The organism is Methylobacterium nodulans ORS 2060 (assembly GCF_000022085.1).
GTDB classification, from domain to species: domain Bacteria; phylum Pseudomonadota; class Alphaproteobacteria; order Rhizobiales; family Beijerinckiaceae; genus Methylobacterium; species Methylobacterium nodulans.
Genome location: NC_011894.1, coordinates 6399037 through 6514379, shown reverse-complemented (window position 1 = coordinate 6514379; position 115343 = coordinate 6399037). Strand labels below are relative to the sequence as shown.

Sequence of the window (115343 nt, the reverse complement as noted above, 5' to 3'; positions counted from 1 at the left end):
CGACACCAGACGGAACACCCCTTCCCGGGCTTTGGGCGGGTCTGGACGGCTGCTAAGCTTTGCGGGCTCAACCCCCCCTGGCGGCCAAGGCTGATCGGCCGCTGACGAAGCCCTGACGGGCTCCAGCGGCAGCCTGGGGCCGCAGGACAGCTTCGTTCCAGCATGCAGCTGTAGGTGCTCGCCCATGGCCACCATCGCAGACCTCCGCACGGCCAAGCGCCTGACTGACGAGCAGGTCGACGCCGCCGTGATGGGCTACCTTGCCCACCCCTCGTCTGGGCCCCGCCAGATCGCCGACGGCCTGACCCTCGACATCGACGCGGCCGTAGCCGCCTGCCGCCAAGCCGCGGAGGCCATGCGGCGCAAGGACGTCACCGTTGCCCGGCGACGGGTGGCCGTCCGGACCGCGATCCTGCTGGCGAGGGTGGGATAGCGGTGCCATAGGCCATGCCTTCGACCAGGAGACCTGCGCATGGCGCTCGGCGAGGCTTTCACTACGTTCGCCTCGGCCATTGCCCACGCCGCCGGCCGGCCAAGTGCTTTTCTTCTCTGCCTGGTGGTGATCCTGGCTTGGGCGGTGAGCGGGCCGCTGTTCCACTACTCGGACACCTGGCAGCTCATCATCAACACCGGCACCACCATCGTGACGTTCCTGATGGTGTTCCTGATCCAGAACACGCAGAACCGAGACGGGGCCGCCATCCAGGCCAAACTTGACGAGCTGATCCGGACCAGCGCCGCCCAGAACCGCTACATCGGCATCGAGCACCTCACCGTGGAGGAGTTGGAGGAGCTGCGCCAACGCTGCGAGGCCCAGGCCGCCAAACACGACGAGGCCCGCCGGGCGGCCGATCTCGCCGAGAAGGCCGCAGACCGGAAGGCGCGTGACGCTGCCGAGCGCGCGTCGGGTCTGCCGCACTACCCCAAATAGGTATCGTCTGTCGTAGCTTATGCATGCTTCTCTCAAGAGGGTGCCCGCGTTCAAGGTGCGCCTCCTCACGGGGTGGGGTGTCCCGGCCTGAGCGGAGTTACATCATGGCATCATGGCGCCGCTCCAGACGTTCATCAGCCCACAGACCGTCGCGAGGTTCAGTCAGCCGACCCGTTCAGCCTGCCCGCGTCTCACGAAGGCCTCGCTCGCATAAGGGCGGCGTATGGAACCGACTACCCTCGGTTGGTTGAGAGGACGGTGCGGATCGTGGCCAGCTCCGGGATGGAGGCAGCACGCTGGGCGGGCATGCCTAACAGCCCGTGAACGCCGCTGCGTTAGCGACAGGCCTCGTGGGATCCCCTCACCCGCGCGCGAGGGAAGCCACGCGCATCATGCAAGATCCGCCAGCATCGGATCGACCCGCGCGAAATGGTCATCCCAGGTCGGCGGAGCGACGCCGACCAGGCGCTCCGCCAGGGTCCGGCGTAGCGGCGAGTGGGTTGCCATTAACTCCTCCACGACCCGCATCCAGCCCAATCCGTCGAGCGGGTGGATGAACGCGGCGAAGGCCTCCGCGACCTCCCGGTGCACCGGGATGTCTGAGGCCACGACCGGAAGGCCCGCGGCGGCCGCCTCGACCATGGGCAGGCCGTAGCCCTCCGCGAAGGAGGGCATCAGCAGGGCGGTGGCGCCCCGCATCAGCCGCACGAGACCCGCCGTCGAGAGCCCCGCGACCTCAACCACATGCCGGCGCACCGCCGGGCAGCGGTCGAGGAGGTCAATTACGTTCCGGCTCTTCCAGCCCCGGCGCCCGGCGATGACGAGGCGCGGCGTGCGCGGCCCGTGCCGGGCATCGAGCTCCCGCCAGAGGGTGAGAAGCCCGTAATGGTTCTTGACGGGCTGGATCGTCCCGCAGGCGATGAAGGTCGGGCGGTCCGGCGTGAGCGCCGGCCCCGTGCGGTCGGAGAACGCCGGCTCGATGCCGAGCGGGCCGATCGTGACGGGCGGGACGTGGAGGCGCCGCGCCGCGAGGTAAGCGGAGAACCGCGACCCGACATCGGCCGAGTTCACCACCACGGCGGCGGCGTGGCGCGAGACGGTCCGCATCCGCACCGCGTGGCGCACCGCTTCCCCGTCACCCCCGTATTCGGGATACTCGATCGGGATGATGTCGTGGACAAAGAAGACCGGCCGCACGTCGCAGCGCTCGTAGAGCCAGTCGAACCGGCGGGGCCGGTCGAGGCGCAGGTGCGAGGTGTGGAGATAGAGGGCGCCGCGCGGCAGCCCGCCGATCCCGGGGGCTCGGGCGACCCGCCACCGAATCGCCGCCTGGATCCGCCGGCGCCGGGGCGGAGGCGGCGCCAACGGAGCCGGAGCGACGCTGGTGCCGAGGCGCAACGCGAGGGCGCGGTAGACCGGGTCGGCCTCCGCAGTGCTGCCCTCGACCCAGCCCGAGGCGACCGCCTCCACGATCGCCGACGCTTCGCCCCGATCGAGGAGCTTGGGTCCGAAGGGCGTCGTGATCAGCCCGAACCGCGGCGCCTCCTGCCCGAGGTAGTGCCGCGCATAGGCGAGATCGACCCGGTCGATGCCGGTCGGGCTCGCATGGGCCAGACGAAGGACGAGGCGGGTGATGTCGAGGACGACGGGGCGATCTGTCATGCAGGACTGGTCGAGGAGGAAGCCGGGCCGGCCCATAGACGGCCTTGCCTGCGGAGGCCAGCGTCTGGGCGATGCCGCACATGGGCACCGCCCCAGCTTAAGCCGTGATGATTGATCCCCCTCGTCAGCGAACCGCCGCGTGTGGGGGCGAGGCGACGGCGCTCGGGCCCGGCGGTACTCGCGTCTGCGATGGACCCGCGGTAATCGTCCTGCTGACCACGTCGGGCTCGCGACGAATTTTCCCAGCAGAATAAACACAGGTTATCACTCGATTGCTGCCCAAAATATGTCACAATCCGTCCGAACACATCCATCTACGTTGTCGTTAAATCAACTACCGTTTCTGGCAGAACCGTTTCCGTTTGCACACATCAGCACAGTTGGGAGGAGGCGCGCATGCGCAGCTTAGTACATGTAGCCACTGCTCCGCTGTGGCCTCTGCAGCTCGCGACTGCTGCCAAGTCGTTCGAGCACAACCCCCTGATCGGAAGCCGCCAGCTCAACCGGTGGGGGCTGCACGCCAAGCGGGTCGAACTTGCGGCCCGCCTCGCAGCGGCTCGTCGCGCAAGGCTCGCGTCCAGAGTGTCGGGCGAAGACCGCGCCGCTTTCGACCGAGACGGCTTCGTGATCAAGCGTCGCTTTCTGCCTGATGATGCCTTCGCAAGACTGCGCGACGAGGTCCAGGCTTACAGAGGGCCCATCCGGGAAAAAGCCGAGGGGCGGACGGTTCTGCGCAAGGTGACGATTGGCAGTAAGCTGCTTGATCAGTTGCCGAGCTTGAAACAGGTTTGTGGATCAGAGACGTGGCAAGGGCTCATCCGTTACGTCGGCAGCCGGGACTCGGAACCGAGCATGTTCCTGCAAGCCGTTTTGCAGCAAGCCTCCGACGGTGAGGACGACCCGCAGACGGTGCTGCACGCTGATACGTTTCATCCTACGGTCAAGGCTTGGCTTTTTCTCACAGATGTTGAAGAGGACAGCGGTCCATTTACTTATGTCCGCGGCTCCCATCGACTCACTCCACAGCGCCTTGAGTGGGAACGGCGCATGAGCCTAACCGCAGTTTCCTCGGCTGATTTTGAGACGAGGCAAGGTTCCTTCCGGATCAGTGAGGCCGAGCTGGAGGATCTTGGTTTCCAGATGCCCATACCTGTTGCCGTGCCGGCCAATACCCTTGTGGTTGCGGACACATTCGGCTTTCACGCCCGCGGCCGGAGCGCCCGTCCGTCGACGCGAGTTGAAGTCTGGGGAATCGGTCAGCGTAACCCGTTCCTCCCGTGGACGTCGCTCGATCGAGCCGTCGGGGCCCTGTCTTCGATCGGGCGCACCGGAAACGATTGGGAGGTGCGCACAGGCATTTCGATTTTTGACGAATAGCGGTTCCGGCCAATGCTCAAGCTATAAAGGCAGTTGCAATTTAGCAACACGCCTCAGATTAGCACTACTTTGGCAGGTCGTGTTCACGAGGGCCGCGGGAGCAGGGCGTCACAGTGCGGACATCTCCGCAGCGGCGGCCGGCTGAGATGATCTAGGATGGCCTGCCGGACCGCTGGCAAGGTCGGCTGTGGCGGCGGGCAGCCGTTCCTTTTTTTCCGGCCAACGGCCGCGAGACGGCGCAACTGAAGGAAGGCATAGGCCATCATCGTCATCAGCGCGTGCCGGTGCAGCCCGGTCCACGAGCGGCCCTCGAAGTGGTCGAGGCCGAGTTCTGCCTTCCTCTGCTGGTGCGCCTGCTCACAGATCCAACGTGCCGTGATGAGGCCGGCGAGCTGCTTGAGCGTCGCATCAGGCGGCAGGTTCGAGAGATAGTACTTCCGCTCGCCCGATGTCCGGAACTCGCCCACCCGCCAGACCTCCTCGCCCGGCCGGTGCTGGTTGCCCATCGCTCCGATCCGTTGGGTTGGAGCATCGGCGGCACGCACCCGCACGGCGCAGAAGCGGGCGCTCAGCCGGCCCTTGGTGCCGCGCCGCCACGTCACGACGCGCCCGGCCATGGTCTCCAGCGCGGTCTCGGCCGCGACCGAGGGCTGATCCGGCCCGTCATGCTGACGCGGCCGGCCGCGCCCGGCGACGGGGAAGAGCATGGGGGCCTGTCGCAAACGCGAACGGGCCCGCGTTCACGGCTCGTTAGCCATCCCTGCTCAGCTTGCCGCCTCCGCTTCGGAGCCGGCCCATGATCCTGAACGCCCTCGCCCTCAAGCTGAAGAGAGAGGCCCGCGGCGACTTCAGGGGGCGGCACTTCGAGGCCAGCCTGATCGTGCAGGCCGTCTCCTGGTACCTGCGCTATGCCCTCAGCTACCGCGACATCGAGGAGATGCTCCTCGAGCGCGGGATGGAGGTGGACCACTCCACCATCAATCGGTGGGTGCTGGCCTACGCGCCCGCCATCGAGCGCCGGCTGCGTCGGTTCCGCAAGCCGCACTGCGGATCGGTGCGCGTCGACGAGACGTTGTATCTGATCGGCGCCCCAGGTCTCTCCTGAGGTATGAGGCCGGGTCAGCCCGAATGAGACGTGAGACCACGAGTCTGAGACGTAGATCGTGCGCCCGGCCTCTCCCACTGCGCCCCTGACGAGATTGGACGGTAGCGAAGGCCTCCCCGCAGGGGATGAGCCTGCATCAACAAGGTGGATCAGCGTAGGGGCACCTCGAACGAGGAGACAACGCCTTGGTACTTCTTGGCATGGATGTCGCGAAGGCTAGCCTGGATTGCGCGGTCCTAACGTCGGTAGGTGACAAGCTAGTGGGCCGACGCTCGTTCCCCAACAGCCCGGAAGGCGCTGATCGGGTCGCACGCTGGGTCGCCCAAGTGTCTGGAGCAGAGGCGGCAGACACGCATCTGATCGTCGAGGCCACGGCAGCCTACCATACGGCAGCCTACCATGAGGTGGCCGCACAGCGGCTTGCCGCAGCGGGCCTGCGGGTCTCCATCGTCAACTCGGCGCGGGTGCGCAGCTTCGCCAAGGCCCTCGGCATTCTCGGCAAGACTGACCGGATCGATGCCCATCTTCTGGCCCGCTACGGCCTGTTGGTGCGCCCAAAACTCTGGTCGCCCCCGGCCAAGGCCCTGCTTGACCTTCAGAGCCTGATCGCCCGTCTCGATGACCTGGAAGCCGATCTCCGGCGAGAGGAGAACCGTCTGGAGCAGGCGCGGACGCGTGGCTGTCCCGATCTTGTTGAAAGGTCCTTGCTGACAAGCATCGCAGAGCTGAAGGCCCAGGCCGCTGAGATCAAGCAGGGCATCGCCGCCCACATCGCTGCAGATGCCGATCTCCAATCAGGCCTGGAGCGGCTGATGACGATCCCTGCCGTCGGCCCGAAGACTGCAACAAGGATGCTGCTGATGCTGCGCATGCGCGCCTTTGACAGCGCTCGACAGGCGGCAGCCTTCCTCGGCCTGGTGCCGGTTGAGCGCACATCAGGGACAAGCGTCCGCGGTCGGCCGAGCTTGTCCAGGGCTGGCAATCCTCGACTGCGTGCCGCCCTCTACATGGCCGCCGTGGTGGGCACCCGCAAAAACCCCGACATCAAGGCGCAGTATGAGCATCTGCTCGGTCGCGGGAAGTGCAAAATGGCGGCACTCGGGGCCGCCATGCGTAAGCTCGTCCACCTCTGTTTCGGTGTGCTGAAGGACGAAGGTGGCTACCGCCCCGGCGCAGCCAGCAAGCCTTGACCGCGCAGACGGTATCTACATCCGGGTTCGCGGTCAGTGGCGGTATCTCTACCGGGTAATTACCCACGCCCGTGGCGGTAGGATCAGGCGCGGATGATGTTGAGGATAGTGGCGAAGGTGCCGGCCCCCGAGAGGCGGGCCGTGTCGACGACGGTGCGCACGTCCGCCTCACCCGCGGCCGCCCACATGGCCCGATAGCCGTTCGTCACCTTCCGCTGCACCACTGCCGGGCGCAGCGCGCGCTCGCAAGCGTTGTTGGTGACCGCCACGCGGCCGGGATGGTCGAGGAAGACCAGGAGCTGGTCGCGGGCTCGGCCGATCTTGGCTTGCAGAGCGCGGGTCAGATCGCAGCGGCTTGGTGCAGCGAGGATGGCGGACAGCTGCCGATCCAGGGCCCGGCGCTTGGCCGAGAGCGTCGAGGCGGCCAGGTCGGTGACGCGCTCGGCCAGGCTGAACACGCTTCCCAGCCAGAGTTGTAGGCGCAGCGGCACGGGGTCGTCGCTGACCTCGACCGCGTAGGCGACGTCACGGGCCAAATGCGCCAGGCAGGTCTGGTGATGCTCACCGTGGCCCTGCTGGGCGGTGTAGCGGTCCGACAGCCACACGGACGGCCGGTGTCCGTCCATCATCGCGTGCACCACCGCGGCGGCCCGCGTCGAGGCCGCGTGATGAACGACCGCTGCGTCCGAGCGGAACACCCAATGATACGAGTTGCTGCCCTCGATGCGCACGCCGGTCTCATCCGAGGCGACTACCGCGGCCCGGCGCAGCGCCGAGACCGCAGCTTCGCGATCGGCACGGAACTGCCTCTGGGCCCGACGCAGCAGGTTCATCAGCCCGCCCTGGCTCAAGGTGAGCCCGAACAGGTCCGACAACGCGGCCTGCAGCCGCTCGTAGGACAGAGCCTGGAAGGTCTTCAGATACACCGCCACCGCGTGCAGGCGCGGGCCGAACGGCGTGCCGCGTGCGGCCTGCGGCACTGGAGCGACGACGCGCGTGCCACAAGCCGGGCAGCGGACGGCGAGCCGTTGATGCTGGGTGACCATCGGTGCCACCGCGGGCAAGTCGATCTGCTCGCACACGCTGACGATCTCGGCCGGCAGATCCGGAGCCAGAACACCTCCGCAGCAGGGGCAGTGACCCGGGCGGTGAGCGACGATCTCGTCGGGATCGGGGCTGAGCGTTCGGCTATGTCCCTCGTGACCCGGCTTGGCGCCGCCGGGCTTGGCCTGCTCGCGCCGCTCCTTGCGGTCGGTCGAGGGCGGCTTGGACGAGGTGCGCGAGGTCTTCTCGGGGCGCTGCAGCCGCAGCACCAGCTCGATCAGCTCCTGCTTGCTCAGGCGTTCCAGCTCGCTGCGGCCCATCCCACGAGGGAATCAGCCAAATCGCCTCCCGGCAAGAGGCGCGGCGAACTCCCTCTAGCGGCCTCGCTTGTGGGTCACGCCGCGCTCGCGCGCACCCCGTGGGTAATTACTCTACCGGGCAATCGACAGGCATGACGAGGCGGTCGACTTCCTGCTCACGGCCCACCGCGACCTCGATGCGGCCAAGCGCTTCTTCCGCAAGATGCTGCAGGATCAGCCGCTCCTCGCCCCAGATCGGATCGGCACGGATGGCGCTGGCCCGTACCCGCCGGCGATCGCCGAGAGCCGCAAGGAGGGCCTGCTGCCCCGGGCACCGACCCACCACGTCACCAAGCACCTGCAGCAGGGGGTCGAGAGCGATCACTTCCGGGTGAAACGGGCGATGCCGCGCGTGGGCGGGTTCCGATCGTTCGTAACCGCGCGGCGCACGATCCAGGGCTTCGAAGCGATGCTGTGGCTGCGCAAGGGCTTTGGGTTCGCGGGCGAGTGGACCGTGCGGGAGCAGAACCAGCTGCTCGCGCACTGCTTCGGACTTCCTGTCACGAACAAAGCATGAAAGTGAGACGGCGTAGCCCCTTCTGCGGCCCACACCCGAGTTTGCGACACGCCCCGCTACCTTGGCTGTCTCGCAGACTTGCAGGATAGCGCTGATGGAACTCGTCATGGTCGTATCGTCATGCCTTGCGGGCAGCGTCGCGCTTGTCGCGCTCCTCACCGCGGCCAGTCGAAATCAGGAGCCGCCGACCGATCCGGTGCAGCGCAGCGGAGCGCCCTTCTAAGCTCCACTCTCACTGTGGGTCCGCAGTCGCGCTGCGGCAGAACAACAACGGTTCCTAGTAAGCCGATCACGACCCACCGGCCGGCGGATTAGGCCATCAGGCCTAGATAAATCGTTGCACCAGCACACTTGCAGCGCGATCCAAGCTGCTGTACGGCCATAGAAATTGGCGAGCTAGACAAAAAAAGACCGCCCCTGCGGAGCGGCCCGAAGTCTAGGGAGGAAACGCCCAAAGGAGGGCTGCCAGATCGGGACGCGATCGCGATCTGGCCACTACTTATTACGCTGCACTGCAACATCTTAAAAGCTCAAATAAGCGGCATCTTGCATGCAGATTGTGCACGCGCGTGGGCGTGTGCGGCCGGCGTACGCGCTAGGTTTGTAGATTTTTGTTGCAGCGCAACATCGGGCGCCGCACGCGTGATCTCCAGACGCGCCTCGTGCGGGCTTCTCAGACGCGCAGCGGCAGCCTGCAGCCCGGCGTGATCAATCCCGGTTGCCAGCTCGGGATCACCCTCCGGCATTCCTTTTCGATCCGCTTGCGCGGTGGAAGCAGACGGTGGCGTGGGCGGCTACACTTACGGCGCCGGACACGCCCGCCTCGGAAGGCACCGTCGGGGTGCGCCCATTCAGTGGCCCGCAGGGCTCCTCCGCTTCGTCCTGGCCAGAACAGGGTAAAAGCTGGACTCCTCGGAGCGGGTCAGGCCACAAAGCAGATCACGCCGCGCCAATCCCGGCTCGCTTCAGCGTGACCGCGAGCAGGTCGATCTGAGCGGCGATGCGGGTGAGCGGCTCGGCCTCGGAGCCGTCAGGCCGGGGCGGCAGCGCCTCGCCGCGGGCGGCCCGGGCGAGCGAGGCCGACATCCAGTCGCGCCACGCCCGCCAGGCCTCCGGGTCGAGACCGCGGGGCTCCGGATCGTGCCGCAGGCTCGCGAGCCGGCCGGCCATCCGCCGCAGCGTGGCGTCGGCGATCAGCGCGGCCTCGATCCGCGAGCGTCCGCGCCGCCGCGGCTCCTGGAGCGCGCGGGCCAGGGAGGCTTCGAGGTTGTTCGTCGCCAGGCCCGCCGTGCGGGCCGCAGCCTCGGCCGCCCCGACGGCGCCCTCGCCCAGGCGCTCCGCGACCACCGCCTCGGCGTAGCGGGCGTGGCTCAGAAGCGCGTTGCGCATCTCGCCCCGCACCCGCGCCGGCTCCCACAGCGGCCACAGCACCAGGCCGCTCAGCACCGCGACGGCCCCGCCCAGAACCGTGAACAGGGCGCGCATCCCGACGATCTCCCAGGACGAATGACCGGGCTCGACCAGCTCGACCAGCACCACCACCAGGGGCGTGAGGCAGGCGATGAAGGTGCCGTAGCTCACCCCCCGGGCCGCGAAGCCGATGATGCTCAGGGGCACCATCAGGGCGGCGAGCACCGGCGGCGAGGTGGCGAAGAAGGCGAGCACCGCCCCGATCACTCCGCCGAGCACCGTGCCGCCGATGCGCTCCAGCGCCCGCTGCCAGGTGGCGGCGTAGAAGGGCTGCATGGTCAGCACCACCGTGATGGTGAGCCAGTGGGTGAACGGGCCGGGCCACAGGACGGTCACCAGCAGGGCGGGCAGCGCCACCACGGTCGCCCGTACGGCATGGCGCAGGTTGGCCGACGACCAGGTCAGGTTGGCCCGCAAGGGCTGCAGCAGCCGCTCGCGCCAGGGCAGGGCCGGGGCACCGGCGAGGCCGTTACCGCCGGCGAGGTCCTCTGCTCCCGAGAGCTTGACGCCGATGCGCAGGCGGTCGAAGGCTCGCTCGGCCATCCGCCGCAGGGCCGGATCGGCCTCGGGCCGCGGCCGGGCGCGGGCGAGCGCGCGCTCGATCCGGGCGAGGTCCACGGGCCGGTCTTGGCGGATCGCGCGGGACAGGAGGCGCAGCAGGGGCGGCAGCAGGCGCAGGACGCGCGCGGCCTCGGCCCGGCGCGCCGGCTCCGCCCGCTCCAGGTAGTCGGACAGGGCGATCAGCACACCGAAGAGCTGCTCGGCGGCCTCCAGGCGGATCAGCGCCCGGGCGTTGCGCTCCGACAGGCGGGCGCGGCTGCGGGCGAGGTCGAGAACCAGGGTGCGAGCGGCCTCGAGGGCGTCGCGCACGGCCCGGCGGTGGGCGCGGGCGTGCTGCTCCCACCCGGCGAGGTCGGCCCCGTGCGGGCCGGCGGAGAGCCGGCGCAGGTCGCGGGCGAGATGCCCCAGGCCGGACCAGACGGAGGCGATGGCCGCGTGAGCCGGCCGGTAGGGGTGCAGGCGCCAGACCGCCAGGGCGAGGAAGGCGGCCCAGAGCCCGCCGGCCCAGAACATCGCCGCCACCACGGCGCCCTCGCCGGGGCTCAGCGCCCGGTCGAGGGCGAGGCAGAGCACCACCACCAGCACGTTGCCGACGGTCTGGGCGGGCACGCCCCAGATGCGCACGAAGGTGCAGCCGAAGATCACCGCGCAGGCGGCGGGCAGCACCACGGCCGGGCCGGAGGCCTGCATGACCCCGAAGGCGCCCCAGACCACGCCGCCGAGACCCGCGAAGGCGACGAGCGCCCGCAGCCTGGGGCGGATCGGCCCGCCGATGTCGCAGAAGCAGGTGAGGTTGGCGGCGAGGGCCATGGTGAGGAGCGGCGGCCAGGCCAGCCACTCGTTGAGAAGGATGATGGCCGCGAAGGCGACCGCCGCCCGCAGTCCCTCCGCGAGGCTGATGCCGGCGAGGTCCGGCGCCAGCGGCAGGCGAGCGAGGTCGGGGCCGGGGTTGCGCAGCGTCCCCCGGCGGCTTGGGACGGGCTTCATCGGCGGGGGCGGATCGGCATGGAGCGGGCAGCGGACGAATAAGAGCAGGCGCGGCAGGCGCTCGGAAGGGCGCTTATCTCGTGCCTTCAGGGATGGTAGCGAGGGGGGCGAGGGCGGCAAAGCGGGAAACCTAACCGCAGTGTCGGTCCCACGCCGCCGCTCAAGCCCATCTGAGCCCTGCCCCGTGCCTGCGCCCCTGGCGGACCTGATTGGGTGAGGTGCCGTTCGCGCGTGAGGCATTGCGGGACGCAGACCTGCCGGCCTTCGCCCTGGCGAACAAGCGCCCGCAAACCGCCCGCCGGCCGATCGCACCCGCCCGACCTTCGCGCGTTTCCTTCCCATAAGCACGAGGCGGAAGCCGTTCTGCGTATGGGTGAGTAGCGCCCGCTACGGGCCGAAGTGCCTGAAGCTCCACTCGAAGCGGCCTTGGCCCGCTGGCGCAGGGCTATCGAGGGGTGAGGCGGTATCCATCGCGCTTCCGCTAACGAGATGCGAGCAAATCAGCGCGCAGAGCCGTGGAGTGTAACTATGTCTTGAAACACGGTCAGGAATGTGAGGATGAACCATGCTTGAAGTTAAGATCTGGAAGGACGGACAGCAGCCATCAGATCCATACAACCATGTAATGGTGCTTGAGCATGACTACCAGTTTTCCTCGCCTAGGTATGAGGTAATACTTACCGAAGGTGGGACCGTTCACACGGGCATCGCCTTTAAGTCGATCATTGAAGACGCCGTCGAGGCCGCCGGCGAGGAAGCTGCAAGGCACGGCATCGACACGACGGTATATGTGAAGCCGGTCTAGGATTACAGTTGCCGGTCAAACGCCGGGCGTCACGTGCGCTTGGCACTTCAGCCCCAGGGCAGCATCTTTGACCGCATTTTTGATTGGCGGACACGATTGAGGGTGATGGCAACCGCCATATTCAAGAATTCCGAGAGGCATCAGATGCGAGGGCATCCGGCTGTTGGATGACGACCACCTTGCCTGTCTTGTCGCGACAGGAGGCCGTAGCTAATGCCTCTCGCGCCTGTACCAGTGGGAACGGTATGAGCGGCGGCGGTGCTAACGCACCGGACGCGACCTGCTCGAAAAGGGCCGCCCGCGCTGCGCGGGCCTCCGCTGGCCGGGAGGCGAGGAAGTGGCGGATCTCGACGCCGATCAGCGCCGCGCTTTTCAGCAGCGCCAGGTTGGCTGGCAGCGCCGGAATGCTGCCCGCGGCAAAACCGATCACGAGGTGCCGACCCTCCTTGGCTAATGATCGGAACAGCGCCTCGAAGGTCGGCCCGCCGACCGGATCGACCACGACGTCAACGACGCCGCGCGGCGCAGCGGCCTTGATCTCGGCCCGGATGTCCGGGCCGGCGGAGTTGATCGCTGCCTGTGCTCCCAAGGCGCGGACGCGGTCGCGCTTCTCCGGTGTTGAGGCGGCGGCGATGACGTATGCCCCCGCTTTTGCAGCAAGCTGAACGGCAGCCGCGCCGACCCCACCTGCCGCCCCTGCGACCAGCACCGTCTCACCGGCCCGGACCCCGCCCCGTCCAAACAGCGCGTACTGGGCGGTCTGGTAGTCGAGCAGAATGGCGGCGGCGTCGGCGAAGGCGAGGTTTGCCGGGATCGGCTCGACCTCGTCAGCAGGCGCGAGGGTGTATTCCGCCAAGCCTCCGCCGAATTGCCACGTTGCGACCCGGTCGCCTGCGGAAAGGTGGTGAACCTCTGCGCCCACCGCGTCCACGACCCCAGCGATCTCGCCGCCGGGCACGTAGGGCAGCGGCGGTTTGTATTGATAGCGGCCCTGAATGATCAGGCCGTCCACGAAGCCGAGTGCCGCCGCCGCCACGCGGATGCGGACCTGTCTGGCGCCCGGTTCTGGGATATCCCGGTCGACCAACTCGAAGTGATCGAGGGTGCCGTAGGCCGATCCTTCAAAGCTTTGCATCTCTCTCTCGTGAAAGCTTCGCCTTTCTCTTGTGCGCCATTCTCCTCGATGGGCCAACAGTAGCTGCCCTGACCGCACAAAACTCATCATCCGAATGTACAGAAAACGACGGGATACTGTTGGCGAATTCCAGCGGCCCTTCGGCCAGGCGTCTCGCGCGGCTGCTTCACGAGCATGAAGCCCCTGCGTCGGCGTGCTTCGTGGGGCGCCAGTGGGAATTCGCCAACGGTATCCCGTCTGGCGATCGGATGCAGCGGCATCAGATGGCTTCGATGATGCTTCTGGCGCGGCTGTTCTAAGCAGAAGGGCACCTCAGAAATGAGGTTCCCTTTTGTTTTGCATGACCACGCATGCAACGCGGCTTGGCTCAGGAGCGAGCCGCCGGTCGAAAAATCGAGCTCGACCGAAATCTGCGGGCGCCGGCCCAAGCCGGTGCCCGCACCTCTTCATTCCGGATCCTCGAGCTTCACGGCGTGTGGCGCCCGACTTTAGGCGGCGGCGCGAGCCGTCCATGCGGCGGCCCCAGCTCCGGCGCGCCGGCCGAACACCACGCCCGAGGTCAGGCCCGAGCCGCCCGGATAGCCGTTGAAGAACACGCCGCCGACCATCTCGCCGCAGGCATAGAGGCCGGGAATCGGGCTGCCGTTCTCGTGCATCACGCCGCCGGCCTCGTCCACTTCGACGCCGCCATAGGTGAAGGTGATGCCGCCGGTGACCGGATAGGCCTTGAACGGGCCGGTTTCGATGGCCTGCGCCCAGTTCGACTTCGGCAGGGCGAGCCCCTTCGTGGCGCGACCGTCCTTCACCGTCGGATCGAACGGCACGGCCGGATCGACCGCGGCGTTGAACTGCGCGATGGTGGCGAGAGCCTGCGCCTTATCGATGCCGTCGAGCTTGTCGATCAAAGCCTCCAGCGTATCGGCCTCGACGAAGTGCGCGTCATGGAAGCGATACTCGCTGTAGAGCAGGTGATCGACCTTCGCGTCGAAGATCTGCCACGCGACATGGCCAGGCTGCTCCATGATGGCGCGCCCGAACTGGGCGTAGGTGTAGTTGCGGAAGTCCCTGCCCTCGTCGACGAAGCGCTCGCCGCGCGCGTTCAGCATCACGCCAAGGAAGTAGCAGATCTTGCGGTAGTGCTTGCGCTCGAGGTGCGGCAGGTCGAGGTTGCCGTAGTCGGGCGTGTGCAGGTCCATCGGCGTAGCGTGGCAGCCGCCGTAGAAACCGTGCCGCTTTGCGCCGAGGCGCAGTGCCATCGCGATCCCGTCGCCCTGGTTATACGGCGTGCCACGCACCTTCGCGGCCTCCCAGCCTGGTCCGATGAGCTCGCGCCGCATCTGCGCATTCGACTCGAAGCCGCCGCAGGCGAGAACGACGGCCTTGGCGGCGATCACGCCCGCCTCGCCCGCGCCGTTGCGCACCCGGATGCCGCGCACGCGCCCGCCCTCCGTGACGAGATCGGTCGCGGCGCAATCGTAGCGGATCTCGCCGCCGAGCGCCGCGAAGGCGGCGCGCTCGGCCTCGGCGAGGCCGAAGCCCTCGTTGTGCGTGGCGAGCGTCAGTCCGCCCCAGAAGATGAAGCGCCCGTCCTTTTCGAAGGATTGGCGGGAGTAGATCGGCTCGAACTTAACGCCCTGCGAAGCCAGCCAGCGGACCGCATCGTAGCTCTCGGCGATCAGCGTTTGCTGCTCGCGGCTCAGCGGCCGCCTGTCGTTGAAGCCGAGGAGGTCCGCGGTGAAGCGCTCGGCGGTGTAGGCGCCGAAATCGGTGCGGGCGAGGCGCGGATCGTCCGGGTCGGCGAGCAGCGGCAGCAGGTCGTCGTTCCCGTTGTAGACGAAGCGCATGGCGCCAGCCGTGTAGGCGGTGTTGCCGCCCGCCAGTTCCTCCGTGGCCTTCTCGATGACGAGGACGCTCCGGCCCTGCTCGCGTGCCGCGATCGCCGCGCTCATCGCGGCATTGCCGGAGCCGACGACGACGATGTCCCAGGATGTCTGCATGGTAAGTGTCTCCGCATAGAGGTCGAGAGGATCGGTCAGGCCTGCGCCGGCACGCGCGCCGCGGCGCCGGAGCGGTAGAGGGTCAGGGTGGCGGCAAGGCCGCAGGCGGCGGCCAGCATGAGCCAGTATCCGGGGGCGGCCCGGTCGCCGGAGGTGCTGATCAGCCAGGTCGAGACCATCGGCGTGGCCGTGCCGAACAGAGCAGCGGCCAGGCTGAAGGCGAGGGAAAAGCTTGTCGCCCGCACATGTGCCGGAACGATCTCTGACAGGGCGGCCACCAGGGCGCCGTTGTAGGCGCCGAAGAAGAACGAGAACCACAGCTCGACGACGAGCATCTTGGCAAAGCTCGGCGACGCTGTGAGCCAGGCGAGCGCCGGGTAGGCGGTGGCGAGCGCCAGCATCGCGATCGCGATCAGGACGGGCTTACGGCCGATCCGGTCCGAGACCGCGCCGCCGATGGGCAGCCAGATGAAGTTGCTGATCGCGACGCAGACGGTGACGGCAAGGCTCTCGCCCTCGCCGAGGTGGAGCACCGCCTTGCCGAAGGTCGGAGTGTAGACGGTGATCAGATAGAAGGTCACCGTCGTCGGCACGGTGAGCAGCGTGCCGAGCAGGATGACGGGCCAGTTCGCCGCCACCGAGCGGAAGATCTCGGCAGTCGAGGGATGCGCCCGCCGGGCCAGGAATTCCGGGGTCTCCTGGAGCGAGCGCCGGATCACGAAGATCAGCGGCACGATCAGGCAGCCGATGAAGAAGGGAAGCCGCCAGCCGCCGTCCGCGATCTGCTGGCCGCTCAGGCCGGCATGCATCAGGTAGCCAATCACCGCGGCGAAGAAGATCGCCACCTGCTGGCTGGCCGACTGGAAGGCCGTGTAGAAGCCCTTGTTGCCGGGCGTCGCGATCTCGAACAGGTAGATCGAGACACCGCCGAGCTCGACGCCGGCTGAGAAGCCCTGCAGCAGACGGCCGATCAGCACGATAACGGGGGCCGCGAGGCCGATGCTCGCGTAGGTCGGGCAGATCGCGATCAGGACCGTGCCGAGCGCCATGATCGACAGGGTGACGATCAGGCCGCGGCGGCGACCAATCCGGTCGATATAGGCGCCGAGCACGATCGCGCCGACCGGGCGCATCAGGGCGCCGAGCCAGAAGGTCGTGAAAGTCAAGAGCAGCGCGGTGACTTCGTTCACCGGCGGGAAGAACGCCTGTGCAATGTGCGAGGCGTAGAACCCGAACAGGAAGAAGTCGAACATCTCCAGGAAGTTGCCGCTTGTTGCGCGCAGGATGTCCCCGAGGCGGGACGGCGGCGGATCGGCGTCGATGTGAGTCATTCTGGTCCTCCCTGATGGCCTTTTTCGCTTTGCGGCAGCCTTGCAAGGCCGGGGTGGCCTGTCCGCCGACGCATCCCCCGCTGCGGCCCGTGGCGATGGCGTGCGCTGCCTGCCGCACGCGTTCCCTAGCATTGTATACCCTTGTATGCAATTGCCCACGCCATGTCGCGCCTGGTCCTGGACTGCGCTACAGCGGGCCTCATGGTCGTTCGGGGAGAGCAGGGATGAAGGCGCGGAGATCCGACCAGCGGAACGGCTCCGCTTACGAGATGCTTCTGCGCGCCATCGAGGACGGCGAGTTGCCGCCGGGTAGCCGCTTACGCGAGGCGGAGTTGGCCGAGCGATTCTCCATCAGTCGGACGCCGGTGCGTGAAGCGCTCGGCCGGCTCGAAGCGCAGGGGCTCGTCGTGCACGAGCCGCACCGGGGCGCGAGCGTGGCCCAGCTCGACTACGCGCAGGTGACCGAGCTCTACGACCTGCGCGAGGTCCTGGAGGGCATGGCAGCCCGCCTCGCCGCGATCCATGCCAGCGACATCGAGATCGATCTCCTGGAGGAGATGGTCGTCCGCGACCGCGAGATGGCCGACACGGCGGCGGATCTCGCCCGGACGAACCGGCTGTTCCATCGCCAGATCCATGCCTGCACGCGCAACCGCTTCCTCCAGGCGATGCTGGAGAACATGCGCCTCTCGCTCGTGCTCCTGGCTGGCACCACCCTCGCCGTCCCGGGCCGCGCCGCGCAGTCCATTGAAGAGCACCAGCAGATCGTTGACCGCATCCGCGCGCACGATCGCGACGGAGCGGAGGCGGCCGCGCGCGCTCATATCCGCGCCGCGTTCAAGGCACGCATCCGCCTCTACCAGGACAACTGAGCGAGCGCCTTGCCGTCTGGATGCTGCCGGCCGAGGGCTTGATTGTGTGGACGGCTCCTGAAGATGAGAGGCGACGACCTCATCCTGGCACAGCGATGCCGTAGCATGGGCCGTCCACACCATCAGGCCCGGCAAGAGACCGTTGGCATTCGTCTCTCGCGAGAGGTCCAGACCCAAACGAGACACCCTGTGGGTTTGGGGAGCCGGTAACGATCCGTTAACTCTTCGGGTCGACGGTGCCCCCGACGAAGACCCCGCAGATCGGCGGCTGACCCCGCCGGCCGGCAGGGTCAGCGACCGGGACGCCACATCAAAGGGAAACGGGTGCGGCCGGTGACTGCCACTCCGGATCGCGCGCGGGGCGCGGGACGCTGCTGCGTCATGCCCCCTGCCCCGACAAGCTCAAAGAAGGGGCGCAGGCGGAGCCGATCCGCAACCTGGAGAACCGGAATGGATGAGAAGCCGCGCATCTCGGTCGAAGCGATCGAATTTGCCCCCATAGGGCAGGATCAGCTTTCAGCCGACATCACGGTGCAGTTCGGCGGTCCGCAGCAGGGCTTCACCATGCATGGTGTGGTGATCTCCGACTCCGGCGAGGAGAGCCTCAATCGGAAGCTGGCGGTCGCCGAGGCCAAGAGGCTTGCTCGTTTCTTTGGGACGGAGACCACGCTCACCGAGCTTGATGACGAGCGCGAGGCGCCGGAATTCGCATAACCTCGTGCGCGCCAGTGGAGTTACGGGAACGGGCAGCTTCGAGAGATAGGGTCACCGACCGCAACGCCCCCTGAGCGCATTGAGGCGAGCGCGATCGGTCTCCGGCCCTGGGCCGCATATACGCATCTCAAGCGGTCTCGGCCCTCACCCCGCAGGCTCTGGCAGCATCACGAAGCGAAAGCTCAGTCATGGTGCGTCCTGCCCCTCGGATCACCATCAGTGGCCCTTCGGGCGTGGCCCACCTGCTTTCGCCTTTGTAAGAGACACAAAGACTAATGCGAGTCATGGTTGGCAGACAGGCAGGAGAGACTTCCATGCCGTTAGACCACGCACACAGACCTCCGAGAACTCCCTATGAAGCCTTGATGCAGATGGTTATTGAGGAGGACCTGCTAGCCAACAGATTATGGCAAGATGCGGCGAGTCTCAGAAGACGTGGTCTTACTCAGAAGGCTGAAGAGCTTGAGGCAGTATCAAGATCCACTAGGGTGGTTGCAATGAAATGCAGAACCTGGGCCAGCTTGCTACTTAAGTAGTCACGTCACTGATGAGACCTCTGGTGCGGATGATTTGAGCTGGTGGCGAGTTTGCAAGGAACTAACTGCGATTGAGACGATTATCCGACGTTGCGTTTGAGAGCATCACACTGAGCCGGCCGAGCCATACCACCCTCGTGCCGGTCTCTTTTTGTCCTGAGGGTGTCCAATCGACCTTGCTCGAGTGGACCGTTCCGGCCCGGCCGAAGCGGCATGTCCGAAAAACGACGGGATACTGTCGGCGAATTCCAGCGGCTCTTCGGCTGGGCGTCTCGCGCGGCTGCGTTGCGAGTGCGAAATCCCTGAATGCGCCTGCTTCCTGGAGGCCCCAGTCGGAATTCGCCAACAGCATCCGACGGTTTTTCAGACGCTTAAACCTGTAAGGATTGCGTGTCAGGAAATCAAAGTGTTGTTAGGTCGATCGTATCCAGCCCTGGTCGGCCTCATAAGAAGCGCCGAGGATCAAAAGGGGCAAGAGGAATTTCAGGTGCAGAGCAACTAACGAGCTGAGCAACAAGGCGCCCAGTCCGGGCCGAGCCCACCAGGCTGACATGGCCATGTCCAAAGGCATAGATCACGTCGGAGGTCTTCCGCGCAGGTCCAATGCAGGGACGACCGTCCGGCATGCTCGGACGATGCCCGAGCCACACGCGCAGGCGGTCGGCCGGCACGGTCCCGGCCAGTCCCGGAAACATCGAGATCAGATGATTGCGCAGGATTTCCGCGCGTTTCCAGTTGGGCACCGCCGCTAAGCCCGCGAACTCAACCTGGCCGGCAGCGCGCAGCCCTCCGTTCATAAAATTGGCAATCATCTTGGCATCGGAGGCCATCATCGGCGTGCGTGGACCTACCTTGGCGTCAGGGATCATCACGTGGTAGCCGCGCTCGCTTTCCAGGGGGAGCGCGTCGCCGAGCGATGCGGCAAGCGTCTTCGAGCGAGCGCCCGCCGCCACAACGGCGCAGTCACAGGCAATCTCACCCTGTTCCGTCGTAACGGCAGTGAGACGGCTTCCTTCGAGACGGAAACCCGTTGCGCGGGTCGTGACGTATGTGGCACCCCGCTCGCAGGCTAGCTTGGACAGAGCGGCTATATAGTTTCCCGGATCGCGGCAATGCCCCGCCTCTTCGACCACAAGGCCAAAGGTATAGCGCGGATGCAGATTGGGCTCGCGCTGCCGTAGTTCTTCGGCTGAGAGTTCGAGCCACTCGACGCCGACCTTGCGACGGATTGCCCAGGATCGGGCATCGCCTTCGAAGGCTGTTCGATCAGGATAGACGTGCAGTACGCCGCGGCGCTCAATCAGCTGTGGCACGCCGGCCTCGGCGGCAAGGCTCGCATGGAGTTTGGGCGCGTCGACGAGCAGCGTCCTCATGGCTTGAGCCGTATGCTCAATCTGCGCGGAGGTCCTGGCCGCCAGAAGGAAGCGGATCAGCCAGGGCAGGACCTTCGGCAGATAGGCCCATCGGATCGAGAGCGGGCCAAGCGGATCGAGGAGGAAAGATGGGACCTTCTTCCACATCCCGGGCTCGGCCGGTGGGATGACGGAATGCGAGGAGAGCCAGCCGGCATTGCCGTAGCTTGAGGCTTGCTCGCCACCTGGTTGACCCGGATCGACCACCGTGACGCGGTGTCCTGCCCGCAGGCACTCGATCGCGCTTACCGTCCCGACGGCGCCGGAGCCGATGATGACGACATGGCGACCTGTTGTTGCGGGCATCCGCTGCCTTCCTCGATAGGTGCCGATCGGGCGCTGAGTGGCTCAGCCGGCCGCCTCGGAGCACTATCACAGTCAGGACCGAACGATCGCCCGTGAGCTCGGATGCTCGCGGTTCCCTGCCCGCCTGTCACGCCGGCCCATTCGCATAAGAGCGGCGTAGGGAACCAGAGCCCGGTTCTCGCTACGGATCACAATTTGGACGGAGCATCCGCGTGCGTTGCGAGCCAGAGGACATGGCGACGGCCGCTTCTGCCGTTCGCGTGCACCCGGATCTCGTCCACCTCGAAACCCGTGTTCCGCAAGCGCGCCTTGAACTTCCGGTCCGGTCCGCCCGACCACACCCCCAGGATCCCGCTCGGGCGCAGCGCGTATCGGGCACGCTTCAGGCCCCAGGCGTCGTAGAGCCGGTCGTTCTCCAGCCGCGTCAGCCCCTCGGGCCCGTTGTCGACATCGAGCAGGATCGCGTCGTAGCACGCGGGCACCTGTTGAATGACACGCTTGACGTCCTCTTCTCGCACTTCGACGCGCGGATCATCGAGGCTCCCGGCGAACAGATGAGCCAGCGGGCCGCGGGCCCAGGCCACAACGGCAGGCACCAGTTCCGCCACCACGATCCGTGCGTCCGGTCCGAGTGCATCGAGGGCGGCGCGCAGGGTAAAGCCCATGCCGAGCCCGCCGATCAGCACCTTGGCGTGCGGGCGATCCTGCAAGCGAGCGCAGGTGAGGGCAGCCAAGGCGGCCTCGGATGTGCACGCACGATTGTTCATCAGCTCGATCGTGCCGACGCAGATCGTGAACTCGCTGCCCCGCTGCAGGAGGCGCATCGGCTCGCGCTCACCGGGAATGGTGGCAGTGTCGACTTGAACCCATGGTGTCAAAGAATGGAGCCTCCAGAAGGGCACAGGGCCAGCGCACCGCTCCGCTGCGGAGCGGTGTCCAACAAAGGACCCAACCCTGCGCGACCGGTTTGTGGCGCACCCTGATCCTCCGCCCGGATCGACAACGTCATCTCCGGCCCCGTTCCCTGAGGGCGCCGGAGTTGGCCAGGACAGCCCGATCGTGCGATGCTCCCCGCAATGACCGACACCAGCCTCCATCCCTTCAGCATCGAAGTCTCACCGCTGATATCGCCTAAGGGCAAGTTTGGCTGGGCGATCCGCAAGCACGGCAAGCTCCTGGAGCGGTCGGACCGGCCGCACGAGAGTGAGGCCAAGGCGCACGCTCAGGCGCTCGCAGCGGTAGAGCGGGCGTTCCGTGCGGGCGCAGAACTGCGGCGGCGCTGATCCCGCGCGGGCAACGCCTCGGCGGCCTTCTGCGAGTTTTCGGATGCGGAGAGCAAACCGTGTCATCCCGGCCCTCGGAAAGGACGGGCAGGGCCGATGACGGACCGCTCGATCGAACCGGACGAGCGGCGCGGGATGGCCGCTCAGAAGGCAACAAACCTTTGCCGCAAGCGCGCTGAAGTCAAAGCCCAGCACGCGGCGCTGGCTGCGCGTCAGCAGGCGCTCGAGGCCAATCTGTTCGCGGCAGAGGCCGCGACCTGGCCCGAGGCGGCGGCCAACGCGCGGTAGCTGCTCGAGTGCTTCAACCTCGGGGCCGAGGTCGCTTACGGACTGGGTTCTGACGGCGCGCGATGCACGATCATCCTGCCAGTTTCGACACGGTCGGCGGGCAAGCCCGCCGGCACCTGCTGCGGCGTAGCGGACTGCTATGCTGCGGCGGAACCGAACTCTTCAAGCCTAAGCTGACGACCAAGTAAAATCATCACGCGCTCTAGGTTGCGTTGCGCTAGAGCGCGATCCAGATCACGCAGCACATGGCACTTGATGAGCGCTCTAGCGGACGGCTTCATGATACACCCTTGTGAACCAGCTTTAGTGCGGACTGGGGGTAATCCTCTGGGACTTGAGCTTCTCGGTGGACGCCACGAACAGCCTGCCACCCGACCATCTCACTTCGGCGCACTAGCGAGCTGTGGCGCATCGCTCACGACCAAGCTTGCGGGTGCAGATCAGAAGTGGTTGCCGTAGATAATCTCTGCGTGTTTGCAGCCACATGTTCGCGATAGCGGACAATGACGGCTTCGAACCCCTTGCCCACCACCAGCATGCCGGCTGCTTCAAAGGCGGCACTCACCTTCTCGCTCACCATGAGCTGAGCCTCGAGCCAGGCTTCCAAGCCGCCCCGGGCCAGCTTCATGAGCCGAAGTTCAACAACCTTCTGCGCCTCTATCAGCAGCAACGTCGCTTCAAGGCAAGACATGAGCACGGCATGTCTCAGTCAGAGCAATGTATCAGGTCAGCCGTTGGCGTTTATGCCAGCGTGATTCCATCCGCTACAATTTCACTCAGTACATTGCTGCTCGCCACAAGCGCACGGAGATACTCAGCATTGGACGCTAAAATCACATCGACCGGCGTCCGCGACTTGGATAGAACGCGACCGTAAGTAAGCTTGGCTTTAAGCTCGCTCTCAGCGTAGGAGAACCAGATCCTCTGCTGCGCACCTGCCTTCTCGAGAAGACGAGTAGCGATAGAGTACACGCTCGCCTGAGTGGCTGCAGGCTGGGGGGCGGCACTCACACCGGCAACCGCATGCTCGTTCGTGGCTGGCGCAGGAGCGGGTATTTCGCCCGAGATCTCTGGCGCGCTCACTTCGAGCGAGTGAACCGCGATCGGCTCTGGCTCCGCCGCGATGATCTCAGAAGCGCTCGCCGGCTCATCAGCCTCGGATTGCGCCGCTTCTGACATGAGAGCCTCAGGAGCCTCTTCCTGCGCGGGCAACGGCTCAGGGTCGTAGACGGGGACAGCTTCGAGCGACGTCTGCTCACCCTCGGTCGGCGGCAGAACAGCCTGCTCGTCACCAGCCTCGGTGATTTGCTCGCCAGGAGCCACTGCCTCGGTCATGGAGCTTCCCCGTTGGGCTGATGTTGAACGCCTACCGCGTCGCGCTGCCATGTCGCCGCTCTCTCACGTCAGAGGCGGGCCCGCGCCCGGGAGGCGCGGGCTCTCGCCAGTCGCACCAGGTTACGCGGCCTTGGCGACCGAATAGATTTCCTTGGCCTGAGCCTGGAACGTGTCGAACTGAGCACGGAGGTACTCCGCCTGGACCTGACCGGCCTCCTGCAGATCACGAGCGCGGATGATCTTATGGGCGACCGCGAAGGCAGCGTTGGCGTTCTGCTCGGCGAAGTCGAGGCTGCGGGCGTAAGCGACGCTAACCGGCAGCTGGGCGGTCTTGAACGAGGACTGGACGGTCTCGTTGAGCTTGCGGGTGTTCTGGAAGAAGGCCGCGACGGCCTGCTGGGCTTGCGCGAGGCTCTTGTCGGCGAAGTTGCGCAGCTCGGCGGGGACCTCGAAGGGGTTCTGGATCGTCATAGACGTTTCTCCACGGGGGTACGCACCGCCTTCTTGTGCGGCGCACCGTAGATGCTGCGACGCACAATGAGATGCAACCCAACCGTTCGGATTAGGCCAAAAGAGATAATGACCAAGGTGTCTATGCGCCCGGTGTGAAGGAACGGTGAGTCCTGACATGCTGACCGGCTGGTGCTTGAACGCCGACAACTGGGCTCAAGGTGAAGCTCCAACCAATTACGAAAACACAGCAATTTCGCCGATCGGCGCGTTCCTGCCGGGTGAATAAAAGAAGGGCCGCCCTCGCGGGCGGCCCGGAGTCTAGGGAGGAAACGCCCATGGAGGGCAAGCACCGCTGCGACGCCATCGCGGCGGTGCATCTGCTTTGTGCCATGCTGCATCGCAGCATGCTATCTTCGGAAGCGCAACCCAGCCACGCCCAAAACGCTTGTACACAACTGTTTAGCGGGAGAAATATCTTTTAAACGCAGCTCACTCCGGCGGCTGATGGGGATGCGGAGCAGAGGAAACGGTGGGCCAGCGGCGGCATCATCGCCCACGCCGCTCGCCCGGCATCGCGCTCCTGGCCAAGGCCGTATAACTTGCCGGATGAACCACTTAGCCCCAGGCTGTCAGGCCGATTGCCAGCGCCGCACGCGGCCGATCACGTTCTCTTGGCCGTGGTAGACTTGCTTCACGTGGGTGTGGCCATCAACGGTGGGGAGCCACGCGTCGTCGAGATAGATCGGCATCGGCACACCTCACGGTCGCATCGACGAAGCATACCTCATGCCGGCCTCGCCAGCAGGATCGCGGTCCTCACCACTATGCGCCGCTGCGCCTCGGTCGCGTTCTCCCAGGCGAGCACCGCGCGGGCGTAGGGGTGGGCCAGTACGACCGCGGCAAGATCAAGAGCGACTCCTTCCGCGATCAGCCGCATGCCGGACGTGGGGTCGTTCAGGTAGTCAGCGACGGCCGCATCAATCTGCTCGTCCGTGACGTGCTTGAGCTTGTAGAGCTCGCCGATCATCGGGGTGTCAGCCACGCCCGAACTCCCACACCGGGATCCCCCGATACCGCCCCGGCTTGTGCCGCGGAATCGTCCAGGGATACTTCGTCAGGTAGTCGGCCTCCACTTCCAGGACCGGGTAGAGGCTGGTCAGCAGGACGCCCGTCCAGTCGCTGCGGATCACGCCGTGCTGTGGGTGGTAGCCAAACAGCGTCAGAGTGTCCCAGCCGAGCCGGTCGGCCTCAGGCCCGAAATCGTCCACGAAGCGCCGGGCGTTGCTCAGGATCTCGACCCACTGGTCGGGTCGGAAGCCTGGGCACGGCGGCTGGCCGGGCGAGAGGCTGGCGAGCCGGCGGCTCCATTCGAGGGCAGCGGTCACTCGGCGGCTCTGGCCTCCTCGCCAGGATCGGCCGGTTCAGTGCCACCATCCTCCTCCGCAGAGCGGGCATCCGTGTTCTGCCCAGACCGCTCCTGCTGGTCCGACCGGCCGCCCCTATAGACGTCGCCGTTGCGGATCGCCTCGCCGCTCGCGACCATCGTGCTGAGGTACGCGTTCAGCGTTGCCGGCGCCACGTCTGGCAAGCGCTGCACGATCTGAGCATGCGAGAGTCCCAGCGGACCCGCGCCTTCCAGGAGTGCTCTCAGGCGGCCCTTGGCCGAGTTCGCCCGAGGCCCGCGGCTGCCACGGCCGGAGGCGCGCGGCGCCTCCATACGCGATGCCCGCCCGACAGCAGGGCTCGCATCGAGAGCCGGATCTGGAAGCGGAGCATTTTCGACGATCGCCCGCAGGGCATTCTCGGCCTGGCGGACCTTCGCCAACTCTGCCCCGATGCGCTCGTACTCGGCCTGAAGCGCGGCTCGCCGTTCGCTCACGTCGGTCAAGGCCCGCGCGAGAGTATCATCCTCGGACACAGCACCCTCTCCGCTCTGACGTACGCGCCCGTACCATAGCGCGTCGGACCGTCAATTCGGACGTCCGCGGCTCCCTTCGAGGACGGTGGGAGGAAGATCGGTAGCCGGGGCGTCGTGCATGCACGGAACTTAACTTAGGACACGTGGCGATGGGCCGGACACCGTTGCGGGGCTGACGGGAATGCGAGCGAGGGCCGGCGATGAGGCTGAAGCTCAAACACCTCGACACCTTCGTGGATCGGCACGGCCACCCTCGCTTCTACGTGAAGCTGAACAAGGTGCGCTACCCCCTTCCCGATCCAGGCGACCGCCCTGAGCCGAATCACACCTTCTGGGACGATACAGGGCGATCTCACGGATCCTCCGCCCCGCGTCCGGAAGCGCGCCCTAGCTCCCGTTGGGGCTGATCTATGCCGCTGGCTATGACCGCTTCGTCAAGATCGGCTTCACGGCTCAATCGGTCGAGGAGCGCATCAGGACGCTGAGCACCGGCTGTCCCATGCCAATCGAGGTCATTTCGACGCTGCCCGGCCGGCAGGCTGACGAGATCCGCTGCACCGCCGAGTCACGGAATACCGGCTACGAGGAGAGTGGTTCGACCGGCGCGGCATGCTTCAGGTGTGGATTGAGGAGCAGCAACAGGGCGCCGTCTCGGTTCCAACCCGGTCCGGAAAGTTTGGAAGTCTGACGCGTTAATCTGTATAAGTTCAGATGCTTAGGAGAAAGGGTGGAGGCCTCGCCCGGAATCGAACCGGGGTGCAAGGATTTGCAGTCCTCTGCGTAACCACTCCGCCACGAGGCCGTCCGGGCGGCAGGCCCTTGAAGGCGCGCCGTCCTCCCGGGACGGGCGGCCGGCCCGGGAACGAGGGCTCTTTAACAGAGCCCGGCCCGGCTCGGCAACCGGGATAAAGCCGGCGAATTTTCGCAGCCCCGGCAGAATCGCGCTTGCGCCCGCTGGGGAGCATGCGCTAAGCGGTCCGCGTCGTTCCCCGATAGCTCAGTTGGTAGAGCAGGCGACTGTTAATCGCCTTGTCGCAGGTTCGAGTCCTGCTCGGGGAGCCATCCGCTCACCTCCGGCCCCTGCGGATCCACCAGTCGAGACCGGGCGGGTTCCCCGGACGGACCGCGAAAAATTGCCGGAACTCCTCCCGCCGCACGAGGTTCTCCCTGCAACTTGCTGCGACGCTTTGGACTGATCGGTCCGGGTCGGCAGCGTCATGACAGACAGGAGACCTCCATGATCGGATGGGCCATTACGTTCCTGGTCGTCGCGCTCGTCGCGGCGCTGCTCGGCTTCGGCGGCATCGCCGGCACCGCGATGGAAGCCGCCAAGATCGTGTTCTTCGTCGCTATCGTGCTGTTCGCCGTCTCCGCCATCTTCGGCCTGATGCGCGGGCGCTCGCCGCGGGTATGACGGCGTGAAGCGGATCGGCATGTGACAGGACGGGGCGGCTTCGGCCGCCCTTTCTCGTGAGGGGCGCCCGGCCCACGGCCTCCGCTCCGCCTTGCCGGCCCAAGCCGCGCTCCCCATATCCCGGGCAGGCGTTCCGGCGAGACCCCGATGGCCGCCTTCTTCCTCTACTTCACCGCATGTCTCGCGGGCGCGCCTGAGAGCTGCGAGATGCGGCGCCTGCCCCTCGACGTCGACGAGGCACGGATCTGCCTGCGGCTTGCGCAGCCGCAGCTCGCGCGCTGGATCGGCAGCCACCCGGAATACCGGATCACCGAATGGCGCTGCGGCGCTCCGCCCCGCGACCGCGGCCGCCGCGTCTGAGCGCGACGGCTTTAGCGTGCGGCGACCCGTGCGAAGGGCAGGATCGCGGCCGGGCGGGTGACGGGAGCGCGTGCCTGCGCCTTCGGCACCAGGCGGTGCACCGTGGCGCTGCGCGGACGCGGCGGCGCGGCGGCGGCCGCCAGGTCGGCGCACCAGATCGCCGCGGCCAGATAGCCGCTGGACATCACCCGAACCGAATCCGGGCGGAGCGGGTACACGAATCGTGCCATGGCGTTCATCGCGACCTCGCAGGAACCGAGGCGGACCGACCCGATCTGCAACGCGGGCCGGGCGGGCCAGGCAGCCCTCGGAGTCTTACTGCCTGGCCCGTCGGCCGCGTCCGGCCGTGCAAGGGAGAGTGGACACGGCGGTTGCAGCGATCGAAGCGAAGCACGAGTCGTGCCATGCGGCGCCGTCCGGCCGGATCCGGCGTGGCTCGTCCGATCATGACCCCCCCTCGCAGCGCCGGTCGTCTCACGGCGCCGCACGCCCTGGTTTAGCGGGGATCGCTCCGCCGCGCCACTTGCGTCGCCGGTCGACCCGCCTGCCGATGCGCCTTACAAGATCACCGCGACAGGGCTGCGATGGTGCGCTCGCGAAGGGGGTGAACAGCATGGCGACAGGACCTTTCGTCTCGACCGATTGGCTGGCCGAGCGGCTCGACGCTCCCGACATCGTGGTCGTCGACGGCTCGTGGTATCTGCCGGCAATGAACCGCGACGCGGAGGCCGAGTATCGCGCGGGCCATATCCCCGGGGCCATCCGTCTCGACATCGATGCGCTGAGCGACGAGACGAACCCCCTGCCCCACATGCTGCCGCGGCCGGAGGTTTTCGCGTCCCGGATGCGCATCATGGGCATCGGCGACGGCATGACCATCGTGGTCTATGACGGGATGGGCCTGTTCTCGGCGCCGCGGGTGCGCTGGATGTTCAAGGTCTTCGGCGCCCGCGACGTGGCCGTCCTGGCGGGCGGCTTCCCGGCCTGGGTGGCGGGCGGCCACCCGGTCGAGGAGGGCGAGCCGCGGTCCCGCGACCGGCGCCACTTCACGGTGCGGCTCGATCACTCGGCGGTGGCGGATGTGGCCGACGTGCAGCGGGCGCTGGCGGGGGCGGCGCAGGTGGTGGATGCGCGCTCCGCATCCCGCTTCGCGGGCGAGGAGCCCGAGCCCCGCCCCGGCGTGCGGCCGGGCCACATCCCGGGCGCCCTCAACGTCCACTACGCCGCCCTGCAGGAGGGCGGCCGGTTCAAGGACGAGGGTGCGCTGAGGCAGATCTTCCGGGAGGCGGGCGTCGATCTCGACCGGCCGGTGGTCACGACCTGCGGCTCGGGCGTTACTGCGGCGATCATCTCCCTCGCCCTCGAAACCCTGGGCCGCCCCCCGCGCGCCCTCTACGACGGCTCCTGGGCGGAATGGGGCTCGCGCCAGGACCTGCCGGTGGCGACGGGGCGATAGAATCTGTCGGAGACAGGGACGGCTTTTCTCCATTCCGGACATCCGACCCGTCGAAGACTGAGAATCCGTCGGGCGCTTCCCGAAGAGCCGGACGGATTCTCGGCGGCCCGCTCCGGCGGCGCTCACGAGCCCGTGAGTTCACGCGCGAAGTGCCGTGGGCGGCGGGCTCGGCGTGGCGATCATCGCCGCGACGCCGGTCGGGCGGATCATCCTGGCCGCCGCGTCGCCCGATCAGCGCCACGCCGAGCCAGTTCCAGGCGGAGAGGCGTTCCCCAGGAAGGCGGCCCCGCAGAGCGCCACCATCACGACGCTAGAGCATTTTCCGACGAAGTGGATCCCGGTTCGTCGCAGACAATGCGGCACAATCAAAAACCTGGAGCAGGATCCGGTCCACCGTGAACGGATCCTGCTCTAAGCTTGTCGAGCGGCGCCACCCGCGCCGCGTCGCCGAGCTTGAGGGCGCGGAAATAGCAGAGCCAGGAGGCCCCGGTCGCGAGCCCCGACAGGACGAGGAACAGCCAGGCGCGGGCCGGCACCGTGCCGGGCGCCTGCCACTGGCCGGTGCCGGCGAGGATCGCCCCGAGGACGCAGACGATCACCAGCGTACGCAACGAAGGTGGCAAAGTCGGAGTTGAGGCTCCCGACCCCGACCTTCGCGAAGATCGCCGTCAGCGCGGCGAAGAGGGCCGAGAGCAGGGCCCAGACCTGCCAGCTTGCCAGGGTGGAGCGCATCTTCAGTGCAGGATCTGGCTCAGGAACAGCTTCGTGCGCTCGTGCTGGGGCGAACGGAAGAAGGCGTCGGGCGTGTTCACCTCCACGATCCGGCCCTCGTCCATGAAGATCACCCGGTCGGCGACCTGCCGGGCGAAGCCCATCTCGTGGGTGACCACCAGCATGGTCATGCCCTCGTCGGCGAGGCCCACCATGGTGTCGAGCACCTCCTTCACCATCTCGGGATCGAGGGCGGAGGTGGGCTCGTCGAACAGCATGATCTTCGGGCTCATGCACAGCGAGCGGGCGATCGCCACGCGCTGCTGCTGCCCGCCCGAGAGCTGGCCCGGATATTTGTGCGCCTGGTCTGGGATCTTCACCCGGGTGAGATAGCGCATCGCGATCGCCTCGGCCTCGGCCTTCGGCATCTTCTTCACCCAGATCGGGGCGAGCGTGCAGTTCTCCAGCACGGTCAGGTGCGGGAAGAGGTTGAAGTGCTGGAACACCATGCCGACCTCGCGGCGGATCTCGTCGATCCGCTTGAGGTCGTTGGTGAGCTCCACCCCGTCGACCACGATGCGGCCGGCCTGATGCTCCTCCAGGCGGTTGATGCAGCGGATCATCGTCGACTTGCCCGAGCCCGAGGGGCCGCAGATGACGATGCGCTCGCCGCGCCGCACGGTGAGGTCGATGTCGCGCAGGACGTGGAACACCCCGTACCACTTGTTCACGCGTTCGAGCGTCACCGCCACGGGCGCGGAATCGAGGCGCGTCGCCGAAGTGTTGGCGGGCGCGAGGTCCGGATCGATCTCCGGGAGGGAGGGGGCGGAGGGCGCAGCAATCATCGGGATCACCGTTTTGGATGCGGGGGCGCCCGGCGGCCTTCCGCCGGGCGGCTCCGTCAGCGGATCGGCGGGCCGTATTGCAGGCCGCCCTTCGACCACAGGGCGTTCACGCCACGCTGGATCTTGAGCTGCGAGCCCTGGCCGACATTGCGCTCGAACACCTCGCCGTAATTGCCGACGAGCTTGATGATCCGGTAGGCCCAATCGTTGGTGAGCCCGATCCCCTCGCCGAACTTGCCCTCGGTGCCGAGGATGCGCTTGACGTCGGGATTGTCCGTCGACTTGAGCATCTGGTCGACATTGGCCTGCGTGATGCCGGCCTCTTCGGCGTTCAGCATCGCGAAATGGGTCCAGCGGACGATGTCGGCCCATTGCGAATCGCCGTGGCGCACCGCCGGCCCGAGCGGCTCCTTCGAGATCACCTCGGGCAGCACGACGTTGTCGTCCGGGTTCGAGGCCCGCAGCCGCTCGGCGTAGAGGCCCGACGCGTCGGTGGTGAAGGCGTCGCAGCGGCCGGAATCGTAGGCCTTGAAGGTCTCGTCCGCGGTGGCGAAGGCCACGGCCTCGTATTTCAGCTTGTTGGCGCGGAAATAGTCGGCGAGGTTGAGCTCGGTGGTGGTGCCCTGCTGGGTGCAGATCGAGGCGCCGTCGAGCTGCTTGGCCGAGGTCACGCCGAGCTTCTTCTTCACCATGAAGCCCTGGCCGTCGTAGAAGTTGACCGACGGGAAATCGAGGCCGAGCGAGGTGTCGCGGGACATCGTCCAGGTGGTGTTGCGCGACAGCACGTCCACCTCGCCCGACTGGAGCGCGGTGAAGCGGTCCTTGGCCGAGAGCGGGATGAAGCGGACCCTGGTGGTGTCGTTGAAGATCGCCGCGGCGAGGGCCCGGCAGAAATCGACGTCGAGGCCGGTCCAGCGCCCCTGCGCGTCCGGCACCCCGAAGCCCGCGAGGCCCGGATTCGAGCCGCAGGCGATGAACCCCTTCTGCTTGATGCTGGCCAGCGTCGCCTGAGCCTGCGCGGCTCCCGACAGCAGGCAGACGCTCAGACTGAGGCCGAGTGCCGCGATCATCGTCCTCATCCGATCCCCGTGTCTTCTCTCGGCCGCGGCCGGTTGCACTGTCGGGGTGGCCGGCCTGCGTCCTCACTCCGCCCCAAGCAAGGATTCTGCCTAAGCGAGTGGCATTCGAGGCGAAGCCCGGTGCCCGGTCAAGGGGTTGCGCCATCCGCCGCGGGGCGCCCGCGGCTTGACGCGGGAAGGCCGGCCGGGCTGTGGTCGCGCCCTCCTCCCGCCCCCGCATCCCGAGGTCCGATGAGCACCACGCCCCCCCGCGATCCGAGCCGTCTCGGCGAACGCACCCGCCTCGTCCATGCCGGCCGCGACCCCTCGCGCCAGCACGGCTTCGTGAACACGCCGATCTATCGCGGCTCGACCGTGCTCTACGAGAGCTACGACGCCCTGCAGCACCGGCGGGCGGAATACACCTACGGGACGGCCGGCACGCCGACGACGCGGGCGCTGGAGCAGGCCTGGACGCAGCTCGCGGGCGCCGCCGGCACCGTGCTGACACCCTCCGGGCTCGCGGCGGTCACGGTCGGGCTCCTCGCCTGCCTCAAGGCGGGCGACCACCTGCTGGTGACGGATTCCGCCTACCGGCCGACCCGCGCCTTCTGCGACGGGTTCCTGGCCCGGTTCGGGGTCGAGACCACCTATTACGATCCGACGATCGGGGCGGGCATCGCCGAGCTGATGCGCGGCAACACCGCGGCGGTGCTCACCGAGGCGCCGGGCTCGCAGAGCCTCGAGATGCAGGACATCCCGGCCATCGCCGCCGTGGCCCATGCCCGGGGCGCCTGCGTGCTCATGGACAATACCTGGGCGACGCCCCTGCTCTTCCCGCCGCACGAGCGCGGCGTCGACATCGCCATCGAGGCCGGCACCAAGTACCTGTCGGGCGGCTCGGACCTGCTCCTCGGCCTCACCTCCGCCAATGCGCAATATTGGCCGGCCCTCCAGCGCACCTTCGCGCTCTTCGCCATGTGCGCGGGGCCGGAGGACGTCTTCCTCGCCCTGCGGGGCCTGCGCACCCTGCCGCTGCGTCTCGCCGAGCACGGGCGGCAGGCGCTTGCCATGGCGGAGTGGCTGAAGGCCCGGCCCGAGGTGGCGCGCGTGCTCCACCCGGCCCTGCCGGAGGATCCCGGCCACGCCATCTGGACCCGCGACTTCAAGGGCGCCTCGGGCCTGTTCTCGGTGATCCTGAAGCCCTGCTCGGAGGCGGCGGTCGCCGCGATGCTGGACGGGCTCGAACTCTTCGGGATGGGCTTCTCCTGGGGCGGCTTCGAGAGCCTCGTCATCCCGTTCGACTGCCGGACCTACCGCACCGCCACCGCCTGGGCCCCGGGCGGGCCGGCCCTGCGCTTCCACATCGGGCTGGAGGATCTGGAGGACCTGAAGCGGGACCTCGATGCGGGCTTCGCCCGGCTGCGGGCGGCCGGGTGAGGCTGTCCCGGCAGGGTCCGGCGGGCGCTCATGGAGGCGCCCGACGGACCGTCACTCTCTCCCCGCCGTCGCCTCAGCGGGCGGCATCGAGGATGCGGGTGAACGACGCGCGGGTGTCCCGCATGGGCGCCCCGTCCGGGTCGAGGCCGTGCCGCCGGGCGATCCAGGCCGGATCCGTGGCGGTCGCGCGCACCCGCCCCGCGGAATCCTCCCAGACCAGGATCCTGAGCGGCAGGTCGAGGCCCGCCGTCGGGGCGGCGCGCATCAGGGGCGCGTCCGTGCGGGCGTCGCCGAACAGGATGAGCCGCGCCGGGCGCAACGGGATGCCGGCTCCGCGCGCCGGATCGATCTCCGCATGGACGGTGCCGCCGCCGGCCCGGATCGCCGCCGTGAGGCGCGCCACCGTCTCGGCGACCGACCCGGGGCTCGATACGCTCACGAGGCCCTCGCCGACTCCCGGCGCAGGCGGCTCCGTGCCGGGATCGCGGCAGACCGGGATGGCGGAGGACTGGCCGGGGGCGGGGCCGGCCGGGGCGGCGAGGAGAAGAAGGGCGAGGAATCGCCGGGCCATGCGGAGAAGTTCCCGCTGCGGCTGCAGTCAACCCCGCATACACGTTCCGAAGCGATGCCAAAAGCCCGGCTCGGGCCGGGGTGTCCGGCTTGGGGCCGGACCGACCGGCTCAGGCCGGACCGTCCTCGCGGGCGCGGCGCTTCTCGCGGAAGATCAGCGCGAGGTTGCGCAGGTAGATCACCGTGCCGAGGCTCTGGCCGAGGATGAAGACCGGATCGCGCCGGTAGAGCGCATAGGCGAGCAGCACCGCCGAGCCGCCGAGCGAGAAGAACCAGAACGACAGCGGGATCACGCTGCGCCCGGCCCGCTCGCTCGCGATCCACTGCACCAGGAAGCGGGCGGTGAACAGCGTCTGCCCGAGGAGCCCGACCAGCACCATGAGGTCGACCGGGCCGGTGAAGAGCGAGGCGAGGTAGGCTCCGAGCCCGTGCATGATGTCGGCGACCATCAGCCCGCCTCCCCGTCGGCCGCGACGAGATCGGGCACGCGGCGGCGGCGCCGGATCAGCCACCACACCCCGGCGAGGTCGAGGAGACCGACCCAGAGCCGATCGAACAGGCCGTAATTGGAGCGCCCGCTCAGCCGCGGCCGGTCGACCACGTCGACATGGACCACACGAAAACCCTCGCGGGCGACGAGGGCGGGCATGAAGCGGTGCAGCGCGTCGAAATACGGCAGGGCGAGGTAGACGGAGCGGCGGAAGACCTTGAGGCCGCAGCCCGTGTCGCGGGTGGCGTCGCGCAGGATGCGGCTGCGCACCCCGTTGGCGATGCGCGACTGCAGGGTCTTGAGGCGCCCGTCCTTGCGGCCCACCCGCTGCCCCTGCGCGAGGCCGGCCGCCGGCCCGGCCGCTTCGAGGGCCGCGACGAGCCGGGGAATGAAGGCCGGGTCGTTCTGCCCGTCCCCGTCGAGAGTGGCGACGAGGGGCGCCCGCGCGGCGCGGGTCCCCGAGCGCACCGCCGCGCTCTGGCCGCAGCTGTCGCGGTGGCGCAGCACGCGCAAGACAGGGTGCGCCTGCCGCGCGGCTGCGAGAGCAGCCGGGGTGGCGTCCGTGGAGCCGTCGTCCACGTAGATGATCTCGAAGGGGGCGAGCGGCGCGCAGGCGGCCGCGATCTCGGCTACCAGGGGGGCGATGTTGCCCGCCTCGTTGCGCACCGGCACGACGACGCTGAGCCGCAGGGTCTCGGTCACGGCGTCACCGCGTAGGCGTCGAGCCCGACCGGCTTGCCGCCGTTGATGTTGAAGCCCGCGACGCGTCCGATCGTCCGGGGATGCAGGTCCCGCGCGGCGAGGGCGGCCCGGACGGGCTCGCGGAAGCGGTCCTCCACGTAGAGGAGGCGGCAGCCGCCCGCGGCCAGGAACGCGGCCGCCTCGTCGCCGGAATCGAGCATCGCGAGGTCGGTGCCGGTGAGGAAGACGAGGCTCGGCTCACGGTAGCCCAGCGTCGCCACCTCCGCGGGGGCGCAGGGGAGCTCCGCCCGCAGGGCGGCGAGCCGCGGCGAGACCTTGAGGGAGGCCAGGACCGGCTGGGTCAGCCCGAACACGGCGGGGCTGAGCAGCATCGCGGCGAGGACCGACACCGCCAGGGCGCGCTCGGTAAACCCGGCCGCGAAGAGGTGCCAGGCCGCGGCGGCGACCAGGGTCGCGGCGACGAGGAGCGGCAGCCCGGCCACCGGGAGCACCCCGTCGAGCCGCCAGGCCGCGGCGCAGAGGCCGATGGTCAGGCCGAGGGGCACGAGCGGGACCAGGAGGGCCACCAGCCGCGCACCCGGCCGGCCGCGATGCACCGCCCCGCGGGCGACCGCCATCACGGCCAGGATCGCCAGCGCCGGGCAGAGGGGCAGCACGTAGTGGGGCAGCTTCGTCGGCACCGCCTCGAAGACGAGCCAGGCGGGCACCACCCAGGCGATCAGGAAGGCGACCGCATCCTCGCGCCGGGCCTGCCAGGCGAAGGGGACGGCCATGGCGGCGAAGGCGGCGGCGGGCCAGAAGGTCCCGAAGATGACGAGCAGGTAGGTGCCCGGGGGCGCCCAATGCTGGGTCTGGGCCGTGCCGACCTTGCCCAGCATGTCGTGCCCCACTGCCTCGCCGAAGAAGGCGCCACCGCTCTTGACCGCGATGGCGACGAACCAGGGTGCCGCGACGGCAAGCACGATGAGGAGCCCGAGCCCCGGGCGCAAGGAGCGGAGCCACGCCCCCGACCGCGCCTTGACCGAGAGCGCGAGGGCGGCGAGCCCCGCGAAGAGCGGCACCATCGGCCCCTTGATCAGGATGCCGAGGGCGACGGCGAGCCAGAACGCCAGCACGGTGCCGCCCGGCAGGCGCCCGGCCCGGCCGCGCAGCCAGGCGCGGGCGAGCCCCCCCATGGCCGCCACGGCCGTGGCGGCGAGGAGCGCGTCCGTCTTGGCGAGCCGCGCCTCGGCCGAGAGCATCGCGCAGGCCCCGAACAACGCCGCGGCCAGGAAGGCGTGGCGCCGCGGCAGGAAGGCGAGCGCGGCCCAGTAGGTCAGCAGCACGGCGGCGACCGCACCGAAGAGCGAGGGGATGCGGTAGAGGGCGATGGTGGTGCGGGCCTGCTTCACGCCGAGCGCCTCAGCGGCCCCCACCACGGCGCTCTGCGCCCAGTAGATCCCGACCGGCTTCTTGTGCCGGGCCTCGCCCTGGAAGCGGATGTCGACGAGGTCGCCGGTTTCCAGCATCTGCTTGGAGGCCTGCGCGAAGCGCGGCTCGTCCCGGTCCATCGGCTGGAGCGAGGCGAAGCCCGGCAGGAAGCAGGCGAGGCAGAGGAGGACGAGGAGCCCGCAGGCCGCGGCATGGCTGCGGGCGCCGAGCGACAGCAGCCGGTCGGCGAAGGCCCCGGCGGCGCGGCCGGGGCGCTCCCCGGCGCCGGGCTTCTTCCCGGCACCGGGCTTCTTCCCGGCACCGGGCTTCTTCCCGGCACCGGGCTTCTTCCCGGCACCGGGCTTCTTCCCGGCAGCAAGGCTCGTCATCACGTCGCTCCGAACCGGCAGCGGGCCCGCGACGGCACTCCGCCCCCGGTCGCCGCGATGGGCGCCCGTGTCGATGATCCGATTCAGAAAGTCAATTTTCCGGAGGTGGCCGGCGCGCGCGGCGGGCGGCGCGCGTCAGCACCCGCTGCGTCAGCATCTTGGGCCGTTGGTATCATACGGCTTCCGGTTGATCCGTTCGGAGACAAGAGGGCGCGGGAACCGCGGGATCCCCTCTCCCGTGCGGGAGAGGGGTAGGGGTGAGGGTCCCGGACGGATCAGTTTTAGATCACTGACCGTGGTGCTGGCAGCGGCCCGGGTCAGGATGCTTGCTGCACCACCTGGGCCCTCACCCCTGCCCCTCTCCCGCACGGGAGAGGGGTTCCCCGCGCATCCTCGTCTCGGACAGATCAACCGAAAACCGTATCACACCGTCATGCCCACGGGCTCGAACAGGAAGTCGTCCACCCGCGGGATCGAGACCGCAAGGTTCACGCCGTAGGAGGAGCGCGACAGGCGCCAGGGCCGGTCGCAGGCGGCGCGCACCGCCTCCGAGGGGCGCAGGCGGCGCAGATGTCCGTCCTCCTCCACCGCCTCGATGATCAGGAAGCCGTAGACCTGCAGCCGCGCGGCCACGAGCTTGGTCTCGCGGTCGCCGGCCGCCACCGGCAGATGGCCGGCCTCGTAGACCGTGTCCATCAGGCTGCGCTGGTCGCGGCGGGAGCGGGCGAGCGCAGGGCTCGGTGCGGCCAGATCCTCCGGATGGTAGCCTCCGGCCGGAAACTTCGACCGCCGGAACGGCACCACATTGCCGGCCTCGCTCGATACGCTACGCATACGCCACTCACCCTGACGGTTGCTCGGGGCCCGGCCGGCCGGGTAAGGCCGCCCTGGCGATGCGGAGCTTTCGACCGATCCGCTTAACGTCCGATTGACCCTGCGGGCCGCGTCACGCGGCCGGCCTGTCCCAGAACGGAGCGCTAGAAGCCCATGCCCGACGCGGCACCGCGGATCCGCCCGGCTCCTCCGGCCCTCGCGGCGGAGGACATCGCCTGCCGGTTCGGCCGGGTGCTGGCCCTCGACGGCGTGTCGCTCGAGGTGCGGTCCGGTGAGATCATGGCGCTGCTCGGCGATTCGGGCTGCGGCAAGAGCACCCTGCTGCGCATCGTGGCGGGGCTGGAGCGGCCGGCCCGCGGCCGCATCCTCCTCGACGGGCGCCTCGTCGCCGGGCCCGGCATCGCGGTGCCGCCCGAGGCCCGCGGGGTCGGCCTGGTGTTCCAGGACTACGCCCTGTTCCCGCACCTCACGGTGGCCGAGAACATCCGGTTCGGCCTCGCGGGCCGGCCCTCCGCCGCGCAGGCCGTGGCCGGTTCGCTGCTGGAGCAGGTGGGCCTGAGCGCGCGGGCGGGGAGCTATCCGCAGACCCTCTCCGGCGGCGAGCAGCAGCGGGTGGCGCTGGTGCGGGCCCTGGCGCCGGGGCCGCGGCTCCTCCTCCTCGACGAGCCCTTCTCCAACCTCGACCGGCGGATGCGCGACCGGGTGCGAGAGGACACGGTCGCGCTCCTGCGCCGCACCGGCACGACAGCGCTCCTCGTGACCCATGATCCCGAGGAGGCGCTCTCCGTGGCGACCCGCATCGCCCTGATGCGGCACGGCCGCATCCTTCAGGTCGCGACCGGCGAGGCGCTCTACCGCCGCCCCACCACCCTCTTCGCCGCCCGCTTCCTCGCCGACGCGACCGAGATCCCGGCCCGCATCCGCGGCGGGGCCGCGCAGACGCCTCTCGGCACCGTGCCGGCCGGGGGCTTCGCCGACGGGGCCGCGGTGCGGGTCTGCCTGCGGCCGGAGGCGCTGCGGGTCGGTCCCCCCGGCACGGGCCCGACCGCGCAGGTGACGCGTCGGGTCTTCCTCGGCTCCTCCGCCCTGCTCCACCTCGCGGTCCCGGGCCTCGCGGAGCCGCTGCGGGTGCGGCTTCCCGGCGCGGAGCCCTTCGGCCCCGGCGACGCGGTCGGCCTGACCCTGTGCGAACACAGGGTCCTCGTCCTGCCCGAGGAAGATGACGCAGATTCCGGGCAAGACTGATGCTCGGTCGAGCGCTCCGCCGCATCGCGGAATCACGCCGCCAACTTTCACATTAAAACAAGTCCAATCTATCGCGCTTGCTTTTTTCTGCGATCTGCTTCTCTACGGGCGGGAGATTCTGGGGAGGGATGGTCCTTGTCGCGAACGCCTATTCGTCCGCTCGTCGTCCTTGCGTCGCTGATCGGTGCCGTGCTGGGGCAGCCGGCCGCCGTGCGGGCGGCGGGTGAGGTCAACCTCTACACCACCCGCGAGCCGGGCCTGATCCGGCCGCTCCTCGAGGCCTTCACGGCCAAGAGCGGCATCGCGGTCAACACCGTGTTCGTGGACAAGGGCCTGGCCGAGCGCGTGGCCGCCGAGGGCGCCCGTTCCGCCGCCGACCTCGTGATGACGGTCGATGTCGGCAACCTGATCGAACTCGTCGACAAGGATCTCGGCCAGCCGGTGCGCTCGGCCGTGCTGGAGGCGGCGATCCCGGCGCCCCTGCGCGACGCGGACGGGCGCTGGTTCGCGCTCTCGACCCGCGCGCGGGTGCTCTACGCCGATCCCGACACGAAGGGGCTGGAGGGCATCACCTACGAGGATCTCGCCGACCCGAAATGGAAGGGGCAGATCTGCCTGCGGGCGGGCCAGCATCCCTACAACACGGCGCTGATCGCGGCCTTCATCGCCCATCACGGAGAGGAGAAGGCCGAGGCGTGGCTCAAGGGCCTCAAGGCCAACCTCGCGCGCAAGCCCGGCGGCGGCGACCGGGACGTGGCGCGCGACATCGTGGCCGATCTCTGCGAGCTTGGGCTCGGCAATTCCTACTATGTCGGCCTGATGCGCGGCGGGCGGGGCGGCCCCGAGCAGAAGAAGTGGGGCGACGGGATCAAGGTGGTGCTGCCGGTCTTCGCGGGCGGGGGCACCCACGTGAACGTCTCGGGCGCCGTGGTGGCCAAGAACGCGCCCAACCGCGACAATGCCGTGAAGCTCCTCGAATTCCTCGTCTCGGACGAGGCGCAGGCGCTCTACGCCAAGGCCGATTACGAGTATCCGGTCAAGCCGGGCGTCGCGGTCGATCCGCTGCTCGCCGAGTTCGGGACCCTCAAGGTGGACGCGATCCCGCTCGTGGAGATCGCCCGCAACCGCAAGGCCGCCAGCCTCCTCGTCGACCGTGTCGGTTTCGACAAGTAGCGGCATCCAGAAGGGCCTCCCGGCCCTCTGGCGGGAGCGCAGGGTGCACAGGCCCCCTGCCCCCGTGCCCGCCGCCGGCCTGCTGCCCTGGACGCTCGCCGCCGGCGCCGCGGCTCTGCTCGTGCTCGCGCCGCTGGTGGCCCTCGCCGCCGAGGCGGTCCAGGCGTCGAGCGGGCTGTGGCCGCATCTCCTCGCCTACGTGCTGCCGCAGGCCGTCCTCGACACGGGGCTGCTGCTCGCGGGCGTGGGCCTCCTCGTCATCGCCATCGGCACGGGCGCCGCATGGCTGGTGGCGGCCTACGAATTCCCCGGGCGGCGCCTCCTCGACTGGGCGCTGCTGCTGCCGCTCGCAGTTCCCACCTACATCGTAGCCTATGCCTATCTCGACCTGCTGCATCCGGTCGGGCCGGTGCAGAGCGGGATCCGGGCGCTTCTCGGCATCGCGCGCCCGCGCGACCTGATGCTGCCGGACGTGCGCTCGCTGCCCGGCTGCATCCTGCTCCTCGGCTTCGTGCTCTACCCCTACGTCTATCTGCCGACGCGGGCGCTGTTCCTGATGCAGTCGGCGACGCTGGTCGAGGCCGGGCGCAGCCTCGGTCTCACCCCGGCCGCGGTGTTCCGCCGGGTGGCGCTGCCGCTGGCACGGCCGGCCATCGCGCTCGGCGCCAGCCTCGCGCTGCTCGAAGCGCTCAACGACATCGGCGCGGCGGAATTCCTCGGGGTGCGCACCCTCACGGTCTCGATCTACGCGACCTGGGTCAACCGCTCGGATCTGCCGGGCGCGGCCTCCATCGCCCTCGTGATGCTCCTCTTCGTGCTCGCCCTGATGGCGCTCGAGCGGGCGGCGCGCCGCCGCCGGGGCTATGCGGGCGCAGCGCAACGGCCGCGGCGGATGAGCCGCCAGCCCCTCGCCGGCCTGCCGGCCCTCGCGGCCTGCGGCCTCGGCCTCCTCCCGGTGGCCGTCGGCTTCCTGGCGCCGGCGGGCTACCTCGTGGTGCAGGCCCTCCACCGGCTGCACTTCGCCGGTCTCTCGCCGCATCTCCTCGACGAGGCGCTCAACACGCTTCTCTACGCATCCCTCGCCACGCTGGTCGCGACCGCGCTTGGGCTCCTGGTGGCGGCCGGCCCGCGACTGTTCTTGGGGCCGGTCGCGTGGCGGGCGGCGCTCGTGCGCTGCGCGACGCTGGGCTACGCGATGCCGGGCGCGATCCTGGCGATCGGCCTGATGCCGCCGCTCGCCGGCTTCGACGCGGCTCTCGACGGGGCGAGCCGGGCGCTGACCGGGGCGGGGCTCGGGCTCGTCGGCCTCGGCACCGGCGTCGCCCTCGTCTACGCCTATGTGGTACGCTTCCTCGCCATCACGGTCGGCACCAGCGAGGCGGGGCTCGCCAAGGTGCCGCGCTCGCTCGGCGATGCGAGCCGGGTGCTCGGCCGCAGCGCCGCCGCCACGCTGGCGCAGGTGCATCTGCCGCTGACCTGGCCCGCGGTGCTCGGCGGCGCGCTCCTCGTCTTCGTCGATTGCGTGAAGGAACTGCCCGCGACGCTTCTGCTGCGCCCGCTCAACGTCGAGACGCTGGCGACCCACCTCTATGGCGAGGCCGCGCGCGGCACCTATGAGGACGGGGCGGTGGCAGCACTCCTCATCGTGGCGGTGGGGCTCGCTCCGGTCGCGGTGCTGCTGCGGACCTCGACGCCGAAGGCGTGACGAGCCTCCACCGCTCCGGCTACGCGGCCGCCACGCGCCCCCGCAGCGCCTGCCGCTGCATCAGCCACAGGGCGATCGTGACCGTGACGAGGTTCCACAGGAGCCCGTGCGCGAAGGCCGCCGCATAGGTGCCGGTGTGGTCGAAGATCACACCCGAGAACCAGCCGCCGAGCGCCATGCCGAACAGCGTCGCCATGATGACGATGCCCACCCGGGCGCCGGCCTCGCGGGGCGGAAAAAGCTCCCGCACGATGATCGCATAGGCCGGCACGATGCCGCCCTGGAACAGGCCGAACAGGGCCGAGATCACGTAGAGCGAGATCAGCCCGTCGAACAGGAGATAGAGGACGAGCGCCACGCCCTGGAGTACGGCGCCGAGCAGCAGGGTGGCGGTGCCGCCGATCCGGTCGGCGAGGAAGCCGGAGGCGATGCGGCTGACGATGCCGAAGCCGAGCATCAGCGAGAGCATCTCGGCGCCGCGGGCGACGCCGTAACCGAGGTCCCCGCAATAGGCGACGATATGGACCTGGGGCATCGCCATGGCGACGCAGCAGGACAGGCCCGAGAGGGCGAGCAGCCCCTGCAGCGCGCCGGGCGAGAGCCCGACCGTCCTCCGGCCGGTGCCACCGGCCGTCGGGGCCGCCGCGCCGGCCTGCGGCGGAGGACGGCGCATCAGCAGGGCGAGCGGCAGCATCGTGGCGAGGCAGAGGAGGCCGAGCCCGGCTTGCGTCGTGCGCCAGCCGAAGGCGGCGACGGCGTGCTGCACCATCGGCGGCCAGATCGTTCCGGCGAGGTAGTTGCCCGCGGCGCAGAGCGAGACCGCGATGCCGCGCCGCCGCGCGAACCACAGCGAGGTGTCGGCCATCAGCGGCGCGAAGGCCGACGAGCTGCCGACCCCGATGAGGAGCCCGTGCGCGAGGGTGAAGGGCCAGAGGCTGCCGGCGAGCGCGGAGGCCCCGTAGCCGGCCGCGAGGCAGAGGCTGCCGAGGACGAGCGGCGCGACGATGCCGAACCGGTCGGCGAGCCGCCCCATCAGCACCCCGCCGAGGGCGAAGCCCACCATGGTCAGCGTGTAGGGCAGCGAGGCGGCCGCGCGGGCGATGCCGAACTCCGCCTGGACGGTGGGCAGCACCACGACGACGGACCACATGCCGACGCCGCCGATAGTGGTCAGCAGCACGGCGACGGCGAGGCGCCGCCACGCGGCGGCGGAATCCGGCCCGTCGGCCGGAAGCGATGGAGCGATCACGGGCGCATCCTCGGGCGAGGCCGACCGGTCTTAGAGCCGGTTTCTTGGGGCCGGTTCAGGCAGGAGGACGGCTCTAGCAGCGGGCCCGCCGCGCGGATAGCGGAGCGGGCGCAACCCGGACCGGCGTTTCGGGGAGGCGGCCGCCGGCTCGGATCCAGATGAATCAGGTCCAGGTGAACAGGCCGAGGGCGGCGTGCAGCTCGGCCTGGGTCGCGGCGGTGATCGCGCGGGCGCGGGCGGTCCCGGTGCGCAGCACGTCCATCACGAAGTCCGGGTCGCGGGCGACCTCGGCTCGCCGCTCGCGGATCGGCCCGAGGAGGTCCTTCAGCACGCCGTCGAGACGCCGCTTGAGGGCCGCATCGCCGAGGCCGCCCCGCCGGTACTGCGCCTTGAGCGCGGCCACGGCCTCCGGGTCGGGTCGAAGGCGTCGAGATAGGTGAACACCACGTTGCCCTCGATCCGGCCGCCAAGGCGGCGGCATCGGTCGCAAGCAGGATGACGACGGCCGCTTCCTAGAGGAAGCGCCACCAGAGGATCGGGTGGATGGTCTGAAGGCCGGTCATCGCGCGCAAGCGTAACCGCTCCGCGGGCTGGTTCAAGGGGGGACGGTGCACAGCCAGGGCAAGCGCTCTGAAGCGATGGCCCTGACGCGCAGGAGGCGCGGCCGGGTGATCGGTGGAGACAAAGGCCGCGGGCGGTCGTCGATCGCCCGCGGCCCCTTGCGCCCCGCTCAGGTGTTCTTCAGCGCCACCCGGTACTGCGCCTCGGTCTTCGACCGGACCTCCTCCTCGGTGACGCCGTCGGCGAGCTCGATCAGGCTCATGCCGCCGTGGCCCTTCTTGTCGATGGTGAAGACGCCGAGATCGGTGATCACCATGTCGACCACCTGGGTGCCGGTGAGGGGCAGGTCGCAGGCCTTGAGCAGCTTCGGGGATTCCGAGCCGTCCTTGGCCCTGGCGACGTGCTCCATCACCACCACGACCTTCCTGACGCCCGCCACGAGGTCCATGGCGCCGCCCATCCCCTTCACCATCTTGCCGGGGATCATCCAGTTGGCGAGGTCGCCGTTCTCGGCCACCTGCATGGCCCCGAGGATCGATAGGTCGATATGCCCGCCGCGGATCATCGCGAAGGAATCCGAGGACGAGAAGTAGCTCGTCGTCGGCAGCTCCGTGATGGTCTGCTTGCCGGCATTGATGAGGTCCGGGTCCTCCTCGCCCTCGTAGGGGAAGGGCCCCATGCCGAGCATGCCGTTCTCCGACTGGAGCTGCACCGACATGCCCTCGGGGATGAAGTTCGACACCAGCGTCGGGATGCCGATGCCGAGATTGACGTAGAAGCCGTCCTGCAGTTCGCGGGCGGCGCGGGCCGCCATCTGGTCGCGGGTCCAGGCCATGGTGCGGTCTCCTCCTAGATGGCGCCGCCGCCGGTCGCGGCGGAGGCCGCGTCGGAACGCTTGCGGGTGGTGCGCTGCTCGATGCGCTTGTTGGGGTGGGCGACGTGGATGAGGCGCTTCACGAACACGCCCGGCGTGATGATGTGGTCGGGGTCGATCTCGCCCGGCTCGACCAGGTGCTCGACCTGGGCGACCGTCATGCGCGAGGCCGTCGCCATCATCGGATTGAAGTTGCGCGCGGTCTTCCGGTAGACGAGGTTGCCTTCGGTGTCGCCCTTCCAGGCGTGCACGAGCGAGATGTCGGCGAAGAGGCCGCGCTCCATCACGTATTGCTCGCCGTCGAACTCGCGCACCTCCTTGCCCTCGGCGATCAGCGTGCCGACGCCGGTCTTGGTGAAGAAGGCCGGGATGCCCGCGCCGCCCGCCCGGATGCGCTCGGCCAGCGTGCCCTGCGGGTTGAACTCGATCTCGAGCTCGCCCGCGAGATATTGCTGGGCGAAGGTCTTGTTCTCTCCGACATAGGACGAGATCATCTTCCGGATCTGGCGCGTCTCCAGGAGGACGCCGAGACCGACCCCGTCGATTCCCGCATTGTTCGAGATGACGGTGAGATTCTTCACGCCGCTCTCGCGCACGGCGTCGATGAGGACGTCGGGGATGCCGCACAGGCCGAAACCGCCGGCCATGATCGTCATGCCGTCCCGCAGCAGGCCCGCCAGGGCCGCCGTGGCGTCGGGATATACCTTCTTCATCTCGATCCCTCTCCTGGACGCCGGGCCTCACGCGGAGCCGGCGCCTGCCGTGCCCGTCTCCCGCATGAGACGAGTCTCGACAGGCTCCTTCTTAAGCACCGTTCGGGCGGGCGGTCACGGGGGCGTGGGCGAAAACTGCGTCGATCCGGCACAGACGTGGCCTGGCGGCGCCTGAGCTTTGGATCGCCGGGGTCGCGCTGCGCCGGGCTGAAGACAAACCGTCCGCGAGGGAGTAAGGGAAGGCCGAGGGATGGCGCGTGCGCCGCCCGCCCGCGAGGCGGCGCGACCGTGCAGGGGGCACCTGAGGTCACACACCATCAGCCGGGGAGCGATGTCGCGCCGATCCATCCTGGTCCTCTGCGGCGGCGCCTCGGCGCTGGTGCTGGCCGCCGCGGCCTGTCAATCCTGGACCGTGGCGACGCCGGCGGCCCGCGCCTTCGTCGGACGCCATCTCGCCCGGGCCTACGGCCTCACCTTCGAGGCCCAGGGGCCGACCACGCTCGCCCTGCTGCCGGCGCCGCGCCTGCGCTTCCAGCATGTGCGCGTCCTGAACGGCGGGCGGCTGCTCGCCGAAAGCCGGAGCCTGGAGGTGCAGCTCGGCCTCGGCGCTCTGCTGACCGGGCAGGCCGAAGCTGCGGCGCTGACGCTCGCGGGCACCCGCCTCGTCCTGCCCGAGGACGACGACCGTTGGGCGGGCCCCCTCGCCCGGCTGACCGCGCGCCTCGCCGACGGGGCCCGGCCCCTGCGCCGCCTCTCTGTCACCGAGGGACGGATCACGGCCGGTGAATCCGGATCCGACCGCCTGGGCGATCTCACCCTCTCGGTGAGCTGGCCGCGCGCGGGCGCCGGGCTCGACCTCTCCGGCCGCTTCTCCTGGCGCGGGGTGCCGACCCATGTGGTGTTTGCCGCCGCACGCCCCCTCGACCTCGCCATGGGGACCCCGAGCCCGGTCAGGGCGACGATCGCCTGGCCCTCGGGCAGCCTGGACCTCGACGGGACGGGATCCTGGCAGGGCGGGCCTGCCCTCGCCGGCGAGGGCCGCTTCACGACCCGTGCGCTGTCCGAGACCCTGGCATGGGTCGGCGCCCGGGCGCCGCTCGCGCCGGCCCTCGGCCGCGTCACCCTGGAGGGCCGCTTCGAGGCGCGGCCCGACACCCTCGCGATGCCGTCCCTGCGCCTCGTCCTCGCCGATACGGTGCTCGACGGTGCGGGCGCCGCAACCCTCGGGCCGGACGGCCGGCTCGCCCTCTCGGGCACCCTCGCGGCGGAGCGCCTCGACCTCTCGGCGCTGCTCCCCGGCCGCGCGGAGGCGGGCTCAGCCGATGCGCCGCTCGCCCTCGCCCCCTGGACGGGCGGCGACCTCGACCTCAGGGTCTCGGCGGCGGCAGCCCGGATCGGCCCGCTCCAGGCCGAGGACGTCGCGGCGGGCCTCCTCGTCCGGGCCGGCGCCGTCGAGGCGAGCCTCGGGCGCGCGACCCTGCAGGGCGGCACCGTCAAGGGGCGGGCGGTGCTGGTCGATGCCGGATCGGCGGGGCTCGAAGCGAAGCTCCAGGGCACGGCCGACCGGGTCGATCTCGGCTCCCTCCTGACGGATCTTGGCCTCGCCCGCCCCATCCTCGGGCGGGTGCAGGGCTCGCTCGCGCTCGACGCGGCGGGGGCGGACCTCGCCGAGATGACCCGCCGGGTCGGCGGGCGCGTCTCCGTCACGGTCGATGACGGGGAGATCGCCGGCGTCGCGCTCGCCGAGACGCCGGGGGCCGAGCCGGCCCTGCGCCGCGGCGGCCGGCTTCCCTTCGAGCGGGCGCAGGTGACGCTCGGGCTCAGCGCCGGCCTCGGCGAGATCACGCAGGGCCAGATCCGCACCGCCTCCTCCGCCCTCACCCTGCGCGGCCGGGTCGTCCTGCCCGAGCAGCGTTTCGCCGCCGAGGTCGAGCCGTCCGCGCGTGATCCCTTACGCAGCGCGGAAGGCCGGCCGGCCCGGTATGAGCTCGCCGGCCCCTGGGGGGCGCCGCGCCTGCGCCTCCTGTCCCCGCCCCGTCCGGCCTCCCCGGCCCTGCCCGCCGCGGCCAGCGCCTACGCGCCTTGAAGCAGGTTTCGGACAAGAGTTTTGCGGTTTTCCGGCGAAGACCTGCGATAGACCAAAAGCCTCAGCGAAGTGTTGGCACGCCAATGCAAGTCTGCTTATACGGTCTCCGGTTGATCCGTTCGGAGACCGTATTAGAGCCTGTTTGAGCAGTTTATCCCACCCTCGCCCTCATCCTGAGGTGCTGCCGCTTGCGGCAGCCTCGAAGGAGGGTTCCAGAACCCGCTGAGAAAACTGGAGCCCTCCTTCGAGGCTTGCTTCGCAAGCACCTCAGGATGAGGTCGTGGGGTGGGAAAGAACAAGCTATATAAAGCATAAAGTCATCATAAGTGTGTCCTCGACACTCGAGTAGGCTCTTGGAGAACACCCAGGAGACGTGGACATCTTATTCCCGTCCGGACATTCGACCCATCAAGGACTTCGAGGGCGGGCCAGCACCGCTTCGACCCAGGCCGGCACCGTCTCGGTCGCCGGGCCGTAGGCGGCGGTGTCGAAGACATGCGCCGTGTCGGAGGGCGCGAGGTTGATCTCGTGAGTCGGGATGCCCCGGCGGCGGGCCTGCGCGACGTAGCCCGCAGCCGGATAGACCACCCCCGACGTGCCGATGGCGACGAAGAGGTCGGCCGCCGCGAGGCCCGCGTCGATGGCGTCGAGGTGGAGCGGCACCTCGCCGAACCACACCACGTCCGGCCGCATCCCGCCCGCGCGCCCGCAGGCGGGGCAGGCGGTCGCGACGCCGAGATTCGCGCGCCAGGGATGCGACGCCCCGCAGGACAGGCAGCGCGCCCGAAAAATCTCGCCGTGCATGTGCACCACGTCCGACGCGCCGGCGCGCTCGTGCAGGTCGTCGATGTTCTGCGTGCACAGGAACAGGCGCCCGCCCCGCGCCGGCAGCGCCGCCTGCAGGCGTGCGAGCGCCCGGTGCGCGGCGTTCGGTGCGGCGTCGCACACGCCCCGCCGCCGCAGGTTGTAGAAGGCGTGGACCGTATCGGGATCCTCCGCGAAGGCTTCGGGCGTGGCGAGCCGTGCGGGATCGAACCGGCTCCACAGGCCGCCGCGGTCGCGGAAGGTGCCGAGCCCGCTCTCGGCCGAGATGCCGGCCCCCGTCAGGACGAAGATGTTCATGCCGCGTCGGCTCCCCGGTCCCTGCCGAACCCTGCGAAGCACCCGACGACACGCCCAGAACTTGCCGCCCCGGCGCTATCGGCGGCGCTTAACCGCAGCGAAGTCCGCCACAACATGTTCGTTGACACTTTATCAACTCCCCGCATGGACAAGTGATGCATCTCATCCTAAGTGAGGGGCAGGCGCCCGCGCACCGTGCGGCGGACGCCATCCCGAACAGATCGCTTCAGGACACTCGATGACGCGCTACCGCGCGAGACCGTCGTTCACGGTCGAGATCAAACGTACCCGCACCTCCCCCATCGCCGCCTCGAGCGAAACGGCCGCGCCGAAGGCGCAGGCGAGCGCTCTCTGGGCCGGCACCGGCCTAATCGAGGAGGCCGCCGCCGCGACCCAGTCCGGCCGCTTCGATCCCGAGCCCACGGCGCCGCAGCCGTCGCGCAGCCGCGCGGCCGCCGCGCCGTCCCGCCGGGTGCTGCCGAGCCTGATCGTGCCGCCGGAGCCGCCGCCGCCCGAGCCGGAGCCCGTCGTCGAGGAGGAGCCGATCTTCCGCCGCCAGCGCCGGCCTGCCGCGCGCAAGCCCGCCGCGCCGCCCGCGCGTCGGGGCTTCGTCTGGCCCGAGGATTGGCCGGACGAGCCGCCCGCCGCGCCAGCGCCGGCGGTGGCGCCGCCCGACCCCGCTCCGGTGGCGCTCGCCGCCGTGCGGAATGTGAGCGAGGCGGCGCCCCGGTCGAAGCGGCGCGAGGAGGAGTTGCGGGTCGGCGAGCGCTGGAAGCGCCGCCTGCCGCGCTACTGCCGGTGAGCCGCCCCACCGGGGCCCCGCACCCCGGAGGGGCTTCGCGCTCCGAAGGGGCTTCGCGCTCCGAAGGAGCGCCCTACGGGCTCGCGATCCTCGATTTCGACGGCACCCTGGCCGACAGCTTCCCGTGGTTCTGCCGGGTGCTGAACGGCGTCGCCGACCGCTACGGCTTCCGCCGGGTCGCCGCGGAGGAGATCGAGCTGCTGCGCGGCCTCGGCGCGCAGGCGGTCCTGCGGCACCTCGCGGTGCCGGCCTGGAAGCTGCCGCTCATCGCGCGCCACATGCGCGCGCTCGCCGCCCGCGACATCGCGGAACTCCGGCTGTTTCCGGGCATCGCCGCCCTGCTGCATCGCCTCGATGCGGGCGGCGTGCGCCTCGCGGTCGTGACCTCGAACCGCGAGGACATTGTGCGCCGGGTGCTCGGCCCGGAGAACGCCGCGCGCATCGCGCATTTCGCCTGCGGTTCGGCCCTGTTCGGCAAGGCCCGCCGGTTCCGTGCCGTGGTGCGGGGCAGCGGGATCGCGCCCGGCCGGGTCATCTGCCTCGGCGACGAGATCCGCGACGCGGAGGCCGCGGCCTCCTGTGGGCTCGCCTTCGGAGCGGTGACCTGGGGCTACACCCGGCCCGAGGCGCTAGCGGCGCTGCGGCCCGGCCACCTGTTCGACACGCCCGAGGCGGTGGCCGCGGCGCTCCTGCCGGCGCGGGTCCCGGTCTGATCCCAACGGCCCCGGCTGCTGACGTAAGCCAAGTGCTGCCGCGCATGCTCACGCATCGGGCCGTTGACCATCTCGAATGGTCGATGCCAAGCCAGAGGCTTTGTTGAAGAGGCTTGGCGACAATTCGAGAACGGAACCAACGGTCACATGAATCACCGTTGGTATGACGGGTCGGGCGGCCCGATCCGTCAGGCTGCCCCCAGGATCTCCCGCATGGCGCCGGTGAGCCGCGCCAGATCCTCTTCCGGGATCGTGAGGGCGGGCGTCAGATAGACGATGTCGCCGAACGGGCGCACCCAGGCGCCCCTCTCCAGGAAGGCCGCCTTCATGCCGGCGAGGTCGGTGGGCGGGACGAGCTGCACCGCCCCGATGGCGCCGAGCACCCGCACGTCGCGAATGCCGGGCCGGCCGCGCAGGGGCGCCAAGCCCTCCTCCAGCTGCGCCGCGATGCGGTTCGCCTGGGCGAGGCGCGGCTCGCGGGCGAACAGGTCGAGGCTGGCATTCGCCGCCGCGCAGGCGAGCGGATTCGCCATGAAGGTCGGGCCGTGCATCAGCGCGGCGGCCGGGTCGTCGGACCAGAAGGCGGCGAAGATCTCAGCGGTCGCCACCGTGGCGGCGAGCGGCAGGGTGCCGCCGGTGAGCGCCTTCGACAAGCAGATCAGGTCCGGCACCACGCCCGCCTGCTCGCAGGCGAAGAGCGTGCCCGTGCGGCCGAATCCGGTGAAGACCTCGTCGAGGATGAGGATCAGGCCGTGGCGCCGGGCGAGCCGCGCGACGGTCGCCAGCACCTCCGGGGGATGCATGCGCATGCCCCCCGCCCCCTGCACCAGCGGCTCCACGATCACCCCCGCCAGGGTGTCGCGGTGGCGCGCGAGCCCGGCATCGACGGCCGTCTCGCGCGCGCGCGTGTCCGGCAGGTCGAAGAAGAGCTGCTCGGGCAGGTAGCGGCCGAAGCGGCGATGCATCCCCTCCTCGGGATCGCAGACCGACATCGCCCCCATCGTGTCGCCGTGATAGCCGCCCCGGAAGGCGGCGAAGCGGCTGCGGCCCGCGACGCCGCGGTTGAGCCAGACCTGGGCCGCCGCCTTCAGGGCGACCTCGACCGCGACCGAGCCCGAATCCGAGAAGAAGACGTGGTCGAGATCGCCGGGCAGAAGGGCGGCGAGGCGGCGCGCAAGATCCTCGGCCGGCGCATGCGTCAGGCCGCCGAACATCACGTGCGGCATGGCGTCGAGCTGGGCGGCCACGGCCTGCCTGATGTGGGGATGGTTGTAGCCGTGGCAGGCTGTCCACCAGGAGGCGATGCCGTCGACGAGCTCGCGCCCGTCCTCCAGCACGATGCGGCTGCCCTGCGTGCGCGCCGCCCGCAGCGGCGGGGCCGCCGTCTTCATCTGCGTGTAGGGGCGCCAGAGGAGGTCGTCGCGGGGCTCGCTCATGCGGCGCAGTCGGGCGGAACGGGCGGCGGTGTCAAGTCGCGAGGTCGCGCGTCGAGATCGAGCGTCCAGGTTTCGCCGACGAGATCCGTCCCGAAGGAGCGGTGCGGCGCGCGCTCGGTCAGGCGGAAGCCCGCATTCTCGTAGAGGCGCCGGGCCGGGACCAGCACGTCGTTGGTCCAGAGCGTCACCTGCCGGTAGCCGGCCTCGCGCGCGAAGGCGAGGCAGGTCTCGACCAGCTGCCGGCCGGTGCCGGTGCCCCGTGCCGCCGCCTCGACGTAGAGGAGCCGCAGCTTCGCCACCGTCTCCGACTGGCGCATCAGGAAGATGCTGCCGACCGGCTCGTCCCCGCGCTCGGCCACCCAGCCGCGCTCGCGGGCCGGATCGTGGCTCGCCACGAACCCGGCCAGGATCCCGGCGACCAAGCCCTCGAAGCTGTCGTCCCAGCCGTATTCCTCCGCATAGAGACGGCCCTGCCGGTGGATGATCCAGCCGGTATCGCCGGGGCGGAAGGGGCGCAGCCTGACGGACGCGGGCGCCTCGCCGAGGAGGCGCTGCACCGTGCGCATCGCCCGCACCAGCGCCGTGCGGTCCGAGTCCGCGAGCCGCCCCAGCATCGCGCCGACCTCGCGCCGGGAGGCCTCGTCGAGGGGCGCGAAGGCCGCGCGCCCGGCCGGCGTGAGGGCGAGCACGTGGCGGCGCCCGTCCTCCGCCGAGGGCGTGCGCATGACGAGGCCCTGGGCGGCGAAGCGCTTGAGCAGGCGGCTGAGATAGCCTGCATCGAGCCCCAGATCCTGGCCGAGCTCCGTCGCGGTGAGCCCGTCGCGATGGGCGAGTTCGTAGAGCACGCGCGCCTCGGTGAGGGAGAAGGCAGTCCGGTGCAGCCCCTCGTCGAGAAGGCCGATCTGCCGCGTGTAGAAGCGGCTGAAGGCCCGCACCGCGGCGATGGCCTCGTCGGCGGAGGATGAAAGCTCGGTCATGGTCCCTCCCGGGGATGCGGGAAGGTGGTCATGTTAGTTGACTGAGTCAAGTGTTGTCCCGCTCCCATGCGGCGGCGATGCTGCGCCGACCTCCGCCGAGAGTGGGATCCGCGCCCGCCTTGACACGGGCCGCCTGCAGGCGCCACAGCGCCGCCATGCCGGCTTCCCTCACCCCCAGCCTCGACGCCTTCGCTGAAGCCAAGCTCGCCGGGCTCAATGCCGCGGGCCTGCGCCGCCGCCTGGTTCCGACCGCCCGCACGGGCGGCGCCCGGGCCGAGCGGGGCGGACGGCCGGTGGTCTCGTTCTCCTGCAACGATTATCTCGGCCTCGCCACGCACCCGGCCGTGGTCGCGGCAGCCCGCGCTGCGCTAGAGCGCTACGGGGCCGGCAGCGGCGGCTCGCGCCTCGTCACGGGCGATCATCCGGTCTTCGCCGAGCTCGAGGCGGAACTCGCCCGGCGCAAGGGCCATGAGGCGGCGCTGGTGTTCGGCAGCGGCTATCTCGCCAATCTCGGCATCACACCGGCGCTGGCCGGAGCGGGCGACCTGATCCTCATCGACGAACTCGGCCATTCCTGCATGTGGGCGGGCACGCGGCTCTCGGGCGCCCGCACCCTGCCCTTCCGCCACAACGATCTTAAGCATCTCGAAGCGTTGCTCGCGCGCGAGCGCGGCGAGGCGCGCCACGCGCTCATCCTGACCGAGCGCGTCTTCTCGATGGACGGCGACCGCGCGCCCGTGGCCGACATCCTGGACCTCGCGCGGTCCTTCGATGCCTGGACCCTCGTCGACGACGCGCACGGGCTCGGCGTGGTCGGGCCGGACGCCACGGCGCCGCTCGAGATGGGCACCCTGTCGAAGGCGCTCGGCAGCTACGGCGGCTATCTCTGCGCCTCGCGGGCGGTGATCGACCTCCTGACCTCGCGGGCGCGCAGCTTCGTCTACACGACCGGCCTGCCCCCGGCCTCCGCCGCCGCCGCGCTCGCTGCCCTGCGGCTGATCGAGGCCGAGCCGGAGCGCGCCGCCCGGCCCCTCGCCCTGGCGCGCCGCTTCACCGCCCGCCTGGGGCTTCCGGAGGCGCAGAGCGCCGTCGTGCCGGTTCTCGTCGGCGAGGCGGAGGCCGCGCTCGCCCTGTCGCGGGCCCTCGAGGCGCGGGGCTTCCTCGTGGTGGCGATCCGCCCGCCGACGGTGCCCGCCGGCACGGCGCGCCTGCGCATCGCCTTCTCGGCAGCCCACGCCGAGGCCGAGGTCGACGCGCTGGCCCAGGCCCTGTCCGAGCTCGGGGCGGCCGGGTGATCCGGTTTCCGGACGATCGGTTCGGAAACCGGATCACCAAGCCCGCGCGGTGCGGAGCTTTGCTCCGCGCCGGCCTGAGCGAAGCCGAAATCCGCATTGCCGCGCGATTGCGACAGCAATCGCCGAGCAATCAATCGGATTTCGTATGAGCACGCTCTTCGTCGCGGGCGCCGGCACCGAGATCGGCAAGACCTACGTCACCGCGGCGCTGACCCGCGCTCTCCGGGCGAGCGGCCGGCCGGTCCGTGCCCTCAAGCCGGTCGCGAGCGGCGTGCCGGACCTGTCCGATCCGGATTTCTCCGCGAGCGACACCGCTTTGCTCCTTGCCGCGCAGGATCTGCCGGTGACGCCCGAGACGGTCGCGGCCATGACGCCCTGGCGCTTCGCGGCGCCGCTCGCCCCCGACCTCGCCGCCGCGCGGGAGGGACGCAGCCTTGCGCTCGCCGATCTCGTCGCGTGGTGCGAGACCGCAATCGCGGCCCCCGCCCCGGGCACGGCCGTGCTGATCGAGGGCGTCGGCGGCCTGATGAGCCCGCTCACCGCGGAGGCGACCGGCCTTGCATGGCTCAAGGCGCTCCGCCTGCCGGTGCTCCTCGTCTCGGGCAGCTATCTCGGGGCGATCAGCCACGCGCTGACGGCGATCGAAACCCTTCACCATCACGCGGTGGATCTCCGCGCCGTGGTGGTGAGCGAGACGCCCGGCGCCCCGACGCCGCCCGAGACCGTGGCGGAGGCGATCGCGCGGCATGCCGGGGTCCGGGTGCTGTGCGTGGCGCGGGGCGGAGGCTTCCCCGCGGAGGGGCTCGACGTCGTTCCTGCCTAGAGCAGGATCCGTTCCACCATGAACGGATCCTGCTCCAGGTTTTTGATTGTGCCGCATTTTCTGCGACGAACCGGGATCCACTTCGTCGGAAAATGCTCCAAGGGGGGTCACGGCGAGGCCGATCCGAGCGGGCAGAGCATCCGCACCGCCGGAAATTCGACCTCCGGCCCCATCGCGACGAGAATCGGTTCGACGATTCGGAAGCCGAAAGCTGCATAGAACGCCACAGCCACGCGGCTCGACCAGCATTCGAACTGCCGCACGCCGGCGGCCTGCGCATCGGCGGCGCAGCGGGCCAGGAGCGCCCGGCCGATCCCTCGGCGCGTCCAGGCCGGATGGGTCGCGAAATGTCGGATGTGGCCCAGGGTCGGGTCGATCGGCGCCGGGGCGCCCGGCCGGGCGAGCGTCCAGCCGCCGGCGCCCACGAGTTGCCCCTCGGCCGTCTGCGCGACGTGGTAGGTGCCGGAGCGCAGCAGAGTCGGGCTGGCCCGCAGCATGATCGGCAGTGCGCGCGCGAGAAGGTCCGCGTCGTAGGCGGACCGCATGAGGACCGGATAGGAGGCGGCCAAGAGGGCCTCCACGGCGTCGGCGTCCTCGGGCTGCGCCGGGCGCAGGGTGGCGAAGGGAATCATCGGCATGAGACGGCGCGTCAGGCGGCGTCCGGAGCCAGCACCGCCGCGAGCAGCATCACCAACTCCTCCTGGCTGAACGGCTTCGACAGGCGCGGCACCGCGGCCTCGTCGTCGCTCGGCAGCTCGGCGAACCCCGTCGCCAGAATCACCGGCAACTGGGGACAGACCTCGCGCAGGCGCCGCGCGAGTTCGAGGCCGGTCATTCCCGGCATGGCGTGGTCCGTCACCACGAGGTCGATATCGGTCCGGCCCTCCAGGAGCGTCAGCGCCTCCGCCCCGGATGGGGCTTCGAGGACGGCGTGGCCGAGATCCTCCAGCATCGCGGCGGTGCCGATCCGCACGAGCGGGTCGTCGTCGACCACCAGGATCGTGCAGGGCGGAATCGCCGCCGGATCCGCTGAGGCCAGTGCGGCAGGCGGCGGCGCCTCGACCGGGGCGGCGGCGGGCAGCCAGAGGGTGACCGTGGTCCCCTGCCCCGGCGTGCTCGACACCTGCAGCGCCCCGCCCGACTGCGCCACCAGCCCCTGCACCATCGACAGCCCGAGGCCCGTGCCTTTGCCCGGTCCCTTGGTGGTGAAGAACGGCTCGGTCGCCTTGGCGAGGGTCGCCGCATCCATGCCGGTGCCGGTATCCGTGAGGGCGATGCGCACGTAGGAGCCCGGCGGCAGGCCGGGCGCTTCCGCCACGCCGCTGCCGTCGAGGGTGATCGTGCCGCCGAGCGGCATCGCGTCCCGGGCATTCACCGCGAGGTTGAGGAGGGCGAGTTCGAACTGGTTGGCGTCGATGCGGATCGGCGGCAGGTCGGCGGGCAAAAGCGTCACGATGTCGACGCCGGGCCCCAGCGCCCGCTCCAGCAGGCCCCGCATGCCCTCGACGAGGCCCGCCACCGCCACGGTCTGCGGCCGCAATTCCTGGCGCCGCGCGAAGGCGAGGAGCCGCTGCGTGAGGGCGGCGCCGCGCCGCGCCCCCTGGATCGCGTTGTCCACCAGGCGCAGCGCCAGGTCGTCCTTCGGATCGAGGCGCTTCCCAAGGAGTTCGAGGGAGCCCAGCACCGCCATCAGCAGGTTGTTGAAGTCGTGCGCCACCCCGCCGGTGAGCTGGCCGATCGTGTCGAGCTTCTGGGCCTCGAAGAGCTGCGCGAGCGCCGCCTCGCGCTCGCGGGTGCGCTCCTCGATGCGCCGCTCCAGCTCCCGGTTGAGATCGATCAGGGCCTCCTCGGCCCGCTTGCGCGCCGTGATGTCGTGGGTGACGCCGCTGAGGCGCCGCTGCCCGGCGGCATCGAGGGTCGTGGCCGCGCCTGCCACGCACCAGCGGATCTCGCCGTCCGGCCGCACGATGCGGAACTCCGCGTCGAAGGGCTCGCCCGTGCGGGCCGCATGGCGCCCCAGCGCCCGCATCCGCTCCCGGTCCTCCGGGTGGATCAGGGCGTCCACGCTCTCGGGCGTCGGCACGAAGCGCGCGGGATCGACGCCGAACAGGCGGTACTGGCCCTCGTCCCAGCTGTATTCGCGCGTCACCGGGTCCCAGTCCCAGGAGCCCATGCGGCCGGCGGCGAGCGCGAGGCTGCGGCGCTGCTCGCTCTCGCGCAGGCGGGCGGTCGAGGCTTCGAGGGCGGCCGTGCGCTCGGCCACGTGCTGCTCCAGCTCGGCGTTGAGGCGCTCGAGCTGGCGGGTCTTGCGGTAGAGTTCGGCGAAGATCCGCACCTTGGCGCGCAGCACCGCGGGCACCACCGGCACCGGCACGTAATCGACCGCGCCCGCCTCGTAGCCGCGCAGATGGTCAAGGTCGCTGATCTGGATCGCCGAGACGAAGATGATGGCCACATGCTGGTAGCGCGGGTGCTCGCGGATCATCGTGGCGAGCTCGAACCCGTCGAGTTCGGGCATGCAGACGTCGATCAGCACCACGGCGATCTCGGTGCGCAGGAGATGCGCCAGCGCCTCGCGGGCGGAGGTGGCCTTGATGAGCGTGTCCCCGAGCTCGCTCAGGATCACCTCGTAGCTCAGGAGCTTTGCCGGCTGGTCGTCGACCAGCAGGATGTTGACGCGCTCGTCCTCCCGCCGCCCCGGCGGGGTGACGTTCGACTCGCCCGGAGAAGCGGCCGGCAGGGATGTCACCGGTGCAGCCATAGGCGCAGCGCCGAGAGGAGCTGTTCGGTGTTGACGGGCTTGGCAAGGTAGTCGGAGGCGCCCGCCTCCAGGCATTTCTCGCGGTCGCCCTTCATGGCCTTGGCGGTCAGCGCCACGATCGGCAGCCGCCGGAAGGCCGGGTTGGCGCGGATCACCTGCATGGTCTCGTAGCCGTCCATCTCCGGCATCATGATGTCCATGAGCACGATGGCAATGTCGGACCGCTCCTCTATAATCGAGATCGCCTCGCGCCCCGTCGTGGCGGTCAGCACCCGCATGCCGCGCCGCTCCAGTACGCTCGACAGGGCGAAGATGTTGCGCGCGTCGTCGTCGACGAGGAGGACCGTGCGGCCGACCAGATCCTCGTCGGAGCGGTGCAGGCGCTCCAGCATCCGCTGCTTCTCGGGGGGCAGCTCCGCCACCACCCGGTGCAGGAACAAAGCGGTCTCGTCGAGCAGGCGCTCGGGGGATTCCACGCCCTTGACCACGACGCTGCGCGCCAGCGCGTGGAGCCGCGCATCCTCCTCAGGGGAAAGGGCGCGGCCGGTGAACACCACCACGGGCAGGTCGGCGAGGCTGTCGTCCTCGCGCAGGCGCTCCAGCACTTCGAAGCCCGACATGTCGGGGAGCTTCAGGTCGAGGACAACGCAGTCGATGGCGTGCTCGCGCAGGGCCGCCAGCGCCCCCGCCCCGGTCTCGGCCGTGACGATGTCGATGTCCTGATGGCCGAGCAGCGTCGAGACGCCCAGGCGCTCGGCCGGGTTGTCCTCGACGATGAGGAGCCTGCGCCGCCGCGGCGCGGCGAAGCTCTTGATGCGCTGGAGCGCCGAGCCGAGATCCTCGGGCCTCGTCGGCTTCGACAGGAACGCGAAGGCGCCGCGGGCGAGGCCGTGGCGGCGATCCTCGTCCAGGGTGACGATCTGGACCGGGATGTGGCGCGTCGCCGGATCCTGCTTGAGGTGGCTCAGCACCGTCCAGCCCAGCATGTCGGGCAGGAAGACGTCGAGGGAGACGGCGGTCGGGTGGTAGCGGCGCGCCAGCGCCAGCGCGTCGGCGCCGCGATTGGCGGTGAGCACCTTGAAGCCGGTGTCGCGGGCGAGCTGCATCAGCACGCGGGTGTAGTGGGGATCGTCCTCGACGATCAGCAGCACCGTGTCGCCCGGCTGCAGGGTCTCGCGATCGTCGGTCATGCCCGATTCGACCACCGGCACGGTCCGTTCCGCCGCCCGCGCCGCGGGCAGCGGCGCGGATGCCGTCGAGGGCGCCGAGGGCGCTGAAAGCGCCGCGGGGGCGGCCACGCTCGTCGCGCCCCCGTAGGTGAGCGGCAGGTAGAGGGTGAAGGTGCTGCCCACGCCCGAGGCGCTGCGCAGCTGGATCTCGCCGCCCAAGAGGTTGGCGAGTTCGCGGCTGATCGCGAGGCCGAGGCCCGTGCCGCCGTATTTGCGGCTCGTGCCCGCATCCGCCTGCTGGAAGGCCTCGAAGATGATCTTCTGCTTCTCCGGCGGAATCCCGATGCCGGTATCCGAGACCTCGAAGGCGACCACCATGGGCGCCTGGCGCAGGATCGGATGGTCGGCGCTCCAGCCGCCCGCCGCGGGGGCCACGCGCAGGCGCACGCCTCCCTGCTCGGTGAACTTGAAGGCGTTCGACAACAGGTTCTTGAGCACCTGCTGCAGGCGCTTGGAATCGGTGATGAGGGTGCCGAGCTCCGGCGCGACCTCGACGTCGAAGGCGAGGCGCCGGTTCTCCGCCTCGTGCCGGAACGGCCGGGCGGTCGCGGCCAGGAGGTTGGCGAAGCTGATCTCCTCGGCCTCCACCGAGACCGTGCCGGACTCGATCTTCGACAGGTCCAGGATGTCGCTGATCAGGTTGAGCAGATCGGTGCCGGCGCCATGGATCGTGCGGGCGAACTCCACCTGCCGCTCGCTGAGGTTCCCGTCCGGATTCTCGCTGAGCTGCTGGCCGAGGATCAGGATGGAGTTGAGCGGCGTGCGCAGCTCGTGGCTCATATTGGCCAGGAACTCGGACTTGTACTTGGAGGTGAGCGCGAGTTCGGCCGCCTTCTCCTCCAGCGCCCGCCGCGCCTGCTCGATCTCCTGGTTCTTGGCCTCGACCTCGTCGTTGCGGTCGGCGAGCTGCTGGGCCTTCTGCTCCAGCTGCTCGTTCGTCTGCTGCAGCTCGCGCTGGCGGGTCTGGAGCTCGCCCGCGAGCTCCTGGGACTGCTTGAGCAGCCCCTCGGTCTGCATCGTCGCCTCGATGGAGTTGAGCACGATGCCGATGCCGGTGGTGAGCTGTTCGAGGAAGGAGATCTGCAGGTCCGTGAACGTGGCGAGCGAGGCGAGTTCGATCACCGCCTTCACCTGCCCCTCGAACAGGACCGGCAGCACGATGGCGGTGCGCGGCACGGCCGTGAACAGGCCGGAGACGACGGGCGTCGCGGTCGGCGGCACGTCCGTGATGAGCATGCGCCTTGCATCGCGGGCGCATTGGCCGATCAGCCCCTCGCCGACGGCGAGCCGCTCGGGATGGCCGCTCCGCGCCCCGTCCGCATAGGCCGAGAGCAGGCGCAAGGATTCCGGGCCCGCCTCGCCACCCTTGACCCGGTAGATCACGCCCTGATGCGCCCCGACCAGGGGGACGAGTTCCGAGAGCAGCGTGCGGCCCACCGTGGCGAGGTCGCGCTGGCCCTGCAGCATGTTGGTGAAGCGGGCGAGGTTCGTCTTCAGCCAGTCCTGCTCGGTGTTCCGCTCCGTCGTGAGGCGGAGATTGCCGATCATGGTGTTGATGTTGTCTTTCAGCTCCGCGACCTCGCCACGGGCCTCGACCTGGATCGAGCGGGTCAGGTCGCCCTTGGTCACGGCGGTGGCGACCTCCGCGATGGCGCGCACCTGCGTGGTGAGGTTGGCCGCCAGCAGGTTCACGTTGCCGGTGAGGTCCTTCCAGGTGCCCGCCGCCCCCGGCACGTTGGCCTGGCCGCCGAGGCGGCCCTCGACGCCGACTTCGCGGGCGACCGTGGTCACCTGATCGGCGAAGGTCGCGAGCGTGCGCGTCATGTTGTTGATGGTCTCGGCAAGAGCCGCGACCTCGCCCTTCGAGGCGACCGTGAGATTCTGGGTCAGGTCGCCATCCGCCACGGCGGTGACGACCTTGACGATGCCGCGCACCTGCTCGGTGAGGTTCGCGGCCATCACGTTCACGGTGTCGGTGAGGTCCTTCCAGGTGCCCGCCACGCCGGGGACCTGCGCCTGGCCGCCGAGCTTGCCCTCGGTGCCGACCTCGCGGGCGACACGCGTCACCTCGCCCGCGAAGGCGTTGAGCTGGTCGACCATCGTGTTGATGGTGTTCTTCAGCTCCAGCATCTCGCCCTTCACGTCGACGGCGATCTTGCGCGAGAGGTCGCCGCGGGCCACCGCGGTCGTCACCTCGGCGATGTTGCGCACCTGGGCCGTGAGGTTGCCGGCCATGGAGTTGACGTTGTCGGTGAGGTCCTTCCAGGTGCCGGCGACGCCCGGCACTTGCGCCTGACCGCCGAGCTTGCCCTCGCTGCCGACCTCGCGGGCGACGCGCGTCACCTCCGAGGCGAAGCGGTTGAGCTGGTCGACCATCGTGTTGAGGGTCTCCTTCAGCTCCAGGATCTCGCCGCGCACATCCACCGTGATCTTGCGGGAGAGGTCGCCATTGGCGATGGCGGTCGAGACCTCGGCGATGTTGCGCACCTGGGCCGTGAGGTTGCCGGCCATGGAGTTGACGTTGTCGGTGAGGTCCTTCCAGGTGCCGGCGACGCCCGGCACTTGCGCCTGGCCGCCGAGGCGCCCCTCGGTGCCGACTTCGCGGGCGACGCGCGTCACCTCGCCCGCGAAGGAGCGCAGCTGGTCCACCATCGTGTTGATGGTCTCCTTCAGCTGCAGGATCTCGCCCGAGACGTTGACGGTGATCTTCTTCGACAGGTCGCCCTGCGCCACCGCGGTCGCGACCTCCGCGATGTTGCGCACCTGATCGGTCAGGTTCGAGGCCATGGAGTTGACGTTGTCGGTGAGGTCCTTCCAGGTGCCGGCGACGCCCCGCACCGTGGCTTGGCCGCCGAGCTTGCCCTCGGTGCCGACCTCGCGGGCCACGCGGGTGACCTCCGACGCGAAGGCGTTGAGCTGGTCGACCATCGTGTTGATGGTCTCCTTCAGCTCCAGGATCTCGCCCGAGACGTTGACGGTGATCTTCTTCGACAGGTCGCCGCTCGCGATGGCGGTCGAGACCTCGGCGATATTGCGCACCTGGGCGGTCAGGTTCGAGGCCATGGAGTTGACGTTGTCGGTGAGGTCCTTCCAGGTTCCCGCCGCGCCCGGCACTTGCGCCTGGCCGCCGAGGCGCCCCTCGGTGCCGACCTCGCGGGCGACGCGCGTCACCTCGCCCGCGAAGGCGTTGAGCTGGTCGACCATCGTGTTGATGGTGTTCTTCAGCTCCAGGATCTCGCCCGAGACGTCGACCGTGATCTTGCGCGAGAGGTCGCCGCGGGCCACCGCGGTCGTCACCTGGGCGATGTTGCGCACCTGGGCGGTGAGGTTGCCGCACATGGCGTTGACCGAGTCGGTCAGGTCCTTCCAGGTGCCGGCGACGCCCGGCACGATGGCCTGACCACCGAGCTGGCCTTCCGTGCCGACCTCGCGGGCGACGCGCGTCACCTCCGAGGCGAAGGAGCGCAGCTGGTCCACCATCGTGTTGATGGCTTCCTTGAGCTGCAGGATCTCGCCGCGCACGTCGACGGTGATCTTCTTCGACAGGTCGCCATTCGCGACCGCGATCGTCACCTCGGCGATGTTGCGCACCTGGGCGGTCAGGTTCGAGGCCATCGAGTTGACGCTCTCGGTGAGGTCCTTCCAGACCCCCGTCACCTCGCGCACCTGGGCCTGGCCGCCGAGCTTGCCGTCGGTGCCGACCTCGCGGGCGACGCGCGTCACCTCCGAGGTGAACACGCTGAGCTGCTCGATCATCGCGTTGACGATGGTGGCCGAGCGCAGGAACTCGCCCTGGAGCGCCCGCCCGTCCACGTTGAGGGGCACGGTCTGCAGGAGGTCGCCGCGGGCGACGGCCGTGATCGCGCGGGTCACCGCCGTCGTCGGCCAGAGCAGGTCGTCGATCAGGGTATTGACGGAGGCCTCCATCTCCCCCCAGGCGCCCTGGCTGAGATCGAAGCGCACGCGGGTGCGGGTGCGCCCCTCGCGGCCCACCACCTGCCCGACCCGCTCGATCTGCCCGGCCATGCGCTCGTTGGCGGCCACGATCTCGTTGAAGGTGTCGGCGACCTTGCCGGAGCGGCCCGTGAGGTTGCCCGGCAGCCGCACGCTGAAATCGCCCGCCCGCATCGCCTGGAGGGCAGCGAGCAGCTGGTCGAGGTCGAGATCGGGCGATGCCGGTCCTCCGCCTTCCGCCTTCCGCCGCACGACGAGGGCTGCCCCCGCCGGGGTGGTCTCCCCTCCATCATGCCGCACGGCGTTGCCTTCCGGCTCCATGGCCTAGCTCCCCCCGGGTATGTTCCTGGTGGACCATATCCGGGGCGCCCGGAAAGGTCTAACGGCGGGAACCGGCGAGGCGGGACAGCGCGAGGACAGCCCCGGCCCGGGGCCGGATACCGGCTCACCCCTCGCCCGCCTGGCCGAGCGCCGCCGCCACATGGCGGGACCGTCCATCACCGGCAACATGACGTCGAGGAGGATCAGGTCGGGCTTCGTCTCGGCGATGCGCATCAGACTGTAGGCGCGCTCCGGCCCGTCCTCGACGGCGATCCCGCCGGGTCGAATGGCGAAGGAGCAATCCCCAGTGCCCGGCCGTCTCTAAGAGCCTGTTTGAGCAGTTTATCCCACCCTCGCCCTCATCCTGAGGTGCTGCCACCTGCGGCAGCACCTCAGGATGAGGGCGAGGGTGGGATAAACTACATGAAATATAAAGTCATCATAAGCTTGTCCTCGACGCTCAAACGGGCTCTAAGCGGACGAAGCGGTGGCAGGCCGACGCTTCGTCCGCTCAGGCTTTTGCTGTGTCGCAGATTTTTGTCGCAGATTTTTGACGGAAAACCGCAAGGCACTGTTCCGAAACCTGTTCAGCGTCGCGGGACGGCGATCCCCACCACCCGGGCCGGCTCGGATCGGCGCAAGGCCGGTCCCTTCTCCGCCGCCTGCCAGGAGCCGTTCCGGCGCCGGCCGAGTTCCGCCGGCCCACGGGAGCCGACCCCGTCGATGACGTAGACCACCGGCTCGGCCCGGGGCGGGCTCGCGATGCCCGCGACGGTCGGGATGCCGTAGGTGCCGTAGCCCCAGGCCGACGGCACGAGTTCGGCGGGCCGCGGCAGGGTGAGGAGCGGTTCGGCCGCCACGGCGGGGGGCGGGGCCTCGCTCGCCGCCACGCCTCCGACGAGGCCGACCGGTGCCCCCGCGAAGCGCCCGCGGCGGAATCCGGGATGTCTGGCCACAGGATGCGAGCCGGGCGCCGGCCGTAAGGCAGGCCCGGCGACGGGAGCCGCCGGCGGGCCGGCCAGAGCGGGCTCGCCCGCGACGCTCAGGGCCGCCACGGCGAAGCCGAGGCCGATCAGGTCACGACGCATGAATGCCACGCCTCCCGGAGAATTCGCCCCTTCGAGTCTGTCCGGCCGGAGAACCGGTGCCGGCGTCTCCTGGACATGACTCCAATCGCGCGGCGCCCATGGTCGTTCCGACCGCGCGCAAGCGCCAACCGTGGCAGATTGCGCAGGACATGGGCGGAGGTCCAGCCGTGCCCCGCCGGGGCCCCTGGGTCCGGAAGGTCTTTCCTCGTACCGAACTGCGCCGGCCGCAGCCTCGACCGGTCGTTCGGCTGTCCATAAGCCCGGGGAGACGTTCCTCACCCGGCCGTTAACGTTTCTTGAGACGGGAGCTGCTATTACAGGCGCCATTCAGGATCCCGTTATGCAAGCAGACTTCGCCAAGTTGCTCGATGCTGAGATCGCCAAATCTTGGTATGATCGGCGATTTAGCATTCTCAAGAAGCTCTACGATGCGCAGCAGCGGCAGGTGCAGCGCCAGGATGCGCGGCTGGCGATCTGGTTCGTCGGCGCTCTCTACATTCTGTTCTCGATCACCGACGCGCTCCTGATCGGCGATGTCATCTTCTACGCAGTCCTGTCGCGGCTGGCCATCGGCGCCGTCTATATTCTCTGCATCGGCCTGCAGATCAGGCGGAATGTCGATGCCGCCCTGGTCGAGCTGCAATGCGCGCTCGGCGTCGTCGTCGGCTACGCGTCATGGCTGCTGCTTACGGTGTTCAGTGCGCACAGCGCGAATGTCTCCTACTATCTTGCGTACGGCACCGTCTTCATGATGGTGTCGAACCTGTTCTTCAATTTCCGGTTCCGGGTCGCGCTGCTCGCCTCCGGATTGATCACCGTCATCTTTTTCGTGTCGACGTTGTTGTTTTTTCAGTTCCCCTTTCAGTATTACGTGGCCATCGGGTCGCTCTACGTTCTCAGTTTCGTTCTGACGATTTTCATCAATTGGAAGCTGAACCTTGAGCGGTACCGCGTGTTCCTCAATTCGATGCGGGCCGAGATCCGTCAGAAGCAGGCGACGGAGCGCGGCGAGGAGCTCCTGAAGCTCTCGACGACCGATGCCCTGACCGGTCTGTTGAACCGCCGTGCCATCGACCAGCTGCTGAGCGAGTTCTGGGGCGCCTGGAAGGAGCGGTCGGCGGCGTTCGGCGTGATCCTGATCGACATCGACTACTTCAAGATGTTCAACGACTATTACGGCCACCAGAAGGGTGATGCCTGCCTGGTGGCGGTCGCGCGGGTGATGGAGGAGGTGGCGGCCCGCCACGGCTGCCGGATCGGCCGTTTCGGCGGCGAGGAATTCATCATCCTGCTCTTGTCCGAGACGGAAGCGCAGATCGCGGCGGTGGCGGAGGACGTGCGCGGCAGCATCCAGGTTCTGAAGATCCCGCACGAGGCGCGGCTCGACCACCTGGCGACGGTCACCGTCAGCATCGGGGCGGCCTTCTGCCGGGGGATCGCCGCCGACAAGCCGGAGCGGATCGTCACCGGGGCGGACCGCGCCCTCTATCTCGCCAAGGACAGCAACCGGAACTGCGTCAAGCTCTTCGACGAGCGGCTGTTCGGCACGAACAGCACGCAGGACAGCGTGATTGAGGCGATGCGGTCGGCGATCGAGCAGGACCGGGTGTCGCTGGTCTACCAGCCGATCTGGGACGTCGCGGCGGGCCGGATCCGCGCGGCCGAGGCCCTGATGCGGCTGTCCGCAGCCGACGGCACCGCGATCTCGCCGGCTTTGTTCATCCCGGTCGCCGAGCGCACCGGGGCGATCGTGGATCTCGGGATCTGGGCCTGCCGGCAGGCCTGCCGGCAGCTCAGCCTCACGGAGGCGATCCCGACGATCAGCGTGAACGTCTCGGCGGTGCAGCTCAGGCGGCCGAACTTCGTCGAGACGGTGGGGGCCATCCTGCGCGAGGCGAAGGTCGCCCCGCACCGTCTCGCCATCGAGATCACCGAGGGGCTGGAGATCGAGACCGATTCCGCCGTGGCCGAGACGATCGCCGCGCTCAAGCGCCTCGGCGTGCAGATCTGGCTCGACGATTTCGGCACCGGCTTCGCCGGGCTGTCCTGCCTCAGCCGGATCAGCTTCGATACGGTCAAGGTCGACCGGCTATTCGTTCAGGCCAGCGACACGCCGCGCGGCGCCAAGATGCTGAAGGACATCATCACGCTGGTGCAGAACTCCGGCCAGAACATCGTCGTCGAGGGCGTCGAGACGGGCGAGCAGGTCGCGCTCCTGAAGCAGTACGGGGTCGGCCTGCTCCAGGGGTTCTACTTCAACCGGCCGATGTCGGCCGACGCGCTGGGGCTGCTCGCCGCCAGGGGCGACCGGCTCGCCCTGGGGGCCGCGGTCGCATGAGCCCGGCGGCCCGATGCGTCGGCAGCATGGGCCGTCGGCCTGAGCCTTGTCCGGAGGCAGAGGGGCAGCCTCAGCGCCTCTCGATCTCCAGATAGCCGATGAGGCCGCTCGCATCCTCGAAATATGCCGTGCGCGCGATCGCGGAGGCCGGAATCTCGGCCGCGAAGGCTTCGATCTCGGCCCGGGACCGGTACAGGAGGTACCAGTCCATGTAGGCTTCCATATAGGCCTCCTCCCGCACGCCGGTGCGGAAGTTCGGGACGAGCAGGCGGCCGCCGCTGTTCAGGAGGCCGAACAGGCTGCGCGTCAGCCGGGCTGCGAGCCGCTCCTCCAGATAGTCGTACAGGCCGGCGGCGTAGACGAGATCAAAGCTCCCGAGGTCGTGCTTGGCGGCGATGAAGTGCCGGACGCTGAGGTTGCGGACCTCGATCGCGGGCGAGATCGTGTCCCGGTAGGCGGCCACCGTCTCCAGGCTGACCGGGTCCTGATCGGTGGCGACGAGGCGCGACACCCGGCCTTCCCGCAGCGCGAGGCTCGATTCCGCTTCGCGCAGGTGCCCGCAGGCCACGGCGAGCACCTCCGCCCCGGGGCGCAGGCGGGCGACCTCGTCGATCGTCCGGGCGAGGATCTCCTTGCGCTGACGGACGGCCTCGCAGGCCGTGACGTTCACCGTGTGGGCCATGACCGACCGCCCCCCGGCCGTGGCGGCGCCTTCCAGCGGACGGGCGACCGGATGGCGGTAGACGAAATCGAGCAGCCCGGCATCGCCCGGATAGCCGCGCGGACGCAGGTAGGAATGGCGCGTGAAGGGGCATTCGTGCACGAGCGCCGCCACCTTGTGCTCGCGGGCCGCCGGAAGGACCGCCTCGCGCCAGGTCTTCTCCTTGAACGAGTCCTTCATCAGGCCGAGGAAATCGATCAACTCGGAGATGAAGGGGTCGTATCCCTCCGAGAGGGCGATGTCGTAGACTTGATCGAGGGCGCGGTTCACATCGTACGCCACCGCCGCGTAGTGCCGCTCGCGGGAGTGGACCGGAAGGCGCGTATAGACGGAAGGTGAGTGCACGACCCGCGCCGCCGGAACCGCGACATTTGCCATGGCGGGAGTTCGAGGCGCCTTGAGCAGAGCTTGGCTCGTCTCGCGGATCGCCTGTGCTGAATTGCGGCTCATGAGCTTTCGATTCCCACGTCGTCCGATCTTCGTGATTGGAGGCGCCCCCCAAGCCCTCCAGTGGCCTAGGGTTAACAAGCTATTAAGCGGAACGCACGCATTCGACCGATCTGAAACCTGTGTAAAACGGGAACAACTCCGGCGTGAAAATCCGGAATAATATTCGGCCGTATCGTGTAAATACCTGCAAGGATCAGGTCGGTTTGAGATGCGGATGCGTGGCGCCGCGCTGAATAACCCTCGCGGGTGCGGCCATTCGGCCAAGCTGGCTCAACGCAGGATCCAGATCATGCAACTCGCGGTAAGGGTCGCGCGCAACGGCCAGGCTTGAGTCGCTCCTCGGCTCCCTTTTGTCAGAGAAAAAACATAACCTGATCCGGAGTATTGTTGTCTGCAACGGTGCAGGTTCGGCCGAAACGGCGGAGACGATATCCCTCGATCTGTTCATATTCCTCTGCGGTATGCGGGACGCTGTCATGGCAAAGCCCGGGGCGTGCCACGATCGACGACCCATGGGCGGCTCTCCCGGGCCGGGATGACGCCGGATGATCCGAAAGTCTGACGACGAACGGAGAATTGGGCCCGGGCCGCGGCTGGATTAACCCTCGGTTTGCGACCGTGACGGGAGTCCCCGCGGAGGCCGGATCTACCGGTCCCGACCTCCCGCGCGGATCGAGATCGCGCGGCGACCGGGCCGCCCGGCGGGACGCCCCGCCGGCCACGCGGCTCGCACCATAGAGGAACGCCCCATGGCAACAGCAACCGCGGTCGGTCAGGCGGTGGACACCGCCCGGCCGATGACCCGGGAGGAGAAGCGGGTCATCCTGGCTTCGTCCCTCGGCACCGTCTTCGAGTGGTACGACTTCTATCTCTACGGCTCGCTCGCCGCGGTGATCGGCGCGCAGTTCTTCTCCGCCTACCCGGAGGCGACCCGCAATATCTTCGCGCTGCTCGCCTTCGCGGCGGGCTTCCTGGTGCGGCCCTTCGGCGCCCTGGTGTTCGGGCGGCTCGGCGACATGGTCGGGCGCAAGCACACCTTCCTCATCACCATCCTGATCATGGGCCTGTCGACCTTCTGCGTCGGCCTGCTGCCCTCCTACGGCATGCTGTCCGCCTACGGCATCGGCTGGGTCGCGCCCGTGACGCTGCTCGCTTTGCGCATGTTCCAGGGCCTCGCGCTGGGCGGCGAGTACGGAGGGGCCGCGGTCTACGTGGCCGAGCACGCGCCCCGCGGCCGGCGCGGCTTCTACACGTCGTTCATCCAGACCACGGCGACGCTGGGCCTGCTTCTGTCGCTCATCATCATCCTGTCGACGCAGGGCTACGTGAACACGGCCTATCCGGCCACCGTCACGCAGAACCCGGACGGCACGACGACGACGCTCACGGCCTTCCAGGTCTGGGGCTGGCGCATTCCCTTCCTGGTCTCGGTGGTGCTGCTCGCCATCTCGGTCTGGATCCGGCTGCAGATGCAGGAGAGCCCCGCCTTCAAGAAGATGAAGGAGGAGGGCACGCACTCGAAGGCGCCGCTCTCGGAGGCGTTCGGCCAGTGGCGCAATGCCAAATGGGCGCTCCTCGCGCTCCTCGGCCTCACCGCCGGCCAGGCCGTTGTCTGGTACACGGGCCAGTTCTACGCCCTGTTCTTCCTCCAGAGCATCCTTAAGGTCGACCAGTACACCGCGAACGTGCTGATCGCGTGGTCGCTGATCCTCGGCACCGGCGGCTTCCTGTTCTTCGGGGCGCTGTCCGACAAGATCGGCCGCAAGCCGATCATCCTGGGCGGCTGCCTGATCGCGGCGATGACCTACTTCCCGCTGTTCAAGGTGCTCACCGCCAATGCCAACCCGAAGCTCTACGCGGCGCAGGGCAGCGTCGAGGTGGTGGTCAAGACGAACCCGGACGAGTGCTCGTTCCAGTTCAATCCCGTCGGCACGGCCAAGTTCACCAAGGAGTGCGACATCGCCAAGGCGCTGCTCGCCCGCAGCGCGGTGAACTACCGGACCGAGGCGGTCCCGGCCGGCACGCCCACCACCGTCAGCATCGCGGGCAAGGACTTCGCGGTGAGCGATCCGGCCTTCGCCAAGGCGGTTCCGGCCGCCCTCACGGAGGCGGGCTATCCGGGCGCCAACAACCCCGACATCATCAAGGCGGCGAACCCGATCGACATCTTCTCGGGCCAGAAGCTGATCGTGGTCGCCATCCTGACGGTTCTCGTCCTCTACGTGACGATGGTCTACGGCCCGATCGCGGCGGCGCTGGTCGAGCTGTTCCCGACCCGCATCCGCTACACCTCGATGTCCCTGCCCTACCACATCGGCAACGGCTGGTTCGGCGGCCTCCTGCCCGCCACCTCCTTCGCCATGGTGGCCCAGACCGGCGACATCTATTACGGCCTCTGGTACCCGATCGTGATCGCCATGATGACCTTCGTCATCGGCCTCCTGTTCGTGCCGGAGACCAAGGACCGCGATATCCTCGCCTGAGCGCGGACGCATCCACAGGCCAAGCCCCGCCTCCCCTGGAGGCGGGGTTTTTCATGGCTGCTCTCCTGGCCGCTTCCCGGGGCACGGAGTCGCGACCGCCGGGGTGTCGCGTCAGCGGCAGGTGGTGACGCGGCGGACGATCCAGCCCTCGCCTTCCACGAACAGGCGCTTGCGCGCGGTGGTGCAGTTGGCGTCGTCCGTCCCCTCCTCCGGCATGGTCGCCGTCGCGGTGACGTCGCGGACCGCCGGGCTGCGGCTCTGCGCCTTGGCGGGCGCCTTGTCGACGGCGGGCGCTGCGAATCCCGGGGCAGCCGCGAGGCCCGCACCGGCGGTCAGAGCGGCGAGCAGAGTCAGCCGGGCGCCGAAGAGCGCGCGCATGTCGTGTATCCTGTTCCTGAGAGCTTCGCGTCGTCGTGGTCGGCAGTGCGCTGCCTGGCCGCCATTCTGCCATAGATAAGTCGCGAACGCCCGAAGGGTTGCTGCCCGACAAGCGTGTCCTTTCGAAATTCGGTAAACACGAAAGCGCGCACGAACGGCGTGCGGTTTCACACGCCGCACGACGGGTCGTTCTACCCTCCTGGATTTGTCAACGGGCCACGCCGCGGCGGGTTCCTGCCGCCGGGTCAATGCCGGGACGGGCCGCCGCTCAACCGCGCCGCTGCTCCACGAGTCGCAGGCTCTGCCGGGCAAGCTGGTCCGGAATGCCGCGCCGCACCAGCCGGGCGCGCCGCTCCTGCTGCGCCCGCCAGCTCTGATAGGCGTCGCTCGCCTGCAGGATCGGGCGTATCCAGGCTTCGAGCCACGCGATCTGCAGTGCGAGGCCGAGGAGCGCCGTCTGCTCTGCGAGGGCCAGGGAGGCGGCCAGCACCCGCTGGAGCTGCTGGTCCACCTGGAGGGGGGGCGACGTTCGATCCTGCATCGCCGCGTTTCTCCTCTCCCGGTCCGGTGTCTCGGGCCTTGCGGCGCCCGGCCGGGCGCCCGTCCGGCGGCCTCCCCGCCATCGGCGAGGGACCACTTGCAAGTTCCGGGCACCCCGCAGGTTCCGGGCCCCCGGGCCGAGCGCTTCGGGCCAAAGGAACAGGCGCTCTCGTGTCGAGATTATGTCCGCGAGCGCTCGGCCCCGTGCAACCGGGCCCCCGGGTGCGGCCGGTCCGTCCATGACCAGCGACGCCCAGAAGGCCCCGATCGCGTCCCATCTCTCCGGTCTGCAGCCCGGGCCGCAATACGACGCCACCTTCGTCAAGGCCCAGTTGCACGGGCACCGGGAGGCGCTGGCGACCCATGGCTCCTATGCGGAGAGCGGCGAGGATCCGGGCCTGCGCCGCATCGCGCGCAGCGCGCTGCCGCTGATCCGGCTGCATATCGCGCAGCTCACGCAGATGCAGGCGATGCTGGGCGGTCCGCAAGGCTGAGACCCCCAGTGCCGGCGGGGGCATTGCCGCTGGTCCCCCGGCTCAGTGGTCGACCGATGGCCGGGCCGGCTCGGCGGCGAGGCAGCCGCTGCGGCAGCGCATCTGATCGACCGTGATTCCCTGCGCCTTGCTGCCGACGGTCTCGATCTCGATCTGCGTCTGGTTCTTGGTCCAGAGAAACAGGCAGCGGGAGGGTGTCGTCCGACGGCAGGTGATCGCCTCCGCGTAGGTCTCGCAGATCCGCGTGCGACCGCTCACGCAGGTTGCGCGGCTCTTGGCCGCCTGGTCGGGCTTCCAGCCCTGGAGCGCGAGGCTGATGCGGAACTCGGAATAGGCCGTGCGCGGGTCGAGGGCCGGCAGCTGCTCGCCCGCGGCGACGCCGTCGGCACAGAGCCAGAGGGAGAGCAGGATTGCGGTTCGCATCGCCACCGCCAGGGAACCAGCGCGCCGGAGCGTCGCCGCGGGCTTATCGGTTCGGCGGCGGGAGCGGTCAAGAACGGCGGTGCCGGCCGAATCTCGCCCGGAGGCTGGCGCGGCCCGGCAAGGTGGCGGGCCGCGTCGAGGCGGGTGCCTACTCGGCGGCGGCCTTGGCCGCGCGGGAGCGGCGGGCCGGCTTCTTCGCCGGAACCTCGGCGGGTGCTTCGGCGATCACGGGCGCCGGGGGCGGCGCGGGCGTTTCGACCATCTCCGCCACATTGGGCGCCGAGGCTGCGGCCTTCGCCTTGGCGCGCTCGCGCCGGATCTGGCCCAGGCCGAGGCTGCGGGCGAGCTCCGAGCGCTGCCGGGCGTAGCTCTCGGCCACCATCGGGTAGTCGCGCGGCAGGCCGAACTTCGCCCGGTAGGCCTCGGGCGTCAGGCCGTGTTTCGTCAGGTGGCGCTTGAGGGACTTGTAAGGCTTGCCGTCGATGAAGCTGACGAGGTGATCGACGGTGATTGACTTGCGGATCTGCGCGGGCGTCGCCTTCGGCGTCTCGTCTGCGGCAGGGGTCGCGGGCTTCCCGATGGTGCGGAGCGCGTCGTAGACGCTGCGGATCAGCGTCGGCAGCTCGGCACTCGGGACGTTGTTCTTCGAAACGTAGGCCGACACGATATCGCTGGTCAGGCCGCTCAGGTCGACGGCCGCTGCTTCAGTCTCGCTCATCTATGTATCCCTGTGCTTGCGCATGACACACCAGTGTAGTGTCGGGCGCGCAGCGTCAACAGGAATCGTTGCATGTTCACATCAAAACCGAGGTGAATCCGCACTTTTCCGCGATCCTGTGATCCGGCGGACAGGTTTCGGGGTCAGTCGAGGCGGATCGCGGTGGCTGAGACGCGCGCGGCGATCGCGTTATTGCTCGCGCTGCGATGGAGCATCAGGGTCAGGAGCGCGCGAAGGACGTTGCGCGCCTCAGCAGCTGCGATCGAGCTTGTAGCCGCCGGGCCCGCTGGAGCCGACGAAGCGGCAGCCGCCGAAGGTGCCCTCGAAGCCGTAGGCATTCTTCCCCGTCTTCCAGGTGGCGCCGTGGCCTCCGCCGTAGCGGGCGGAGCGATAGCCGGCGGGCTTGGCGGCGGGAGCGGCCGCCCGGCGACGCGGCGCCGGCCGGGCGGCAGGCGGCGGCTCAGGCGCGCTCTCCGCTTCGGGCGCGGGCGGCGGAGCGGCGGGCGGGGGCGCAGCGGTCTCGGCGGACGGACCGGGATCGGCGCTGGCGATGGTGAGGGCGGCGTGTGCGCCGGTGGCGGCGGAGAGCGCGATGGTGGCGGCAAGGCCCAGCACGAGGGATTTCATGATCGACCACCCGGATCGGGGCTGCCGGGGGCAGGATGCCGTCCCGGGAGCCGACGGGCGCACCCTCGCAAGCTCCGCCGCGGGGTGCTGTGTCCTGCGACACATGGTTGATCGGGGCCCCTCGCACGGGCGTCCGCGGATCGATTTGACGGCGGGCCGCGTTTCGCCTAGAGAGGCGCCCCAGCGTGATCCCCGATAGCTCAGCTGGTAGAGCAGGCGACTGTTAATCGCCTTGTCGCAGGTTCGAGTCCTGCTCGGGGAGCCAGCCGGCTCCTCCCTTACGCGCCTGTGGACATGCGGATTGCTGGTGCGGCGCAGCCTATCTGACGGGGCTCTGGCCTCCTTCACGACCTGGTGCCCGGGCCGGCATGCCCATCGCGAGGCTGGTGGCGGAAGGCCGGCGCTGGGCGGTCGAGGACGCCTTCGAGACCGCCAAGACGGAACTCGGCTTGGCCCACAGCGAGAGCCGGTCCTGGCATGGCTGGCACCGGCACGTCTCGCTGGTGATGCTGGCCTTCGCCATGCTTGCCCGGGTGCGCCGGCTGGCGAACGGGTCTCCCCCAAAAATGGCGCTCGTCGCCAAGTTCTCTGGTGCCCTGGTCAGTCCAGGAGATCCGGCGCGTAGCGATGCGGCTGGCGCAGCGGCGCATTGAGCCCGCCGTCGTGATTGCTTGGTCCGCATGGCGGCGCGCTCACCAAGCCGCTGCTCAACGCGCGCACCTCAGCCGTAGGTTGCAACTGGAATGCTGGTGGTCTGAGTTAGAACTCTACTTGCATGTGCGGGCTGCGGGAACAGGCTGGCGCGCGCCGAGCCCGGAGGTGCGCCATGGCGCGCGGACCCAAAGCTGTGGTGCTGAACCTTCGTGAGAATGAACGCACCGAACTGCACCGCCTGCTGCGGGGGCACGGCACGGGTCAGGCGCTCGCCCAACACGTGCGCATCGTCCTCGCCTGTGCGGAGCCAGGCGCGACCAATCTGGGCCGTGGCCACGGCGCTGGGTGTGAGCCGGCAGACCGTGGCGCTGTGGCGCCAGCGCTTCGCCGTGCACCGGCTGGAGGGCCTCGTCGATGCGCCGCGCTCCGGCGCGCCCCGCCGCATCAGCGACGAGGCCGTCGAACGGCTGGTCGCCCTCACCCTGGAGGAGGCGCCCCGCAACGCCACGCACTGGAGCACCCGCGCGATGGCTCACCGCAGCGGGATGAGCCAGACGGCCGTGCCGCGCATCTTGCAGCTGGGCCGAGCCGAGCGGGCCACCGCTGATGATCGCCGGCATGGCACGCTCGACCTGTTTGCGGCTCTGGATGTGACGGCCGACACCGTGATCGGCTGCTGCGCGGCGTCATCGCAGCGTCGAGTTCCGCGCGTCCCTTGAACAGGTTGAGAGCAGTGTGGCGCCGGACTTGGCGGTGCACCTGGTGCTCGACACCCTGAAGACGCATACAACGAAGCTGATCCACGACGGGCTGGTCCAGCATCCGCGGTTTCATCTGCATTTCACGCCGACGAGCGCGTCGTGGCTGAACCTGGTCGAGTGCTGGTTCGCGCTGCCGAGCCGGCGCCGTCTGGAGCGGGGTGCCTTCACCAGCACCGCGGACCTGGAGGCGACGATCCAGGGCGACATCGCCGAGACGAACGCTCATCCCAAGCCGTTCGTGTGGACCAAGACCACCGACGCGGTTCTGGCCAACGTGGCGCGTTTCTGCAAACAGATTTCTAACTCAGACCACGGGGGGTAACTACGGGGACGCTTACAACTGAGAGTGACTTTATAGCAACAGTCGGCAGGGATCCCGAATGACGGCGTGCTAAGGCTTCTGCATTTTTCCTGAATGCAGTAACCTGCTGCAGAAACCTGATCATGGCGGAGGAACTATGAAATTTCCAGCATTGATAGCTGTGGCCGGATTGCTATTAGTTGCCGCCATCGGTCATTCTACGGATGTTCTTGCGCAAGCAACCCGCACCTGGGTGTCGGGCGTCGGGGATGACGTCAACCCCTGCAGCCGTACAGCTCCTTGTAAGACCTTCGCGGGCGCGATAAGCAAGACGGCATCTGGAGGTATTATTAATGTACTAGATCCAGGTGGATACGGGGCTGTTACTATTACCAAGCCTATTACTATACGGTCTGTAGGCGTTGAGGCTGGCGTTCTGGCTCCCAACACGAATGGAATTGTTGTTAATGCGCCGGGTGCGCAAGTGGCGCTGATCGGACTGACTGTCGACGGAGCGGGGAATGGAATCAATGGCATCAACATAATCAGTGCTGGACAAACAACAATTGAAAACTGCATTATATCTGGTTTCTCCAATGCGGGGGTGCGATTGAGTTCATCTGCCTACTCGCGCGCAACAATCAGGGACAGTTCGATAATTGCAAATGGCGTTGGTGTTGCCGTTGCGCCAACCGGGGGCGTGAGCAATGGTATAGTGATAGACGACGTTCTTGTTGACAGCAATACTACAAATATTAGTATTGATCAGTCAGTCGGAATCGCGGTCATTCGACGTTCTACAGTGCTCGGATCGCCCATCGTTGTTACTAATGGCGGAGTTTTGCGCTCTTTTGGAGATAATGCGATCAACGGAGGAGCACCAACTGCGACCGTACCTCTTCAATGAGAAACCAGGATGCGATCGCGGTAGGGACGCTCATTTCTGAGCGCACAGATCCGTATGGGCGGGATTCCCGCATACGGCTCCCGCGTTGGGTGTTTGATGACGAAGCGCTGGCGTGGCCAGGGATGGGGGATCCGCGGCTTGATCCCCCTCGAGTTGGTGGGCGCCTCTGATACGCTCCTGTGTGAGGTTCGGCGACATCGTTTCAATCTCACCGCCCCAGTTTCCGGCTGATCTGGCCTTCTGATGCTATTGCGGCTGAGGATCTGATGGGCAGCGCATGCCGCGCTGCCCATCAGATCCTCAGCCAGGGCGGGAGACGGCGATGGATCTGGCGAAGGCACGTCTGGGATGGATCGAACTCTAGCCCGGACCGGCGATGCCGGCCTCGTCTGCCAGCGCTGCGGCAGCTCGCGCCCGATGCTGCGCAAGGGGTGGCAGAGGTATCAGGCCGCTCCGCAACGAGCTCGTCCGTCAGCACGATCTGACGCTATCGCTCGACACCATCCATCGCGTGCTCGTGCGCCATGGCGAGCAGGTTCTCAAGCAGCCGCGGCGGCGGGCCAAAGGAAAGACCCGCCACAGCCGACCTGTGCCCGGCGAGCTCTGTCGGAGCTCCCGATCCGCTCCGACTGTCGCCCCCTCACACCGCATCATGGAAGGTGAGGCTCAGACACTTGCGGATGGTCCAGCGCGCGCTCCAGCTGCTTCGTGAACAGGCACGCGCCTTGGCCAGCATGCCAGATCACCTTCATCAGATCGCCGCGACGGCCCCGGAAGCAAAACAGATGCCCGCTTAAGGGATCGCGCCGCAGCACCTCTTGAACCTGCAACGACAGGCTCGCAAAGCCCTTGCGCATGTCGGCGTGCCCGGTCGCCAGCCACACCCGCACGCCGCTCGGAATCGGGATCATCGCAACGTCTCGAGCGCCTGGACGATCCGCAGCAGTGCAGTGACGTCAACATCGCGATCGACCAATCACTCGCCGGCCGTTCGCGCTCACAATCTCCATGCGGCCGCCACCTGTCGCGATCCGCTCGCCATGCGGGCTGGTCTCCGGCACCACCAGTGCCGGCACGAACCCGCTGGCGCTGACATCGCCAAGCCGGCCCTCGCGACACGCCTTGCGCCAGGAAAACAGAAGCTGGTTGGAAATCCCGTGCCGGCGCGCCGTCGCCGAGGTCAGCCGAGCCCCCGAAAGGCTCTCCGCGGCGATCCGCACCTTCTCGGCATCCGACCGCCGACGCGGGCGACCCATGTCAACGACCTCAAGGCGACTGATGTGCTGACGGTCGGGATATCCATGCCGACAGTCAGCTACGGGCCAGCCGTCTCCGCAGGGCGGCCCTCGTCGGAAGCGTATGCGGCGCCAACAGGGCCGCCGTCATGTCCACGCTCATATGACGGCGAAGCTCAATAACGTCGATCCGCAGGCTTGGCTGGCCGACGTCTTCACGCGCATCGCCGAAATCCCGCAGGGCAGCCTCCACGAGCTCTTGCCGTGGCACTGGAAATGGCAAGCTGAAGAACCTGCAGCTGCACAGGCCGCCTGATCAACACCGGCAGCATGCTCGGAGCACCATTACCGCGGCCCTCCGCGTATGGTTACACAGCGTCGGCCGATCCTTGAGTTGAGCAGGAGGGAAAGGGCGGACGGCGGCAGCTGAGGACGTGACACGGCTTGGCCGGGACCGTTCAGCCGGGTCAGCGGCGCGGGAGCGTCGGGGAAGGCCTCAGGGCGTTTCGTAGGTCAGGCCGATGAGCACACCGCTTGCGCTTGGTACGGTGCCGTCGTAGCGCTGCACGAGAACGGCGTTGCTGTTGGCCGCCGCCAATCCGACGAGGGCCACGCCCTTGCCCATGTCTCGCCCTTGGATCGGCGTGTCGAATGCCGACGAGAACGGCAGGGTGACATTGATGCCGCTCGTGCAGCTGCTGGCCGTGAGCGGCACCTTGGCCGTGACCATGACCGTCTTGCCGATGCGCTTGTAGCGGGCGCTGACTGTGCCTGTCGTCAGCGATCCACCACCGGCACAGGCGACCGTGGGCGTGTACGAAGCCCACGCTGCGTTATCGATAACCGTCATGCCCTGGATTTTATAATCCGTCGCACTGTTGACGCTTTGGACCGTTTCGTTTCCAAAGCCATCGATCTTCCAGACTTCCACGTTATCATTGGTGACAGCAAAATCACCGGCGCTCGGATGTCCGTTGATCTTGCCGTCGACCCGGAATCCGTAGAGGGGGATGCCGGCGAACTTATCAGGTCGCACGAGGAACGAGGTATCGCCTGCACCCATCGATAGGAAGCCGTAGGACACCGAGCCGCGCTGCAGGTAGCAGGTGTTCGCGTTCTTGAGTGGGCCCACGCAATCAAGCGCCGTCCCACCCTCGTCCAGCTGATTGATGCCTTGCAGCGCCACGCCCGTCGCGTTTGCGGTGGCGGGACGCTTGAGGGTCAGGGTGTTGTTGACCGTGTCGACGAAAGTAACGGTCGTACCATCCGGGATGCCGGCCCCGTACACGATGAGGCCCGAGCGCCACATGCTGATACTCGTGACATTCGTGACGAGGTAGCTGCCCTTGGTCGTATTTCCCGTACTGCCGGAGACCCAGGTCGGCGCGAAGGCGACACCGCTGTTGAACACGTCGATCTCGGCCGCCACGTACTTGCCGAACTCGGTTCCTGCGGTGGCGGTCAGAACCATATTGGACGCGGTCGCAGTCGCGGCCTTCTCGAGCTGGATGGTGTTCGCCGCATAGTCGAGGCCCGCGATGACCGTGTTCGGCGGGATACCCGGCCCCTCGATGAGATGGCCGCCCGGGTAGAGGCCGACCGTGCTGTTCACCGTCACCGTTTTCGAGCCGGCCTGCGTCGTGGCAATGAGTGGGATGCCGTTGGCAAACGGCGTGAGCAACATCCCCCAGAGCTTGTCGAGCGGGTTGATAAAGGCGCGCGTGCCTGTCGGCGTGCCAGCGCCGCCCCCGCGCTGATACCACCCGGACACGGCGATGGCCGTCACCTGACCGGCGCCGTTGACGGTCCAACTCGTGATCTGGCCGTTGTAGGCCGCCGGGCTGTCGTTGGTGCGGATCCACATCCCGACGCCGAGCTTCACCGTGTCGCTCAGCGTGGTCGGCGTCGTCGGAACGAAGCTGTTTGCCGTGAAGGTGCCGGAGACCGCTGCCATCAGGGGCATGGTGTCCCCTTGCGCGCACAGAGCGTAGGACCCGAACTCGTCGTAAGCCGCGCTCTGCGAAGGGCTGGTGAACCCCGCCACGCAACCTGGTCGGTTCACGCCCACCGAGAAGGTGCCCGCGCCGGCTGTGTTGAGCGACCCGTAGGGGAACAGGTTGGTGAAATTGGCCGAGCCGTTCGGCGCCCAGACCGCCGCGTTCCCGAGAGGCTTGATGTCAGAATAACCCGAGCCGCCGACGCCCGAGACCCAAGATGGATAAGGACCGGCGAAGGGGTTGGAGGCGCGCGTCGCGTCGCCCGCGGTGAGCGCGTCCGGCGCAAGCACGGTCTGGCCTGCTTGGCGCTTGCCGAGCTTGAGAGTTCCGAGCAGGAGATCGCCGCCATTTGTGATCACGGCGTTCGGCAGAGCCTGATCCGCATGAGCCAGTGCGGTGGCAAGGATCAAGCCAGCGAATGCGAGCGAGAGAATTCGACGGGCCATCAGGTTATACACCGGTCAAAATCATTGGAATGAAGGAGGATCTTTTGCTAAGGGCTTACAATCACAATTTTCGCAGCGCCTAAAACATCTGAAGGTCTTTCCAGATCCAGACAGCCGAACGATGATGTTTAAAGCGTCTGACAAGAGTCCCTTCTCATCAGCAATGAAGAGAGGCTATTCGTACGGAAGGAGGGCCGCAAGGGGCAACTGGACGGTGCGCGCCGCCGTCAATGCGTGACAGCCGATGTAGCCATCAGTGCCACTCACGATATAGTCCTGATCCAGGATAGTCCGCGGTGCGCCCGCGAGCACGGGAATGCCGCTTTGTGTTGAACACCGGCGCGCCCGCGCCGTCGGTGTAAGTGGCGATATGCGCGGCGGCTCCGCACACCATTCGAAGGGCCGACGCGCCATCACAGGTCTCCGAAATCGAAGGTGCTGGACCCATCGGCGGGCTGGTCCAGAGTGCCCATGTCGTAGGACAGCGCCCCGACGAGGGATACGAGGCACGTTGCGGGCTTTCTCGTCGAGTCGACGCCCCGAGGTTCAAGCCTGAGGAATTGGGTCGAGACGCTCGCGACTGCCGGTGCTTCGCGGGCAACTTCGGGCCTGAAGCTGATCGGCTCGGCTAGGATACCATCACGCTGTTCGGGGTCCCTCCTCAGTCCGGCGTGACCCGCGGCGACTGGCCGGGCGTCCTGCTGCCGTGCCTCTATCCTGGCGCCTACCACGATCAGAGCCGAGACATCCGGTCGCGGACCGTGGGCGAGCGGCAGGCATACGTCTGTGCAGTTGAATCATCTGGTAAAATCCGGCTTCAAATAACCATCGTTATGTTGACTCTGCCTGCGAAGCTAGTGCATAGGTGCCGACATATCATCCGCAGGAGGTATCGCCAACTCGCTACCAAAGCAGCGGAAATCACAGCCCTCTATGTGCTTTTTGAGTGCATTTATGCGCCAGCTTCATAGTACACAACGAACAGAATATCGCAACGTTGCGGTGAAGCGACATGATATGTCATAGGCTGAAGTGTATATTCATCCATATTCCACGTACCGCGGGCTCAAGTATCGAAAAGTGGATATGCGGTGACGATTGGTGGAACATTGAGCCACAAACCAAACACTTAATTGCAAGTGTAGCGAAAGATATTTACAAGGAATATTGGGACTCTTATTTCAAATTTTCATTTGTTAGAGATCCCGTAGAAAGAGTAGTTTCTTGTCTAAAACACAAAGAACATTTTGGCATAAGCATTTCCGATAGTAATGATTTGGACTTCAGTGTTTATAATGAGATGTTTGGCCCGGGCGTAATTTTGGAGTTTGACCGTAGATTTTACAAGAGAGAAAACATTATTAGACAGAAGCATATAACACACGCTGTATATTCTAATATTCTTGATGAGCCGATGGATTTTATTGGTAAATACGAAAATTTGAAGTGTGATCTTTTTTACCTAGGAAAAGTACTGGGCCTAGATGAGGAATTTTCATGTCGCTTGGAAGCTTCTGAAGCGAAAATTGCAAAAAACAGCCTGTCATTGACCTCTCTTAGAACGATATATAGTTTGTATGAATGCGATTACGAAAGGTTCGAATATAAAATTCCTACGTTAATCTAAGCGCACTATCCACGAGATTGTGAATCGGCTGCTCTGCGGTCTCTTGGCGAGGCGTATGAATCCTAAACACAGCGTCGGAAGCCACGCAGAATGCGCTCCAATGATGAACCGTACGCCGTCTTGCCTACGTCTTGCCCTGTCGGAAGGCTCGCGATGGCGTGGCCTGATCCCCACATTTGGAGATCATGGACAACCAACTTCTGTGCTTCGCGTGGCTCGCGGTCAGCGTCGCGCCGCGTTCTGCCACTTAGCCTGAACAAGGACGCTGCTTCGGCCTGCCGCCCATCCAGCCTCCTGGCTGCGCTGCTCCCCAAGGAGTATCTCCGGCTCACCGATCGGGGGCTCGAAGACCTGCTGCGCCTTTCCAACTGGCTGCGGCGTTTGCTGCACGGCGTCTGTGTGCCCGACCACGCCACCTTCTGGTGGTTAGCTCGCCGCTGGATCTCGCCTGAGTGTCTCGACGCCGCGCTGGCCGACACCGTGCGCCGCGTCCCGCTCAGCCGTGACAGGCGGCAGATCGCGCACGACAGCACGGTCCGTGCGCGTGATTGCGACAACGCCCGCCAGGAGATGCACCGCCTGCTCGGCACGCCCGGCGATGAGACCAGCCGCCATGCTTACCGGCAGCGCTGGAAGGTCGAAACGATGATGTCGGTTGCCAAGTGCTGCTGGGGCGAAGCTCTCTCGGCCAGAACTGAGGCGACGCAGGACTCACAGGCGCTGCTCAGGAGCCTCGTCTACAACGCCCATCGCCTTGTCCAACTTGCCATTCTCGCCTGGGGCTTGCGACAGAGCAACGCGCGGTTGGAGTTGGGCGGGCGTCGTTACACGGCGCGCAGGGCAGCCTCCACAAACCTTAGTTTGGTCGTGCCCGCTGAACATCGAAGCCGAGATGAGCCTGAGAGGCTTGGCACGGCACTGGCATTGCTTCCCCTATGTGCCACGCTTCGCGACAGCTTCAGCGCTCCGGAGCGCGGCCCGGCGCGGCGCTATTGGTTGGGGTAAGTCATTGGGAAGACAGACTGAATAAAGACTGCGGCCCGTGACGGCCGAGGAGATTTAGCTCGTCCTCCCGAGGAGCTAAATTGACTTTTCCATGGCTTCCTGCAAACCGCAGCCGCCGACACACGGAGAATCAGTGGACATGATTGGGCGTTTCGCGCAGGCCTCTGTCCGGTTGGATCGATCCTTGTTTTGACAGCCGGCCGATCCACCAACCCGAGACGATGGAGACACCATGGGCGATCTCATCCATCCCGTGATCCTGTGCGGTGGATCGGGCACCCGGCTGTGGCCCGCCTCGCGCGAGTGTCACCCCAAGCAGTTCATCCCGCTCGCGGAGACGGACCGGTCGTCCTTCCAGGCCACCGCCCTGCGCTTGGCGGATGCGGGCGTCTTCGCGCGCCCGACCGTCATCACGGCGCAGGACGCGCGCTTCATCGTGGGCGAGCAGCTCGCGGCGGTGGGCGTCAGGGCGGACATCCTGCTCGAGCCGCAGCGCCGCGACTCGGCCGCCGCCGTCGCGGTGGCGGCGCTCTACGCCGCGCGGTCCGACCGCGAGGCTCTGGTGCTGATCCTGGCGGCCGACCACGTGGTGGGCGACACGGAGGCCTTCGTGGCGGCGGCCCGCACCGCCGCGGTCGCGGCCCGCGACGGCCACATCATGACGCTCGGCATCACGCCGACCGGCCCCGCCACCGCCTACGGCTACATCCAGCCCGGGGATCCGCTGCCGGGCCGGGCCGGGGCGGAGGGGGCCTACGCCGTCGCGCGCTTCCTGGAGAAGCCGGACGCCGCCCGCGCGGCCGGCCTGATCGCCGAGGGCGCGCTGTGGAACAGCGGCTACTTCCTGTTCCGGGCCGACGTGATGCTCGACGAGCTGCGCGCCCACGCCCCGGCCGTGCTGGAGGCCGCGGAGCACGCCCTCGACCAAGCCAGCCGCGATCTCGACTTCGTGCGCCTCGATCCGGCCGCCTTCGCGCGCGCGCCGCAGATCTCGATCGACTACGCGGTGATGGAGCAGACCCGCCGCTCGGGCGTGCTGCCGGTGCGCTTCCCGTGGTCGGACATCGGCACCTGGGGGGCGCTGTGGGAGGTGTCGGCCCGGGACGCGGCCGGGAACGCCCTGCGCGGCCGGGTGGCGGTGCGGGAGACCCGCAACAGCCTCGTGCACAGCGCCGGCGACGTCCTGACGGCGGTGGTCGGGCTCGAGGACGTGGTGGTGGTGACGACGCCGGATGCCGTGCTGGTGACGACGCGGGACGGGGGCGGGGCGGTGAAGGCGCTGGTGGAAGACCTGCGCGCCCGCGGCGAGCCGGAAGCGGACGCGCACCGGCTGATGTACCGGCCCTGGGGCTCCTACCAGCGCATCGACCTCGGCCAGCGCTTCCAGGTGAAGCGGATCACCGTCAAGCCGGGCGGGCGGCTGTCGCTGCAGAAGCACTATCACCGGGCGGAGCACTGGGTGGTGGTGCGCGGCACGGCGGAGGTGACGGTGGACGAGCGGGTGACGCTGGTGCACGAGAACGAGGCGATCTACCTGCCGATCGGCTGCGTGCACCGCCTGGTCAATCCCGGCAAGATCCCGCTGGAGCTGATCGAGGTCCAGGTCGGCAGCTACACCGGCGAGGACGATATCGTCCGCATCGAGGACGTCTACGGCCGCAACGCCACATGAAGCCGATGGTGGCCTTGGCGTGTCATCCTGTTGAAAGCAGTCCTGCCACCGGCCAGTCAAGCACCGTTTTTCAATCCAGAGGTATAAATCATGAAAACCGCGTTAGTGACCGGCGCCACGGGCCAGGACGGCTACTATCTTGTTGAGCTTCTGCTGCGCAAGGGCTATTCCGTTCATGGTGTCAAGCGTCGATCCAGTTCTTTCAACACCTCGCGCGTCGATCGCCTGCTTTACGATGCCACTGAGAATGGGCTGCCGTTCTATCTACACTATGGAGATTTGACGGACAGCACAAATCTGATCCGCCTTGTTCAATCCGTTCAGCCCGACGAGATTTATAATCTCGCAGCGCAATCGCACGTGGCCGTCAGCTTCGAGACGCCAGAGTACACTGCTAACGCGGATGCGGTCGGCACGCTGCGTCTCCTTGAGGCCCTGCGCATCCTCAACATGACCGACAAAACCCGGTTCTATCAGGCCTCCACATCCGAGCTTTATGGCAAGGTCCAGGAGATCCCGCAACGTGAGACGACCCCCTTCTACCCGCGCAGCCCGTACGGCGCGGCGAAGCTTTATGCCTATTGGATCACCGTGAACTACCGCGAAGCATACGGCATCCATGCCTCCAACGGCATCTTGTTCAATCACGAGAGCCCGTATCGCGGGGAAACCTTCGTTACCCGCAAAATAACCCGTGCAGTTGCCAAAATTCACCATGGGCTGCAGAAGAAGCTGTTGCTGGGCAATCTGAATTCGCTGCGCGACTGGGGGCATGCGCGTGACTACGTCGAGGGCATGTGGCTCATGCTGCAGCAGGAAAAAGGTGACGACTACGTTCTCGCCACGGGCGAGATGCACAGCGTGCGTGAGTTCGTCGAGCTTGCCTTCCAGCAGATTGGGCGTTCGATCTTCTGGCGCGGAAAAAACGTTGAAGAGCAGGGGGTGGACGAGCGGACCGGCGAGGTGTTGGTCGCCGTCGACCCGCGATACTTCCGGCCGACCGAAGTTGATCTACTGATTGGCGATCCCACGAAGGCGCGCGAGAAGCTGGGGTGGAGCCATCGCACCTCGTTCGAGGAACTTGTGCGAGAGATGATACAGAGCGACCTCGTCGAGGTGGTTGAAGAGCGCAAAAGGGTGTTCCACGATGTCTAGCACTGGCAATCCGGGAGCTCCTTCCACTTCCGCCCAAGGCACACCGCAGCTCTCACTGGAGGGCGCGCGTGTGTGGGTAGCGGGCCACCGCGGGATGGTGGGCTCAGCCGTGGTGCGGCGCCTTGAGGCAGGCGAGCGCTGCAGTGTCCTTACGGTCTCACGTCGCGACGTGGACCTCACTCACCAGGAGGCCACGGAGCGCTGGATCAAGCAGCAGCGCCCCGACGTGGTAGTGCTGGCAGCCGCAAAGGTGGGCGGCATATTAGCCAATAGTCAGTACCCAGCAGATTTCATCGGACAAAATCTGGCAATTGCGCTCAACGTCATCCGGGCGTCGCATGCAGTAGGCGTCCGAAAACTGCTTTTCCTTGGCTCAACGTGCATATACCCGAAGTTTGCGTCTCAGCCGTTGAATGAGGACGCGCTCCTGACGGGCCCGCTTGAGCCGACGAACGAATGGTATGCGGTCGCGAAGATCGCCGGCATCAAGCTGTGTCAAGCCTATCGTCTGCAACATGGCAATGACTTTATCTCGGCACAGCCGACAAATCTCTACGGTCCGAATGATAATTATGACCTGAACTCCAGTCATGTGATGGCTGCACTAATCGCGAAAATCGCACGCGCAAAGCAAGACAGCCTTGACACGGTAACGGTCTGGGGAACTGGGGAGCCGCGGCGCGAATTCCTCCACGTCGACGATTTGGCCGATGCAGTTGTATTTTTAATTAAAAACTACAGTGACGAAACCTCCATAAACATCGGAGTGGGAGACGATATATCGATCCGGCAACTTGCGGCTTTGATTGCAGAGATCGTGGGATGGCAAGGACGGTTCGCGTTTGATACATCCAAGCCGGACGGGACCCCACGCAAGCTCGTCGATGTCTCGCGCTTGCACAGCCTCGGCTGGAAGGCGCGCATTTCTCTTCCTGACGGCATCCGGCAGACTTATAGGGCGTATCAAGAGCAGATGCGGTCTCGATAACCAAGCCGTCTTGGCCCTCGCTTCGAGTTCCACACCGGCGCACCAGCATGAGCGGCCGGTGTGCGAGTCCCGTGACCGCACATCGGCATCCTCGATCCTCACCGCCGCCAGGGACAGTCGAGTTGATCATGAGGCAGGCCGGGCAGCGTCAATGGTGCCATCGATGATAATAACCGACGCCGACGCGGCGATCTGCTGTGTTAAGTCACACAACCGACATCGTAGCGCGGCAGACGACAAAACGGATCATACCTGTCCTGAACCACCTCACCGCAGCGCTGTCCCTCCGGTGGTTACACGGGACGTGTCGCGGAATCCAAGGAGAATCGAATTCAGCCCCACGCCACAGGCTTCAACAAGACGAGCTTGACAGTACGACTGGAGCCCAAGCGGACACCATGCTGCTTCCCACACCCGCACGTCGGCACACCGAGAGCCGTTCCCCATGCACTGCGTTCCATCGCAAGTGTCCGGCTGCAGTCGACTGGACCAAGCGAACTGAATCCTCTAATCACTTAACGTACTGAGTGCCACTCGCAACCATTGCATTCAATATCTGACGGACCATACGCATACAAAACTCTCATGCACGCCATCAACCGCAATGGAAAATAGGGGTACTAGAAAGTGGAAAAAAGGATTTCACCGGTTGCTGACTTGATAGAAAGTCTATTTGACCATCAGCATTACCTGCTGAATGTCGCACCTGGCCTGGGTGAAGTAGATGCTGTAGAGCATTTTTTCTCTGTTGGACAATATAGAAATTTTACATTCAATCCATTTTTCGATCCACTATGGTACGCGCACACCTCAGGTCAGTCAGGTACAACAGTAGAACTGTTTGAGAGCTACCTGTCGCGCACAAACGACATTCTAGAGTCACCCCATCCTTTATTTGATGGTAGCTACCTGACAGCACACCTTGGCGATGAGGTCCAAGAAAATCTCCTCGTTTACTTCATGCGCTATGCGGGCTCAATGCCTCATTGCGTCCCCGTTTCACCAACACCATTTTTTGACTACCGTCACTATATCCAACTCAACCCGGATGTTGCTGAAGCGGGAGTTCATCCTCTCCTGCACTATCTCAAGTATGGGTGGAAGGAGTATCGCGACCCCAACCCATACTTTCATTCTGAATGGTATTTGAAAGCTTACTCCGACGTTGCTCATGCGAATATCAATCCGTTAGTTCATTATGTAATGTCGGGAATACATGAAGGTAGACAGCCGCATTATCTGTTCGACCTTTCTTATTACTTGGCAGGCGCTCCAGATGTTGCCGGTAGCAAGATGAACCCATGGCTTCATTACATTACATATGGGGACAGAGAAGGGCGCTCAGGTCATCCACTTTTCAACCCAGATTACTATTGCGCGCAGAACAAGTCGGAGTTAATTGATTTACCTTTTGCGCACTATTCAATGTTCGGCTCGGTTTCGGACAAAAGTCCATGTCCGGCATTCGATCCGACGCATTACCGCTTGCTATACCCGGAGTCACTGTCCCGGCGCGGCGAGCCACTGCTAGATTATCTGCTCGCCCCAGCCGGTTGGAGGCGCCATTTTCATCCACTTATCGATGCCGAAGTTCAGAGAGGCTCATCAGCACGGGCATCATCGGCAATCGATCCGCTTACTGAATACGTTCAGTTCCGGTCCCATTTTCGTGCTTTGGACATCGCAAGAGGCGAAACCAGCATTCCAACGCCCAAGCGGGCGCTCCTTCCTAAGAGAGAAGTTAGTCCGTCAAATACCACAATCCCAATTCGCTCGGTCGCCGTCATCGTTCCTTGTTATAAATCTAACCTCTACTACCTTAAGGAGTGCATTGACAGTGTAAGATCTCAAACTTACGAGAACTGGGTGTTGATTCTTGTTGATGATTCTTCGGGCATTGATGAATTATCTGCATTTTTGTCCGGAGTAGCTTCTGCCGATCCAAGAATACATGTGATCACAAGTGAGGTAAACCTCGGTATATCTGGCGCAACAAACTTGGGTATTGAATCATCTGAATCTGATTACGTTGCTCTTCTCGACCATGACGACGTGCTAACGCCGTTAGCGCTTGCCAAAATGGTTCACGCAATTGAAGCCGCTGGAGCAGATGTTGCGTATTCGGACCAAGCGTACCGCACGACCCACAACACTGTCGACAGCACGTTCTATAAACCGGATTGGTCACCGGCCCTCTTTACGGGCGTAATGTATGTCGGTCATCTCCTTGTATTTCAGAGAAAACTAATTGAGAAAATCGGTCTGTTCGATTCAACTTACGACGGATGTCAAGATTACGAATACATGCTGCGGCTCAGCGAGGTAACAAACAAAATTGTGCATGTTCCCGAAATACTTTATCATTGGCGGAGAGCAGAGACCAGCATTGCTGCAAACGCTAACGTGAAAGGAAGGATAGAATCGAAGCAAGCCGCCGCCGTGAATTCGCATTTCGCGCGAGCCGGCATACCGCGCAGGGCGGAGCCTATTCCACATCTCACTCATCGCCTTCGAATACATCCATCTCGATCGCTCGATCGGTGTTGTGTCGATCTGATAGTCGGCCGACGAGAACCCAGTGGAACCAATGATCCTAGGGGAGGGTTAGATCTTGGACCGCATCAAATTTGCAGCGTCACAGCCGTAACGTGGGGCCGAAATCCAGCGTCCGCTATCAACATCGGCAGTGCTCCGTTTGTTTTATTTATCCACGAAGGATTAAGAGTCGACATTCCAGAGCTTATAGATTACTTGCTAATGTACGTCTTGCAGGACAATATTGCATTCGCAGGCCCAACGCTTGTCCAGGCCGACGGCACCGTTGCGGCTGCGGGCTACATTGCAAGCCCAACCGGCGGTATGGTACCTGCTTATCGCGGCACCGTCCCCGGCGAGGATGGTCATGCGGGGACGCTCGCCTGTGATCGCGAGGTCAGCATAATCAGCGGTGCTTGTGCACTTGCACGCCGATCCACGCTCGATGATATTGGCGGCCTTAACACAATGTACTCCAGCATTCACGGTGCGGTTGCCGACGCTTCATATCGCGCTTCCTTAGCAAGTCTGAGAAATATAAATGTAGCATCAAGACTCATAAATATTTCTGCGGAGCGAGAATTGTATGGACTAGCAGAAATTACGGACGAGACGATTTTCAGAGAAACACATGCTGTATCGTTGCGGCGTGGCGATCCGTTCTATAGCTCTGCATTTAAAGACAATCCTGCCAACTTCTCTTTACTGTGAGGAAATATGCGCATTGTCCTGATTTCACACTGCGATCTGAACGGAAATAGTGCTATGCATGTCTTTAGCATAGCGGAATGTCTGCGCAAGCTTGGTCACGATGTCGTCATGCTCATTCCGGCAGGGCTTGAGACGATCGGCGGACATCGTGAGCCGTGCTTTCCCATATTGACTTATGCGCAAGCGGAAGCCGCTAACTTTCTATTCGAAGGAAGCGAACACGCGGATATCATCCATTGTTGGACCCCTCGAGAGCACGTTCGTCAGATTACAGAGAAACTCCTCGCAAGGGAGCAATGTCCTTACATCGTACATATGGAGGATAATGAGGAAAAAGTCCTGCAGGACGAGCTGAAGGACGTGAGTTTTGACGAATTACGGCGGTTACCTGCTTTTTGTCTGGACAAAATAATAGCCCCACATAGATCTCATCCAATAAAATATCGGAACCTGATACGTGAGGCTGACGGCTATACGTGCCTTATAGACAAGCTTCTTGAATTCAAGCCTGAAGGTTTGCTCGGGCACGTATTCTGGCCTGGTTTCGATCCTGAGTTCCTGCCGCTTCCTGCTCGCTCGGTGGAGTTGCGTGAGAGCTTGGGAATAGACGAAGATGAAATTGTCGTATTTTATAGCGGCAATGTCCATTATTCGATTAAAGACGATGTACGAAATTTGTACCTTGCGGTTGCGCTGCTGAGAGCGCGCGGTCGCAAGATAAGGCTGTTGCGAACAGGATGGAATTATGCACAAGTTGATGCTGTCAGTGAAGCCGATATTGTCAGTTCCCGAATTGAGCTCGGCTTCGTCGATCGTGCTCAAATACCGCACCTGCTTTCATTGTCCGATGTACTTGTTCAGCCAGGAAAAAGTGATGAATTTAATGATTATCGGTTTCCTTCCAAATTGCCCGAATATCTTGTTTCGGGCAAACCTGTCATTTTGCCGAATAGCAATATCGGATCCTATCTGCGGGACGGCGTCGATGTGTTAAAGTTGTATGATGGAACATTGACCGAGTTAGTTCAAAGGATTGAGCTGGTTCTCGATGATGCGGATCTCGCGCGACGGATTGGACAATCGGGCAGGCAGTTTGCGATAGAAAGCCTGACATGGGAGCGGGCGGCGAATGGGCTCGTCGACTTCTACTCCCGAGTCATCGCCTCTTCATCCGAACGTCCGCAAGCAATCATCGGCAGCACCGTATCGTGTGAAGATTTTTCGTCACCAGGCTTACCGGTGAAGGCGATTGCATTTTATCTTCCGCAATTTCACCCAATTCCAGAGAACGATCTGTGGTGGGGTAAAGGCTTCACGGAGTGGACCAATGTCGCGCGCGCCCGACCTCAATTCCAGTCACACCGGCAGCCGCGTTTGCCGACGGAGCTCGGGTACTATGATTTGAGAGTACCAGATGTGATGCATGCTCAGGCTGCACTCGCCCAGGAGTATGGTATAGGTGGTTTTTGCTTCTATTATTATTGGTTCGACCGACGGCGGTTGCTTGAACGTCCTCTTGATATGTATCTTAACCAGGGACCAGATTTTCCATTTTGCATATGCTGGGCGAATGAAAATTGGTCGCGTAGATGGGATGGCTCTGCGAACAGCATCCTCGTCGAGCAAAACTACGAAGATGGGTTTGAGGACGCACTCATAAGAGACTTGGCGCATATTCTATTTGATGAGCGCTATATCCGCGTGGATGGTGCGCCTTTGTTGCTCATCTATCGTGTTACGGAATTTCCAGATCCGATAAAAAGCATAAAGAATATGCGGAATGCGGCGCAAGCGGCTGGAATTCCGCGACTTCACATCGCTGCCGTACAATCATTTGGTTTGGAGGATCCGAGGCTTTTCGGTGTCGACTCCGCCGTGGAGTTTTCACCCCCACATACGAATCGGCTACTGCTAAAGCCTAGTCTTGTAGGAGGTACCAACGAGAATTTCGTCGGTTACTTGGAGGATTACGTCGGCGTGGCATCGAGCAGCATAAACTCGCCTCCTACAGACTATGTTCGATACAGAGGCTGCTTCCCAATGTGGGATAATACGGCGAGGCGGCGCAACGCCGGCCACGTGTTCATTAATGAAAGTACGAAAGGGTATGCTTATTGGCTACGCTTTCTTGTCCACGAGGCGTTGGTGCGGCGCGATCAAGTTGAGCCAATGGTCTTCATCAATGCTTGGAACGAGTGGGCAGAGGGTACCTACCTTGAGCCGGACGAGCACTACGGACGGGCCTTCCTCGAAGTGACCAGAGAGGCTCTGGCGCAGGGAATAGCGGATTTCGTCGTCGGAGTACGTAATCCCGATCGTGAACGCGAGTTTGTGGAGTATGTATCACGGCTGGCGAAGGATAATGTCTGATATCGCTGCTAATAATACGTAGCAGGTTGGAGGCTTGACCGATATGGTTAGATATCCCTCTAAAATGAATGCACTTAAGCATCTTGCCGACATCGGAGTAACTTTCGGAACCATTATCGACGTAGGAACCCATGCTGAGACTCCCGAGCTCAGAGCGATGTTTCCTAATCAGAAGCATCTACTGTTTGAGCCAGCTGAGGAGTTTTTCCCTAAGATTGCGGTCAATTACGCTGGTATGAATTACGAGCTATTCCCTTTGGCCGTCTCTGACAGTGACGGCGAGGGTAAGCTTAAAAAAATTGCAATTTCTGGTGATGAAATTTCGCACTCAACACTTTCTTCCGAAGACGTGACCGCGAATCTCACGAATGTTTGTACGGCGCGCCTCGATACATTGTTGCGGGATCGCAATGATCCGCAACCTTATCTTCTTAAGATCGATGTTGATGGTTTTGAGATGCCGATACTGCGTGGCGTAGATGGCATTTGGGATCGTGTCGATTGTGTTATTATCGAAGCTACAATGGAAACTTTTGCCGAGCGTCTCTCATTCATTCAGCAGCGCAACTTTCGCATTTTTGATATCGTCGATCAGTGCTACTATAGCGGCGTTTTTTCGCAAGCCGATTTGGTCATGGTGTCCGATCGCCTTGTGAAACAGCACAGCCGGCTGCGCCCCTGGGAAACAGAGGAGTTCGCGTGGGAGAAGTGGGTGCCCGTTCCGAGCTATGAAGCTGTGGTCCAGAGTTCCTTCGGAGTTGAAAAGAATGACTGACGTACGTGAGTTTCTTAGGCAGAGTGCATTCGTTGCGGGGGAAACACAGACGCTCATCAGCCGTGTATCCGAAGCTTCGTTGTTTGCAAAAGTTGCCGCCATTAACGCATGCAATGGCAATCCCTTTCAGCCGTCATTGGTCTGGCATCCGTCCATCTTTGGAAGCTTGATGCAGCTCAATCTGAGGGAGAAGGTTTCACAGGAAATATTTCTTACTGGAGCGTTCGAGCCGGACGTGCTTTGGCTTCTGTCTTGTCTAGTCGATGAAGGAAGCATTGCGGTCGACTGTGGGGCTCATATTGGTTTCTTCACGTTGGCGTTGTCCAAGCTGGTTGGCGCGTCCGGCAGAGTGGAGGCATTTGAGCCGACTGCTTCCAGTAAAGCGTGTCTAGACACGAACCTCTGCAATGCCGGAGTCGCGAACGTGAAGGCGCATCAACTAGCTGTTTGGAGCGAGTCCTGTATTTTAGACTTCTATGATTATGGAGCTGAGTTGAGCGCATTCAATAGTGTTGGTGCCCCGCGGCTGGGTGGAGGTGCAACTTCGCCGAATGCATCTCTCGTGCGAGTGCCGGCAGTGGCCCTCGACACATTCTTTGAAACAGCAAATCTTGCGCCTGGATTTATTAAGTTGGACGTTGAGAATTCAGAGTATTTCGTGCTTACGGGACTGAAAAGAACACTTTCTGCTGTCCGGCCCCTGCTTGTTGTTGAGGTTGGAGATGTTGTTGGCGATCAGAAAAGCGCGGTAAGTTCGACTTTTGACATGCTTAAAATTCTCACAGATCATGCTTACTCGGTCTTCTCTATCAAGGCGTGCAGACTAAGCGCGTTAGATATTGCGCCAAACATAGTCTATGAGTATGGTAATGCTCTTGCTGTTCCTTCTGAGCGGGTGAATGAAATTCTTGAGCGGACGGCTGGGCAGAGCTAAGTGGTTCATCCGGCACGTTTTGAGGTATGATGATGGCTGTTCCTGGTGGGGAGATGGGCCATGGGTGGTCCCCCTGTTTGCCTGCGCGCAGGCGGCCGAGGAGGTGTCCGCGGTGGAGTGTTTGGCCCTCTCACGGACGGCCGAAGCCCGCCGGGTTGAGCGCGCCCGCCTCGTCTGGGCTGCCCACCAGGGGGAGATGCTGCCCACGAGTGCCACAGCGCTTGGCGTGAGTACCGAGACGGTGCGACGGCGCATTGTAAGCGCTGCCATCAGGCCACGGCTCTGAGGGCTTGTGCGCGCGGGTAGGCCCAAGGCCGCAACTCGTCAATGCGGCCGTTCGGATGTAAGCGTCTTCCTCAGGCCACATCCCTGAGCGTGGGCGTGACCGGGTAGGCCCAGGGCAGCAGCTCGTCGATGCGGCTGTTGGGATGGCCCTCGATGATGCGGGTGATCACGTCGGCAAGATAGGCCTGTGGTCCGACGCCCGTGAGCTTGCAGGTCTCGATCAGCGAGGCGATCACCGCCCAGTGCGCGGCCCCGCCATCCGAGCCGGCGAAGAGAGCATTCTTTCTCGTCAGGGCCAGGGGACGGATCGCGCGCTCGACCACGTTGGTGTCGAGTTCGACCCGCCCGTCATCGAGGAACAGGCTCAGGCCAGCCCAGCGGCTCAGCGCGTAGCGGATCGCTTCGGCCAGCTTGCTCTTCTGGCTGATGAGGGCGAGCTTCTCCCGCAGCCAGGGCTCTAGGGCCTCCAGGATGGGACGGCTGCGCGCCTGACGTGCGGTGCGGCGCTCCTCGGCAGGACGGCCGCGGATCTCGGCCTCGATCCGGTAAAGGCCCGCGATGCGCGTGAGCACCTCGGCCGCGATCGGCCCATCAAGATCGTAGAACGCCCGCCGTACATGGCTCCAGCAGTAGGCGAGCCGGACCTCGCCTTGCCTGGCCAGCGCCTTGTAGCCGTCATAGCCATCGACCTGCAGCACGCCCCGGAAGCCGGCAAGATGCGCGATGGGCTGCTTGGCCGTGCGGTCGGGTGCGTAGACGTAGGCAACGCCCGGCGGATCGGTGCCGCCCCAGGGCCGGTCGTCGCGGGCATACGCCCAGAGCTGGCCTGTCTTGGTGCGGCCGCGTCCGGGATCGAGCACCGGCGCGCTGGTCTCGTCGGCAAACAGCTTGCCCGAAGCCTTCAGCCTCCCCAGCAGCCGCGCGTGGACCGGCCGCAGCAGGAACGCAGCACGGCCGACCCAATCCGCGAGCGTCGAGCGGTCGAGAGCTATGCCCTGACGCGCGAAGATCTGTGCCTGACGATAGAGTGGCAGGTGGTCGGCGTACTTGGCGACGAGCACGTGCGCGACGAGGTCGTCGGTGGGCAACCCGCCCTCGATCAGCCGCGCCGGCGCGGACGCCTGCAGCACAATAGCCTCGCAGGCACGGCACGCGTAACGCGGGCGCCGGATCACAATGACCCGGACTTGGGCCGGTACGATGTCGAGGCGCTCGGACACGTCCTCGCCGATCCGGTGCAGGCTGCCCGAGCAGCAGGGGCAGACGGGGCTCTCGATGTCGACCACGCGCTCGACGCGCGGCAGATGGGCGGGCAGGGCCCCGCGATTGTTGCGCCGGCGCGCTGTACGCTCGGCCCTCACCGCCGGCGCGGTTTCCTCGGCCGCAAGACCCTCGGCTTCGACCTGCTCGGCCTCCTCCAGCCCGAGCAGGAGCTGGTCCTCGGGCAGGCTCTCGGCGCGACGGCCGAAGCGATGACGCTGCATCGCCTTGATGATCTGGCGCAGCCGCTCGTTCTCGGCCCGCTCCTCGGCGAGCAGCGCCTTGAGCGTCTCGGGATCGTCGGGCGAGGGTGAAGCAGGCGCAGCCACAAAGCGGATTAGATCAGATCACTCAGCCACTTACCAGTACGACGTCCCCTCGCGCCGTTCTTTTTGCTCAGCCTGCCACCGCTGGCGCGCTCACCTGACGAGCCTCGTGGACACGCTTCCAGTCCAGCCCTTCGAGCAGGGCCGAGAGCTGCGCAGCCGTGAGGCGCACGACGCCGTCCTGAGCCTTCGGCCAGCAGAATTGACCGTCCTCCAGACGCTTGGCCGCGAGAACCACCCCGCTTCCATCCCAGAACAAAAGCTTGGTCCGATCTGCCCGCTTCGAGCGGAACACATAGACCGTGCCGGAGAACGGATCCGCGCCCATCGCCTCGCGCACCAGCGCGGCCAGCCCGTCGATACCTTTGCGGAAGTCCACCGGCCGCGTCGCCAGCATCACGCGCACTGTCCCAGCCGGCCCGATCATGCCGAGACCTTCAGCGCCCGGATCACCGCCGCAATCTGAGCCTCGCTCGCCTCCCCGCCGATGCGGACCGTGGCGCCAGCTACTTCGACCTCAATGCCGTGACAGCCGTGGCGCCAACGCGGCTTGGGGCTCGTCTCTGCACACGCCGGCTCCTGCGGTTCCGAGATCAGCACGGCCGGCACGAACCGCAGCTCGGCCTGCTGATCATCCATCGCCGCTTGGCGCGCCAAGCGCCGCCACGTGAACAGCTGCGAGGCGCTCAGGCCATGCCGGCGCGCTACCGCGCTGATCGAGGTGTTCGGCGCCTCGCTCTCGGCGACAATGGCCGCCTTCTCATCCTCCGACCACGTCCGCCGCCGGCCGGCCCCGGTGAACAGCTCCAGGCGCCGGACCGGCTCCGACATAGCCATACGCTCTGACATCGACATAGGACGGAGCTCCTGACCCGCTCCGTATCCCATGCTCAGCCGAGCTCCCGAAAGGTGCCTCCAAAACGACGCTTACGAAAGCGCCTTTGGTACTTGGCAATGAGCTGCGGGTCGAAGCTGGCGTGACGGTCACGCGGGACGGCGAGCTCGAATTGCCGGTCTCGGTGGTGACGGTCTTGGTGCCGTAGCCGTTGCGGCTGTTGCCGGTCCCGTCCTAGCCGGCGAGATGGTGGTCCATCTCCGCGTTCAGAGCGCGTTCGGCCAAGGCCTTCTTGAGGCCGTCGAGCAGGCCGCCGGGGTCGAAGGCGGTCTTCGGATCAGCGCCCGCAAGCAGCTGATCGAGCAGGGCATCGGGGATGCTGGGGGCTTTGCGGCGGCCGTGGGCAATCTCCTGCGGTCCCATCATGCCCGCCCACACACGGAATTCCCGACGGTCCCGCGCAGCACCAGCTCGATCAGCTCCTCCTTGCTCAAGCGCTCAAGCTCGCTGCGACCCATCTCACGAGGGAATCAGTGAAATCCGCTCCCGGCAAGGAGCGGGGCTCCGGGCACAGGCGCCCGGCGCGTCAGCGCCCCGCCCAGCACACCCCGTGGGTAATTACCCGTCCCCTCGTCGATAAACAGCGCCTCGCAGACCCGGGCCACCGCCCAGCCGTCATCCAGCAGCAACAGCACGTTCATCCGCCGGTGAGCCGCGCTGTTCGTCTGCTGACGCATCATCCGCAAGGAAAAGACCCAGTCCTCCGGACTCAGCAAATCACCCGCCATCCCAAAAGGGAATCTCGTCCCTTCCCGCTTGAAAACGGATTTCTCGCGGAGGCGCGGTATATCACTCTATATCACTCTTCTGATCCCATCATGCGGCGGGCCTTCAGCGTCACCGCGAAGAGAAGCGCGCGACCCGCGGGTGCAATACATCCGGGACTGATGATGATCAGGAGTTGCTTGCCTCAACGATCCGAATCAGAGAGGGCTCCTGACCCCTTGGCAACCCAGGCACTCGTTCCTCAAATGAACCCGCCCGACGGCCTACCGGGCGGGCTTCGTCGTTTCAGAGATTAATCGGCAAAATGGAGGTAGCCCTGAGGCCCATGGTGTGGCCTCCTGCCGCTCCATGCATCCAACATAACCTTCAGCTCACCCGGCTCACAGGTGCAGTGGGCTTTGTTATTTGTCGTGCAACTTTAGAACGGGAAGAACACGAGACAATTATCTCTATCGTTGGCGCCATTCGGGATCTTGACTATACAGCCTTCGCGCCCAGCGTTAAGGATGTAGTCGCGCCACATCGGAATTTCGTGGTATGCAACATCCTCAAGGATGAAGATGCCGCCGGGCTTCACGTGGTCCTTTGAGTTCTCAAAAAACCGGAGGTTCGCGCTAAACTCATGGAGGCCATCGTCGACTACGACGTCTAGGGGCTGACCGATCCGCTCCCACATCTGGCCGATGGTGTGTGCATCACACTGATCAACGAAGAATGTATCGATTGATCGCGATGAGAAAAGGATGCGGCGGTCAACGTCAGCGCCGAACACGTGGCCGTCACCTAGAAATTCACGCCAGCCGCGAAGTGACGCACCGGGCACCCCGGTCGGTCCCATTGAGGAAGGAACGTCCTCGTAATTGGTTCCAATACCGACTTCCAGCAGCTTAGCGCCGTGGTTTCGATATTTCCGTAAAATGAAATGGTAGAAATATGAGTAGTTATGCCATGCAAGTGCCTTGTCGCTTTCTTGATAATAGAATACCTCGCACGTCTTTGTTGGATTTTTGAAGAAATAGGGATATAGAAACATAAGTATTTCGAGCTTCAGCGCTATGGCGCTGCCGCCAACAGATGAAAAGAAATCCGAGCTCACGCGGCTTTCGTGGGCCCGATATGTGTCTTCTGTAACGAAAAGCGGTTCCGAGTTAAGAATAACACCATTTCCAAATTTTGTTTCTTCACCGTACCAAGACGCTGTTGACTCCCAGTTGACCATCCCTTCGCTGCCAGTCACCACGAAAATCCGGTCGTCATCAGCGAGGAACAGCAGAGCGAGCGCCGTCAACATCGGGCCCGCGAAAATATTGACCTCCTCCATGGCTGTGAGATGTGGCGACATGCGCACGACATCGCGCGGCATCGCCTCCGGGACGGTGGCAACCGCAAGCATCAACTCGGTCAGGTCGGATCGTGGGCCAGAGGCAAAAAGGCTTGACTGACAGAAACCATTCTCGGCAAGAATGAGCGTGTAACGTGAACTGAGGATAGCTGCGCGGATATCGGGAGAGACGGTGATCCCAAGGTCCGTATAAAGCCCGCCCATACGATTGACGACGAGCATACGGAGCAGATCAGCGGCCAGAACGAAGCGCTTGTTGCTTACAAGCGCTTCAAGCTTCGGATAGACTGAGTGTTGCGCGAAACTTTCCATGCGCATGAGTTGACCTGTGAGCCCTCTTGCGGCAAAGAATCCTTTTATATAGATTTCAACTTCATATGAATTTGTCCAAAAAATGTTCTGCCATTCACCATCTTCCGACTGGATCTGCTCAGCAGCGAGATTCAGGAAGCGCTCTTTAGGAAACGACGGCTTAGCCGGATTGGTCAACCAAATGCGATGGCGGATTGCGGGGATCTCGTCGCCGCGGGCCGGCTTCGCACTCTCCATAAGAGACGCATCGAAAGCTTTCTGCCAGGATTCGATCGTATCGCTGAACCATGTCTCCGGCTTGCTGACGCGCTGCGTCAGAGCCACCGTCATCGGGTATAAATTCGGCGCAGCCTTTATGGCGCTCTGCGCAAGTAGGTGCATCTTTCGAATCGTCTCAATGACATCGCGGCGTTTGCTAACCATGTCCGATCCTCAGGAAGTTACGCTCGGGGCGTGTGCCCCGGCAGCCATGGCACCAGTCGCTCGACAACGCAACACCGAGACTGGCTATTGCCTCCAAACACGTGAGCCAACGCGATTAAAGACAAAACTTGCTTCACGTGGCCGCCAATGTGCGGTGAACGAATGTGTCGGTGCGCTCTGCTGGTGCAACCATGATATTTCCTTTTCGTACATTAATGTCAGGCTTTGCAGCTGGTTTTGGTATTAGACGATTCTTTATCAGATGAATTTCGTAATTGAAGTTGCTCAGAAACTTACAGGATTTAGTGCCCGTTTGAGAATGGCTATGGGCGGCTAATGCGGCGCAGGAAAGGGCTGCCCATACTAAGCCAGAGCATAGCCTCGGAGACATCGCAGCGCACCTCATAGTTGCGCACCAGACACCGCTAGCGCATCGTCCAAACGACGAAGGCGCGTTCCTCAACCTGTACTTGCACCAGAAAGGCGGAGGGCTCTTTCCGTGAGGGACGAGGTCTCCGATATCCGAACCGAAGAAGCGTTTCACTCCCGAGTTTCGTGCTGAGGCAGGGCGGCATGAGCGGGACTGAACTCGATGAAGCCTATCTCGTAAGCGAGACGGGGAGTCCGCGTGGTGCGACAAGCTCGTTATGGTTTTTCGTGCCATTTCCACATCGCGGCATAATCGCTCTGCTGTGGAGTTGTGCCCGTAGTTTCAGAAGCTCCAATCTTCCGAGCCGCAACAAACAGGTATGTGGGATAGGGGGTCGATCCGATTTCCTCCCGACGTCCTGTCACAGCCGGATCTGGCGCATCCATGCCATTTGGCATCCCGGCGCAAGGCATCAGCATGATACGCTCAACCGCAAAATCTCCACTCTCGCGAAAATAACTCCAGAACAGTTCGGGGCTGAACTGATAAAACCCGTGCCCAAGCTGGTTGTTGGCAGCATTTACGGATATAAATAATCCACCAACCCTCAGCATTTTACGTACATTTTCGAGCGCGTTTGGTAAGTGAAATACATGCTCAAGGGTTCCGCCATCGAAGATAGTGTCAAAGGTGTTGTAATTATCTTCAGAAATAGGTGTGTTCAAATCATGAATAATGTCGGCCCCCTCGAATGAGCTGATATCCATAGATTTTATACTGGAACTTCCCAAAGAGACAAAAAGTGATTCGCAAAAATGTGTCTTTCCAGCAATGTCATCGAAAGAGAGATGACTATTGTAACGTTGAAGAACATCCTCAGCGCTGCGCCTTTGCTCTGGCCCAATGTGAAAACCTTGCCGTCCCAACCAGAGTGTATCGCCGAGCGATCTCTTCAAGAGAGATGAAAGTCCGACTAGGAAATCAAGCACATACACATCCACGCCCATTCCAGCCACCCTTTCTCGGACCGCCTGCCGCATCTCGGTACTGATTTGGCAGGGCAGTCGCAAGCCTTGGTCCGCCCCGGAATGCAGTCCAAACCGCGCAACCGGCCTTACGAGTGCCGCGACGAGCGAACCAGCATGCACTTGCGCGTCATACGCAGACGCAAAATCACATTGCGACGCAGATGTTTATCGCTGCAGCAGTCTTCCAGGCCACACTCAACCACAAACTATGAGACCTGTGCGCGCTTCCGCGAAGATACCATTCATAGTGCCTCGCCATGCCGGGCGGGTCCCGGATGTTGTGCTTCGAGCGCTTCGCGCACAGGTCTCATCATACCGGTGAGCGGATGAAAGGACTCTCCCGCGCCGGGCAGCCTCGCTCATCGTAGGCGGCGGGATCTCCTGGCCGTTCTCGGCGTAGGCTCGGCGCGGGTTGCGGAGTCTTATGCAAGCCTCATCGGTATTCTGTCGCTCCTGTTGATCGCTTCTAATCTAAAGTCCGCACCGATGCAGGTCATAGGTTAGTTTATATGGTACGCCGCTTTAAACTCATTAATTGTGTATTTGCGCCCTGAGGGATCTTTGATTGACACGTTTACAAAATGTTTATTCAGCAAAAAAGCTGCCCGGTCTAAAGCCTCCCCCACCGTCTGGCAGGGGTCCGCAATCCCACCGACCTGACCTTGCGCCGTCACGAGGAAGAACATGGCAGCCTCCGATGTCCCGATTCAGAACAACGTGCTCTCCTGGGCGGTGTTGCGTCGGAGTGATGGCGCTTTCGAGCTATTTACCTTTATTGATCCTGGCCAAGAGGATCGCCGTCGTCACCGCCATTACGCACTTGCGTCTCGGGCGCGTTCTCCCGAGCGGGCACCTCGCGGGCGAAGGGATCGCGGTGGGGACGCCCATCACTGAGCGCCCCCTCCCGCACAGATCCGAGGGTGCTCAATTCGGGCACTCGGCTCCCACCTCAGGTGTTTGACGGCGAAGCGTTCGCTCGGCCAAGGATGGAGGACGCGGAGCCCCGGCACCCAGTCGTTGGCGAGCTTCCTTATCTGCGCCCAAGTGGTGATGTCCCTCTCGCCGCACCGCCGCAGCGAGCGGCGGCAGAGTTCGACCACCGTGTCACGGAGTGCACTGAGTGCCCGAGGGTTGGTCGGCACCGCGTGAGAGTTGAAGAAGCCGCTCATCACCTGGGCAAGCCACGCCCCCTGGACGGGGATCGGCTGGTGCCGCCGTTGCCGCAGCTCCTCCACGTCTTTGAGCTTCCGCCCGCATCCGGTCGCGGCAGGTCAGCCGCAGGAGCAGAGACCTGCCCCTGAGGGATCGGCCGCAGACGAAGGTGAAGCCAAGGAAGGTGAAGGTTTCCGGTTTTCCCAAGCCATGCCGGACCCGTGTGGCTGCCGCGAAGCGGCCGAACTGGATGAGGCGCGTCTTCTCCGGGCGGAGCGTGAGCAAGGAGGCAAGTGTTCGTGACTGCGACCTGGCCTGGACGAGAAGGAAGACCAGGAGTCGGTCGCGGGCGCGGCCGATCTTGGCCTGGAGGGCCTGGGTGAAGTCGCTGCAGCTTGACGCGGCCAGGATCTCGGACAGCCGCCGCTTGGCGGCCAGGGTCAAGGCCGCCAGATCCGAGACGCGCGCGGCGAGTGCAAACATCGCCTGTAACCAGAGCTGCAAGCGCGACGGCACCGGATCCTCGCTGGGCTCGACCGCATAAGCGATGTCGCGCGCCAGACGCGCCAACCAGGCTTGGTAGTGCAGGCCATGGCCTTGCGCCGTGTGTCGGTCCGACAGCCACATTGCGGGCCGGTGCCCGCTCATCATCTCTCGTACGACGCAGGCCGCCTGCGTCGGGGCGGCGTGATGGACCACCGCGTCTGCCGAGTGGAACACCCAATGGTAGGCGTTGCTGCCCTCGATGCGCACGCCAGTCTCGACTGAGGCGACGTCGTCGTCGTGGCGCAGCGCTGACACCGCCGCCTTGCAACCGGGCCGGAACCGCCCTTGCGCGCGGCGGAGCAGGTTCATCAGTCCGCCCTGGCTGAGCGTCAGCCCGAACAAGTCGGACAGCACCGCCTGCAGCCGCTCGTAGGAGAGGGCCTGAAAGGTCTTGAGGTAGGTTGCCACCGCGTGCAGGCGCGGACCGAACGGCGTGCCGAGCGCCTCCTTCGGCACCGGGGCGACGACCCGTGCCCCGCAGGACGGGCAGCGGACAGCAAAGCGCCGATGCTGGGTCACCACGGGCGCCGCCACCGGCGGATCGATGTGCTCGCGGACGCTGACACAATCGGCGGCCACATCGAAGGAGGTCCGCGCCGCAGCTGGTGCAGCGCTCCGGGCGGTGCGCGACAACCTTATCGGGCGTCGCGCTGATCACCCGACTGTGGCTTCGTGACCCGGCTTGGCGCCGCCCGGCTTGGCCTGCTCGCGCCGCTCCTTGCGATCCGTGGACGGCGGCTTGGAGGAGGTGCGCGAGGTCTTCTCGGGCCGCTGCAGCGCAGCAGCAGCTCGATCAGCTCCTCCTTGCTCAAGCGCTCAAGCTCGCGGCGGCCCATCCCACGAGGGAATCAGCGAAACCCGTCCCGCGCAAGCGCATGGGTAATTACCTCGAATGAGTGATTTGCGCGCCTTTCCTTTGGTGTTACGCAATTTCTGAAGCCGGATCTGCATGTCGAAAAGGGAGGAATACAGAATGGCGGCTGTCACGCTATTCGACCTCGACAGCGCGAGCTCAGGGCTCAATGCGCCGCCCGGCGCGTCCTTGAGCTTCGCGACGGCCACTCGCGGCGTCGCTGCGGATCTCAACACCGGCACTTGGTCCTCGGCGCCGTCCCTCATGCCATTCGGTGACTCAATCACCAATGGCGACGCCCCCGATGGCATGGATGAGCACGGGTATCGCGGCTACTTCTGGTCCAACATGACAGCAGCCGGAAAGCTGTTCGACATGGTGGGGCCGAACTCCAATGGCAACGTTCCCGATCCGGACCACGCTGGTTTCCCGGGTGAAAGGTCAGGCGATCTTCATGAAATCTTGCCGGGATTGCTGGCAACCTATAACCCGGACGCAGTTTTGTTGATGGCTGGCACCAACGATGTCCTTCAGGAGGCCAATCCTCAGAACACAGTGGGCCCCGAATTAGCTGCGATGCTCGATGAGGTAGCGGCGCACAACCCTGCCACGCATGTCTACGTCGCCACCCTTCTGCCGGTTGCTGCCGACACGACCGGCAAGGTCAACGCCGTCAACAATGTGATACGGGCCGATGTCGCCAGCGCTATTTCCGACGGGCAGAACGTCAGCTTGGTGGAAATGGCTGGTTTCACGACAGCCGATCTATTTGATGGCATCCATCCAAATGAGCAGACCTATCAAAAAATCGCCGGATACTGGTCATCTGCTGTACTAAATAATCCGCCAAATCCACCCACAACAAACACGATCAACATAGCTGTAACGGATATCACCGGAAGCACATACAACGATCTGCTGACGGGAGACGGTCGGGCAAACCATCTAACTGGCGGAAATGGATACGACTGGCTTAGTGGAGGTGCCGGCGATGATCAGCTCGATGGAGGTGCCGATGACGATACAATCGTGGGCGGTGCCGGTACGGATACGGCCTACTACGTTGGCAATCGCTCCGATTACGCCATCACGCGCCTCGCCGACGGCAGCTACGAGGTGCGGGATCTGCGTGGTGGCGCGCCGAGCGGCACGGACACGCTGATCAGCGTCGAGCGCGCTCAGTTCGACGACCAAACCATTCAGTTGGATGGTGTTGCCGGCCCCGGGCAGGGCAAGATCGCCAACATCGCCTGGCACAACAGCAATGGCCAGAGCGCCCTGTGGGTGATGGACGCCAACCAGATCCTCTCGGGCGACCTCGTCAGCCTACAAGGTGCGGTGGTCGCTCCGGGTCCTGACTGGAGAGCTGTCGACGCAGGAGACTTCAACGCAGACCGAGCCACTGATCTTGTCTGGCGCAACCAGGGTGGCCAGCTCGACCTCTGGAGTATGAACGGGGCTGAGATCGTCTCGAGCGACCATGTCACCTTAGGAGGAACAATTGTCGCCCCAGGCTCCGAGTGGAGCCTCGCCAATGTGTCGGACTTCACAGGCGACAACAAGAGCGACATGCTCTGGCGCAATGCCGATGGCCGGCTCGACCTCTGGACCATGAACGGTGCCCAGATCGTCAGCAGTGACCACGTCGCTCTCGGAGGGACAGTCGTCGCACCCGGCTCGGACTGGAGCCTAGTGGACGGCGCCGATTTCAACGCCGACGGCTGTGAGGACCTCCTGTGGCGTAACAGCAACGGCCAACTCGACCTCTGGACCATGAATGGTGCCCAGATTGTCAGCAGCGATTACGTCACTCTCGGAGGAGCAGTCGTCGCGCCCAGCCAGGAGTGGAGCATCGTCGGTGTGGACGACTTCACGGCCGACGGTCGCGCCGACATCCTCTGGCGCAACAGCAATGGCCAGCTCGATCTCTGGACCATGAACAGTGCCCAGATTGTCAGCAGTGATCATGTCACCTTGAACGGAGCGGTTGTCGCGCCTGGCCCGGAATGGAGCGTTGCGGAAATGGGCGACTACGGTGGCGATGGCTACGCCGATGTGCTGTGGCGCAACAGATCGGGTCAGCTTGACGTCTGGATGATGAACGGGGCGCAGCTGGTGGCGAGCAACCAGGTGAGCCAGGGTGGTACCAGCGTGGCTCCTGGCTCTGACTGGAGTGTGATCAGCTAAGTGGTTCATCCGGCAAGTTATGCGGCCTTGGCAGGAGCGCGATGCCAGGCGGGCGGCCTGGGCGAAGACGGCCTCTTTGGCCCCAGACGAAGGGATGGCGATGCGCATTCCAGTAAGCCGTCGCTTGCGCGATGGCGGCGGTGACCTCGTCCCCGGTCTCGAAGCGACGGCCGGCCAGGGCGAGCGAGCGCAGCACCTTCCACCACGGCTCGATCAGGGTGAGGTCCGCCGCATAGTTCGGCTGGACCACATCTCCCAGCGGGGATGGGCCAGCAGGAACAGCAGCACGTCGGTGGCGCGATGGCTGCCCAGGTTGTCGGCGACGGCGTCGATCCGCGTGACCTCCGCGGCAGCCAGCTCTCGACGTTCTCCAGGAAGGCCACCCAGTGAGCAGTGCCCGGCCCGGGTCGGGGCGCGTGAAGGCGGCGCCCGTCGCCGGGCAGAACGCCCCGAACACATAGCCTTTGCCACGCCGGCCAGAGTCGATCTCCTGCCGGGCACGCCCTGCGGGGTCTGAGCGGGGGCGGACGAGGGTCCGGCTCGGGTGCACTGACGCATATGGATGATTCAGATCAGTTGCCTACAACCACGTGCCGTGGCAACCAAAACGGCGGGGCTCAGTGGATATTCTGAATGCGTCAGCGCACTAGATCTATGTTCTGGAAATATTACTAAGTAAAATTAAAAATGTTCGGCGCCGTAATCAGGCGATCACGACGCCGAATTCAGATATTAGATGTTGACTTTGATTTGTTCACAGTTGATTGCTAGATAAGTTTCCAGTCATTTCCCACGACTCCGAGGTCATGAGATTCGATATTTGCGTTAATATTTGACCAGGTGACCACCTGCCCGCTGTCGTTGCGCCACAACAGGTCGGCCTTGCCGTCGCCGCCGAAATCGCCGGTGCCCTGGATCTTCCAGCTCGGGTCAATCGAACCGTAATCGTGTGAGGTCAGGCTCCCGTTGAGATCGGTCCAGGTGACCACCTGCCCGCTGTCGTTGCGCCACAACAGGTCGGCCTTGCCGTCGCCATCGAAATCGCCGGTGCCCTGGATCTTCCAGCTCGGGTCAATCGAACCGTAATCGTGTGAGGTCAGGCTCCCGTTGAGATCGGTCCAGGTGACCACCTGCCCGCTGTCGTTGCGCCACAACAGGTCGGCCTTGCCGTCGCCATCGAAATCGCCGGTGCCCTGGATCTTCCAGCTCGGGTCAATCGAACCGTAATCGTGTGAGGTCAGGCTCCCGTTGAGATCGGTCCAGGTGACCACCTGCCCGCTGTCGTTGCGCCACAACAGGTCGGCCTTGCCGTCGCCATCGAAATCGCCGGTGCCCTGGATCTTCCAGCTCGGGTCAATCGAACCGTAATCGTGTGAGGTCAGGCTCCCGTTGAGATCGGTCCAGGTGACCACCTGCCCGCTGTCGTTGCGCCACAACAGGTCGGCCTTGCCGTCGCCATCGAAATCCCGATTTAAGTGCGGAGTGCCACCAGGTGTGGGACGGGCGATCTGGTAGCTCGGACTGAGACCTTGGGATGTCTCATTCATCAAAATAGAAATAGTGTCGTCATTGTAATTCGGAATGACAGCATCAGGCTTGCCGTCCTTGTTGATGTCGGAGAGGGCGAACAGCTGCGGGAAATTGCCAGTGCTGATTGATGTCTGCGCCTGGAAGGTGCCGTCGCCGTTTCCGAATAGAGCCGAAAGCGAGGAGGAGCCGCCATTGGAGACCAGAATGTCCGATCGACCATCGCCATTCACGTCGGACAGGGCTACGGCATAGGCCCCAGTGCCGGCCTGATAGGTCACGCCCGGCTTGAACGTCCCATCACCGTTTCCGAGCAGCACGGACACATTGCCGTCTGCGTAGTTGGCAGCAACGAGATCCTGCTTGCCGTCGCCGTTCAGGTCTCCCACGGCAACGCCGTTCGGCACCGAGCCGACCGGAATGGAAGAGCCTGCCGTGAACGTTCCGGTTCCCGTCCCGAGCAGGATCGAGAGCGTGCCGTCGGTATCATTCGCAGTGATAAGGTCGGCATTTCCATCCTGATTGACGTCTGCGACAGCGAGGAAGTTCGGGCCTACGCCCGTCGGGTAGCTTGTCTGAGCCTGGAAGGTTCCGTCGTTGTTTCCGAGGAGAACTGAAACGGTATTCGAGTCGGAGTTCGCGACAACGAGATCGGATAAGCCGTCGTGGTTGAGGTCGCTGACGACGAGACCCTCCGGAGCTAGCCCAACGGTGTAGTCGGCTCCGGGACTGAAGGCGCCGGTTCCATCGCCGAACAAGATCGATACGCTGCCATTCCCGTTACCCGTGGCCGTGAACCCCGCGAAGGCGTTCAGCACAGCGAGATCCACATTGCCGTCGTGGTTGAAATCCCCGGTTCCGACGACGTAAGGGCCAGCGCCGGCCGCCACCGAAACCGGCTGTTGGAAGGTGCCGTCGGCCTTCCCGATCAGGACGGAGAGGTACCCGGATCCGTAGGTGCCGTCCGGATTCTGGGGCGAGCTATGGAGGTTCGAGACGATCAGGTCGCCGATCCCATCGTGATTGATATCGGCGACGGCGACGGAGGCTGGAGCGGGGCCGACCGCGTATGTCTGGCCCGTACCGAAGGTACCGCTGAACGCATTTCCTGCGATGTCCTTGATGCTGCCGCCCAGAACCTGAAGGGCGAGTGACCCGCTTCCGGTTCCGGTCGTGACATCGACCGTGTAAGCTTGCCCGTTTGACCCAGGCACCGCCGTGATGCTCGCAATGGCCGCGCCCTGCAGGCCTCCCGTGCTGATGAGGGAGAAATCGCTCGCTTGCGGAGCCGTTACGGGTTCCGAGAACGCAACCGTGAACTGAACAGTGCTGGCGCTCGTGCTTGTGGGCCCAACGAGCGAGACTCCGCTCAAGCCCGGAGCCGTCGTGTCGATCGTAAGATCGAGGGGCGACGAGAGGTTTGACTGGGAAACCCCATCATCCGCAATCGCGAAGATCCGGTAGGTTCCATCGGCAAGGTAAGTTAGATCGGGAGATGCGAGTGTGACTGTGAACTTGCCATCCGCGTCAGCAATAGCGCCGCCGAGCGCTTGATCCGGGAAACCGGCGATGCCGTCGCGATTGACATCATCGAACAAAATCACGCGATTGCCCGGTGTTGCCGTTCCCGTCACCGTGATGAATTTTGTTTGTGTAATGCCGTCAGAGGCGGACGAGCCGGTATCCTGATTGGGGCTAAGGGTAAATGTGGGTGTGCTCGTGGTCATGGTGCCTCCGAGGTCCGGGAATGACTTGAATCACATCTCTGCATATCGCTGTGAGATTGGTGTTAATTTCCGAGAAAGATGAGCAGAGACTGTCGCATGATTATCATTTCATGCTTCGGCAAGATGCACAAAATCCAAAAAGCACTAATCCTGATGAGCCGAGATCAGCCAGTCTAGGCGCCAGGCTTCGTGGTTGCTGGTCGCTCGGTAGCCAACAAGTGCAACATCGCAGTCGCGCACAATCGCGCCAGCGAGCCCAGGCTGACCTCTGCGCGCTGATGCGCCTGTGACCATCGGCGCATGCCGGCTTGCTCTGCCGGGCCATCCGAGATCTTTGGGGCTATCCGGAGAAGTTCGACCCGCAAGTAAGATAAGACCGTATGCCAGTCGAGGCGGCGTGGCTTGTCCTGCGATCGCGGTTGCTGACGGCGAGCGTCTGGGCGAGGTCGGCTATCTCGGCGGGGTCGAGGCCTCCGCCGAGAGCATGCGCCGGCTCATCAACCGCCTCGCGGCCAAGCACGAGTCTGCTCCGAGGCCGGTCCGACGGGCGATGGTCTGCACAGCCTCATCGCTGATCTCGGCCATTCGTGCATGGTGCACCCGCGCTGATCCCGAGAGAGCCCGGCGATCGGGCCAAAACGAACCGACGTGATGCGCTCGCTCTGGCCAAGCTGCTTCGGGTGGGCGGACTCACCGCCGTCTTGGTGGAGGGCGGCTTGGCCGATAGCGTGCCTCTCGACCTGGGCGGGGTTGGCGAGGGCAGCTCCGAGTGACGGCTCCGCTTCACACCGACTTTGAGAGAGGGGGGCTCATGCCAGAGACGTAATCGTGGGCGTGGCCCCAATCGCGCTGCGCATCGAGGTTGCCGATCCAGAGGCAGTCCTGCTGGCCGGTCTCGATCCGGCCCACCGCGCGGGTGATCTTGCGGGTCACGAAGGTCTCGCCCCGGATCGGGCTCTCATGGTTGAATAGGATGCTGTTCGAGGCGTGGATGCCGTAGGCCTCACGGTAGTTCACGGTGATCCAGTAGGCGTAGAGCTTGGCCACGCCGAAGGCGAGCGCGGGTAGAAGGGCGTCGTCTCCCGTTGCGGCACTTCGCGCACGAGGCCGTAGAGCTCGGAGGTCGAAGCCTGATAGAAGCGTGTCTGGCCGTCAGCCGCAGCTGGCGCAGCGCTTCGAGGATCCGCAGCGGGCCGATCGCATCCGCGTTGGCGGTGTATTCCGGCGTCTCGAAGCTCACCGCCACGTGGGACTGCGCCGCGTGATTGTAGATCTCGTCCGGCCGCACCTCCGCGACAATGCGCGTGAGCGCGGCGGAATCGGTCATGTCGCCGTAGTGCAGGTGAAGCCGCACGTCCTCCTCGTGCGGATCCTGGTAGACATGGTCGATCCGGCCGGTGTTGAAACTCGAGGAGCGGCGCTTGATGCCGTGACCGATGTAGCCGCGCGCAAGCAGCAGCTCCGCCAAATAGGCGCCATCCTGACCGGTGATCCTGGTAATCAGCGCGGTCTTCGTCTGACAGCTCGGTTGGGTGCCCCAGGTCGTCGGCGTGCTGGTCAACATCGTGGCGCTCTTGTTCGGCTGATCGAAGATGCTCCAAGTAGAGCGATCCGCGTGCCACCGAATTTTGTATCAAAGTGGGACGATTCGAGTCTTGCAGGCAGCTTGACCTGGTCTCAGAGGGATAGCGTCAAGATTGTGGGGCAGCTGTGTGCTGTTGGGGGCCGACGCATGTCCCTTTTGGGGACGTCGGGACCTCTGACCGTGCGCTTGATCAAGGCTGGAGAAAGAGAGTTGTGTGAAAGCCGCGGCTCTGTGGTAGGACCGACAAGCCCACAGCCACGAGTGGCCATCATCGGCAGTGACGGGTGCCCTGCTCCCTTGCCGCCCGTCCATCGACTTCGGCGAGCGCGTTCGGTCGGCACGAGGGCGCCGCATGCTCGGCCGCATCTCCACAGGCGGTTCGCGAGCCGACGCTGAGACCGACTCGGGGCTGAACGGCGGGTCGCCGGACGATCGCGGCGAGATCGCAACGCGCTCGGCGGCCAGGGAGCCCCAATGGCCCGCCGCAGTCCCGATCGATCGCCCGAGCAGCACGGCCTTGCCCTCCCCCATCGGACGGAGGCGCGGACATCCATGTTGACGGTTTATGCAGCCTATGGAAGACGCCCCGCTCGGGAAGCAGAGGGGGTGGGATGTCAGAGAGTGACACACTCGTGCAGGCGTTGGCCGATGTAAGCGAACGCAGGGCAACGCTTCAGGCAGAGTATGATCGCATCGGAGCTGAGCTGTCGAAGCTGCGGCTCGCGGAAAATGCGCTGCGAGCAATCGTTGAGAACGTCCCTTTGGAGGCCGGTCTCGCCGTACAGAATCCGACGAGTCTCGCCAATAGCCAGGCACAGGGACGCGAGGCGCCGCGTGCCTCAGGGCGGGGGAGTCGCGGACCGCGCGCGAATTCGGCCAAAGGCCGCCTGAAAGCGCTGCTCGAGAGCGCAGGCCCGCAGGGTCTCTCGCATGCTCAGATCACGCGGCACCTGTCGGATGTCGCACCAGGAACACTGAATACGTATCTGAGCATGATGGTCACGAGCGGCGAGGTGGTGCGCAGAGGCGATTTCTACGCAAGTGAGAGGCCGGGCCGTCAAGAGCTGGCGGAGGGGAACGACGGTCGCGATCACACACCTGAGCACGACGATCGGGAGCAAAGAACCGACCTCCGCGAAGATGTGGAATCTGGCTGATGGTGCGTGTTCTTGAGCGATGCTATGTGGGCTCGCAGCCTCTTCTCTGGTTGTCCAGAGGAGGGCCGATGCCAGCTATGCCGCGAGTGGCGCTTGCTGTGGGTCAGCCCACGTTCTCTCTTGGCAACCTCGAAGGCATCCTCGACCGCAATGCGTCTCCTCTATATCCACCAGCGTCTCTGTCGATCTGCTGGCCGAGCGCCAGGCCGTGAAGTAGGCCAGAGACCTATCCGCCACTGCGCCCTATGAGAAGCCCGCGCGTCCGCAGACCGTCATTGAGCGCCGTATCAGGGCACAGGCCTCCATAGTCAGAGGCAGGTACGCCCAGTCGAACAGATGCGCTCTCTGCGCGCCGACGCCCGCCGAGAGGCTGGATCCAGTCCCTCCTCGGAGCGGCTCGTGGCAATGCTCTCGGCCTGAGGGCCGCGACCGGGCCGATACGGCGTCGGAGGAGGCTCGCCATAGCAGCCAGCTCGCCGCAGCGATCAACCGCTTCGCAGAGCGGAGAAAACGGGAGGAGGCCCGGCATGGAGCAGCCATCCCCCATTGTGGCCGCAGCCCGGCGCCTCACACAATCCGTGGACGGGCCGGCGTGGAGGAGGTGCGCGAGGTCTTCTCGGGGCGCTGCAGCCGCAGCACCAGCTTGATCAGCTCCTATTTGCTCAAGCGTTCAAGCTCGCTGCGGCCCATCCCACGAGGGAATCAGCAAAACCCGCCCCGCGCAAGTGCATGGGTAATGGCGCGCCGCCATACCCCATGAGACTGCGTCGGCTGCAGGCACCGCTTCGAATGAAATTGCTTCAGGGCTGAAGGATCTCATCCAGCTCGGCGGATGTCACCGCCACGGCACGATCCCAAGGAAGCCCTCCGAGTTGAGGGCCTACTTCTCGAGATCTGATCTCAATGTACTTTAACCGCCGCGCCTCTGCGATTCTCCAGAATAGCACCTCGCAGGCACTGCTCGGCATAAAGCAGTAAACGGTAGTTCCAGGTTTGCAAAAGACGATGTTTGTGAGCGCTGCCCCCATCACACCGACAACCGAACTGCAGCCGTGAAAAACGGAGATCTGATCGGTAAAACTTAGTTCTCCTGCAAATTTGTTGATGTAACCAAGCTTGGACAAATGATCGGCTACCGCAGGCTCGTTCACAAAGTCACGGCTCGCCCCCCGTCCGCGGCTGGCGTAGAGCCGGTCGATGTCCGCTGGGGGGACGGAAGCGGCAATCTCGTCAAGGCACGTCATGACGAACGGTGAAAGATACTGGGTATGGAATGCGAGGCCATCAACCACGATGAGGCGCTCAACAAAAACAGGCTCATCGCCCGTCGCAATTATGTTCTCGGGCGTAAAGCCTGATGCTTGTAGCGCCTGCACTTTGATTTCTGATAGAGCAGGTGAAGTCTTGTGAATTAAAGCTGGCCAGTCCGTAACACCGAGGTATTTGCGAGCATACCAAGCCCGCGGCAACATCTCAAGAATGAAATGCCCGTAGTTCCCCGCGCCGCGATTTTTGGTGAGAATGGCTTTGCTGATGGATGGGGCAGTGCCGCTTTGCAAGCAATTGCTTATCATTTCTCTAGACAGTAAAATATCATTATCCGAATGATAAGTCTTTGTCTCGGGTATCAGTTCTAGGCCGTTTTTGAAGCAGAGTCCCTCTTTGGTTACAAAAACATTTTGATGCTCGAAAAATCTTAACTTTCGACCCAGGTGAACTGCTTGGGACCAGATACTATTCATCAGCACGCGAACGTGGTCCGGCATCGCCTCCAATTCGGTCAGACGCGGGAAGGAGTAGTAGGAGTTGGGGCAGTCCATCTCAAGGACGCATGCACCGGGTATGTCGATCATTTCCTGAAAACCTTGGGCCGATGATTAAGTCTGAAAGTTCAATCTGCAAGTTCCCCTCTGAGGTGAACGGCAACTCGTGGCCGGTGATGGCGGGCATGTGCAGTCTGAGACCTTTCAACTTCCGCGCACGCCAAGCACGGGAATGTCCAGGCTCTTGGTTGCCACGGCTGGCTCTCGGCTTCAAGCGCACAGATTGCGGTCACTGACAGATGATGGTCCGCCGATCGCAATTAGGATCTGGCAAACCGCACAAGGAGAGGTGATGGTCGGGGCACAGTTCCCGCACATGAAGTGCGTGTTGATGAGACCTCGCATGAGGAGACCTATGTCAAGGCTGGTATGAGGCGAGCCTCTCCCGCAGCATAGTGGGGACGTGACCGGAGCGGAGCTATGCCTCTGACGACCCATGCTCACCAACCTCGCCTGCGGCGGGACAGCGTCCCGACCACGGTCCTCTATCCAGACCAGCTAAGCTCCAGATGGACTAATACCAGCGGGCGCTGATCATAACCGATAAGCCCAATCGCACAGGCCGATGGACATGATCTTCCAGGGCTGATCGATGAGCCTGTTCCAGGCCTTACAGCAGCGGTCGAGGACGTCCTCGTGGGAGACGAAGACGCGGTTGCCGAGCCGGTTGTCACGCAAGAACTGCCAGACGTTCTCGACGGGGTTGAGTTCCGGGGCGCGGGGCGGTAGCGGCAACAGCGTGATGTTGTCTGGGACGGCGAGTTCGCTGGCGATATGCCAGCCGGCGCCGTCGAGCATCAGCACAGCATGGGCGCCGGGCTCGACGGTGAGGCTGATCTCCGCAAGAGGCGCGTTCATCGCCTGCGCATGCAGCGGGGCAGGACGAGAGCGGCGCCCTTGCCCTTCTCGGGACAGATCGCGCCGAGGATGTAGGCGTATTCCGTGCGCCGATCGTGCGGCAGATGCGGGCACGTGCCGCGGCGCGCCCCGAGCCGGGTCAGGATGGTCTTCTGGCCGACGCGGGCCGCACCCTGCCACCACAGCTCGATCGGGGTGCCGGTCAGCAGCGTGGCGCGGATCGCGCTCACCGCAGCGGCAGGCTTTTTAAACGTCTCCAGTGCCGCCGGGTCCTGGGCATAGTGGCGAGGGCGGGCCGAGAGCTTGCGGAAGCCGAGCGTCCTCAGTTCGCGCCCGACCGTGGTCTCGTCTAGGCTCACGCGGAAGCGTTTATCAAGCCAAGCAGCCAAGCCCTTGCGCTGCCGGCGCACCACGCCGTCCCGCTCCGGATCGGGGCCGCTCTCCACAATCGCGGCAAGCGCCCGGCGCTGTTCATCGCTCAGCTTGGGCGGATGTCCCGGCGCCTTGCCGTCGATCAGGCCGGCCGGACCGTCGGCGTTGAAGGCCGGCACCCAGTCCCGCACCGTCTGCAGGCCCACCACGCCGATCCGGGTGGCCTCCGAGCGGCTGCCGCCATCGTAGATCGCGGCCCAGCGCCAGCAGCCGACGGCTCTGACCGGCGTCCCGGCTCACCTTGGCCAGACGGCGCAGATCGTCGGTGCTGAAATCCTCGCGCAAGGGCACGGCGGCGGACATGGCAAACCCTCCGGTTCGCCCCATCGAATCAGATCCGCCGCCTATGCGAAACCCATGAGTCCTGTTCAGTGCTCGCTGGTATAAGCGGCGGGCAGGGTTATTGCCGGGTCAGCAACTCCTCCAAGGCAAGCCGATATCGGCGCAGGGCAGTCGGCGCCTTGCAGCGGCGCTTGGCCTCGGCCCGCTGGGGCTGCGGGGCGGCAGGTCAGGGATGCGCCGGATCTGCGCCTCGCGCTCGTTGCACTTCAATGAGGACGGTCAGGATGACCTCGTTGCCCGTTCGTCTTCCGATAAGATCACAAAATATTTATCGGGAGCGCACATCGGGCAACTTTATGTAAGAAGGTAGGCTTGCTTCTGATATGAAATTCATAATCTCCTTATTTTTTAACATTGAGAAATAGTCTAGCCTGGAAATAGGCTCCACATCATTAAAGATGGGAGAAAATTTCTTTCTGTTTTCTCTCCATACAACCGTTTGTTTATTAAGACCTTCATTGATTGTGGCATAGCTTAGCGTTGGCATGAAGTCGTGTATGAAGAAAATCAGTTTGTAAACATCTCCATGCCAATCATGCCCCGAGCCGCCTGCTTGGTGCCGAAAGCCGACAGCATCAAAGTGTCCACGTAATGAGCTATAAACATCAGAAGGAAATACATCATCTATTATGATAATTGAGCGCTCATGCGTAAAAACAAGAGAATTCATGAAATCGCGCAAGGTTTGCTCAAAAGTATGCAACCCGTCAATAAATACTAGGTCAAATACGTATTTGTTGTGGGAAAAAAACTCATCGCTTGGCTGTCTGAAAAATTTTACACGTTCGTTACCCAACGCCTCCGTATCAAACAAAAAATTGATGTCCACTCCGACTTTGTATTCTGCCTCAACCTCAATAAAAGTTCCGCCAGTTTCAACTCCGATTTCAAGATAGGACTTGGTGGAATTCAGTGTTGAAAGCAAATTAATCCTGCGAGAAGACTCTCTCATTTTTACCAAGGCTCCGAATGTGCGACTAGGTTATACCAGTCAGGTGCTATCACCGGCTTATCGGAATGGCAAGGATTGTGCGCTGAGACATGGTTATAGTGACAGATGGAGAACAGCGTCTGCGGGGCGACTAGAGCGGCGCCCCATCGGGTTGAAACCGCGCGGATGTCAGAGCGTTGGCCGGCGAAGGAGGCGGCCCATGCCCTCAGCTGTGCCTGTCGAACTGCGCCAGCGCGTCGTCTGCACCGTCGCGGCGCGCGCTGCCGCATGGCGGTGCCGGCCGGGCATTGGACAACCACCACCGTCATCGCCGGGCTGTGCACGAATGGGCCGAGCGCGCTCGCTCTCCTGGACGGCCCCGTGACAGGGGAGTGCTTCCGCGCCTACGTGACCCAGACGCCGGTGCCGAGGTTACGGCGGGGCGACACGGTGATCCTGGACAACCTCGGCGCTCACAAGGTGGCGGGCGTGCGCGAGGCCATCGCGGCGGTCGGAGCCCGGCTGCTTTACCTTCCTGCGTACTCGCCTGAGATCAATCCGATTGAGCGCGCCTTCGCCAAGCTGAAGGCGAGGCTCGCGCAGCGCGGCGGCCCGCA

General features: G+C 65.7%; 89 protein-coding genes, 3 tRNA genes and 16 pseudogenes (1 of these 108 running past the window's edge). 49 read left to right on the top strand and 59 right to left on the bottom strand.

From position 1 onward, the window contains the following. Positions 1-184 precede the first annotated feature (184 nt). The gene (locus MNOD_RS30300; RefSeq protein WP_015932773.1) at positions 185-433 is read left to right on the top strand and encodes a hypothetical protein; all 249 of its coding nucleotides are present in this window, start codon (positions 185-187) and stop codon (positions 431-433) included. 39 nt (positions 434-472) lie between these two features. Further along, on the top strand, positions 473-931 hold the full coding sequence (locus tag MNOD_RS30295) for a low affinity iron permease family protein (protein WP_015932772.1): 459 nt from the start codon (positions 473-475) through the stop codon (positions 929-931). Positions 932-1321: 390 nt separating this feature from the next. On the opposite strand, the gene MNOD_RS30290 is transcribed toward MNOD_RS30295, so the two are convergent. Further along, on the bottom strand, positions 1322-2593 hold the full coding sequence (locus MNOD_RS30290; protein ID WP_157091595.1) for a glycosyltransferase family 4 protein: 1272 nt from the start codon (positions 2591-2593) through the stop codon (positions 1322-1324). A gap of 396 nt (positions 2594-2989) precedes the next feature. Between MNOD_RS30290 and MNOD_RS30285 the strand changes: the two genes are divergently transcribed. After that, entirely contained in the window at positions 2990-3970 is a 981-nt protein-coding gene (locus MNOD_RS30285) for a phytanoyl-CoA dioxygenase family protein (protein ID WP_015932770.1), read from the top strand. Positions 3971-4078: 108 nt separating this feature from the next. Here the strand turns inward: MNOD_RS30285 and MNOD_RS49455 are convergent. Next, positions 4079-4677, bottom strand: a pseudogene (locus MNOD_RS49455) (IS701 family transposase); the annotation flags it as partial. An 89-nt stretch (positions 4678-4766) separates the two neighbouring features. Between MNOD_RS49455 and MNOD_RS30275 the strand changes: the two are divergent. Further along, positions 4767-5042, top strand: a pseudogene (locus MNOD_RS30275) (IS6 family transposase); the annotation flags it as partial. A 218-nt stretch (positions 5043-5260) separates the two neighbouring features. Beyond that, positions 5261-6265: an IS110 family RNA-guided transposase gene (locus MNOD_RS30270; RefSeq protein WP_015932769.1), complete on the top strand. Its 1005-nt coding sequence runs from the start codon at positions 5261-5263 to the stop codon at positions 6263-6265. 83 nt (positions 6266-6348) lie between these two features. On the opposite strand, the gene MNOD_RS30265 is transcribed toward MNOD_RS30270, so the two are convergent. Next, the gene (locus tag MNOD_RS30265; RefSeq protein WP_012631399.1) at positions 6349-7629 is read right to left on the bottom strand and encodes an IS66-like element ISMno2 family transposase; all 1281 of its coding nucleotides are present in this window, start codon (positions 7627-7629) and stop codon (positions 6349-6351) included. Between the two features lie 109 nt (positions 7630-7738). Between MNOD_RS30265 and MNOD_RS30260 the strand changes: the two are divergent. Then, positions 7739-8185 (top strand): annotated as a pseudogene (locus MNOD_RS30260) (IS6 family transposase); the annotation flags it as partial. A 94-nt stretch (positions 8186-8279) separates the two neighbouring features. Next, entirely contained in the window at positions 8280-8408 is a 129-nt protein-coding gene (locus MNOD_RS50130) for a hypothetical protein (protein WP_015932768.1), read from the top strand. Between the two features lie 716 nt (positions 8409-9124). Here MNOD_RS50130 and MNOD_RS30255 read toward each other — a convergent pair. Beyond that, positions 9125-11203 (bottom strand): FUSC family protein, encoded by a 2079-nt coding sequence (locus MNOD_RS30255; RefSeq protein WP_015932767.1) that lies wholly within the window; start codon positions 11201-11203, stop codon positions 9125-9127. Between the two features lie 565 nt (positions 11204-11768). Here MNOD_RS30255 and MNOD_RS30250 point away from each other — a divergent pair. After that, positions 11769-12008: a hypothetical protein gene (locus tag MNOD_RS30250; protein WP_015932766.1), complete on the top strand. Its 240-nt coding sequence runs from the start codon at positions 11769-11771 to the stop codon at positions 12006-12008. 121 nt (positions 12009-12129) lie between these two features. Here the strand turns inward: MNOD_RS30250 and MNOD_RS30245 are convergent, their stop codons facing one another. The 3 genes from MNOD_RS30245 to tcuC form a co-directional block, all read right to left on the bottom strand. Beyond that, positions 12130-13143 carry an NADPH:quinone oxidoreductase family protein gene (locus MNOD_RS30245; RefSeq protein ID WP_015932765.1) on the bottom strand — a complete coding sequence of 338 codons (1014 nt, stop codon included), beginning with the start codon at positions 13141-13143 and terminating at the stop codon, positions 12130-12132. A gap of 488 nt (positions 13144-13631) precedes the next feature. Continuing rightward, entirely contained in the window at positions 13632-15140 is a 1509-nt protein-coding gene (tcuA, locus tag MNOD_RS30235; protein ID WP_015932764.1) for an FAD-dependent tricarballylate dehydrogenase TcuA, read from the bottom strand. A 35-nt stretch (positions 15141-15175) separates the two neighbouring features. Next, positions 15176-16471: an MFS transporter gene (gene tcuC, locus MNOD_RS30230; RefSeq protein ID WP_015932763.1), complete on the bottom strand. Its 1296-nt coding sequence runs from the start codon at positions 16469-16471 to the stop codon at positions 15176-15178. Positions 16472-16695: 224 nt separating this feature from the next. Here tcuC and MNOD_RS30225 point away from each other — a divergent pair, with 224 nt between their 5' ends. Further along, the gene (locus tag MNOD_RS30225; protein WP_015932762.1) at positions 16696-17343 is read left to right on the top strand and encodes a GntR family transcriptional regulator; all 648 of its coding nucleotides are present in this window, start codon (positions 16696-16698) and stop codon (positions 17341-17343) included. A gap of 450 nt (positions 17344-17793) precedes the next feature. After that, positions 17794-18057, top strand: coding sequence for a hypothetical protein (locus MNOD_RS30220; RefSeq protein ID WP_015932761.1), 264 nt, complete (start codon positions 17794-17796; stop codon positions 18055-18057). A 979-nt stretch (positions 18058-19036) separates the two neighbouring features. On the opposite strand, the gene MNOD_RS30215 is transcribed toward MNOD_RS30220, so the two are convergent. Together MNOD_RS30215 and MNOD_RS30210 are read right to left on the bottom strand one after the other, a co-directional pair. Beyond that, the gene (locus tag MNOD_RS30215) at positions 19037-20311 is read right to left on the bottom strand and encodes an NAD(P)/FAD-dependent oxidoreductase (RefSeq protein WP_015932760.1); all 1275 of its coding nucleotides are present in this window, start codon (positions 20309-20311) and stop codon (positions 19037-19039) included. A 188-nt stretch (positions 20312-20499) separates the two neighbouring features. Next, entirely contained in the window at positions 20500-21189 is a 690-nt protein-coding gene (locus MNOD_RS30210; protein WP_015932759.1) for a spermidine synthase, read from the bottom strand. Positions 21190-21387: 198 nt separating this feature from the next. Between MNOD_RS30210 and MNOD_RS30205 the strand changes: the two genes are divergently transcribed. After that, positions 21388-21594 (top strand): hypothetical protein, encoded by a 207-nt coding sequence (locus MNOD_RS30205; RefSeq protein ID WP_043752498.1) that lies wholly within the window; start codon positions 21388-21390, stop codon positions 21592-21594. Positions 21595-21690: 96 nt separating this feature from the next. Then, complete coding sequence (locus MNOD_RS30200; RefSeq protein WP_015932757.1) at positions 21691-21882, top strand: hypothetical protein; 192 nt, start codon at positions 21691-21693, stop codon at positions 21880-21882. Positions 21883-22297: 415 nt separating this feature from the next. Here MNOD_RS30200 and MNOD_RS30195 read toward each other — a convergent pair whose 3' ends face one another. From MNOD_RS30195 to MNOD_RS30170, 6 genes are all read right to left on the bottom strand, one after another. After that, a complete protein-coding gene (locus MNOD_RS30195) occupies positions 22298-22573 on the bottom strand; it encodes a hypothetical protein (RefSeq protein ID WP_015932756.1) in 276 nt (91 codons plus the stop codon). 50 nt (positions 22574-22623) lie between these two features. Next, positions 22624-23217, bottom strand: a complete 594-nt coding sequence (locus MNOD_RS30190) for a hypothetical protein (RefSeq protein WP_015932755.1) — start codon at positions 23215-23217, stop codon at positions 22624-22626. Between the two features lie 120 nt (positions 23218-23337). Next, the gene (locus tag MNOD_RS30185) at positions 23338-23688 is read right to left on the bottom strand and encodes a phasin family protein (RefSeq protein ID WP_015932754.1); all 351 of its coding nucleotides are present in this window, start codon (positions 23686-23688) and stop codon (positions 23338-23340) included. 766 nt (positions 23689-24454) lie between these two features. Next, positions 24455-24712, bottom strand: coding sequence for a hypothetical protein (locus MNOD_RS30180; RefSeq protein WP_015932751.1), 258 nt, complete (start codon positions 24710-24712; stop codon positions 24455-24457). Next, on the bottom strand, positions 24705-25055 hold the full coding sequence (locus tag MNOD_RS30175; RefSeq protein ID WP_015932750.1) for a hypothetical protein: 351 nt from the start codon (positions 25053-25055) through the stop codon (positions 24705-24707). Before MNOD_RS30175 ends, MNOD_RS30180 begins: the two co-directional genes overlap by 8 nt. Then, positions 25052-25588 (bottom strand): hypothetical protein, encoded by a 537-nt coding sequence (locus MNOD_RS30170; protein WP_015932749.1) that lies wholly within the window; start codon positions 25586-25588, stop codon positions 25052-25054. The genes MNOD_RS30175 and MNOD_RS30170 overlap by 4 nt, the downstream gene beginning before the upstream one ends. Before the next feature lie 397 nt (positions 25589-25985). Here MNOD_RS30170 and MNOD_RS30165 point away from each other — a divergent pair, with 397 nt between their 5' ends. Beyond that, positions 25986-26276, top strand: coding sequence for a GIY-YIG nuclease family protein (locus tag MNOD_RS30165; protein ID WP_043749694.1), 291 nt, complete (start codon positions 25986-25988; stop codon positions 26274-26276). A 40-nt stretch (positions 26277-26316) separates the two neighbouring features. Here the strand turns inward: MNOD_RS30165 and MNOD_RS30160 are convergent. Further along, positions 26317-26390: transfer RNA gene (locus MNOD_RS30160), tRNA-Cys, on the bottom strand. A 184-nt stretch (positions 26391-26574) separates the two neighbouring features. On the opposite strand from MNOD_RS30160, the gene MNOD_RS30155 reads away from it, so the two are divergent. The 3 genes from MNOD_RS30155 to MNOD_RS30145 all read left to right on the top strand — a co-directional run bounded on the left by MNOD_RS30155 (position 26575) and on the right by MNOD_RS30145 (position 27362). After that, positions 26575-26650, top strand: a tRNA-Asn gene (locus MNOD_RS30155). A 175-nt stretch (positions 26651-26825) separates the two neighbouring features. Further along, complete coding sequence (locus MNOD_RS44330; protein ID WP_015932747.1) at positions 26826-27002, top strand: DUF1328 domain-containing protein; 177 nt, start codon at positions 26826-26828, stop codon at positions 27000-27002. A gap of 147 nt (positions 27003-27149) precedes the next feature. Continuing rightward, entirely contained in the window at positions 27150-27362 is a 213-nt protein-coding gene (locus MNOD_RS30145) for a hypothetical protein (RefSeq protein WP_015932746.1), read from the top strand. Positions 27363-27373: 11 nt separating this feature from the next. On the opposite strand, the gene MNOD_RS30140 is transcribed toward MNOD_RS30145, so the two are convergent. Continuing rightward, complete coding sequence (locus MNOD_RS30140; protein WP_244424589.1) at positions 27374-27592, bottom strand: hypothetical protein; 219 nt, start codon at positions 27590-27592, stop codon at positions 27374-27376. A 383-nt stretch (positions 27593-27975) separates the two neighbouring features. On the opposite strand from MNOD_RS30140, the gene sseA reads away from it, so the two are divergent. Next, positions 27976-28818: a 3-mercaptopyruvate sulfurtransferase gene (gene sseA, locus MNOD_RS30135; RefSeq protein WP_015932744.1), complete on the top strand. Its 843-nt coding sequence runs from the start codon at positions 27976-27978 to the stop codon at positions 28816-28818. A gap of 413 nt (positions 28819-29231) precedes the next feature. Here the strand turns inward: sseA and MNOD_RS30130 are convergent. The 3 genes and pseudogenes from MNOD_RS30130 to MNOD_RS30120 all read right to left on the bottom strand — a co-directional run. Further along, positions 29232-29550 (bottom strand): annotated as a pseudogene (locus MNOD_RS30130) (EamA family transporter); the annotation flags it as partial. A gap of 2 nt (positions 29551-29552) precedes the next feature. Beyond that, positions 29553-30257, bottom strand: a pseudogene (locus MNOD_RS30125) (amino acid ABC transporter ATP-binding protein); the annotation flags it as partial. 173 nt (positions 30258-30430) lie between these two features. After that, positions 30431-31453: an amino acid ABC transporter substrate-binding protein gene (locus tag MNOD_RS30120; RefSeq protein ID WP_043749692.1), complete on the bottom strand. Its 1023-nt coding sequence runs from the start codon at positions 31451-31453 to the stop codon at positions 30431-30433. 231 nt (positions 31454-31684) lie between these two features. On the opposite strand from MNOD_RS30120, the gene metC reads away from it, so the two are divergent. Then, positions 31685-32872 (top strand): cystathionine beta-lyase, encoded by a 1188-nt coding sequence (gene metC, locus MNOD_RS30115; protein WP_015932741.1) that lies wholly within the window; start codon positions 31685-31687, stop codon positions 32870-32872. A 73-nt stretch (positions 32873-32945) separates the two neighbouring features. On the opposite strand, the gene MNOD_RS30110 is transcribed toward metC, so the two are convergent. The 5 genes from MNOD_RS30110 to MNOD_RS30090 form a co-directional block, all read right to left on the bottom strand. Further along, a complete protein-coding gene (locus tag MNOD_RS30110) occupies positions 32946-33443 on the bottom strand; it encodes a DUF302 domain-containing protein (protein WP_015932740.1) in 498 nt (165 codons plus the stop codon). A gap of 109 nt (positions 33444-33552) precedes the next feature. Next, positions 33553-33891 carry a lipid-A-disaccharide synthase N-terminal domain-containing protein gene (locus MNOD_RS30105; RefSeq protein WP_015932739.1) on the bottom strand — a complete coding sequence of 113 codons (339 nt, stop codon included), beginning with the start codon at positions 33889-33891 and terminating at the stop codon, positions 33553-33555. Continuing rightward, a complete protein-coding gene (locus MNOD_RS30100) occupies positions 33891-34634 on the bottom strand; it encodes a glycosyltransferase family 2 protein (RefSeq protein ID WP_015932738.1) in 744 nt (247 codons plus the stop codon). The genes MNOD_RS30105 and MNOD_RS30100 overlap by 1 nt, the downstream gene beginning before the upstream one ends. Continuing rightward, positions 34631-36433: an ArnT family glycosyltransferase gene (locus tag MNOD_RS30095; RefSeq protein WP_015932737.1), complete on the bottom strand. Its 1803-nt coding sequence runs from the start codon at positions 36431-36433 to the stop codon at positions 34631-34633. Before MNOD_RS30095 ends, MNOD_RS30100 begins: the two co-directional genes overlap by 4 nt. Positions 36434-36856: 423 nt before the next feature. Then, positions 36857-37267: a hypothetical protein gene (locus MNOD_RS30090; protein WP_015932736.1), complete on the bottom strand. Its 411-nt coding sequence runs from the start codon at positions 37265-37267 to the stop codon at positions 36857-36859. 153 nt (positions 37268-37420) lie between these two features. Here MNOD_RS30090 and MNOD_RS30085 point away from each other — a divergent pair, with 153 nt between their 5' ends. The 3 genes from MNOD_RS30085 (at position 37421) to MNOD_RS30075 (ending at position 41390) form a co-directional block, all read left to right on the top strand. Next, a complete protein-coding gene (locus MNOD_RS30085) occupies positions 37421-38512 on the top strand; it encodes an ABC transporter ATP-binding protein (RefSeq protein WP_015932735.1) in 1092 nt (363 codons plus the stop codon). 177 nt (positions 38513-38689) lie between these two features. Then, complete coding sequence (locus MNOD_RS30080) at positions 38690-39685, top strand: Fe(3+) ABC transporter substrate-binding protein (protein WP_050783570.1); 996 nt, start codon at positions 38690-38692, stop codon at positions 39683-39685. Between the two features lie 43 nt (positions 39686-39728). Then, positions 39729-41390 carry an ABC transporter permease gene (locus MNOD_RS30075; RefSeq protein ID WP_015932733.1) on the top strand — a complete coding sequence of 554 codons (1662 nt, stop codon included), beginning with the start codon at positions 39729-39731 and terminating at the stop codon, positions 41388-41390. Between the two features lie 19 nt (positions 41391-41409). Here the strand turns inward: MNOD_RS30075 and MNOD_RS30070 are convergent, their stop codons facing one another. The 4 genes from MNOD_RS30070 to MNOD_RS30055 all read right to left on the bottom strand — a co-directional run bounded on the left by MNOD_RS30070 (position 41410) and on the right by MNOD_RS30055 (position 44787). Further along, on the bottom strand, positions 41410-42639 hold the full coding sequence (locus tag MNOD_RS30070; RefSeq protein WP_015932732.1) for an MFS transporter: 1230 nt from the start codon (positions 42637-42639) through the stop codon (positions 41410-41412). Between the two features lie 163 nt (positions 42640-42802). Further along, the gene (locus MNOD_RS30065; protein ID WP_043749685.1) at positions 42803-43042 is read right to left on the bottom strand and encodes a hypothetical protein; all 240 of its coding nucleotides are present in this window, start codon (positions 43040-43042) and stop codon (positions 42803-42805) included. Between the two features lie 327 nt (positions 43043-43369). Continuing rightward, positions 43370-44035, bottom strand: a complete 666-nt coding sequence (locus MNOD_RS30060) for a 3-oxoacid CoA-transferase subunit B (RefSeq protein WP_015932731.1) — start codon at positions 44033-44035, stop codon at positions 43370-43372. 14 nt (positions 44036-44049) lie between these two features. Beyond that, positions 44050-44787 carry a CoA transferase subunit A gene (locus MNOD_RS30055; RefSeq protein WP_015932730.1) on the bottom strand — a complete coding sequence of 246 codons (738 nt, stop codon included), beginning with the start codon at positions 44785-44787 and terminating at the stop codon, positions 44050-44052. A gap of 331 nt (positions 44788-45118) precedes the next feature. Here MNOD_RS30055 and MNOD_RS30050 point away from each other — a divergent pair, with 331 nt between their 5' ends. Then, a complete protein-coding gene (locus tag MNOD_RS30050; RefSeq protein WP_043749681.1) occupies positions 45119-46873 on the top strand; it encodes an AsmA family protein in 1755 nt (584 codons plus the stop codon). Between the two features lie 408 nt (positions 46874-47281). Here MNOD_RS30050 and MNOD_RS30045 read toward each other — a convergent pair whose 3' ends face one another. After that, positions 47282-47995, bottom strand: coding sequence for an SIR2 family NAD-dependent protein deacylase (locus MNOD_RS30045; RefSeq protein WP_015932728.1), 714 nt, complete (start codon positions 47993-47995; stop codon positions 47282-47284). Between the two features lie 238 nt (positions 47996-48233). Here MNOD_RS30045 and MNOD_RS30040 point away from each other — a divergent pair, with 238 nt between their 5' ends. Next, entirely contained in the window at positions 48234-48797 is a 564-nt protein-coding gene (locus tag MNOD_RS30040) for a hypothetical protein (RefSeq protein ID WP_015932727.1), read from the top strand. Next, positions 48794-49510: an HAD hydrolase-like protein gene (locus MNOD_RS30035; RefSeq protein ID WP_015932726.1), complete on the top strand. Its 717-nt coding sequence runs from the start codon at positions 48794-48796 to the stop codon at positions 49508-49510. Before MNOD_RS30040 ends, MNOD_RS30035 begins: the two co-directional genes overlap by 4 nt. A gap of 188 nt (positions 49511-49698) precedes the next feature. Here MNOD_RS30035 and MNOD_RS30030 read toward each other — a convergent pair whose 3' ends face one another. Next, entirely contained in the window at positions 49699-50946 is a 1248-nt protein-coding gene (locus tag MNOD_RS30030; protein WP_015932725.1) for an adenosylmethionine--8-amino-7-oxononanoate transaminase, read from the bottom strand. Beyond that, positions 50943-51923, bottom strand: coding sequence for a bifunctional helix-turn-helix transcriptional regulator/GNAT family N-acetyltransferase (locus MNOD_RS30025; protein WP_015932724.1), 981 nt, complete (start codon positions 51921-51923; stop codon positions 50943-50945). The genes MNOD_RS30030 and MNOD_RS30025 overlap by 4 nt, the downstream gene beginning before the upstream one ends. Before the next feature lie 155 nt (positions 51924-52078). Between MNOD_RS30025 and MNOD_RS30020 the strand changes: the two genes are divergently transcribed. Beyond that, on the top strand, positions 52079-53218 hold the full coding sequence (locus MNOD_RS30020) for an aminotransferase class I/II-fold pyridoxal phosphate-dependent enzyme (protein ID WP_015932723.1): 1140 nt from the start codon (positions 52079-52081) through the stop codon (positions 53216-53218). A 145-nt stretch (positions 53219-53363) separates the two neighbouring features. Beyond that, positions 53364-54041 (top strand): dethiobiotin synthase, encoded by a 678-nt coding sequence (bioD, locus tag MNOD_RS30015; RefSeq protein ID WP_015932722.1) that lies wholly within the window; start codon positions 53364-53366, stop codon positions 54039-54041. A 107-nt stretch (positions 54042-54148) separates the two neighbouring features. On the opposite strand, the gene MNOD_RS30010 is transcribed toward bioD, so the two are convergent. The 4 genes from MNOD_RS30010 to MNOD_RS41870 form a co-directional block, all read right to left on the bottom strand. Further along, a complete protein-coding gene (locus MNOD_RS30010; RefSeq protein WP_015932721.1) occupies positions 54149-54679 on the bottom strand; it encodes a GNAT family N-acetyltransferase in 531 nt (176 codons plus the stop codon). 11 nt (positions 54680-54690) lie between these two features. Further along, positions 54691-56790 (bottom strand): response regulator, encoded by a 2100-nt coding sequence (locus MNOD_RS30005; RefSeq protein WP_015932720.1) that lies wholly within the window; start codon positions 56788-56790, stop codon positions 54691-54693. Continuing rightward, entirely contained in the window at positions 56787-62306 is a 5520-nt protein-coding gene (locus MNOD_RS30000) for a HAMP domain-containing protein (protein WP_015932719.1), read from the bottom strand. Before MNOD_RS30000 ends, MNOD_RS30005 begins: the two co-directional genes overlap by 4 nt. Before the next feature lie 587 nt (positions 62307-62893). Beyond that, complete coding sequence (locus tag MNOD_RS41870; protein WP_015932717.1) at positions 62894-63394, bottom strand: hypothetical protein; 501 nt, start codon at positions 63392-63394, stop codon at positions 62894-62896. Between the two features lie 340 nt (positions 63395-63734). On the opposite strand from MNOD_RS41870, the gene MNOD_RS29985 reads away from it, so the two are divergent. Continuing rightward, a complete protein-coding gene (locus MNOD_RS29985; RefSeq protein WP_015932716.1) occupies positions 63735-65732 on the top strand; it encodes a putative bifunctional diguanylate cyclase/phosphodiesterase in 1998 nt (665 codons plus the stop codon). A gap of 70 nt (positions 65733-65802) precedes the next feature. On the opposite strand, the gene MNOD_RS29980 is transcribed toward MNOD_RS29985, so the two are convergent. Then, complete coding sequence (locus MNOD_RS29980; RefSeq protein ID WP_015932715.1) at positions 65803-66903, bottom strand: class I SAM-dependent methyltransferase; 1101 nt, start codon at positions 66901-66903, stop codon at positions 65803-65805. 749 nt (positions 66904-67652) lie between these two features. Between MNOD_RS29980 and MNOD_RS29975 the strand changes: the two genes are divergently transcribed. Next, positions 67653-69386: an MFS transporter gene (locus tag MNOD_RS29975; protein WP_015932714.1), complete on the top strand. Its 1734-nt coding sequence runs from the start codon at positions 67653-67655 to the stop codon at positions 69384-69386. A gap of 111 nt (positions 69387-69497) precedes the next feature. Here MNOD_RS29975 and MNOD_RS29970 read toward each other — a convergent pair whose 3' ends face one another. Beyond that, positions 69498-69764: a hypothetical protein gene (locus MNOD_RS29970; protein ID WP_015932713.1), complete on the bottom strand. Its 267-nt coding sequence runs from the start codon at positions 69762-69764 to the stop codon at positions 69498-69500. 268 nt (positions 69765-70032) lie between these two features. After that, on the bottom strand, positions 70033-70305 hold the full coding sequence (locus MNOD_RS29965; RefSeq protein ID WP_015932712.1) for a hypothetical protein: 273 nt from the start codon (positions 70303-70305) through the stop codon (positions 70033-70035). A 238-nt stretch (positions 70306-70543) separates the two neighbouring features. Between MNOD_RS29965 and MNOD_RS29960 the strand changes: the two genes are divergently transcribed. Beyond that, entirely contained in the window at positions 70544-70798 is a 255-nt protein-coding gene (locus tag MNOD_RS29960; protein WP_083786613.1) for a DUF4142 domain-containing protein, read from the top strand. A 42-nt stretch (positions 70799-70840) separates the two neighbouring features. Here MNOD_RS29960 and MNOD_RS29955 read toward each other — a convergent pair whose 3' ends face one another. The 3 genes from MNOD_RS29955 to MNOD_RS29945 all read right to left on the bottom strand — a co-directional run bounded on the left by MNOD_RS29955 (position 70841) and on the right by MNOD_RS29945 (position 72566). Further along, entirely contained in the window at positions 70841-71221 is a 381-nt protein-coding gene (locus MNOD_RS29955; protein ID WP_015932711.1) for a hypothetical protein, read from the bottom strand. A gap of 148 nt (positions 71222-71369) precedes the next feature. After that, positions 71370-71939: a Ros/MucR family transcriptional regulator gene (locus MNOD_RS29950; protein WP_015932710.1), complete on the bottom strand. Its 570-nt coding sequence runs from the start codon at positions 71937-71939 to the stop codon at positions 71370-71372. Positions 71940-72188: 249 nt separating this feature from the next. Further along, on the bottom strand, positions 72189-72566 hold the full coding sequence (locus tag MNOD_RS29945) for a hypothetical protein (protein ID WP_015932709.1): 378 nt from the start codon (positions 72564-72566) through the stop codon (positions 72189-72191). Positions 72567-72755: 189 nt separating this feature from the next. Here MNOD_RS29945 and MNOD_RS29940 point away from each other — a divergent pair. From MNOD_RS29940 to MNOD_RS44320, 5 genes and pseudogenes are all read left to right on the top strand, one after another. Continuing rightward, positions 72756-72831, top strand: a tRNA-Asn gene (locus MNOD_RS29940). 21 nt (positions 72832-72852) lie between these two features. Continuing rightward, positions 72853-73219, top strand: a pseudogene (locus MNOD_RS29935) (IS701 family transposase); the annotation flags it as partial. A 173-nt stretch (positions 73220-73392) separates the two neighbouring features. Further along, positions 73393-74303, top strand: a pseudogene (locus MNOD_RS29930) (helix-turn-helix domain-containing protein). A 136-nt stretch (positions 74304-74439) separates the two neighbouring features. Continuing rightward, positions 74440-75189 carry a right-handed parallel beta-helix repeat-containing protein gene (locus MNOD_RS44325; protein WP_015932708.1) on the top strand — a complete coding sequence of 250 codons (750 nt, stop codon included), beginning with the start codon at positions 74440-74442 and terminating at the stop codon, positions 75187-75189. Positions 75190-75511: 322 nt separating this feature from the next. Then, a pseudogene (locus tag MNOD_RS44320) lies at positions 75512-75790 on the top strand (IS481 family transposase); the annotation flags it as partial. Between the two features lie 49 nt (positions 75791-75839). Here the strand turns inward: MNOD_RS44320 and tnpB (MNOD_RS29925) are convergent. Further along, complete coding sequence (tnpB, locus tag MNOD_RS29925; RefSeq protein ID WP_050783431.1) at positions 75840-76100, bottom strand: IS66 family insertion sequence element accessory protein TnpB; 261 nt, start codon at positions 76098-76100, stop codon at positions 75840-75842. Continuing rightward, a pseudogene (tnpA, locus tag MNOD_RS44315) lies at positions 76097-76445 on the bottom strand (IS66-like element accessory protein TnpA). The gene tnpB (MNOD_RS29925) and the pseudogene tnpA (MNOD_RS44315) overlap by 4 nt, the downstream one beginning before the upstream one ends. A 95-nt stretch (positions 76446-76540) precedes the next feature. On the opposite strand from tnpA (MNOD_RS44315), the pseudogene MNOD_RS44310 reads away from it, so the two are divergent. Further along, positions 76541-76740: pseudogene (locus MNOD_RS44310) on the top strand (transposase domain-containing protein); the annotation flags it as partial. A gap of 180 nt (positions 76741-76920) precedes the next feature. Here MNOD_RS44310 and MNOD_RS29920 read toward each other — a convergent pair. After that, complete coding sequence (locus tag MNOD_RS29920) at positions 76921-78879, bottom strand: hypothetical protein (RefSeq protein ID WP_043749675.1); 1959 nt, start codon at positions 78877-78879, stop codon at positions 76921-76923. Between the two features lie 1000 nt (positions 78880-79879). Between MNOD_RS29920 and MNOD_RS50750 the strand changes: the two genes are divergently transcribed. The 9 genes from MNOD_RS50750 to MNOD_RS44275 all read left to right on the top strand — a co-directional run bounded on the left by MNOD_RS50750 (position 79880) and on the right by MNOD_RS44275 (position 92639). After that, entirely contained in the window at positions 79880-80494 is a 615-nt protein-coding gene (locus MNOD_RS50750) for a sulfotransferase family 2 domain-containing protein (RefSeq protein ID WP_083786612.1), read from the top strand. Positions 80495-80647: 153 nt separating this feature from the next. Continuing rightward, positions 80648-81499 (top strand): hypothetical protein, encoded by an 852-nt coding sequence (locus MNOD_RS48370; RefSeq protein WP_015932705.1) that lies wholly within the window; start codon positions 80648-80650, stop codon positions 81497-81499. 232 nt (positions 81500-81731) lie between these two features. After that, positions 81732-83171 carry a mannose-1-phosphate guanylyltransferase/mannose-6-phosphate isomerase gene (locus tag MNOD_RS29905; protein WP_015932704.1) on the top strand — a complete coding sequence of 480 codons (1440 nt, stop codon included), beginning with the start codon at positions 81732-81734 and terminating at the stop codon, positions 83169-83171. A 90-nt stretch (positions 83172-83261) separates the two neighbouring features. Then, positions 83262-84326, top strand: coding sequence for a GDP-mannose 4,6-dehydratase (gene gmd, locus MNOD_RS29900; RefSeq protein ID WP_015932703.1), 1065 nt, complete (start codon positions 83262-83264; stop codon positions 84324-84326). A gap of 94 nt (positions 84327-84420) precedes the next feature. Next, on the top strand, positions 84421-85314 hold the full coding sequence (locus MNOD_RS29895; protein ID WP_050783430.1) for a GDP-L-fucose synthase family protein: 894 nt from the start codon (positions 84421-84423) through the stop codon (positions 85312-85314). A 627-nt stretch (positions 85315-85941) separates the two neighbouring features. After that, positions 85942-88560, top strand: a complete 2619-nt coding sequence (locus MNOD_RS44290; protein WP_015932701.1) for a glycosyltransferase — start codon at positions 85942-85944, stop codon at positions 88558-88560. A gap of 6 nt (positions 88561-88566) precedes the next feature. After that, complete coding sequence (locus MNOD_RS44285; protein ID WP_015932700.1) at positions 88567-90930, top strand: glycoside hydrolase family 99-like domain-containing protein; 2364 nt, start codon at positions 88567-88569, stop codon at positions 90928-90930. Positions 90931-90994: 64 nt separating this feature from the next. Then, entirely contained in the window at positions 90995-91705 is a 711-nt protein-coding gene (locus MNOD_RS44280; protein WP_198157555.1) for an FkbM family methyltransferase, read from the top strand. Further along, positions 91698-92639 (top strand): FkbM family methyltransferase, encoded by a 942-nt coding sequence (locus MNOD_RS44275; protein WP_015932698.1) that lies wholly within the window; start codon positions 91698-91700, stop codon positions 92637-92639. Before MNOD_RS44280 ends, MNOD_RS44275 begins: the two co-directional genes overlap by 8 nt. A gap of 356 nt (positions 92640-92995) precedes the next feature. Here the strand turns inward: MNOD_RS44275 and MNOD_RS29870 are convergent, their stop codons facing one another. The 9 genes and pseudogenes from MNOD_RS29870 to MNOD_RS29835 form a co-directional block, all read right to left on the bottom strand. Further along, positions 92996-94513 (bottom strand): IS66-like element ISMno13 family transposase, encoded by a 1518-nt coding sequence (locus MNOD_RS29870; RefSeq protein WP_015930855.1) that lies wholly within the window; start codon positions 94511-94513, stop codon positions 92996-92998. Positions 94514-94580: 67 nt separating this feature from the next. Beyond that, a complete protein-coding gene (gene tnpB, locus MNOD_RS29865; RefSeq protein WP_015930854.1) occupies positions 94581-94937 on the bottom strand; it encodes an IS66 family insertion sequence element accessory protein TnpB in 357 nt (118 codons plus the stop codon). Beyond that, on the bottom strand, positions 94934-95341 hold the full coding sequence (tnpA, locus tag MNOD_RS29860; RefSeq protein ID WP_244424538.1) for an IS66-like element accessory protein TnpA: 408 nt from the start codon (positions 95339-95341) through the stop codon (positions 94934-94936). Before tnpA (MNOD_RS29860) ends, tnpB (MNOD_RS29865) begins: the two co-directional genes overlap by 4 nt. A 101-nt stretch (positions 95342-95442) precedes the next feature. Then, positions 95443-95768: pseudogene (locus tag MNOD_RS44270) on the bottom strand (transposase); the annotation flags it as partial. Between the two features lie 107 nt (positions 95769-95875). After that, positions 95876-96133, bottom strand: a complete 258-nt coding sequence (locus MNOD_RS29850) for a hypothetical protein (RefSeq protein ID WP_015932696.1) — start codon at positions 96131-96133, stop codon at positions 95876-95878. Between the two features lie 416 nt (positions 96134-96549). Then, a complete protein-coding gene (locus MNOD_RS29845; protein ID WP_015932695.1) occupies positions 96550-98208 on the bottom strand; it encodes a glycosyltransferase in 1659 nt (552 codons plus the stop codon). Between the two features lie 645 nt (positions 98209-98853). Then, positions 98854-99585 carry a class I SAM-dependent methyltransferase gene (locus MNOD_RS44265; protein ID WP_157091593.1) on the bottom strand — a complete coding sequence of 244 codons (732 nt, stop codon included), beginning with the start codon at positions 99583-99585 and terminating at the stop codon, positions 98854-98856. A gap of 521 nt (positions 99586-100106) precedes the next feature. Further along, the gene (locus tag MNOD_RS47255; protein ID WP_015932693.1) at positions 100107-100292 is read right to left on the bottom strand and encodes a hypothetical protein; all 186 of its coding nucleotides are present in this window, start codon (positions 100290-100292) and stop codon (positions 100107-100109) included. A 761-nt stretch (positions 100293-101053) separates the two neighbouring features. After that, positions 101054-102140 (bottom strand): annotated as a pseudogene (locus tag MNOD_RS29835) (IS66 family transposase); the annotation flags it as partial. Between the two features lie 137 nt (positions 102141-102277). On the opposite strand from MNOD_RS29835, the gene MNOD_RS41860 reads away from it, so the two are divergent. Both MNOD_RS41860 and MNOD_RS50125 read left to right on the top strand, forming a co-directional pair. Beyond that, a complete protein-coding gene (locus tag MNOD_RS41860; protein WP_015932692.1) occupies positions 102278-104344 on the top strand; it encodes a GDSL-type esterase/lipase family protein in 2067 nt (688 codons plus the stop codon). Between the two features lie 264 nt (positions 104345-104608). Further along, the gene (locus tag MNOD_RS50125; RefSeq protein WP_280113434.1) at positions 104609-104734 is read left to right on the top strand and encodes a hypothetical protein; all 126 of its coding nucleotides are present in this window, start codon (positions 104609-104611) and stop codon (positions 104732-104734) included. A gap of 377 nt (positions 104735-105111) precedes the next feature. Here the strand turns inward: MNOD_RS50125 and MNOD_RS41855 are convergent, their stop codons facing one another. Next, complete coding sequence (locus MNOD_RS41855) at positions 105112-107598, bottom strand: FG-GAP-like repeat-containing protein (protein ID WP_015932691.1); 2487 nt, start codon at positions 107596-107598, stop codon at positions 105112-105114. A gap of 370 nt (positions 107599-107968) precedes the next feature. On the opposite strand from MNOD_RS41855, the pseudogene MNOD_RS44260 reads away from it, so the two are divergent. Continuing rightward, positions 107969-108305: pseudogene (locus MNOD_RS44260) on the top strand (hypothetical protein); the annotation flags it as partial. Positions 108306-108381: 76 nt separating this feature from the next. Here the strand turns inward: MNOD_RS44260 and MNOD_RS29810 are convergent. Next, positions 108382-109162: pseudogene (locus tag MNOD_RS29810) on the bottom strand (GDP-mannose 4,6-dehydratase). A 632-nt stretch (positions 109163-109794) separates the two neighbouring features. Here MNOD_RS29810 and MNOD_RS29805 point away from each other — a divergent pair. Beyond that, positions 109795-110340, top strand: a complete 546-nt coding sequence (locus MNOD_RS29805; RefSeq protein WP_015932690.1) for a hypothetical protein — start codon at positions 109795-109797, stop codon at positions 110338-110340. Positions 110341-111140: 800 nt separating this feature from the next. On the opposite strand, the gene MNOD_RS44255 is transcribed toward MNOD_RS29805, so the two are convergent. The 3 genes and pseudogenes from MNOD_RS44255 to MNOD_RS44245 all read right to left on the bottom strand — a co-directional run bounded on the left by MNOD_RS44255 (position 111141) and on the right by MNOD_RS44245 (position 114747). Beyond that, the gene (locus tag MNOD_RS44255; RefSeq protein ID WP_015932689.1) at positions 111141-112193 is read right to left on the bottom strand and encodes a glycosyltransferase family 61 protein; all 1053 of its coding nucleotides are present in this window, start codon (positions 112191-112193) and stop codon (positions 111141-111143) included. Between the two features lie 504 nt (positions 112194-112697). Then, positions 112698-113756, bottom strand: a pseudogene (locus tag MNOD_RS44250) (IS630 family transposase). Between the two features lie 307 nt (positions 113757-114063). Further along, positions 114064-114747: a class I SAM-dependent methyltransferase gene (locus tag MNOD_RS44245; protein WP_015932687.1), complete on the bottom strand. Its 684-nt coding sequence runs from the start codon at positions 114745-114747 to the stop codon at positions 114064-114066. A 222-nt stretch (positions 114748-114969) separates the two neighbouring features. On the opposite strand from MNOD_RS44245, the pseudogene MNOD_RS44240 reads away from it, so the two are divergent. Next, a pseudogene (locus MNOD_RS44240) lies at positions 114970-115343 on the top strand (IS630 family transposase) (its annotated part continues 116 nt past the right edge of the window); the annotation flags it as partial.

Coding starts and splice junctions, on each gene's coding strand:
- MNOD_RS30300 (WP_015932773.1), top strand. CDS start 185: ATGGCCACCATCGCAGACCTCCGCACGGCCAAGCGCCTGACTGACGAG.
- MNOD_RS30295 (WP_015932772.1), top strand. CDS start 473: ATGGCGCTCGGCGAGGCTTTCACTACGTTCGCCTCGGCCATTGCCCAC.
- MNOD_RS30290 (WP_157091595.1), bottom strand. CDS start 2,593: ATGACAGATCGCCCCGTCGTCCTCGACATCACCCGCCTCGTCCTTCGT.
- MNOD_RS30285 (WP_015932770.1), top strand. CDS start 2,990: ATGCGCAGCTTAGTACATGTAGCCACTGCTCCGCTGTGGCCTCTGCAG.
- MNOD_RS30265 (WP_012631399.1), bottom strand. CDS start 7,629: ATGGGCCGCAGCGAGCTGGAACGCCTGAGCAAGCAGGAGCTGATCGAG.
- MNOD_RS50130 (WP_015932768.1), top strand. CDS start 8,280: ATGGAACTCGTCATGGTCGTATCGTCATGCCTTGCGGGCAGCGTCGCG.
- MNOD_RS30255 (WP_015932767.1), bottom strand. CDS start 11,203: ATGAAGCCCGTCCCAAGCCGCCGGGGGACGCTGCGCAACCCCGGCCCC.
- MNOD_RS30250 (WP_015932766.1), top strand. CDS start 11,769: ATGCTTGAAGTTAAGATCTGGAAGGACGGACAGCAGCCATCAGATCCA.
- MNOD_RS30245 (WP_015932765.1), bottom strand. CDS start 13,143: ATGCAAAGCTTTGAAGGATCGGCCTACGGCACCCTCGATCACTTCGAG.
- tcuA (WP_015932764.1), bottom strand. CDS start 15,140: ATGCAGACATCCTGGGACATCGTCGTCGTCGGCTCCGGCAATGCCGCG.
- tcuC (WP_015932763.1), bottom strand. CDS start 16,471: ATGACTCACATCGACGCCGATCCGCCGCCGTCCCGCCTCGGGGACATC.
- MNOD_RS30225 (WP_015932762.1), top strand. CDS start 16,696: ATGAAGGCGCGGAGATCCGACCAGCGGAACGGCTCCGCTTACGAGATG.
- MNOD_RS30220 (WP_015932761.1), top strand. CDS start 17,794: ATGGATGAGAAGCCGCGCATCTCGGTCGAAGCGATCGAATTTGCCCCC.
- MNOD_RS30215 (WP_015932760.1), bottom strand. CDS start 20,311: ATGCCCGCAACAACAGGTCGCCATGTCGTCATCATCGGCTCCGGCGCC.
- MNOD_RS30205 (WP_043752498.1), top strand. CDS start 21,388: ATGACCGACACCAGCCTCCATCCCTTCAGCATCGAAGTCTCACCGCTG.
- MNOD_RS30200 (WP_015932757.1), top strand. CDS start 21,691: ATGACGGACCGCTCGATCGAACCGGACGAGCGGCGCGGGATGGCCGCT.
- MNOD_RS30195 (WP_015932756.1), bottom strand. CDS start 22,573: ATGTCTTGCCTTGAAGCGACGTTGCTGCTGATAGAGGCGCAGAAGGTT.
- MNOD_RS30190 (WP_015932755.1), bottom strand. CDS start 23,217: ATGACCGAGGCAGTGGCTCCTGGCGAGCAAATCACCGAGGCTGGTGAC.
- MNOD_RS30185 (WP_015932754.1), bottom strand. CDS start 23,688: ATGACGATCCAGAACCCCTTCGAGGTCCCCGCCGAGCTGCGCAACTTC.
- MNOD_RS44330 (WP_015932747.1), top strand. CDS start 26,826: ATGATCGGATGGGCCATTACGTTCCTGGTCGTCGCGCTCGTCGCGGCG.
- MNOD_RS30145 (WP_015932746.1), top strand. CDS start 27,150: ATGGCCGCCTTCTTCCTCTACTTCACCGCATGTCTCGCGGGCGCGCCT.
- MNOD_RS30140 (WP_244424589.1), bottom strand. CDS start 27,592: ATGGCACGATTCGTGTACCCGCTCCGCCCGGATTCGGTTCGGGTGATG.
- sseA (WP_015932744.1), top strand. CDS start 27,976: ATGGCGACAGGACCTTTCGTCTCGACCGATTGGCTGGCCGAGCGGCTC.
- MNOD_RS30120 (WP_043749692.1), bottom strand. CDS start 31,453: ATGAGGACGATGATCGCGGCACTCGGCCTCAGTCTGAGCGTCTGCCTG.
- metC (WP_015932741.1), top strand. CDS start 31,685: ATGAGCACCACGCCCCCCCGCGATCCGAGCCGTCTCGGCGAACGCACC.
- MNOD_RS30110 (WP_015932740.1), bottom strand. CDS start 33,443: ATGGCCCGGCGATTCCTCGCCCTTCTTCTCCTCGCCGCCCCGGCCGGC.
- MNOD_RS30105 (WP_015932739.1), bottom strand. CDS start 33,891: ATGGTCGCCGACATCATGCACGGGCTCGGAGCCTACCTCGCCTCGCTC.
- MNOD_RS30095 (WP_015932737.1), bottom strand. CDS start 36,433: ATGACGAGCCTTGCTGCCGGGAAGAAGCCCGGTGCCGGGAAGAAGCCC.
- MNOD_RS30090 (WP_015932736.1), bottom strand. CDS start 37,267: ATGCGTAGCGTATCGAGCGAGGCCGGCAATGTGGTGCCGTTCCGGCGG.
- MNOD_RS30085 (WP_015932735.1), top strand. CDS start 37,421: ATGCCCGACGCGGCACCGCGGATCCGCCCGGCTCCTCCGGCCCTCGCG.
- MNOD_RS30060 (WP_015932731.1), bottom strand. CDS start 44,035: ATGGCCTGGACCCGCGACCAGATGGCGGCCCGCGCCGCCCGCGAACTG.
- MNOD_RS30055 (WP_015932730.1), bottom strand. CDS start 44,787: ATGAAGAAGGTATATCCCGACGCCACGGCGGCCCTGGCGGGCCTGCTG.
- MNOD_RS30050 (WP_043749681.1), top strand. CDS start 45,119: ATGTCGCGCCGATCCATCCTGGTCCTCTGCGGCGGCGCCTCGGCGCTG.
- MNOD_RS30045 (WP_015932728.1), bottom strand. CDS start 47,995: ATGAACATCTTCGTCCTGACGGGGGCCGGCATCTCGGCCGAGAGCGGG.
- MNOD_RS30040 (WP_015932727.1), top strand. CDS start 48,234: ATGACGCGCTACCGCGCGAGACCGTCGTTCACGGTCGAGATCAAACGT.
- MNOD_RS30030 (WP_015932725.1), bottom strand. CDS start 50,946: ATGAGCGAGCCCCGCGACGACCTCCTCTGGCGCCCCTACACGCAGATG.
- MNOD_RS30025 (WP_015932724.1), bottom strand. CDS start 51,923: ATGACCGAGCTTTCATCCTCCGCCGACGAGGCCATCGCCGCGGTGCGG.
- MNOD_RS30020 (WP_015932723.1), top strand. CDS start 52,079: ATGCCGGCTTCCCTCACCCCCAGCCTCGACGCCTTCGCTGAAGCCAAG.
- bioD (WP_015932722.1), top strand. CDS start 53,364: ATGAGCACGCTCTTCGTCGCGGGCGCCGGCACCGAGATCGGCAAGACC.
- MNOD_RS30010 (WP_015932721.1), bottom strand. CDS start 54,679: ATGCCGATGATTCCCTTCGCCACCCTGCGCCCGGCGCAGCCCGAGGAC.
- MNOD_RS30000 (WP_015932719.1), bottom strand. CDS start 62,306: ATGGAGCCGGAAGGCAACGCCGTGCGGCATGATGGAGGGGAGACCACC.
- MNOD_RS41870 (WP_015932717.1), bottom strand. CDS start 63,394: ATGCGTCGTGACCTGATCGGCCTCGGCTTCGCCGTGGCGGCCCTGAGC.
- MNOD_RS29985 (WP_015932716.1), top strand. CDS start 63,735: ATGCAAGCAGACTTCGCCAAGTTGCTCGATGCTGAGATCGCCAAATCT.
- MNOD_RS29980 (WP_015932715.1), bottom strand. CDS start 66,903: ATGAGCCGCAATTCAGCACAGGCGATCCGCGAGACGAGCCAAGCTCTG.
- MNOD_RS29975 (WP_015932714.1), top strand. CDS start 67,653: ATGGCAACAGCAACCGCGGTCGGTCAGGCGGTGGACACCGCCCGGCCG.
- MNOD_RS29970 (WP_015932713.1), bottom strand. CDS start 69,764: ATGCGCGCGCTCTTCGGCGCCCGGCTGACTCTGCTCGCCGCTCTGACC.
- MNOD_RS29965 (WP_015932712.1), bottom strand. CDS start 70,305: ATGCAGGATCGAACGTCGCCCCCCCTCCAGGTGGACCAGCAGCTCCAG.
- MNOD_RS29960 (WP_083786613.1), top strand. CDS start 70,544: ATGACCAGCGACGCCCAGAAGGCCCCGATCGCGTCCCATCTCTCCGGT.
- MNOD_RS29955 (WP_015932711.1), bottom strand. CDS start 71,221: ATGCGAACCGCAATCCTGCTCTCCCTCTGGCTCTGTGCCGACGGCGTC.
- MNOD_RS29950 (WP_015932710.1), bottom strand. CDS start 71,939: ATGAGCGAGACTGAAGCAGCGGCCGTCGACCTGAGCGGCCTGACCAGC.
- MNOD_RS29945 (WP_015932709.1), bottom strand. CDS start 72,566: ATGAAATCCCTCGTGCTGGGCCTTGCCGCCACCATCGCGCTCTCCGCC.
- MNOD_RS44325 (WP_015932708.1), top strand. CDS start 74,440: ATGAAATTTCCAGCATTGATAGCTGTGGCCGGATTGCTATTAGTTGCC.
- tnpB (WP_050783431.1), bottom strand. CDS start 76,100: ATGATCCCGATTCCGAGCGGCGTGCGGGTGTGGCTGGCGACCGGGCAC.
- MNOD_RS50750 (WP_083786612.1), top strand. CDS start 79,880: ATGATATGTCATAGGCTGAAGTGTATATTCATCCATATTCCACGTACC.
- MNOD_RS48370 (WP_015932705.1), top strand. CDS start 80,648: ATGGCGTGGCCTGATCCCCACATTTGGAGATCATGGACAACCAACTTC.
- MNOD_RS29905 (WP_015932704.1), top strand. CDS start 81,732: ATGGGCGATCTCATCCATCCCGTGATCCTGTGCGGTGGATCGGGCACC.
- gmd (WP_015932703.1), top strand. CDS start 83,262: ATGAAAACCGCGTTAGTGACCGGCGCCACGGGCCAGGACGGCTACTAT.
- MNOD_RS29895 (WP_050783430.1), top strand. CDS start 84,421: ATGGTGGGCTCAGCCGTGGTGCGGCGCCTTGAGGCAGGCGAGCGCTGC.
- MNOD_RS44285 (WP_015932700.1), top strand. CDS start 88,567: ATGCGCATTGTCCTGATTTCACACTGCGATCTGAACGGAAATAGTGCT.
- MNOD_RS44280 (WP_198157555.1), top strand. CDS start 90,995: ATGAATGCACTTAAGCATCTTGCCGACATCGGAGTAACTTTCGGAACC.
- MNOD_RS44275 (WP_015932698.1), top strand. CDS start 91,698: ATGACTGACGTACGTGAGTTTCTTAGGCAGAGTGCATTCGTTGCGGGG.
- tnpB (WP_015930854.1), bottom strand. CDS start 94,937: ATGATCGGGCCGGCTGGGACAGTGCGCGTGATGCTGGCGACGCGGCCG.
- tnpA (WP_244424538.1), bottom strand. CDS start 95,341: ATGTCGGAGCCGGTCCGGCGCCTGGAGCTGTTCACCGGGGCCGGCCGG.
- MNOD_RS29850 (WP_015932696.1), bottom strand. CDS start 96,133: ATGGCGGGTGATTTGCTGAGTCCGGAGGACTGGGTCTTTTCCTTGCGG.
- MNOD_RS29845 (WP_015932695.1), bottom strand. CDS start 98,208: ATGGTTAGCAAACGCCGCGATGTCATTGAGACGATTCGAAAGATGCAC.
- MNOD_RS44265 (WP_157091593.1), bottom strand. CDS start 99,585: ATGGGCGTGGATGTGTATGTGCTTGATTTCCTAGTCGGACTTTCATCT.
- MNOD_RS47255 (WP_015932693.1), bottom strand. CDS start 100,292: ATGTTCTTCCTCGTGACGGCGCAAGGTCAGGTCGGTGGGATTGCGGAC.
- MNOD_RS41860 (WP_015932692.1), top strand. CDS start 102,278: ATGGCGGCTGTCACGCTATTCGACCTCGACAGCGCGAGCTCAGGGCTC.
- MNOD_RS50125 (WP_280113434.1), top strand. CDS start 104,609: ATGGGCCAGCAGGAACAGCAGCACGTCGGTGGCGCGATGGCTGCCCAG.
- MNOD_RS41855 (WP_015932691.1), bottom strand. CDS start 107,598: ATGACCACGAGCACACCCACATTTACCCTTAGCCCCAATCAGGATACC.
- MNOD_RS29805 (WP_015932690.1), top strand. CDS start 109,795: ATGTCAGAGAGTGACACACTCGTGCAGGCGTTGGCCGATGTAAGCGAA.
- MNOD_RS44255 (WP_015932689.1), bottom strand. CDS start 112,193: ATGATCGACATACCCGGTGCATGCGTCCTTGAGATGGACTGCCCCAAC.
- MNOD_RS44245 (WP_015932687.1), bottom strand. CDS start 114,747: ATGAGAGAGTCTTCTCGCAGGATTAATTTGCTTTCAACACTGAATTCC.